This is a genomic window from Hoeflea marina (assembly GCF_003182275.1).
Classification (GTDB): Bacteria; Pseudomonadota; Alphaproteobacteria; order Rhizobiales; family Rhizobiaceae; genus Hoeflea; species Hoeflea marina.
Window position 1 is genome coordinate 111,446 of the sequence record NZ_QGTR01000005.1, and the last position, 113,618, is coordinate 225,063.

At 64.9% G+C, this 113,618-nt stretch carries 104 protein-coding genes, 1 pseudogene and 2 riboswitches (2 of these 107 running past the window's edge); of the genes and pseudogenes, 31 read left to right on the forward strand and 74 right to left on the reverse strand.

Annotated elements, in window-relative coordinates; translation table 11 throughout:
- On the reverse strand, window positions 1–372 hold the start of the coding sequence (locus DFR52_RS18780) for a sugar phosphate isomerase/epimerase family protein (protein WP_110033557.1). It extends 684 nt beyond the left edge of the window; the window shows 372 of its 1,056 coding nt (coding positions 1–372); its start codon is at window positions 370–372; its stop codon lies off the left edge, out of view.
- 377 nt (window positions 373–749) lie between these two features.
- Between DFR52_RS18780 and DFR52_RS18785 the strand changes: the two genes are divergently transcribed.
- From DFR52_RS18785 to DFR52_RS18800, 4 genes are read left to right on the forward strand one after another with little or no spacing between them, the layout of a single operon-like run.
- Window positions 750–1,640 carry a sugar phosphate isomerase/epimerase family protein gene (locus DFR52_RS18785; protein WP_110033558.1) on the forward strand — a complete coding sequence of 297 codons (891 nt, stop codon included), beginning with the start codon at window positions 750–752 and terminating at the stop codon, window positions 1,638–1,640.
- A gap of 56 nt (window positions 1,641–1,696) precedes the next feature.
- Window positions 1,697–2,878, forward strand: coding sequence for a mandelate racemase/muconate lactonizing enzyme family protein (locus DFR52_RS18790; protein WP_110033559.1), 1,182 nt, complete (start codon window positions 1,697–1,699; stop codon window positions 2,876–2,878).
- The gene (locus DFR52_RS18795) at window positions 2,871–3,581 is read left to right on the forward strand and encodes a FadR/GntR family transcriptional regulator (RefSeq protein WP_110033560.1); all 711 of its coding nucleotides are present in this window, start codon (window positions 2,871–2,873) and stop codon (window positions 3,579–3,581) included. The genes DFR52_RS18790 and DFR52_RS18795 overlap by 8 nt, the downstream gene beginning before the upstream one ends.
- Window positions 3,582–3,583: 2 nt before the next feature.
- The gene (locus DFR52_RS18800) at window positions 3,584–4,570 is read left to right on the forward strand and encodes an NAD(P)-dependent oxidoreductase (protein WP_110033561.1); all 987 of its coding nucleotides are present in this window, start codon (window positions 3,584–3,586) and stop codon (window positions 4,568–4,570) included.
- Between the two features lie 91 nt (window positions 4,571–4,661).
- Here the strand turns inward: DFR52_RS18800 and DFR52_RS18805 are convergent, their stop codons facing one another.
- The 6 genes and pseudogenes from DFR52_RS18805 to DFR52_RS18830 form a co-directional block, all read right to left on the reverse strand.
- Complete coding sequence (locus tag DFR52_RS18805; protein WP_110033562.1) at window positions 4,662–5,732, reverse strand: ABC transporter ATP-binding protein; 1,071 nt, start codon at window positions 5,730–5,732, stop codon at window positions 4,662–4,664.
- Window positions 5,732–6,820 (reverse strand): ABC transporter ATP-binding protein, encoded by a 1,089-nt coding sequence (locus tag DFR52_RS18810; protein ID WP_110033563.1) that lies wholly within the window; start codon window positions 6,818–6,820, stop codon window positions 5,732–5,734. Before DFR52_RS18810 ends, DFR52_RS18805 begins: the two co-directional genes overlap by 1 nt.
- Window positions 6,821–6,903: 83 nt before the next feature.
- A pseudogene (locus tag DFR52_RS18815) lies at window positions 6,904–7,092 on the reverse strand (hypothetical protein); the annotation flags it as partial.
- Window positions 7,089–8,048 carry a carbohydrate ABC transporter permease gene (locus tag DFR52_RS18820; protein WP_110033564.1) on the reverse strand — a complete coding sequence of 320 codons (960 nt, stop codon included), beginning with the start codon at window positions 8,046–8,048 and terminating at the stop codon, window positions 7,089–7,091. The gene DFR52_RS18820 and the pseudogene DFR52_RS18815, both read right to left, overlap by 4 nt.
- A 1-nt stretch (window position 8,049) precedes the next feature.
- On the reverse strand, window positions 8,050–8,955 hold the full coding sequence (locus DFR52_RS18825; protein WP_110033565.1) for a carbohydrate ABC transporter permease: 906 nt from the start codon (window positions 8,953–8,955) through the stop codon (window positions 8,050–8,052).
- Between the two features lie 71 nt (window positions 8,956–9,026).
- On the reverse strand, window positions 9,027–10,337 hold the full coding sequence (locus DFR52_RS18830; protein ID WP_110033566.1) for an ABC transporter substrate-binding protein: 1,311 nt from the start codon (window positions 10,335–10,337) through the stop codon (window positions 9,027–9,029).
- A gap of 337 nt (window positions 10,338–10,674) precedes the next feature.
- Between DFR52_RS18830 and DFR52_RS18835 the strand changes: the two genes are divergently transcribed.
- The 3 genes from DFR52_RS18835 to DFR52_RS18845 are packed head-to-tail and all read left to right on the forward strand — an operon-like array spanning window position 10,675 to window position 13,158.
- The gene (locus DFR52_RS18835) at window positions 10,675–11,871 is read left to right on the forward strand and encodes a Tm-1-like ATP-binding domain-containing protein (protein ID WP_110033567.1); all 1,197 of its coding nucleotides are present in this window, start codon (window positions 10,675–10,677) and stop codon (window positions 11,869–11,871) included.
- 7 nt (window positions 11,872–11,878) lie between these two features.
- Window positions 11,879–12,718, forward strand: a complete 840-nt coding sequence (locus tag DFR52_RS18840; protein WP_110033568.1) for a phosphoenolpyruvate hydrolase family protein — start codon at window positions 11,879–11,881, stop codon at window positions 12,716–12,718.
- A gap of 23 nt (window positions 12,719–12,741) precedes the next feature.
- Complete coding sequence (locus DFR52_RS18845) at window positions 12,742–13,158, forward strand: cupin domain-containing protein (RefSeq protein ID WP_110033569.1); 417 nt, start codon at window positions 12,742–12,744, stop codon at window positions 13,156–13,158.
- A 21-nt stretch (window positions 13,159–13,179) separates the two neighbouring features.
- Here the strand turns inward: DFR52_RS18845 and DFR52_RS18850 are convergent, their stop codons facing one another.
- From DFR52_RS18850 to DFR52_RS18860, 3 genes are all read right to left on the reverse strand, one after another.
- On the reverse strand, window positions 13,180–14,376 hold the full coding sequence (locus DFR52_RS18850) for a M24 family metallopeptidase (RefSeq protein ID WP_110033570.1): 1,197 nt from the start codon (window positions 14,374–14,376) through the stop codon (window positions 13,180–13,182).
- Between the two features lie 194 nt (window positions 14,377–14,570).
- Complete coding sequence (gene hutC / locus DFR52_RS18855; RefSeq protein ID WP_245415412.1) at window positions 14,571–15,344, reverse strand: histidine utilization transcriptional repressor HutC; 774 nt, start codon at window positions 15,342–15,344, stop codon at window positions 14,571–14,573.
- A gap of 5 nt (window positions 15,345–15,349) precedes the next feature.
- A complete protein-coding gene (locus tag DFR52_RS18860) occupies window positions 15,350–16,717 on the reverse strand; it encodes a formimidoylglutamate deiminase (RefSeq protein WP_110033572.1) in 1,368 nt (455 codons plus the stop codon).
- 97 nt (window positions 16,718–16,814) lie between these two features.
- Here DFR52_RS18860 and hutI point away from each other — a divergent pair, with 97 nt between their 5' ends.
- From hutI to dxr, 6 genes are all read left to right on the forward strand, one after another.
- Window positions 16,815–18,104 carry an imidazolonepropionase gene (gene hutI / locus DFR52_RS18865; protein WP_110033573.1) on the forward strand — a complete coding sequence of 430 codons (1,290 nt, stop codon included), beginning with the start codon at window positions 16,815–16,817 and terminating at the stop codon, window positions 18,102–18,104.
- Window positions 18,101–19,636, forward strand: coding sequence for a histidine ammonia-lyase (gene hutH, locus DFR52_RS18870; protein ID WP_110033574.1), 1,536 nt, complete (start codon window positions 18,101–18,103; stop codon window positions 19,634–19,636). Before hutI ends, hutH begins: the two co-directional genes overlap by 4 nt.
- Entirely contained in the window at window positions 19,633–20,463 is an 831-nt protein-coding gene (gene hutG / locus DFR52_RS18875) for an N-formylglutamate deformylase (protein ID WP_110033575.1), read from the forward strand. The genes hutH and hutG overlap by 4 nt, the downstream gene beginning before the upstream one ends.
- A gap of 2 nt (window positions 20,464–20,465) precedes the next feature.
- The gene (hutU, locus tag DFR52_RS18880; protein WP_170132319.1) at window positions 20,466–22,139 is read left to right on the forward strand and encodes a urocanate hydratase; all 1,674 of its coding nucleotides are present in this window, start codon (window positions 20,466–20,468) and stop codon (window positions 22,137–22,139) included.
- 177 nt (window positions 22,140–22,316) lie between these two features.
- Entirely contained in the window at window positions 22,317–23,198 is an 882-nt protein-coding gene (locus tag DFR52_RS18885) for an NAD(P)-dependent oxidoreductase (RefSeq protein ID WP_110033577.1), read from the forward strand.
- A 45-nt stretch (window positions 23,199–23,243) separates the two neighbouring features.
- Window positions 23,244–24,422, forward strand: coding sequence for a 1-deoxy-D-xylulose-5-phosphate reductoisomerase (dxr, locus tag DFR52_RS18890; protein WP_110033578.1), 1,179 nt, complete (start codon window positions 23,244–23,246; stop codon window positions 24,420–24,422).
- A 26-nt stretch (window positions 24,423–24,448) separates the two neighbouring features.
- Here the strand turns inward: dxr and hemA are convergent, their stop codons facing one another.
- The 9 genes from hemA to DFR52_RS18935 form a co-directional block, all read right to left on the reverse strand.
- Entirely contained in the window at window positions 24,449–25,666 is a 1,218-nt protein-coding gene (gene hemA, locus DFR52_RS18895; RefSeq protein ID WP_110033579.1) for a 5-aminolevulinate synthase, read from the reverse strand.
- 208 nt (window positions 25,667–25,874) lie between these two features.
- Complete coding sequence (locus DFR52_RS18900; protein ID WP_110033580.1) at window positions 25,875–26,819, reverse strand: dipeptide ABC transporter ATP-binding protein; 945 nt, start codon at window positions 26,817–26,819, stop codon at window positions 25,875–25,877.
- On the reverse strand, window positions 26,816–27,805 hold the full coding sequence (locus DFR52_RS18905) for an ABC transporter ATP-binding protein (RefSeq protein WP_110033581.1): 990 nt from the start codon (window positions 27,803–27,805) through the stop codon (window positions 26,816–26,818). The genes DFR52_RS18900 and DFR52_RS18905 overlap by 4 nt, the downstream gene beginning before the upstream one ends.
- A gap of 2 nt (window positions 27,806–27,807) precedes the next feature.
- A complete protein-coding gene (locus DFR52_RS18910) occupies window positions 27,808–28,722 on the reverse strand; it encodes an ABC transporter permease subunit (RefSeq protein WP_110033582.1) in 915 nt (304 codons plus the stop codon).
- Window positions 28,723–28,732: 10 nt separating this feature from the next.
- Window positions 28,733–29,737: an ABC transporter permease subunit gene (locus DFR52_RS18915; protein ID WP_110033583.1), complete on the reverse strand. Its 1,005-nt coding sequence runs from the start codon at window positions 29,735–29,737 to the stop codon at window positions 28,733–28,735.
- Between the two features lie 61 nt (window positions 29,738–29,798).
- On the reverse strand, window positions 29,799–31,394 hold the full coding sequence (locus DFR52_RS18920) for an ABC transporter substrate-binding protein (RefSeq protein ID WP_110033584.1): 1,596 nt from the start codon (window positions 31,392–31,394) through the stop codon (window positions 29,799–29,801).
- Window positions 31,395–31,598: 204 nt separating this feature from the next.
- Window positions 31,599–32,393 carry an FAD binding domain-containing protein gene (locus DFR52_RS18925; RefSeq protein ID WP_110033585.1) on the reverse strand — a complete coding sequence of 265 codons (795 nt, stop codon included), beginning with the start codon at window positions 32,391–32,393 and terminating at the stop codon, window positions 31,599–31,601.
- Between the two features lie 17 nt (window positions 32,394–32,410).
- Window positions 32,411–34,759 (reverse strand): xanthine dehydrogenase family protein molybdopterin-binding subunit, encoded by a 2,349-nt coding sequence (locus tag DFR52_RS18930; RefSeq protein ID WP_110033586.1) that lies wholly within the window; start codon window positions 34,757–34,759, stop codon window positions 32,411–32,413.
- A gap of 88 nt (window positions 34,760–34,847) precedes the next feature.
- Window positions 34,848–35,336 (reverse strand): (2Fe-2S)-binding protein, encoded by a 489-nt coding sequence (locus DFR52_RS18935; protein WP_110033587.1) that lies wholly within the window; start codon window positions 35,334–35,336, stop codon window positions 34,848–34,850.
- Between the two features lie 297 nt (window positions 35,337–35,633).
- On the opposite strand from DFR52_RS18935, the gene DFR52_RS18940 reads away from it, so the two are divergent.
- From DFR52_RS18940 to DFR52_RS18960, 5 genes are all read left to right on the forward strand, one after another.
- The gene (locus DFR52_RS18940) at window positions 35,634–35,897 is read left to right on the forward strand and encodes a glycine zipper domain-containing protein (RefSeq protein ID WP_110033588.1); all 264 of its coding nucleotides are present in this window, start codon (window positions 35,634–35,636) and stop codon (window positions 35,895–35,897) included.
- 162 nt (window positions 35,898–36,059) lie between these two features.
- Window positions 36,060–37,109 carry a TRAP transporter substrate-binding protein gene (locus DFR52_RS18945; protein WP_110033589.1) on the forward strand — a complete coding sequence of 350 codons (1,050 nt, stop codon included), beginning with the start codon at window positions 36,060–36,062 and terminating at the stop codon, window positions 37,107–37,109.
- A 55-nt stretch (window positions 37,110–37,164) separates the two neighbouring features.
- Entirely contained in the window at window positions 37,165–38,499 is a 1,335-nt protein-coding gene (locus tag DFR52_RS18950) for a flavin-dependent oxidoreductase (RefSeq protein ID WP_110033590.1), read from the forward strand.
- Window positions 38,496–39,026 carry a TRAP transporter small permease gene (locus DFR52_RS18955; RefSeq protein ID WP_110033591.1) on the forward strand — a complete coding sequence of 177 codons (531 nt, stop codon included), beginning with the start codon at window positions 38,496–38,498 and terminating at the stop codon, window positions 39,024–39,026. Before DFR52_RS18950 ends, DFR52_RS18955 begins: the two co-directional genes overlap by 4 nt.
- Entirely contained in the window at window positions 39,023–40,345 is a 1,323-nt protein-coding gene (locus DFR52_RS18960; protein WP_110033592.1) for a TRAP transporter large permease, read from the forward strand. The genes DFR52_RS18955 and DFR52_RS18960 overlap by 4 nt, the downstream gene beginning before the upstream one ends.
- Window positions 40,346–40,354: 9 nt before the next feature.
- Here the strand turns inward: DFR52_RS18960 and DFR52_RS18965 are convergent, their stop codons facing one another.
- From DFR52_RS18965 to DFR52_RS18980, 4 genes are read right to left on the reverse strand one after another with little or no spacing between them, the layout of a single operon-like run.
- Entirely contained in the window at window positions 40,355–41,350 is a 996-nt protein-coding gene (locus DFR52_RS18965) for an Ldh family oxidoreductase (protein WP_110033593.1), read from the reverse strand.
- A 5-nt stretch (window positions 41,351–41,355) separates the two neighbouring features.
- Window positions 41,356–42,288 (reverse strand): hydroxyacid dehydrogenase, encoded by a 933-nt coding sequence (locus DFR52_RS18970; RefSeq protein ID WP_110033594.1) that lies wholly within the window; start codon window positions 42,286–42,288, stop codon window positions 41,356–41,358.
- 27 nt (window positions 42,289–42,315) lie between these two features.
- Window positions 42,316–43,497, reverse strand: coding sequence for a UxaA family hydrolase (locus DFR52_RS18975; RefSeq protein ID WP_110033595.1), 1,182 nt, complete (start codon window positions 43,495–43,497; stop codon window positions 42,316–42,318).
- An 11-nt stretch (window positions 43,498–43,508) separates the two neighbouring features.
- Complete coding sequence (locus DFR52_RS18980; protein ID WP_110033596.1) at window positions 43,509–43,796, reverse strand: UxaA family hydrolase; 288 nt, start codon at window positions 43,794–43,796, stop codon at window positions 43,509–43,511.
- 131 nt (window positions 43,797–43,927) lie between these two features.
- Here DFR52_RS18980 and DFR52_RS18985 point away from each other — a divergent pair, with 131 nt between their 5' ends.
- Window positions 43,928–44,671 (forward strand): GntR family transcriptional regulator, encoded by a 744-nt coding sequence (locus DFR52_RS18985; protein ID WP_110033597.1) that lies wholly within the window; start codon window positions 43,928–43,930, stop codon window positions 44,669–44,671.
- Between the two features lie 81 nt (window positions 44,672–44,752).
- Complete coding sequence (locus tag DFR52_RS18990; RefSeq protein WP_110033598.1) at window positions 44,753–45,337, forward strand: histidine phosphatase family protein; 585 nt, start codon at window positions 44,753–44,755, stop codon at window positions 45,335–45,337.
- Window positions 45,338–45,374: 37 nt separating this feature from the next.
- Here the strand turns inward: DFR52_RS18990 and DFR52_RS18995 are convergent, their stop codons facing one another.
- From DFR52_RS18995 to DFR52_RS19035, 9 genes are all read right to left on the reverse strand, one after another.
- The gene (locus DFR52_RS18995; protein ID WP_110033599.1) at window positions 45,375–46,388 is read right to left on the reverse strand and encodes an aldose epimerase family protein; all 1,014 of its coding nucleotides are present in this window, start codon (window positions 46,386–46,388) and stop codon (window positions 45,375–45,377) included.
- 5 nt (window positions 46,389–46,393) lie between these two features.
- Window positions 46,394–47,848 (reverse strand): NAD-dependent succinate-semialdehyde dehydrogenase, encoded by a 1,455-nt coding sequence (locus DFR52_RS19000; RefSeq protein WP_110033600.1) that lies wholly within the window; start codon window positions 47,846–47,848, stop codon window positions 46,394–46,396.
- 115 nt (window positions 47,849–47,963) lie between these two features.
- Window positions 47,964–49,148 (reverse strand): vWA domain-containing protein, encoded by a 1,185-nt coding sequence (locus DFR52_RS19005; protein ID WP_110033601.1) that lies wholly within the window; start codon window positions 49,146–49,148, stop codon window positions 47,964–47,966.
- Window positions 49,149–49,151: 3 nt separating this feature from the next.
- Complete coding sequence (locus tag DFR52_RS19010) at window positions 49,152–49,532, reverse strand: type II toxin-antitoxin system death-on-curing family toxin (protein ID WP_110033602.1); 381 nt, start codon at window positions 49,530–49,532, stop codon at window positions 49,152–49,154.
- Window positions 49,533–49,541: 9 nt separating this feature from the next.
- Complete coding sequence (locus DFR52_RS19015; protein WP_110033603.1) at window positions 49,542–49,772, reverse strand: type II toxin-antitoxin system prevent-host-death family antitoxin; 231 nt, start codon at window positions 49,770–49,772, stop codon at window positions 49,542–49,544.
- Between the two features lie 139 nt (window positions 49,773–49,911).
- Window positions 49,912–50,370, reverse strand: a complete 459-nt coding sequence (locus tag DFR52_RS19020) for a GNAT family N-acetyltransferase (RefSeq protein ID WP_110033604.1) — start codon at window positions 50,368–50,370, stop codon at window positions 49,912–49,914.
- 11 nt (window positions 50,371–50,381) lie between these two features.
- Window positions 50,382–51,299 (reverse strand): homoserine O-succinyltransferase, encoded by a 918-nt coding sequence (locus tag DFR52_RS19025; RefSeq protein WP_110033605.1) that lies wholly within the window; start codon window positions 51,297–51,299, stop codon window positions 50,382–50,384.
- A gap of 55 nt (window positions 51,300–51,354) precedes the next feature.
- Window positions 51,355–51,433, reverse strand: a riboswitch (SAM riboswitch).
- A 2-nt stretch (window positions 51,434–51,435) separates the two neighbouring features.
- Window positions 51,436–52,566 (reverse strand): GGDEF domain-containing protein, encoded by a 1,131-nt coding sequence (locus DFR52_RS19030; protein WP_158285002.1) that lies wholly within the window; start codon window positions 52,564–52,566, stop codon window positions 51,436–51,438.
- Between the two features lie 148 nt (window positions 52,567–52,714).
- The gene (locus DFR52_RS19035; RefSeq protein WP_110033607.1) at window positions 52,715–53,557 is read right to left on the reverse strand and encodes an AAA family ATPase; all 843 of its coding nucleotides are present in this window, start codon (window positions 53,555–53,557) and stop codon (window positions 52,715–52,717) included.
- 165 nt (window positions 53,558–53,722) lie between these two features.
- Between DFR52_RS19035 and DFR52_RS19040 the strand changes: the two genes are divergently transcribed.
- Window positions 53,723–54,094, forward strand: a complete 372-nt coding sequence (locus DFR52_RS19040; protein ID WP_110033608.1) for a hypothetical protein — start codon at window positions 53,723–53,725, stop codon at window positions 54,092–54,094.
- Window positions 54,095–54,135: 41 nt separating this feature from the next.
- Here the strand turns inward: DFR52_RS19040 and DFR52_RS19045 are convergent, their stop codons facing one another.
- Together DFR52_RS19045 and DFR52_RS19050 are read right to left on the reverse strand one after the other, a co-directional pair.
- The gene (locus tag DFR52_RS19045; protein WP_110033609.1) at window positions 54,136–55,977 is read right to left on the reverse strand and encodes an ABC-F family ATP-binding cassette domain-containing protein; all 1,842 of its coding nucleotides are present in this window, start codon (window positions 55,975–55,977) and stop codon (window positions 54,136–54,138) included.
- A gap of 2 nt (window positions 55,978–55,979) precedes the next feature.
- A complete protein-coding gene (locus DFR52_RS19050) occupies window positions 55,980–56,633 on the reverse strand; it encodes a thiamine diphosphokinase (RefSeq protein WP_110033610.1) in 654 nt (217 codons plus the stop codon).
- 64 nt (window positions 56,634–56,697) lie between these two features.
- Window positions 56,698–56,805, forward strand: a riboswitch (TPP riboswitch).
- A gap of 35 nt (window positions 56,806–56,840) precedes the next feature.
- Between DFR52_RS19050 and thiB the strand changes: the two genes are divergently transcribed.
- The 4 genes from thiB (at window position 56,841) to DFR52_RS19070 (ending at window position 61,918) form a co-directional block, all read left to right on the forward strand.
- On the forward strand, window positions 56,841–57,857 hold the full coding sequence (thiB, locus tag DFR52_RS19055; protein WP_110033611.1) for a thiamine ABC transporter substrate binding subunit: 1,017 nt from the start codon (window positions 56,841–56,843) through the stop codon (window positions 57,855–57,857).
- A 10-nt stretch (window positions 57,858–57,867) separates the two neighbouring features.
- Window positions 57,868–59,484 carry a thiamine/thiamine pyrophosphate ABC transporter permease ThiP gene (locus DFR52_RS19060; protein ID WP_110033612.1) on the forward strand — a complete coding sequence of 539 codons (1,617 nt, stop codon included), beginning with the start codon at window positions 57,868–57,870 and terminating at the stop codon, window positions 59,482–59,484.
- Complete coding sequence (locus DFR52_RS19065; protein WP_110033613.1) at window positions 59,481–60,203, forward strand: thiamine ABC transporter ATP-binding protein; 723 nt, start codon at window positions 59,481–59,483, stop codon at window positions 60,201–60,203. Before DFR52_RS19060 ends, DFR52_RS19065 begins: the two co-directional genes overlap by 4 nt.
- A 230-nt stretch (window positions 60,204–60,433) precedes the next feature.
- Complete coding sequence (locus DFR52_RS19070; protein ID WP_110033781.1) at window positions 60,434–61,918, forward strand: M48 family metalloprotease; 1,485 nt, start codon at window positions 60,434–60,436, stop codon at window positions 61,916–61,918.
- Window positions 61,919–62,272: 354 nt separating this feature from the next.
- Here the strand turns inward: DFR52_RS19070 and DFR52_RS19075 are convergent, their stop codons facing one another.
- The 9 genes from DFR52_RS19075 to DFR52_RS19115 all read right to left on the reverse strand — a co-directional run bounded on the left by DFR52_RS19075 (window position 62,273) and on the right by DFR52_RS19115 (window position 72,136).
- Window positions 62,273–63,136, reverse strand: coding sequence for an RNA polymerase factor sigma-32 (locus tag DFR52_RS19075; RefSeq protein ID WP_110033614.1), 864 nt, complete (start codon window positions 63,134–63,136; stop codon window positions 62,273–62,275).
- 263 nt (window positions 63,137–63,399) lie between these two features.
- Entirely contained in the window at window positions 63,400–64,011 is a 612-nt protein-coding gene (locus DFR52_RS19080) for a CarD family transcriptional regulator (RefSeq protein ID WP_245415401.1), read from the reverse strand.
- 430 nt (window positions 64,012–64,441) lie between these two features.
- The gene (fdxA, locus tag DFR52_RS19085; protein ID WP_110033615.1) at window positions 64,442–64,780 is read right to left on the reverse strand and encodes a ferredoxin FdxA; all 339 of its coding nucleotides are present in this window, start codon (window positions 64,778–64,780) and stop codon (window positions 64,442–64,444) included.
- 76 nt (window positions 64,781–64,856) lie between these two features.
- A complete protein-coding gene (locus DFR52_RS19090; RefSeq protein ID WP_110033616.1) occupies window positions 64,857–65,252 on the reverse strand; it encodes an RNA-binding S4 domain-containing protein in 396 nt (131 codons plus the stop codon).
- A gap of 15 nt (window positions 65,253–65,267) precedes the next feature.
- On the reverse strand, window positions 65,268–68,396 hold the full coding sequence (locus DFR52_RS19095; protein ID WP_110033617.1) for a helicase-related protein: 3,129 nt from the start codon (window positions 68,394–68,396) through the stop codon (window positions 65,268–65,270).
- A 730-nt stretch (window positions 68,397–69,126) separates the two neighbouring features.
- On the reverse strand, window positions 69,127–69,435 hold the full coding sequence (locus DFR52_RS19100; protein WP_110033618.1) for a hypothetical protein: 309 nt from the start codon (window positions 69,433–69,435) through the stop codon (window positions 69,127–69,129).
- A gap of 233 nt (window positions 69,436–69,668) precedes the next feature.
- Window positions 69,669–69,947 (reverse strand): hypothetical protein, encoded by a 279-nt coding sequence (locus tag DFR52_RS19105; RefSeq protein WP_110033619.1) that lies wholly within the window; start codon window positions 69,945–69,947, stop codon window positions 69,669–69,671.
- A 259-nt stretch (window positions 69,948–70,206) separates the two neighbouring features.
- Window positions 70,207–70,932 (reverse strand): acetoacetyl-CoA reductase, encoded by a 726-nt coding sequence (phbB, locus tag DFR52_RS19110; RefSeq protein ID WP_110033620.1) that lies wholly within the window; start codon window positions 70,930–70,932, stop codon window positions 70,207–70,209.
- A gap of 22 nt (window positions 70,933–70,954) precedes the next feature.
- Window positions 70,955–72,136 (reverse strand): acetyl-CoA C-acetyltransferase, encoded by a 1,182-nt coding sequence (locus DFR52_RS19115; protein WP_110033621.1) that lies wholly within the window; start codon window positions 72,134–72,136, stop codon window positions 70,955–70,957.
- A gap of 248 nt (window positions 72,137–72,384) precedes the next feature.
- Here DFR52_RS19115 and phaR point away from each other — a divergent pair, with 248 nt between their 5' ends.
- Entirely contained in the window at window positions 72,385–72,978 is a 594-nt protein-coding gene (gene phaR, locus DFR52_RS19120; RefSeq protein ID WP_110033622.1) for a polyhydroxyalkanoate synthesis repressor PhaR, read from the forward strand.
- 111 nt (window positions 72,979–73,089) lie between these two features.
- Here phaR and DFR52_RS19125 read toward each other — a convergent pair whose 3' ends face one another.
- From DFR52_RS19125 to DFR52_RS19145, 5 genes are all read right to left on the reverse strand, one after another.
- Window positions 73,090–74,679, reverse strand: a complete 1,590-nt coding sequence (locus tag DFR52_RS19125; RefSeq protein ID WP_110033782.1) for a gamma-glutamyltransferase family protein — start codon at window positions 74,677–74,679, stop codon at window positions 73,090–73,092.
- A gap of 51 nt (window positions 74,680–74,730) precedes the next feature.
- Window positions 74,731–75,135: a hypothetical protein gene (locus DFR52_RS19130; RefSeq protein ID WP_110033623.1), complete on the reverse strand. Its 405-nt coding sequence runs from the start codon at window positions 75,133–75,135 to the stop codon at window positions 74,731–74,733.
- A gap of 181 nt (window positions 75,136–75,316) precedes the next feature.
- Window positions 75,317–75,502, reverse strand: coding sequence for a 50S ribosomal protein L32 (gene rpmF / locus DFR52_RS19135; RefSeq protein WP_110033624.1), 186 nt, complete (start codon window positions 75,500–75,502; stop codon window positions 75,317–75,319).
- Between the two features lie 166 nt (window positions 75,503–75,668).
- Window positions 75,669–76,316, reverse strand: coding sequence for a glutathione S-transferase family protein (locus DFR52_RS19140; protein ID WP_110033625.1), 648 nt, complete (start codon window positions 76,314–76,316; stop codon window positions 75,669–75,671).
- A gap of 71 nt (window positions 76,317–76,387) precedes the next feature.
- Window positions 76,388–77,107, reverse strand: coding sequence for a biosynthetic peptidoglycan transglycosylase (locus tag DFR52_RS19145; RefSeq protein ID WP_110033626.1), 720 nt, complete (start codon window positions 77,105–77,107; stop codon window positions 76,388–76,390).
- Between the two features lie 161 nt (window positions 77,108–77,268).
- On the opposite strand from DFR52_RS19145, the gene DFR52_RS19150 reads away from it, so the two are divergent.
- Both DFR52_RS19150 and DFR52_RS19155 read left to right on the forward strand, forming a co-directional pair.
- Complete coding sequence (locus DFR52_RS19150) at window positions 77,269–78,186, forward strand: polyprenyl synthetase family protein (protein WP_110033627.1); 918 nt, start codon at window positions 77,269–77,271, stop codon at window positions 78,184–78,186.
- 147 nt (window positions 78,187–78,333) lie between these two features.
- Window positions 78,334–80,865, forward strand: a complete 2,532-nt coding sequence (locus DFR52_RS19155) for a hybrid sensor histidine kinase/response regulator (RefSeq protein WP_110033628.1) — start codon at window positions 78,334–78,336, stop codon at window positions 80,863–80,865.
- 52 nt (window positions 80,866–80,917) lie between these two features.
- Here DFR52_RS19155 and ispG read toward each other — a convergent pair whose 3' ends face one another.
- The 15 genes from ispG to DFR52_RS19230 form a co-directional block, all read right to left on the reverse strand.
- Window positions 80,918–82,159 carry a flavodoxin-dependent (E)-4-hydroxy-3-methylbut-2-enyl-diphosphate synthase gene (gene ispG, locus DFR52_RS19160; protein WP_110033629.1) on the reverse strand — a complete coding sequence of 414 codons (1,242 nt, stop codon included), beginning with the start codon at window positions 82,157–82,159 and terminating at the stop codon, window positions 80,918–80,920.
- Window positions 82,160–82,348: 189 nt separating this feature from the next.
- Window positions 82,349–83,572, reverse strand: a complete 1,224-nt coding sequence (locus tag DFR52_RS19165) for an MFS transporter (RefSeq protein WP_110033630.1) — start codon at window positions 83,570–83,572, stop codon at window positions 82,349–82,351.
- Window positions 83,573–83,598: 26 nt separating this feature from the next.
- Complete coding sequence (locus DFR52_RS19170) at window positions 83,599–83,988, reverse strand: VOC family protein (protein WP_245415402.1); 390 nt, start codon at window positions 83,986–83,988, stop codon at window positions 83,599–83,601.
- Complete coding sequence (locus DFR52_RS19175; RefSeq protein ID WP_245415403.1) at window positions 83,985–84,782, reverse strand: DeoR/GlpR family DNA-binding transcription regulator; 798 nt, start codon at window positions 84,780–84,782, stop codon at window positions 83,985–83,987. The genes DFR52_RS19170 and DFR52_RS19175 overlap by 4 nt, the downstream gene beginning before the upstream one ends.
- A 122-nt stretch (window positions 84,783–84,904) precedes the next feature.
- Window positions 84,905–88,366 (reverse strand): pyruvate carboxylase, encoded by a 3,462-nt coding sequence (pyc, locus tag DFR52_RS19180; protein WP_110033631.1) that lies wholly within the window; start codon window positions 88,364–88,366, stop codon window positions 84,905–84,907.
- A 161-nt stretch (window positions 88,367–88,527) separates the two neighbouring features.
- Window positions 88,528–89,268 (reverse strand): helix-turn-helix transcriptional regulator, encoded by a 741-nt coding sequence (locus DFR52_RS19185; protein WP_110033632.1) that lies wholly within the window; start codon window positions 89,266–89,268, stop codon window positions 88,528–88,530.
- 238 nt (window positions 89,269–89,506) lie between these two features.
- Complete coding sequence (locus tag DFR52_RS19190; protein ID WP_110033633.1) at window positions 89,507–90,652, reverse strand: iron-containing alcohol dehydrogenase; 1,146 nt, start codon at window positions 90,650–90,652, stop codon at window positions 89,507–89,509.
- Complete coding sequence (locus DFR52_RS19195; protein WP_110033634.1) at window positions 90,649–92,037, reverse strand: aldehyde dehydrogenase family protein; 1,389 nt, start codon at window positions 92,035–92,037, stop codon at window positions 90,649–90,651. The genes DFR52_RS19190 and DFR52_RS19195 overlap by 4 nt, the downstream gene beginning before the upstream one ends.
- Window positions 92,038–92,048: 11 nt before the next feature.
- Entirely contained in the window at window positions 92,049–92,465 is a 417-nt protein-coding gene (locus DFR52_RS19200) for a type II toxin-antitoxin system VapC family toxin (protein ID WP_110033635.1), read from the reverse strand.
- A complete protein-coding gene (locus DFR52_RS19205; protein ID WP_110033636.1) occupies window positions 92,458–92,877 on the reverse strand; it encodes a DUF7662 domain-containing protein in 420 nt (139 codons plus the stop codon). Before DFR52_RS19205 ends, DFR52_RS19200 begins: the two co-directional genes overlap by 8 nt.
- 164 nt (window positions 92,878–93,041) lie before the next feature.
- Window positions 93,042–94,406, reverse strand: coding sequence for a glutamine synthetase family protein (locus tag DFR52_RS19210; protein ID WP_110033637.1), 1,365 nt, complete (start codon window positions 94,404–94,406; stop codon window positions 93,042–93,044).
- A 177-nt stretch (window positions 94,407–94,583) separates the two neighbouring features.
- Window positions 94,584–95,633 (reverse strand): TRAP transporter substrate-binding protein, encoded by a 1,050-nt coding sequence (locus tag DFR52_RS19215; protein ID WP_110033638.1) that lies wholly within the window; start codon window positions 95,631–95,633, stop codon window positions 94,584–94,586.
- A 42-nt stretch (window positions 95,634–95,675) separates the two neighbouring features.
- Entirely contained in the window at window positions 95,676–97,010 is a 1,335-nt protein-coding gene (locus tag DFR52_RS19220; protein WP_110033639.1) for a TRAP transporter large permease, read from the reverse strand.
- Complete coding sequence (locus tag DFR52_RS19225) at window positions 97,007–97,537, reverse strand: TRAP transporter small permease subunit (RefSeq protein WP_110033640.1); 531 nt, start codon at window positions 97,535–97,537, stop codon at window positions 97,007–97,009. Before DFR52_RS19225 ends, DFR52_RS19220 begins: the two co-directional genes overlap by 4 nt.
- 4 nt (window positions 97,538–97,541) lie before the next feature.
- Entirely contained in the window at window positions 97,542–98,300 is a 759-nt protein-coding gene (locus tag DFR52_RS19230) for an N-formylglutamate amidohydrolase (protein ID WP_110033641.1), read from the reverse strand.
- 183 nt (window positions 98,301–98,483) lie between these two features.
- On the opposite strand from DFR52_RS19230, the gene DFR52_RS19235 reads away from it, so the two are divergent.
- Both DFR52_RS19235 and DFR52_RS19240 read left to right on the forward strand, forming a co-directional pair.
- The gene (locus DFR52_RS19235) at window positions 98,484–99,329 is read left to right on the forward strand and encodes a MurR/RpiR family transcriptional regulator (RefSeq protein ID WP_110033642.1); all 846 of its coding nucleotides are present in this window, start codon (window positions 98,484–98,486) and stop codon (window positions 99,327–99,329) included.
- A 208-nt stretch (window positions 99,330–99,537) separates the two neighbouring features.
- Window positions 99,538–99,870, forward strand: a complete 333-nt coding sequence (locus DFR52_RS19240) for an ArsR/SmtB family transcription factor (RefSeq protein WP_110033643.1) — start codon at window positions 99,538–99,540, stop codon at window positions 99,868–99,870.
- Between the two features lie 71 nt (window positions 99,871–99,941).
- Here DFR52_RS19240 and DFR52_RS19245 read toward each other — a convergent pair whose 3' ends face one another.
- The 8 genes from DFR52_RS19245 to DFR52_RS19280 all read right to left on the reverse strand — a co-directional run bounded on the left by DFR52_RS19245 (window position 99,942) and on the right by DFR52_RS19280 (window position 108,570).
- Entirely contained in the window at window positions 99,942–100,301 is a 360-nt protein-coding gene (locus DFR52_RS19245; RefSeq protein WP_110033644.1) for a cupin domain-containing protein, read from the reverse strand.
- Window positions 100,302–100,455: 154 nt separating this feature from the next.
- A complete protein-coding gene (locus DFR52_RS19250) occupies window positions 100,456–101,319 on the reverse strand; it encodes an ABC transporter permease (protein WP_110033645.1) in 864 nt (287 codons plus the stop codon).
- Between the two features lie 4 nt (window positions 101,320–101,323).
- Window positions 101,324–102,193: an ABC transporter permease gene (locus tag DFR52_RS19255; RefSeq protein ID WP_110033646.1), complete on the reverse strand. Its 870-nt coding sequence runs from the start codon at window positions 102,191–102,193 to the stop codon at window positions 101,324–101,326.
- Between the two features lie 3 nt (window positions 102,194–102,196).
- Window positions 102,197–103,291 (reverse strand): ABC transporter ATP-binding protein, encoded by a 1,095-nt coding sequence (locus tag DFR52_RS19260; RefSeq protein ID WP_110033647.1) that lies wholly within the window; start codon window positions 103,289–103,291, stop codon window positions 102,197–102,199.
- A gap of 90 nt (window positions 103,292–103,381) precedes the next feature.
- Entirely contained in the window at window positions 103,382–104,458 is a 1,077-nt protein-coding gene (locus DFR52_RS19265) for an extracellular solute-binding protein (protein WP_110033648.1), read from the reverse strand.
- A gap of 207 nt (window positions 104,459–104,665) precedes the next feature.
- Window positions 104,666–105,964: an NAD(P)/FAD-dependent oxidoreductase gene (locus DFR52_RS19270; RefSeq protein ID WP_110033649.1), complete on the reverse strand. Its 1,299-nt coding sequence runs from the start codon at window positions 105,962–105,964 to the stop codon at window positions 104,666–104,668.
- Between the two features lie 4 nt (window positions 105,965–105,968).
- Window positions 105,969–107,465 carry an aldehyde dehydrogenase family protein gene (locus DFR52_RS19275; protein ID WP_110033650.1) on the reverse strand — a complete coding sequence of 499 codons (1,497 nt, stop codon included), beginning with the start codon at window positions 107,463–107,465 and terminating at the stop codon, window positions 105,969–105,971.
- Window position 107,466: 1 nt separating this feature from the next.
- Window positions 107,467–108,570 carry a mandelate racemase/muconate lactonizing enzyme family protein gene (locus tag DFR52_RS19280; protein ID WP_110033651.1) on the reverse strand — a complete coding sequence of 368 codons (1,104 nt, stop codon included), beginning with the start codon at window positions 108,568–108,570 and terminating at the stop codon, window positions 107,467–107,469.
- Between the two features lie 166 nt (window positions 108,571–108,736).
- Between DFR52_RS19280 and pdxR the strand changes: the two genes are divergently transcribed.
- Window positions 108,737–110,248 carry a MocR-like pyridoxine biosynthesis transcription factor PdxR gene (pdxR, locus tag DFR52_RS19285; protein ID WP_110033652.1) on the forward strand — a complete coding sequence of 504 codons (1,512 nt, stop codon included), beginning with the start codon at window positions 108,737–108,739 and terminating at the stop codon, window positions 110,246–110,248.
- A 115-nt stretch (window positions 110,249–110,363) separates the two neighbouring features.
- Here pdxR and DFR52_RS19290 read toward each other — a convergent pair whose 3' ends face one another.
- The 3 genes from DFR52_RS19290 to DFR52_RS19300 form a co-directional block, all read right to left on the reverse strand.
- On the reverse strand, window positions 110,364–111,989 hold the full coding sequence (locus DFR52_RS19290) for a GMC family oxidoreductase (RefSeq protein WP_110033653.1): 1,626 nt from the start codon (window positions 111,987–111,989) through the stop codon (window positions 110,364–110,366).
- Between the two features lie 172 nt (window positions 111,990–112,161).
- Window positions 112,162–113,589 (reverse strand): gamma-aminobutyraldehyde dehydrogenase, encoded by a 1,428-nt coding sequence (locus DFR52_RS19295; protein WP_110033654.1) that lies wholly within the window; start codon window positions 113,587–113,589, stop codon window positions 112,162–112,164.
- 19 nt (window positions 113,590–113,608) lie between these two features.
- Window positions 113,609–113,618: the end of an ABC transporter permease gene (locus DFR52_RS19300; protein WP_110033655.1), read on the reverse strand. 806 nt of this gene lie beyond the right edge of the window; only the last 10 of its 816 coding nucleotides appear in the window; its start codon lies beyond the right edge, outside the window; it ends in the stop codon at window positions 113,609–113,611.

Sequence of the window (113,618 nt, forward strand, 5' to 3'; positions counted from 1 at the left end):
GGCCAGCATCAGCTGGTCGACCGCCCATTCCTGCCGCGCGGCAGGATTGTTGTGCACCTGAGGCGGCGCGAATCCGTCGAACTGCGAATCATAGGCCGGATGCACGGCCACCAGCTGCCCCTGCAGATGGGTCGACAGCTCCGTGATCTGGATGCCGGCATCCGCGCAGATGCCCTTGACCTCGTCGCAATAGGTCTGCGATTCGGCCGCCTTCTTCAGATCGAACAACCGGCCGTCCCAGCTCGGGATCTGCACGCCCTTGTAGCCGTGACCGGCAGCCCAGGCCACGATGGACGGCAGCGAATTGAACGGCGCCTCGTCGCCTGCGAACTGCGCCAGAAAGATCCCGGGGCCCTTCATTGTGGTTGCCATAGTCTGTGCTCCTCCATCTGGCGGAGAGGTTCCGGCCATGCCGTCCCTCCTGGTTCTCGACAATCCCGCACAATGCGGGTCCCGTTGCAAGGCAGCTTCATTTGGTAAGACCAAACGGGAAATTTGCATCTGCCCGGGTAGCATATCAGCCGCGACACATCCAGCCAATATTCTCTCGATCTTCGCGGGATAATGCTCTTTTTCAGGCAATATCAGGGAGATTGCCGGGACCGCTTGCGTCGGAAAATTCTTTGCGCTAACTGTTGTGCAAAGGCATGTGGTCCAACCAGATCACGCATTTTCAAGCAGTGCCGCATGGGTGGGGACCGTAACCCGCCTGCCCGCCAGGCCCTGAACCGGCATCAAGGGAGGACAGAATGCATCTTTCAACTCACAACTGGATGCGGGCCGAACCGCTCGACGTGACCCTGCGGCGCATCAAGAAATACGGCTATGAGAGCATCGAGATCTCAGGCGAGCCGACCCAGTACGATGTCAAGGAGACGCGCTCACTTCTCAAGGAGCACGGGATCCGCTGCTGGGGCGCGGTGACGCTCACGCTTGGCGAGCGCAACCTCGCCGCCAAGGACGAGGGCCAGCGGGCGCGGTCCGTAGACTACGTCAAGAGCGTGCTCACCATGGTCAGCGAGCTCGAGGGCGAGATCATCACGTTGGTGCCTGCCACCGTCGGCAAGGTGATCCCCGACGCCACAGAGGAAGAGGAATGGGGCTGGGTGGTCGAGGCGACCAAGGAGTGCTTCGCCCACGCCCAGAAGGTCGGCGTCAAGATCGCCATCGAACCGCTCAACCGTTTCGAGACCTATTTCTTCAACCGCTGTGCCCAGGCGCTCGCCCTGGCGGACGCGGTGAGCCCCGAATGCGGCGTCTGCCTCGACGCCTACCACCTCAACATGGAGGAATCCGACATCCATGACGCCATCCGCCTGGCGGGCAAAAGGCTGTTCGACTTCCATGTCGCCGACAACAATCGCTTCGCCGCCGGCCTTGGGCACCTTGACTGGCCGAAGATCGTCTCAACCCTGCGCGAGGTCGGCTATGACGGCGCTCTGACCAACGAGTTTGTCGCTCCTGTCGACCGAACGCCGGCGGCGATCTATCCCGACATGGTGGAGCGCAACCCGGTCGACATCTCGCCTGAGCAGCTCAAGTTCATTCAGGACCATGGCTCCAGCCTGCTGACCGAGGCCTTTTACGACGAGCAGATGCGGATCACCGCCGAGACCCTGCTTCCACTGATCAACAAATGACGGGCCTTGCGCGTCCCGCCGCAGCCGACCCGCGGCGGGGAACCGGAGAAGGATAGATGCGGATCAAATCGGTCAACGCCTGGTGGGTCTCCATACCCATCGAATCGGGCCGCCAGCACCGCAGCGACTTCGGCAAGCTGACGACGTTCGACAGCGCCATCCTGCGCATCGAGACGGATGACGGGCTTGTCGGCTGGGGTGAGGGCAAGAACGCGGCCGGCAGCTCCGGCACCTACGGCGCGCTTGTCCATCTGCTCAACGAGGAGGTGGCCCCGCGGCTCATCGGCCGCCACGCCGGCGACATCACCGCCATCTGGGAAATGCTCTACAACGGCGTGCGCCACGAATCCGCCGCCAGCGCCGGCCACGCCATGCCGGAACTCTCCCGCCGAGGCCTGACCACGGCGGCGATTTCGGCCGTCGACATCGCGCTCTGGGACATCCTCGGCAAGCACCTCGGGCAGCCCGTCTGGCAACTGCTGGGCGGACGCAAGGCCGACCGGCTGCCCGCCTATGCCTCGGGCGGCTGGGCCGATGCGGCCGGCATCGGCGCGCAGCTGCAATCCTACATCGACATCGGTGGCTTCAAGGCGGTCAAGATGCGCGTCGGCGCCATGGACGGGCTGCCGCATGTGTCCGCCGACCGGGTCAGGGCCGCGCGCCGCGCCCTCGGCCCGGGCATCGACATCATGGTCGACGCCCACGGTACCTACACGGTTGCCGAAGCCAAGCGGTTCGCCCACATGGTTGCCGACTGCGACCTGGCCTGGTTCGAGGAGCCGGTGATCGCCGATGACAAGCCCGGCATGGCGGAGGTCCGCGCCGCCACCACGATCCCGATCGCCACAGGTGAATCCGAATCCACCCGGTTCGCCTTTCGCGACCTGGTCCAGGCCCGCGCCGCCGACATCCTGCAGCCAGACCCGGCCTTCTGCGGCGGCATTACGGAGGCCATGCGGATTGCCGCGCTGGCCTCGGCGTTCAACCTGCGCTTCGCCCCGCATTTGTGGGCCGGCGCGCCATGCTTCTTTGCCGGCCTCCACATTTGCGCGGCCGCGCCGTCCAGCTTCCTGATAGAGTATTCCTGCGGCGCCAACCCGATGATCTTCGACCTCATCGAGGGCGAGATCGCCGCCCGGGACGGCATGGTCGCCATCCCTGATGGACCGGGATTGGGTTATTCGATATCAGAGGCCTTTCTGATGGCGCACGTGAAGAAGAGTCCGGTCCATGTCTGAAAAGAACCTGCTGCCCGAACTGGCTGCCTATCTCTATTCGTTTTCGGATGCAGAGAACGGACGGACGCCATCGGAGCGGGAACTGGCCGAGCATTTCAGAGTCAGCCGTGGCCAGATCCGCGAGACACTCGCCATTCTCGAGGCCATGCGCATTGTCGAGCGGCGCGCGAAATCCGGCATCTACCTGACCACGCGGACTGCGAGTGTCGACGCCCTGGCGCTGTTTGCCAAGGCCGGCCTGCCGCTCGATCCGGTGCAGATCTACGAGACGGTGGAACTGCGAAAGATCCACGAGATCAAGGCCGCCGAACTTGCCAGCGCCCGGGCGACCGAGGAGAATTTCGCGCGGCTGCGCGAAATTCTGGCTCGCTCCGAACTCCGCCTCGCCGCCGGCGAGGGGCTTGCGGAGGAGGATTGCGACTTCCATCTTGAAATTGTCCGCGCCACCCAGAACCAGGTCTTCTACCGCATCTGCAGCGTCTATTACGCAATGGGCGAGCGGCGGCTGCCGATCTATTTCAGCGACCCTGCGCGCGGCGCCAAGTCCAATGCCGAGCACATCCAGATCTACGAGGCGCTGGTGCGCCGCGACGCAAATCTGGCCCAGGCGCTGATGAGCGCCCATCTGCAGGGGGTCGAAAGCTACTGGAAGGGCCTGATTTCCGGGCGGCAGGACGGCGTCGAGCCCGCCAGGCAGGACTGAGCATGCCGCAGATCTTCTCCACCCACAGCCTGCATCCGCAGGTCACCGCAGATCTGCAGGCCGCCGGCGAGTTCCGTGTGGCCAGCGCACCCACCGCCGAAGCCATCATGGCGGAAGGGCTGCAGGCCGACATCGTGGTGGTGCGGGCGCCGATCCCGCAGGCCTACTTCGCAGCGGCCGGGAAGCTGCGCGCTGCCGTGCGCCACGGAGCCGGTCTTGACATGATTCCGCTCGACGCGGCCACCGGGGCCGGCGTTCTGGTGGCCAATGTGCCTGGCGCCAACTCCGTGACCGTCGCCGAGCACTGCATCTGGTCCGCGCTCGCTCTGTTGCGCCGCTATCCCGAAGTCAGCGCGGACCTGAGATCGTCCGGCTGGGCGGTGGCGCGGGCCCACTCCGACCTTGGCCGGGAACTCAGCGGACGAACCATCGGTATTGTCGGCATGGGCAATGTCGGCACCGCCCTGTTCCGGATCGCCCATGGAGGATTCGGCATGAAGGTGCTTGCCGTCACCAGCAGGCCGAAGGCGCTGCCCGACGGCGCCGAGGCTTCGGACCTGCGCCATGCTCTGACGCACAGCGACGTTGTCGTGCTGGCCTGCCCCCTCAATGACAGCACGCGCGGCCTGATCGGTGCGGGCGAACTGGCGCTGATGCGTCCTGGAGCGGTGCTGGTCAATGTTTCGCGCGGCCCGGTGGTCGATGAGCACGCGCTGCTTGACGCGCTTCAGGCGGATGCGATCGGCGGGGCTGTGCTGGATGTGTTCGACCGGCAGCCCTTGCCAGGTGAGCACCCGTTCCTGTCGCTGCGCAATGTCATTCTGACGCCGCACATGGCCGGCATCACCGAAGAAAGCATGCTGCGCATGGGCCAGGGCGTGGTGACGGAAACGCGACGCATTCTCGCAGGCGACAAACCGCTCAACTTTTGCAATCAGGCCGCATGGCCAAAATACCAGACCCGTTTCGGCGAGCGCATTTCAGGGTGAGAGCGATCAGTCCGGACCTGCTCACGGAGGAGCGGAGGCTCCCGTGAACAGATCCGGCCCTGGGAGGACCTGCCGTGGTCTGGCACGCGACTCAGCCCAGATCGAGATTGCGCCCGTTGCCAGGGTCGAAAGACAGAACTTTACCGGGCCGCCAGCCAAACCTGACCACCTCGTCGATCCGGACCTTCGTCTGCGCCGACACGGTGGCATGCAGGTGCGTGCCGTCGATGTCGAGCGTCAGGATCTTGATGACACCGTGATTCTCGATGTCGAAGACGCGGGCTGACACCGGTCCGTTGTCGTCGAGCACCACGTCCTCGGGCCGAATGCCGAATCTCATGCGGGCGCCGTCCGCTCCGTGCGTCCTGGTGACCGGCAGGGTGAACCCGCCCGCATCCAGGAGGGCCGCCCCGCCCCGCAGGACGCCATCGAGCAGATTCATCGGCGGGGTTCCGACCGAGCGCGCGACAAATGTGTTGATCGGCCGGGCATAGATCTCGGACGGGGTCCCGACCTGCACCAGCCGGCCCTGATTGAGCACGCCGATCTTGTCTCCCATCGACATCGCCTCGACCTGGTCGTGGGTGACGAACACGAAGGTCGCGCCCAGTTCGCTGTGCAGCTTCTTCAGCTCCACTCTGAGCACATCGCGCAGATTGGCGTCGAGCGCCGACAGTGGTTCGTCCATCAGGAACACGCGCGGCTTGCGCACGATCGCGCGGCCGATCGACACCCGCTGCATCTCGCCGCCCGACAGCCGTTCCACCTTGCGGTCGAGCAGCCGGGTGATCTGCAGCGTCTCGGCGACGCGGTCGACCCGGTCCTTGATCTCGGCGGTGGTAAGATTGTGGGTGCGGGACTTGAGCGGAAACTCGAGATTGCCGCGCACGGTGAGCCGCGGATAGAGCGAATACTGCTGCAGCACCAGCGCCACGTCGCGCTCGGCGGCATTCCAGCCGGTGGCGTCCTGCCCGTCGATGATGACCTTGCCGGAGTTGGGTTTCTCCAGTCCGGCAATCACCCTCAATGTGGTGGTCTTGCCGGCACCGGTCTGACCCAGCAGCACGAAGAACTCGCCATCCTTGATGTCGAGGTCCAGATCGCGCAACGCGATGTTGGGGCCGAACTTCTTGGTCACGCCCTGCAATGCGATGTCGGCCATCAGTTGGCTCCCCGCAGATTGAGGCCGCTGGCCGTATCGAAGAAATGCGCCTGCGCCGGGTCCAGTCGGGCCCAGACCCGCTGGCCCTCGCCGGAGACGAATCCGCTTGGCGTGCGCGCGCGCAGCACCGCGTCTCCGAGGCGGACATCGACGATGTCGTGACTGCCCAGGGGTTCGATATTGGTTGTTACCACTTCCACAAAACCTTCGGTCTGTTGATGCTCGAGCAGCACCGCTTCCGGGCGAGCGCCCAATGCCAGGTCGGCCTGGGTGCTGCGCACGCTGGCCAGCGCCTCGTCGGGAAAGCTGAAGCTGGCGTCAGCCCCGTTGAGTCGCACGCGTTGACCTTCGATTCGCACGCCGTTGACGTTCATCACCGGCGAGCCCACGAACTTGGCCACGAAGAGATTGGTCGGATGCAGGTAGACTTCGTCCGGGGCGCCGACCTGCTGCAGCACGCCGTCATGCAGGATGACGATGCGGTCCGCCAGGCTCATCGCCTCGATCTGGTCGTGGGTGACGTAGACGGAGGTAGACCCGCGGGCAATGTGCAGGCGTTTGATTTCGGCGCGCATCTGCTCGCGCAGCTTGGCGTCGAGCACGCCGAGCGGCTCGTCCATCAGGAGCGCCTGCGGGCGTCGGACAAGGGCACGCGCGATCGCGACGCGCTGCATGTCGCCACCCGAGAGCGCCGAAGGCTTGCGGTCGAGATGCTCGGCGATCTGCAGGATCTCGGCCACCTCCTTGACAGCCTTGTCGCGATCGGTCGCGTTCATGCGCACCGCGCGAAGCGGAAAGGCGATGTTCTCGCGCACGGTCATATGCGGATAGAGCGAGAAGGACTGGAACACGAAGGCGATGTCGCGATCGGAGGCCTTGCGATGCTGCACCTCGGTGCCATTGATCAGGATCTTGCCCGAGGTCACGGACTCGAGCCCGGCGATGGCGCGGAGGGCGGTGGTCTTGCCGCCGCCAGACTGGCCCAGCATGACGACGAACTCCCCGTCGGCGATGGTCAGGTTCAGGTTTTTCAGAACCTGCAGATGACCGAAGAACTTCTGCACGTTCTGAATGTCGATCTGCGCCATCAGTGGCTCCCTGCAGTCTTTGAGCCATTCTTGCTGGCATGGTCATTGATCTCCAGCACATCGAGCGAGTCCTCGATGTAGCTCTCCTCGACCTCCGGATCGGGTTCGATCTTGGAGGTGATCATGAAGGCAATGAGACCGAAGAGAGTCATGGTGACGCCGTAGTTATGCAGAAACACGCTCCAGGGCTGGCACAGCGAGATGATCCCGAAGATCATCAGCCCCTGTGCCGCCGGGACAAGAAGACGCTGGTTGATGCTGCGAAAACTCATTTGCGGATCGCTCCGAAGGACATGCCGCGCAGCAGGTGGTTGCGCAGGAGGAAGGTGAAGATCGCGACCGGCAGCAGGAACAGCAGAGTGCCCGATGCGATGACGGTCCAGTCGGGCAGGCCCGAGCCGACCTGGCTCGGGATGAAGGGCGGCGCGGTCTGGGCCCGGCGATTGGTCATGATCAGCGCGAATGCATATTCGTTCCAGGCCGTGATGAAGCAGAACACGGCGGTGGCGGCGATGCCGGTGGCGGCCTCGGGGAGAACGATCTTGAAGAAGGCCTGCATGCGCGTGTATCCGTCGACCAGCGCCGCCTCCTCGTATTCCTTCGGAATCTCGTCGATGAAACCCTTCATCAGCCAGACGGAAAAGGACAGGTTGAACGCGGTGTAGAGGATGATGAGCCCCAGATGCGTGTCGTTGAGGCCGACTGCCCGGTACATCAGGAACATCGGGATCGCCACCACAACAGGGGGCAGCATGCGTGTCGACAGGATGAAGAAGAGCAGATCCTGCTCGCCCTTCACCCTGAAGCGCGAGAAGCCGTAGGCCGTGAACGTGCCCATACCGACGGCGAGCACCGTCGAAGTGATGGCGACGATCAGTGAGTTCATGAAGCGGCTGGGATAGCCTGACAACTGGACTTCGCCACGCCCCGAGCGGACCACCTTCTCGCCGCCATCGAACACGAGCCGTTCCCACCACGGGGCGGCTGCGTATTCTTCCTGGGACGGCGGCGCCCGGAGCTGCGAGCGCTTCGTGAACAGCTTCACGAAAGGCGAGATTTCGGGCGTGAAGACGATTGTCGGCGGGATGGTGGTCGCCAGATTGCGCGGCTTGAACGCAGTCGAGGCGATCCAGTAGATCGGCGCCAGGAAGATCATGGTGATGATCAGGACGGAGACGATCGCCAGGCGATTTATGGTCCTTTCGCCATTGGTGCGGACGGCGGCCATCTCAGCGTTCCTTCACTTTGTTCAGATATTTCACGTAGATGTTGGTGATTGCCAGGACCATGATCAGCACGATGTAGGCCAGAGCGCAGGACATGCCGGTCTGCCATTCCTGGAACGCCATCTTGTAGAGCCGGATCGAGATCACTTCCGTGGTCGGCTGGCTGGTCAGGATATAGGCAAGGTCGAAGGTCTTGAAGGCCTCCATGGTCCGGAAGATGATCGCGATCATCAGGATCGGCGCGACCAGAGGCAGGGTGATGCGGAAGAAAGTGTAGAGCGATCCTGCCCGGTCGATCGCCGCCGCCTCGTAGAGGTGCTTGGGAACAGCGGACAGGCCGGCCAGCGACAGCAGCATCACGAAAGGCGACCACATCCATATATCGGTCAGCGCGACGGCGTAGAGCGCCATATTCGGGTTGGACAGCCATTCGAAGGTGCCAAGCCCCAGCGCGTAGTTGATGATGCCGAAGGACGGATCGTAGAGCAGCTTCCAGAACAGGCCGACCACCGCCATCGACAGCATCATCGGCAGCAGCAGCAGCGTCGTGAGCAGGCCCTTGAGCGGAATGTCCCGGTTGAGCAGCAGCGCCACCCCGAAGCCCACGACCACCTGGCCGACAACCGATACGATCACGTATTTCGCCGTGATGGTGAAGTTGGTCCAGATGAACGGGTCGGCCAAGAGATCGCGGTAGTTCTGCAGTCCGACGAAATTGGCTGGCGCGTTGGAAGACGCGCGGAAATCGGTGAACGAATAGCCCAGCGAATAGAGCAGCGGGAAAATATTGAAGACGATCAGGAACACGATCGTCGGGATGATGAACAGGTTGCGGATCGACATATCGCTCATTCCGCGGGATGCGGCGCGCGATTTGGGATCCAGCGTCGTCAGGACTGCAGTGGCCACAGCCACCTCCTCTTTGATATGCAGAGACGAAAACGGAGGGGGCGGGCACGCCCCCTCCGCAAGAACGGGATTTACTGGACCCGGTTGTACTTCTTGAAGGTCTCGTTCCAGTCGCCGGCAAGCGCGTCGAGCGCGTCCTTAGCGGTGCCTTCGCCACCCGTGATGTACGGGTAGAGGCGCTGATTCATCTGGATCAGCAGTTCCGCATATTCCGGCGTCGCCCAGAAGTCCTTCACCTTGAACATTGTCTCGTAGAAGGCCTTGTTGTAGGGCGTAGCGTTCTGGAATTCCTCGGATTCAAGCACCTTGGCCGATGCAGTGTAGCCGCCAAGTTCGGCCCAGCGCTTCTGGGTTTCGTCCTTGATGAACCACTCCAGGAACTTCATCGACTCTTCCTTGTTCTCCGAGTACGAGATCACGGAAATGCCCTGGCCACCGAGGGCCGCAAACTGCGCGCCGCCCGGACCTGCCGGGTTGGCGAAAAATCCGGTGTTGGCTGCGTTCGGGTTCGACGCCTCGTTGGTGAGCGCCGGGAAGAAGGCGAAGTAATTCATGCTCATCGCCGCCAGGTTCTCGGTGATTGCCTGGTTGTTTTCAACGAAGAAGGTCTTCGCCCAGCCCGGAGGCGTGAACCCATAGAGTTCGCGGTACATCTCCACGGCCTTGACGTTCTGGTCCGAGTTGACGATGCCGTCGACCTTGTAGCCGGCATAGTCGCCAAGCTCGCCGCCATAGGAGAAGATCGCGTTCTCGACGCCCATGACGAGTCCGTCATAGGAGTTGTCGGTGTAGATCGCGATGCCGTAGCGCTTCTCGTCCGGACGGTGGAAGAATTCGGCGATGTCGCGCATCTGGGCCCATGTGGCCGGCGGCGCGAGATCGTAGCCATACTTGGCCTTGAACGCTTCCATTTCCTTGGGGTCCTCGAACCAGTCCTTGCGGTAGGACCAGCCGACCGCATCGCCTTCTGCCGGAATCGACCAGTATTTGCCGGAACTCGCCGGATATTCGGAATAGTATTTCACCGTCGCCGGCGCCATCACCTCGGTCAGCTTGTGCTGATTGAAGAAGTCGGTGAGGTCGACGTAGTGGCCGGCTTCCGATGCGGCTCCGATCCACTGGGAATCACCAACCACCATGTCGTAGGCCGAACCCTTGGCGTTCAGCTCTGTGAACGTCTTGGTCTGGAAGTCCGACCAGGGCGTTGTTTCCACCGTCACCTGAACGCCGGTTTCCGCTTCATACTCGTTGACCAGTTCCTGAAGATAGTTTGCCGGGTCCCATTCGGCCCAGAAGATCGTCAGACCTTCGGCAGACACGGGTGAAGCCAGAGCGACTGATAGGCCGACGCCGGCAAGCAGACTCGCTATTTTGGATCGCATGCTTATTCCTCCCATTCGTTTACGTCATCCTCGGATCAGGCTGACCTCCCCAGGCAGCTATGATCAAACGCACCCAACTGGTAATACCAAACTGCGAAGCCCGTCAAGGGGCTTGGGCCAAAGAATCGCACGCCGCTGTAATCGTTTGCAGGCCAATTTCTCTCAATATATCTGGATTTTTGATTGCCACATGCCGTCGTAGTGGGTCGCAACCGGCACGAAAGCCGATTCCAGACTTGTAAATCTGGTCGAACCAGTTAGGCTTTTGAAGACCATCGGTGAGCAGGATGACCGGCCGATCACGATGGATCCGTATCATGGCTGAAAGACTTCTGGAATGCATCACATCTTTGTCGTCGGAACCGCGGACACCAAGGGCGAGGAACTGGCATTTCTCGCCGGCCTGCTGCGCGATAGCGGCATGACCGTAACGCTCGCCGATGTGGGCACGCGCACCGCGACTGTTGCCACGGAGATTTCCGCACGCCAGATCGCCGCCTGCCATCCCCTCGGCGCCGACAGGATCCTGGCCATCAAGGACCGCGGCCGCGCCGTCGCGCTGATGGGTGAGGCCTTTGCTCGCTTCATCGCCAAACGCAGCGACATAGACGGAATCATTGGCATCGGCGGCGGCGGCGGCACGTCGATCGTCTGCGAAGGGTTGCGCACCATTCCCTATGGCGTGCCGAAGATCATGGTCTCGACGCTGGCTTCCGGCGACACCGCGCCCTATGTCGGCATTTCCGACATCGTGATGATGCCCTCTGTCACCGACATGGCTGGGCTCAACCGACTGAGCCGCGTCATTCTGCACAATGCCGCCCAGGCGTTGGCCGGCATGGTCGCCCACCCTGCGCCCGCGCAGACGGGCAAGCCTGCCGTGGGCCTGACCATGTTCGGCGTCACCACGCCCTGCGTGATGGCGATAGCCGAGGGATTGCGCGGCGACCACGACTGCATGGTCTTCCATGCCACCGGCACCGGTGGCCGGACGATGGAGAAGCTCATTGATTCAGGCTTGCTTACCGGCGTCATCGACATCACCACCACGGAAGTCTGCGACCTGTTGCTGGGCGGTGTGCTCCCGGCCAGCGACGACCGCTTCGGCGCCATCGCGCGCACGGGGATGCCCTGGGTTGGATCGGTCGGTGCGCTCGACATGGTCAATTTCTGGGCGCCCGACACCGTGCCCAAGCAGTTCGGGGACCGCAAGTTCTATCACCACAATCCGAATGTGACGTTGATGCGCACCTTGCCGGCGGAGTGCGATCGCATAGGACGCTGGATCGGCGAACGTCTCAATGCCGGCGACGGGCCGATCCGGCTGCTGCTGCCGGAGAAAGGCATATCCGCGCTCGACATCGAAGGCGGCGTGTTCCACGATCCCGAAGCCGACGCGGCGCTGTTTGCAGCGCTGGAACAGACGCTCCGTCAGTCCAGCCACCGCCGCATCCTGCGGCTCGACGCCCACATCAACGATCCCGCCTTTGCCCGGGCCGCCATCGCGGCCTTCCACGACATCCAGCCGGAGTAGCCGCTTCATGCCCGAAACCCGTTCATCGATCCTGACCCGCTTCCACGCCATGATCGCGGAGGGCATCCCGATCATCGGCGGCGGCGCCGGCACCGGCCTTTCGGCGAAGTCGGAGGAGGCCGGCGGCATCGACCTGCTCGTCATCTACAATTCCGGGCGCTACCGCATGGCCGGGCGCGGTTCGTCGTCCGGACTGCTCGCCTACGGCAATGCCAACGAGATCGTCAGGGAAATGGCGGTCGAGGTTCTTCCTGTGGTCAGGCACACCCCGGTGCTTGCCGGCGTCAACGGCACCGATCCCTTCATCCTGATGCCGCAGTTCCTCGCCGAGCTGAAGGCGATGGGCTTCGCCGGCGTTCAGAACTTTCCCACCATCGGCCTGTTCGACGGCGTCATGCGCCAGAGCTTCGAGGAGACCGGCATGGGCTATGGTCTGGAGGTGGACATGATCGCCGCCGCCCATGCCATCGACATGCTGACCACGCCATATGTCTTCAATCCGGATGAATCCACCGCCATGGCCAAGGCAGGGGCGGATCTCATCGTCGCCCATATGGGGGTCACCACCGGCGGCGCCATCGGGGCGACTTCGGCCAAGTCACTCGATCAGTGTGTGGCGGAGATCGAGGCCATCGGCGAGGCCGCGCGCGCGGTGCGCCATGATATCATCGTCATCTGCCATGGCGGCCCGATCGCCATGCCGGAGGACGCCCGCTATGTCCTCGATCATTGCCACGGCTGCCACGGCTTCTACGGCGCAAGTTCGATGGAGCGGCTTCCCGTCGAGGTTGCCATCGCGCAGCAGGTGCGGGACTTCAAGGCGCTCAGGACCGGCCGCAAGAGCTGACACAACCCAGGAGGAATCGTTTCATGACCAAGTCGTCACCCTATTTCATCCGCCCCGAAACCGTCTCCGGCTTCGGCTTCGACTGGGGACAGCTGACGCTCACCGTCGGGCCAGAGGTCAACGGCGCAGAGCGCTTTTCGGGCGGCATCGTTGATGTCGCCCCCGGCGGCGGCCATGCGCGCCACAATCATCCCGGGGCAGAGGAGATCATCCTGGTGATGTCCGGCACCGGCGAGCAGATGGTCGAGGACGAAGATGGCAATCCGGTCACCCAGCAGGTGGGTGCGGGCTGCACCATCTATGTTCCGGAAAGCCGGTTTCACTCGACACTGAACACCGGCGACACGCCGATGCAGCTTTTCGTCGTCTATTCGCCCGCCGGACCGGAACAGGCGCTGCGCGAGCTGCCGGATTTCCGCCTGCTCCCGCCCGGCGCCTGAAGCGCCGGCACGGCGCGTACGTCAGGAGCGCGCCGTGCCGCCGCGGTTCCAGCCGCGGTGACGGTCGCCGAACATCTCGTAGCCATCGGCGGTGACTGCCAGGGTGTCCTCGAGCTTGATGAAGCCGCGCCGCGGATGCAGCATCGTCGTTTCCACCGACAGCACCATGCCGGTTTCGAGCATGCGCCCGGCGTCGCTCCCCTCATAGGCAACCGGATGGTTGGTCATCAGGAACGGCGTCTCGTGGGTGATCAGCCCCATGCCATGGGCGAAGAAGTCCGTGAACGCCGCGCCCGGCGAGGATTTCAGCTTCTCCTGGCCGGCCTTGATCAGGTCGCCGCCGGCTGCGCCGGCGCGGACCCGGGAGAAGGCCGCCTGCTGCACCGCATCGATCTCGGCAAGAAGGTCCTCAAGCTCGGCATCGGGCTCGCCGAGAATGCCCATGCGGCACAGATCGCCGATATAGCCATGGTAATTGCCGCCCGAATCGATCGACAGCACCTCGCCTTTCGACCAGCTCTGCGACGAGGTGGCGCGGTTGTGGCTCGAACCCAGCGTCAGCAGGCAGTATTCGAAGTTCAGCCCGCGATTGGTCTCTTCGCGCCTGAGCTGCTCGATGATCCGCGCCTTCGTCCATCCCTCGTCGGCCATGGCGATCGTGGCCATCATCGAGTCGGTGATCAGCTCCGAGGCCGTGCGCAATTGTGCCAGTTCCTCCGGCGTCTTGATCGCGCGCATCTCCTCAAGCATGTGGGTGGCGTCGACCAGCGTGGCGCCGGGCAGGTCGCGGATCAGGATGCTGTAGGCATCCGACGGCAGGAAACCCGGCTCGAAGCCGATGCGCGCGTGACCGGCGCCGATTTTCTTGATCTGTGCCACCGCCAGCCGCGCAGCATCCGGGCTGCCCCAGGTCGCCGGCTGCACATCGGGCATCCAGAACGGCCGATTGGCGTGCTCGCCACCCTCCATCTTGTTGCCGATATAGCAGGTCCGCTCCGGCTGCCCCTTCTGGTAGACGATCACCGGCAGGTAGCGGCTGTGCCCGATGGCGTCCATCGCCGCGAAGAAGATGAACCTGTAGCCCCCCATCAGATATTGGTTGTTGTGCTTGGACGTCACCAGCAGCACGTCGATGCCGGCCTCGTCCATCAGCCGGTCGATGCGGGCAAGATCCGGGGCCTTCAGGCCGCCGCCGCTTTGCGAATGCGAGATATCCATCTGAGCCCAATCCTCCATCAGGTGATGCGACGGTCATCAAACACCTCCATGCAGCGGAAGCCAAGCGCGGGACGAAAGAATCTTGAGGATGCCCAATCAGGTCGCCTAAATGCAAATTCACGCGAGCTGCTTGGGCTCCTTCTTGTTGTGCATGTCGTGAACCGCAACCGCGGCACACCGTCGGGCGACCTGCATTAGGAGAGCGCCTGCCCCGATGGCGTGAACCGCGCGATCAGGCCATGCCGGTCGCCGGGATAGGTGAAACGCACATGGGTCAGCGGACCGGCATTGCTCCAGGTCCGCCGCTCGACGATCAGGCAGGCGGCGCCTGATTCGATGCCGAGCAGCCCCGCCTCGCGGGGGCCGGCGCCGACGGCCCGGATCCTGTGTTCCGCCATGCTCCACGGCACCTGATTGAGCATCCAGGCTCCGGCCGTGGTCGCCGCGAAATCCGCCTGCGCGGCGTCCGGAACATTGGCCAGGCTGATGATCCGCTCCTCGAGGCAGAAGGGCCGCGCGCCTGCCCTGTGCAGGCTGACCACGTCGATGACGGCGGAGGATTTCGGCAGGTCCAGCCGCCGCATGTCTTCGGCTCCCGCCCTGCGACGCTCGCGGCTGACGACGCTGTGGGAATGGGTCAGGTTGAGCGACGCCACCTCGTCGGCGATGTCGTGGATGTCGAGAACGGCCGACTGCGCCTGCGGCTGGATGACGAAGCTGCCGGATTTCTTGCGCCGCTCGATCAACCCCGCATCGGCGAGCCGTGTCATGACCTTGTTGACAGTCATCCGCGAGCAGCCATACAGCGCCGCCAGGTCGACCTCGAAGGGAATCCGGTGTCCCGGGGGCCATTCGCCGGACAGGATGCGGCCCTCGATTTCACCGAGGATGCGCTGGTGCAGCGTCGCTTCCTTCGGATGCGGCTCCCCCGTCGCAACCGGCTCCTGCCCACCGGCATCGCGCCGCATGTCGGTCATGCGGAGGCAGCCAGCAACTGGCTCATCGCCGACTTGAACCGCCGGGTGATCGCCGTCCTGCGCACGTGCCGGCCATCCTCCACCAGTTTCACGCCGTTGACCCAGACGCAGTCGGGCCGGACACCGCCGGCAAACAGCCAGTGATCGAGGATCTGGTCGCCGGCGAGATACGGCACCGCCGAGACATCCAGAGCCACCAGGTCGGCCGCGCTGCCGACCGTGAGGCCCGCCGGTGCGGCCAGCGCCGCGCCGCCGCCCTCGAGTGCGCCATCGAACAGCCGGCGCGCCGTCGATCCGGACGGCGCGGCAATGACATTGCGCGCCCTGAGCGCGAGGCGCTGCGAGTATTCGAGCTGGCACAGTTCATCGGCCACCGAAATGCGGATGTTGGAATCGGATCCGATGCCGAACCGGCCGCCCTCGCCGAGGAATTGCGGCGCCGCGAACACCCCGTCGCCCAGATTGGCTTCGGTCAGCGGACACAGGCCGGCAACCGCCCTGCGCCCCGCCATCCCGCCGACCTCCGCCGCGGTCATGTGGGTGGCGTGGATCAGGCACCAGTTCCCGTCGACCGGCGCATTGTCGATGAGCCATTCGACAGGCCGGGCACCGCTCCAGGCGATGCAGTCCTCGACTTCCTTGACCTGTTCGGCGACATGGATGTGCACCGGCCCGCCATCGGCGAGCGGCAGGATCCGCGCCAGTTCGTCGGGCGTCACTGCGCGCAGGCTGTGCGGCGCCACGCCGAGCCGGGCGCCGGGAAGCCGCACGAGGAGCGTGCGGCAGCTGTCCATCAGCGCCTCGAACTGGTCGAGCGAGTTGATGAACCGGCGCTGGCCGTCCGCCGGCGCGCCGCCGCCGAAACCGGAGTGGGCATAGAACACCGGCAGCAGCGTCAAGCCGATGCCCGCATCGCGGCTGGCCGCAGCGATGCGCTCGGCGAGTTCGGCGATGTTGGCATATGGCCTGCCGCTCTGGCCGTGATGCAGATAGTGGAATTCACCGACACGCCCGAAGCCCGCTTCCAGCATCTCGATGTAGAGCTGCGCGGCGATTGCCTCGAGATGCTCCGGCGTCATCGCCAGCGCGAAGCGGTACATGGTCGTCCGCCAGCTCCAGAAGCTGTCCGCGGCCGGCCCGCGCACTTCCGCCAGCCCCGCCATGGCCCGTTGGAAGGCATGGCTGTGCAGGTTCGGCATCGCCGCGACGACCACGGCATGGCGGTCATCCCCGGCCTCGGCCGCCACGCCCGCCTCGATCCCGACGACGCGGCCGTCGCTGATCGCAATCCGCACATCCTGCCGCCAGCCCTCTGGCGTCAGCGCCGTTGCTGCGTGAAGCTGCGTCTTTGCGGATTCGGTCATCAGGCTTGGTCTCCGGTGCGCGGCGGGCAAAATACTGCATTGCCAATTCACTATTATGTATATACATGTTCATGTCTGACTGAAAGGCATATCATCCATGACAGCAGACATTTTTTCGAGCCGCGCATCAAGCGCCCCGCCTCGCCTCTGGCGCAACGCCCGGCTTGCCACGCTCGCCGCCGGCCTTTCCGGGCTGGGCGTCATAGAGGCCGGCGCCGTGCTGGTCCGTGACGGCCGAATCGTCTTTGCCGGCCGCGAGGCCGATCTCGACCGGGCGCTCGCCGCCGGCGCGGAGACCATCGACGTCGAGGGACGCTGGATCACCCCCGGGCTCATCGACTGCCACACCCACATCGTCTATGGCGGCAACCGCGCCAACGAATTCGAGATGCGGCTCAACGGCGCCTCCTACGAGGAAGTGGCGCGTGCCGGCGGCGGCATCGTCTCTTCCGTAAGGGCGACATCGGCCCTGTCGGTCGACGGCCTGGTCCGGGCCTCGCTGCCGCGTCTCGACACGTTGCTCGCCGAAGGCGTCACCACCATCGAGATCAAGTCCGGCTACGGCCTCGCCATCGAGCCGGAACTCGACATGTTGCGCGCCGCCCGGATGCTGGGTCGGGAACGGGCCGTGCGTGTCCGCACCAGCTTCCTCGGCGCCCACGCAGCACCCGTCGCCTATCGCGGCCGAAATGGCGACTACATCACGGACGTGGTGCTGCCTGCACTGGAGGCCTCCCGCTCCGAAGGCCTTGCCGACGCCGTTGACGGCTTCTGCGAGGGCATTGCCTTTTCCCCCGAGGAGATGGCCCGCGTCTTCGACGCCGCCGTCCGGCTGGGCCTGCCGGTCAAGCTGCATGCCGATCAGTTGTCCAATCTCCACGGCGCCGCCCTCGCCGCATCCTATGGCGCGCTGTCGGCGGATCATCTCGAATACACCGACGAAGCCGGGGTTGCCGCCATGGCCGCTGCCGGTTCGGTGGCCGTGCTGCTGCCCGGCGCCTTCTACGCCATCAATGAGACCCGCAAGCCGCCCGTCGATCTGTTCCGCAGCCACAATGTGCCGATGGCCGTGGCCACCGACTGCAATCCGGGCACCTCGCCGCTGAGCTCGCTCCTCTTGACCATGAACATGTCGGCGACCCTGTTCCGCCTGACCGTCGAGGAATGCATCACCGGCGTCACCCGCAATGCGGCCCGCGCGCTCGGCCTGTCGGACGAAACGGGGACGCTGGAAGCGGGGAAGTGCGCCGACCTCGCCATCTGGGACATCGAGAGCCCGGCCGAGCTGGTCTACCGCATCGGCTTCAATCCGCTGTTCGCCCGCGTCGCCGCCGGCCATGCTCAGTTCCGTCAACCATCCATAACCCCGGGGAACCCCATCCGATGACACTGATCCTGCGCCCCGGCTCGGTGACGCTTGCCGAGCTCGAGACCATCCACTGGACCGGCGTGCCCGTGGTGCTCGACCGAAGCTTCGATGCGGGCATAGAGAAGGCCGCCGCCCGCATCGCCGAGATCGCCCGGGGCGACGACCCGGTCTACGGGATCAACACCGGCTTCGGCAAGCTGGCCTCGATCCGCATTGCCTCGGGCGATGTCGCCACGCTGCAGCGCAACCTGATCCTGTCGCACTGCTGCGGCGTGGGCCGGCCGCTCGCCGACAACATCGTCCGCCTGATCATGGCGCTGAAGCTGATCTCGCTTGGTCGTGGCGCCTCCGGCGTCCGTCTCGAGATCATCCGCCTGATCGAGGCCATGCTCGACCGCGGCGTCATTCCGGTCATTCCGGAACAGGGCTCCGTCGGCGCCTCCGGCGACCTGGCGCCGCTCGCCCACATGGCTGCCGCCATGACCGGCGAAGGCGAAGCCACCTTCGACGGCGAGCGGATGCCCGCGCGCGTCGCTCTGGACAAGGCGGGCCTGACGCCGGTGGTGCTCGCCGCCAAGGAAGGCCTGGCGCTGATCAACGGCACCCAGGTCTCCACCGCGCTGGCGCTGTCGGGACTGTTCCGCGCCCACCGCGCCGCGCAGGCGGCACTCGTCACCGGTGCCATGTCCACCGACGCCGCGATGGGTTCCTCGGCGCCGTTCCATCCAGACATTCACAGCCTGCGCGGCCACAAGGGCCAGATCGACGCCGCCGCCGCCTTGCGCGGGCTGCTTGAGGGGTCGGTCATCCGCGACAGCCACATCACCGGCGACGAGCGGGTGCAGGACCCTTATTGCATCCGCTGCCAGCCGCAGGTCGACGGTGCCTGTCTTGACCTGCTGCGATCGGTCGCCCGCACGCTGGAGATCGAGGCCAACGCGGTCACCGACAACCCGCTGGTGCTTTCCGACGACACGGTCGTGTCCGGCGGCAATTTCCACGCCGAGCCGGTGGCGCTCGCCGCCGACCAGATCGCCATCGCCATCTGCGAGATCGGCGCCATCGCCCAGCGCCGCGTCGCCCTGCTGGTCGATCCGGCTCTCTCCTATGGACTGCCCGCCTTTCTCGCCCGCAAGCCGGGCCTCAACTCCGGCATGATGATCGCAGAGGTGACCTCGGCGGCGCTGATGTCGGAAAACAAGCAGATGTCGCATCCGGCATCCGTGGATTCGACACCCACGTCCGCCAACCAGGAGGACCATGTCTCGATGGCCTGCCACGGCGCCCGGCGGCTGTTGCGCATGGCGGACAATCTGTCGATGATCATCGCGATCGAGGCCATGACGGCGGCGCAGGGAATCGAATTCCGGGCGCCTCTCGTTACCAGCCCCGAACTGGTCGGAGCGCTTTCGGCCATCCGTGCCGTGGTTCCGACGCTGGATGAGGACCGCTACATGGCCGACGATCTGGAAGCGGCGGCCCTGCTCGTTGCGTCCGGCGCGCTTGCCGGCGCCATCTCGCCCGGAATCCTTCCAACCCTGGAGGCATGAGCTTGCAGCCCTTCGAAATCACCCGCGGCACATCGCCGGTCATTCTCGCCTTTCCCCACACCGGCACCCATGTGCCGGAAATGATGCTCCAGCAGCTCAATGCCAACGGACGGCTGCTCGCCGACACCGACTGGCATGTCGACAGGCTGTACGAAGGATTGCTGCCCGGGGCGACCTCGGTGCGCGCCACCTTCCACCGCTACGTGATCGACGCCAACCGCGATCCGGAAGGCATCAGCCTCTATCCGGGACAGAACACCACCGGGCTGGTGCCGCTGACCGATTTCGACGGCATGCCGATCTGGGACGAGCCCTCGATCCCCGACGATGTCGCCATCGCGCAACGGCTGGAGCAGTACCACGCGCCCTACCACCGGGCGCTGGCGGCCGAGATCGAGCGCGTCCGCAAGCTGCACGGAATTGCCGTGCTCTATGACTGCCACTCGATCCGCTCCGGCATCCCCTATCTGTTCAGCGGCAAACTGCCCGACTTCAACATCGGCACCGATACCGGCCGCTCCTGCGCGCCGGAGTTCGAGCGATCCACCGCCGAACTGACGGCGGCGGCCGCGGCAGACGGCTACACCTCGATCGCCAATGGCCGCTTCAAGGGCGGCTGGACCACCCGCCACTACGGCAGGCCCGAGACCGGCGTCCACGCCATCCAGATGGAGCTGGCGCAATCCACCTACATGGTCGAGGAAGCTCCGCCCTTCGCTCTCGACATGCCGAAGGCGCGCCGCTTGCGCGTCCATCTCAAAGCCATTCTCGAGCGCATCGAAGCAGTCGCGCTCGATCTCAAACACAGCCAGGGAGCCGCCCGATGACCATCATCAATCCGCGCCACAACATCCGCGACGTCCGCAGTCCGCGCGGCAGCAAGATCACCGCCAGGAGCTGGATGACCGAAGCCCCGATGCGCATGCTGATGAACAATCTCGATCCGGAAGTGGCCGAGAACCCGCATGAGCTTGTCGTCTATGGCGGCATCGGCCGCGCCGCGCGCACCTGGGCCGATTTCGACCAGATCGTCGCCACGCTGCGAGATCTCGAAGAGAACGAAACCCTTATGGTGCAGTCCGGCAAGCCGGTCGGCGTCTTCCGCACCCACAAGGATGCGCCGCGGGTGCTGATCGCCAACTCCAATCTGGTGCCGCACTGGGCCACCTGGGACCACTTCAACGAGTTGGACAAGAAGGGACTGGCCATGTACGGCCAGATGACCGCCGGGTCCTGGATCTATATCGGCACGCAGGGCATCGTCCAGGGCACCTACGAGACCTTCGTCGAGGCCGGCCGCCAGCATTACGGCGGCGATCTCAAGGGGAAGTGGATCCTCACCGCCGGCCTCGGTGGCATGGGCGGCGCCCAGCCGCTGGCAGCCGTGATGGCCGGCGCCTGCTGCCTGGCCGTCGAGTGCAATCCCGATTCGATCGATTTCCGCCTGCGCACCCGCTATGTCGACGAGAAGGCCGAAACGCTCGACGAGGCTCTGGCCATGATCGAGGCCTGGACCAGCGCCGGCGAGGCCAAGTCGGTCGGCCTGCTCGGCAACGCTGCCGATATCCTGCCCGAACTCGTCCGCCGCGGCGTGCGCCCGGACATGGTCACCGACCAGACCTCGGCGCATGATCCGATCAACGGTTATCTTCCCAGCGACTGGACCATGGCCGAGTGGAAGGCGAAGCGCGAATCCGATCCCAAGGCTGTCGAGAAGGCGGCCCGTGCCTCGATGAAGGTCCATGTCGCCGCGATGCTGGATTTCTGGAACGCCGGCGTGCCGACGCTCGACTACGGCAACAACATCCGCCAGGTCGCCAAGGACGAGGGCCTGGAGCACGCCTTCGACTTCCCCGGCTTCGTGCCTGCCTATATCAGGCCGCTGTTCTGCCGCGGCATCGGCCCCTTCCGCTGGGTGGCGCTGTCGGGCGATCCGGAGGACATCTACAAGACCGACGCCAAGGTCAAGGAGCTCACCCCCGGCAACACCCATCTGCACAACTGGCTCGACATGGCCCGCGAGCGGATATCGTTCCAGGGTCTGCCGGCGCGCATCTGCTGGGTCGGCCTCGGTGATCGACACCGCCTTGGCCTCGCCTTCAACGAGATGGTGGCCAGCGGCGAACTCTCCGCCCCGGTGGTTATCGGCCGCGATCACCTCGATTCCGGCTCGGTCGCCTCGCCCAACCGCGAGACCGAGGCGATGAAGGACGGCTCCGACGCCGTTTCCGACTGGCCGCTGCTGAACGCGCTGCTCAACACAGCTTCCGGCGCCACCTGGGTGTCGCTGCACCATGGCGGCGGCGTCGGCATGGGCTTCTCGCAGCATTCCGGCATGGTGATCTGCTGCGACGGCAGCGCCGACGCCGCCGAGCGGGTCGGCCGGGTGCTGTGGAACGATCCGGCCACCGGCGTCATGCGCCACGCCGATGCCGGCTACGAGGACGCGCTCGACTGCGCCCGGGAACAGGGCCTGCGCCTGCCGGGCATTCTCGGCAACTGACACCCGCGCCCTGGGGCGGCCGGCGGGATCTTCGCCGCCCGCCGGCCGGGCCCGTGCGCGGCGCAATCGCCGTCGGGCACGCTTGCCTGTTGACCTCGGGGGCCGCTCCATCCGATACAGATGCCTGCATGGCCGTGCCCGGCGCGGCCGACTGACCCTCTTGCAGGCGGATAGACAATGACCCACTCAATCGCACTGATCGGCACCGGCCTGATGGGCGGCCCCATGGCCCGCCGGCTTCTCGGCGCCGGCATGCCGCTCAAGGTCTGGAACCGTGACGCCGGCAAGTCCGCGCCGCTGGCAGCTCTGGGGGCCGCGGTTTGCGCGACGCCGGCCGAAGCCGTCGCGGGTGCCGGCCATGTCATCACCATGCTGACCGACGGCGGCGCCGTCGGCGAGGCCCTGTTCGAGCGCGGCGTCGCCAGCGCGATGGGCCCGGGCGCGACGCTGATCGACATGAGCTCGATCAAGCCGTCCGAAGCCCGTGCGCACGCCGAACGTCTGGCCGAAACCGGCATAGCCCATCTCGATGCGCCGGTCAGCGGCGGCACACGGGGTGCGGAAGCAGGAACGCTCGCCATCATGGTCGGAGGCGACGCGGCTGTCTTTGAAGCCGCCCTCTCTGTCTTCGCGCCGATGGGCCGCGCCACCCGCGTCGGCCCCACCGGCGCCGGGCAGCTGTCAAAGCTGGCAAACCAGGCCATTGTCGCCATCGCCATCGGCGCCGTCGCGGAGGCCACGCTGCTCGTGCGCGAGGGCGGCGGCGACCTTGCCGCCTTCCGCTCCGCGCTCGCCGGCGGCTTTGCCGATTCCACCATCCTGCAGCAGCACGGCCGCCGCATGCAGGAGATGGATTTCGCCCCCGGCGGCCGGTCTTCGGTGCAGCTCAAGGATCTGGACAACGTGCTGGCGGAGGCCGGGCTTATCGGCGTGACCCTGCCGCTGGTTCAGGCCGTCCGCGACCGCTACGTTCGCATGATCGAGACCCACGACGGCGGCGATCTCGACCATTCGGCGCTGTTCCTCGACCTGCTCGCCCTCAACGGCCGCGATGCCTAGGTCCATGCAGCCCGCCAGCACCACCGGTCACGCCGGACGCCGCGCATGAGCAGTTCCACCCGCCGCCGTATATCCGTCCTCGGCTCCACCGGCTCGATCGGAACGTCGACGCTCGATGTGCTGGACCATCTGGGAGGCGCGTCCGCCTTCGAGGTTCCGGCTCTGACCGGCATGGGCAACATCGATCTGCTGGCCGCTCAGGCCCGCCGGTGCGGCGCCGGCTTTGCCGTGACCGCCGATCCCGGCCGCTACCGCGACCTCAAGGACGCCCTGTCGGGCAGCGGCATCGAGGCCGGCGCCGGGCCGGACGCACTGGTCGAGGCGGGCCAGCGACCGGCCGATTTTGTCATGGCCGGCATCGTCGGCATCGCCGGGCTCGCCCCGACGCTGGCCGCCGCCGCCACCGGTGCCGATATCGGGCTTGCCAACAAGGAATGCCTGGTCTCCGCCGGCGATCTCTTCACCTCCGCGGTGGAGGCGGGAGGCGGAAGGTTGCTGCCGGTCGACAGCGAGCACAATGCCATCTTCCAGGTGCTGGAAGCCGACCAGCGTCATGCCGTCGAGCGCATCATCCTGACCGCGTCCGGCGGCCCCTTCCGCAAGTTCAGCCGCGCCGAGATGCAGGCGGTGACCCCGGAAATGGCTGCGGCCCACCCGAACTGGTCGATGGGCACGAAGATTTCCATCGACAGCGCCTCGATGTTCAACAAGGCGCTGGAAATGATCGAGGCGCGGCATCTCTTCGGCCTGCGTCCCGAGCAGATCGAAGTCATCATCCACCCGCAGTCGGTGATCCATTCACTGGTGGGCTACTGCGACGGCTCTGTGCTGGCGCAGCTCGGCGCGCCCGACATGCGCATGGCCATCGGCTATGCCATCGCCTATCCGCGCCGCGCCACCCTTCCGGTCGAGCGGCTGGATCTGGCGGCGCTGGCGCGGCTCGACTTCGCCGCGCCCGACGAGACCCTGTTTCCGGCATTGGCGCTGGCGCGGCTGGCCATGCAGCGCGGCGGCCAGCAGGGCGCGGTGCTCAACGGTGCCAAGGAGATCGCGCTCGAAGCCTTCATGCAGGGCCGCATCGGCTTTCTCGCCATGGCCGACATCGTCGCCGGGGTGATGGAGGCGATGGCCGGACTGCCCGCGGCATCTTCGATCGATGACGTCTACGCCGCGGACCGCGAGGCGCGGCGGCTGGCCCGCGCCGGGATCAGCGCTGGGGCGTGAGCCGGTACCCATTCGCGATCCGGATGTCAGGCGACCGCCCGTGACAGCGCGCAGCGCGACCACAATTGGTGCAGCGCGCCGACCAGATGATCGATGTCGGCGTCGCTGTGGAAGGGCGTGGGCGTGATCCTGAGCCGTTCGGTGGTGCGCGGCACGGTCGGGTAATTGATCGGCTGCACATAGATGCCGTGATGGTCGAGCAGCAGGTCGGAGATCCACTTGCACTTGGCGGCATTGCCCACCATCACCGGCACGATGTGGCTGTCATTGGGCATGTAGGGAATGCCCCGCCGGTCGAGCAGCGAGCGCAGCCGCGCCACCCGGTCGCGCTGCATCAGGCGCTCTTCGTTGCTGACCTTCAGGTGCCGGATCGAGGCGACGGCGCCGCCCGCCAGCGCCGGCGGCAATGCGGTGGTGAAGATGAACCCCGATGCAAAGCTGCGCACGAAATCGCACAGCGCCTCCGAGGCCGCGATGTATCCGCCCATGACGCCGATCGCCTTGCCGAGCGTGCCCTCGATCACCGTAATCCGGTCCATCAGGCCCTCGCGCTCGGCAATCCCGCCGCCGCGCGGACCATAGAGGCCGACGGCGTGGACCTCATCGAGATAGGTCATGGCGCCGAAGCGTTCGGCCACCTCGACGATCTCGCGGATCGGCGCGATGTCGCCGTCCATCGAATAGACGCTCTCGAAGGCGACGATCTTCGGCGCGCGCGGATCGGCGGCGGCCAGCCGGGCAGCGAGATCGCGAACATTGTTGTGCTTCCAGATCACCTTCTCGGCACGGCTGTGGCGAATGCCCTCGATCATCGAAGCGTGGTTGCCGGCATCGGAGAACACGATGCAACCGGGCAGTTTCGAGGCAAGCGTGCCGAGCGCCGCCCAGTTCGACACATAGCCGGACGTGAACAGCAGCGCCGACTGCTTGCCGTGCAGATCGGCCAGTTCGCGCTCGAGCAGCACGTGCGAATGATTGGTGCCGGATATGTTGCGGGTGCCGCCGGCGCCGGCGCCGCACTGGTCGATCGCCGCCTTCATCGCATCGACCACCTTCGGATTCTGGCCCATGCCGAGATAGTCGTTCGAGCACCACACGGTGACATCCTGCGTGCTGCCGTCCTCGAGATGCCGGGTGGCGCGCGGGAAACCGCCGCGATGGCGCTCGAGATCGGCGAACACCCGATAGCGTCCCTCGTCGCGCAATGCACCCAGCTCGCCCTGAAAGTAGGCCTCGAAATCCATCTGGTCGTCCCCGCGCTGTGCGCGGCAGCCGCCTCCGCGACGCCGCTGTTTCATTCACCCCGGCCGCTCGATCCGGCCGGGGACGAGCCGAACCGGCTCAACCCTGGCGGCAAGATGCAGCCTGGCAAATGACAAGGCCATGACATGGATCAAACATGCCCGGCCAAAATCCTCAATGAAACGTAAAGCGGCGCAGTTAACGGAACCTTCAGGCCAGATGGCAACTAACAGCCCGTCCGGCCACCGGCCGGAGATGCGGCGTGTCCACGGCGCAACGGGGAACCGCGATCGGGCAGCGCGGATGGAAGGCGCAGCCGCTCGGAATGTTGAGCGGCGACGGCAGTTCGCCAACCAGCTTCACCTGCTGCCGGACATGGGTCGGGTCGGCCACCGGCGTCGCCGACAGCAGCGCCTGGGTGTATGGATGGCGGGGGTCGCCGAACACCGTCTCGGCTGTCCCCACCTCCACGGGTCGCCCCAGATACATCACCATCACCTCGTCGGCGATGTGCTTGACCACGGACAGATCGTGGCTGATGAACAGATAGGCCAGCCCGAACTCCTGCTGCAGGTCGATGAGCAGGTTGAGCACCTGCGCCTGGATCGAAAGGTCGAGCGCGGAGACCGGCTCGTCGAGCACCAGGATCTTCGGGTTCAGCATCAGCGCCCGCGCGATGGCAACGCGCTGGCGCTGGCCGCCGGAGAACATGTGCGGATAGCGCTCGTAATGTTCGGCCCTCAGCCCGACCCGCTCCATCATCGCCTGCGCCTTGCGGCGGCGCGTCGGGGCGTCGTCGGAGGTGTTGACCTTCAGAGGCTCTTCGAGGATGGCGCCGATTTTCTGGCGTGGATTGAGCGAACCATAGGGGTTCTGGAACACGATCTGAACCATCTGCCGGAGCGCCCGGTCCGATGCTTCCGCCGGCCGGCCGTCGATCAGCAATGTGCCGGCGGTTGGTTCTTCGATCATCGTCACGAGCCGGGCGAGTGTCGACTTGCCGCACCCCGATTCGCCCACCACGGCGAGCGTCTTGCCCGATGTGAGCGAGAAACTCACGCCATTGAGCGCGCGCACGATCGCCGTCTTGCCGAGAAAGCCCTTGCGGACCTCGTATTGCCGCGTCAGGTCTGCGGCTTCCAGAACGGTGCTCATGCGCCCACCTCCATGCGGGTGGCGACCCCGTTGACCAGCGGATGGTTGCACAGCGCATGGCCAAGCGCGGCATCCTGGCGTTCGGCGCCGCGGCGGCAGATGTCGGTCGCGAACTGGCAGCGCGGTTCGAACAGGCAGCCCGTTGGGCGGCCATGCTGGCCGGGAACCATGCCGGCGATCGAGGGAAGGTGGCCGCGGCCGGTGGCGCGCTCCGGAAGCGCCGAGAGCAGCGCCGAGGTGTAGGGGTGGTGCGGATCGGAAAACAGCTCGCGCACGGCCTGCTCCTCGACGCGCTGGCCCGCATACTGCACCTGTACCCGGTGCGCCATCTGCGCCACCACGCCCATGTCATGGGTGATCAGCACCAGCGCCATGTCGCGGTCGGCGCAGAGGTCGCGCAGCAGGTCGAGGATCTGCGCCTGGATGGTGACGTCGAGCGCGGTCGTGGGTTCGTCGGCGATCAGCAGCTTCGGCCGGCAGGAGGTCGCCATGGCGATCATCACCCGCTGGCTCATGCCGCCCGACAGCTGGTGCGGGAAAGCACTCAGGCGCTGCTGGGGGGAAGGTATGCCGACGGCGTCCAGCAACTCGATCGCGCGCGTCCTGCGCGCCTTGCGGTCGAGATCGGTGTGCCGTCTCAGCATCTCGCCGATCTGGAAGCCGACCGTGAAGCACGGATTGAGGCTCGACATCGGCTCCTGGAAGATCATAGCGATGTCGCGGCCGATGATGGTCCGCTTCTGCTTGGCCGTCATCGACAGCATGTCGTTGCCGTCAAACCGCATCACGTCGGCCGTCACTGTCGCCGATGGCGGAAGCAGCCCCATCACCGCCAGCATCGACACCGACTTGCCGGATCCGGATTCGCCGACGATCGACAGGATTTCGCGACCATCGACCGTCAGGTCGACGCCGTCGACGGCGGCGAAAGGACCTGTGACGGTGTCGAAGCTGACAGTCAGGTTCTTGATTTCAAGTAGCGCCAAGGTCAGCTCTTCTTCAGTTTGGGATCGAGCGCGTCGCGCAGGCCGTCGCCCATCAGGTTGATGGCAAGCACGGTCAGCAGGATGGCAAGGCCGGGGAAGGTCACCACCCACCAGGCGCGCAGGATGAATTCGCGCGCTTCGGCGAGCATCGTACCCCATTCGGGTGTGGGCGGCTGTGCGCCCATGCCGAGGAAGCCCAGCGCCGCTGCGTCGAGGATGGCCGAGGAAAACGACAGCGTCGCCTGCACGATCAGCGGCGCCAGACAGTTGGGCAGGATGGTCACGAACATCAGCCTGAGCCGGCCGGCGCCCGCCACCCGCGAGGCGATGACATATTCGCGGTCGCGCTCGGCCATCACCGAGGCGCGGGTCAGGCGGACGAAATGCGGTTGCAGCACGAGCGCGATGGCGATCATGGCGTTGAGCAGGCCCGGACCGAGGATGGCCACCAGCACGAGCGCCAGCAGAAGCGACGGGAAGGCGAGGATCACGTCCATGATGCGCATGATCGTGGTGTCGATCCAGCCGCGGAAGTAACCGGCGACGAGGCCGATGATCACGCCGCTGGTCACCGAGAGAATCACGACGAACAGGCCGATGAAGAGCGAGAAGCGGGCGCCGTACATCAGCCGCGACAGCAGATCCCGGCCCACCGCGTCGGTGCCGAGCAGGAACGAGCTGTTGCCTCCCTCAAGCCAGGCCGGCGGCAGCAGGAAGGCCTCGCGGTTCTGCGCGCTCGGGCTGTGCGGCGCGATCAGCGGCGCCAGCACCGCCACCAGGATGATGATGACGAAAACGCAGAGCCCGATCACGGCTCCCCGGTTCTGGCTGAAATAGTACCAGAATTCGCCCCACATGGCGCGTCGGGTGGACTTGGCGCCGGCCACGGCCGGCAGGCTCGATGCAGCGTCGGTCATCGCGCGCTCCTCAATGCCGGATGCGCGGATTGATCAGCCCGTAGAGCAGATCGACCGCAAGATTGACGATCATGATGATGCCGGCGATGAGCAGGAGACCGCCCTGCACCACCGGGTAGTCGCGCTTGAACACCGCATCCACCATCCACTTGCCAATGCCCGGCCAGGAAAAGATGGTCTCGGTGAGGATGGCGCCGGCGAGCAGCACGCCGACCTGCAGGCCGATGGTGGTGACCACGGGAATGAGCGCGTTGCGCAGCGCGTGCACGCCGATCACCCGGCGCGGCGACAGCCCCTTCGAACGCGCGGTGCGCACATAGTCTTCGCCCAGCACTTCCAGCATCGCCGAGCGCGTCTGCCGCGCGATCACGGCAAGCGGAATGGTGCAGAGCACGATGGTTGGCAGGATGAGATGGCTAAGCGCCGACTTGAAGGCGCCGGGCTGGCCCGAGAGCAGGCTGTCGATCAGCATGAAGCCGGTATGGGCCGGAAAATAGTACATCAGCGAGATCCGCCCCGAGACCGGTGTCCACTGCAGGATGCCGGAAAACAGGATGATCAGCAGCAGGCCCCACCAGAAGATCGGCATCGAATAGCCGACCAGCGCGGTGCCCATCAGCGACTGGTCGATCCAGGAGCCGCGGCGCACCGCCGCCAGCACGCCGGCCGGGATGCCGAGAAACACAGCCAGGAAGATTGCGCAGATCGAAAGCTCGAGCGTGGCGGGAAACAGCTTGAAGAAGTCGTCAAGGATGGGCCGCTTCGTCACCACCGAATTGCCGAGGTCGCCGGTAACGATATCGCCGAGATAGTCCACGAATTGAATGGAAAGGGGCTTGTCGTAACCGAGGCTCTTCATGATTTCGGCATGTCGTTCGTCCGACATCACCCGTTCGCCCGACATCAGCATCACCGGGTCGCCCGGAAGCAGCCGGATGAAGGCAAAGGCGACCAGCGCCACTCCCAGGAACGTGGGGATCAGGACTGCAAACCGTCCTGCGAGAAACCTCAGCATGAAACATTGTCCGGTAAAGGCCGCCCGGCGAAATGCCGGGCGGCTGAGTGCTTATAGGGGCTTATTCGGAGATGTCGACACCGTCGAAGCGGTGATAGCCGAGCGGATCCTGGACGAAACCGCTGACCTTCTTGCTCACCGGCACGAAGACGAGCGAATGGTCGAGCGTGTTCCAGGGCGCTTCCCGCTTGAACACGACCTGGGCCTCTTCGTAGAGGCGGGTGCGTTCGGCCATGTCGGACGTCGTCTTGGCCGCCTTCACCAGCTTGTCGAACTCCTCATTGCACCACTGCGCGCGGTTGTTGCCGCCGACGGCATCGCAGCCCAGCAGCGTGTCAAGGAAGTTGTCCGGATCGCCATTGTCACCGGTCCAGCCGAGCATCACCGCACCGTCGCGGGCCTTGTCCTTGGAGAGCTTGAGATATTCGGCCCACTCATAGGTGACGATCTCGGCTTCGACGCCGACCTTGGCGTAATCGGCCTGCATGACTTCGGCCGCGCGGCGCGCGTTGAGCATGTAGGGACGCGACACCGGCATGGCCCAGAGTTTCATCTTGAGTCCGGTCACGCCGGCGTCCTCAAGCATCTTCTTGGCGGCTTCCGGATCGTACTTGTCGTCCTCGACGGCGTCGTTGTAGGACCACATTGTCGGCGGGATCGGGTTCTTGGCGACCGATGCCGCACCCTGGAACACGGCGTCGATGATCGCCTGCTTGTTGACCGCCATGTTGAGCGCCTTGCGCACTTCCGGCTTGTCGAACGGCGCCTGAGTGGTGTTGTAGGCGAGATAGGCGACGTTGAGGCCTTCCTGCTGCTCGACAGTAAGGCTCTCGTCGGCCTTGAGGCCATCGACGTCGGCGGCGTTCGGATAGACTGTCACATGGCATTCGCCCGCCTTGAGCTTCTGCACGCGGACCGAGGCATCCGTGGTGATCGCGAAGACCAGGTCGTCGATGTTTTCCTTGCCGTTCCAGTAGCCGTCATGGGCCTTGTAGCGGATGACCGCATCGGGCTGGTAGGCGACGAAGGCGAACGGACCGGTGCCCAGCGGCATCTGGTTCATCTGCGCCATGTTGCCGTCGGCCTGCAGCTTGTCGGCATATTCCTTCGACAGCACCGAGGCGAAGTCCATCGCCAGGTCGGCCATGAACGGCGCTTCCGGGCGTGTCAGGGTGAACTTGACCGTCAGGTCGTCAACCTTCTCGACCGACTTGATCAGGCCCGGGAAACCCATGCCGTCGGCATATTCATAGGCGCCGCCCTCGACATACTTGTTCCACGGATTTTCCGCGTTCAGCTGGCGGTCGAACGAGAACACCACGTCGTCGGCGTTGAAATCGCGCGACGGGGTGAAGAACTCGGTGGTCTGGAACTTGACGCCGGCGCGGAGCTTGAAGGTGTATTCGGTGCCGTCCTCCGACGAAGTCCAGCTTTCGGCCAGGCCGGGCTCGATCTCGGTCGAGCCGTGCTTGAATTCGACAAGCCGGTTGTAGACGGTGCGGCTGGAGGCGTCGAACGTGGTGCCGGCCGTGTACAGGCCGGGATCGAAGCCTTCCGGCGAACCTTCGGAGCAGTAGACCAGTGTCTTGGCCTGCACGGTGGTGGCAAGCATGGTCGCAAGCACCGTGGTGGCCAGGAGCGTTCGGATGTTTTTCATGACGCGTTCCCTTGTTGTTTTACGCATATCGGATTGGCATGCCTTTGGCGGGGAGGCCCCCGCTGCTACAGCAAGCGCCGATCAAACGCGAATCCAAATCCCTTTGCAAGGGCTATTCGGAGGGTCCGCCGGCCTTCCCTTGCGGAAGCTGCACAAAAAAAGGGCGGCCTTGGCCGCCCCGATTTTTGACGGAAAATGGAACTTTCAGCCGGCAGCAATCAGCGCCCGTTTCGCCATGACCTTGACAAGATTGGCCCGGTATTCGGCGGTGGCGTGCAGGTCGGCCATCAGATTGGACGGATCGACGCTGATGCCGCTGAGCGCATCGGCGGAAAAATTCGATGCCAGCGCCGCCTCCATTTCCGATTGCCGGAATACGCCGTCGGAGCCCGCGCCGGTGACGGCCACCCGCACGGAGCCGTCCCCCAGTCTGGCGACGAACACGCCGGTCAGCGCGTAGCGCGATGCGGGATTTCGGAACTTGGCGTATCCCGCCTTCGCCGGCGCCGTAAGCTCCACGGCCGTCACCAGTTCGCCCTCGTCCAGCGCTGTCTCGAACATGCCGGCGAAGAACTCGTCGGCACCGATGCGGCGGTTGTTGGTGATGATGTCGGCCTTCAGCGCCAGCAGCGCGGCGGGATAGTCGGCGGCCGGATCGTTGTTGGCGATCGAACCGCCGATGGTGCCCATGTGCCGCACATGCGGATCGCCGATATGGGCGGCGAGATCGCAGAGCGCGGCGCAGACGCCCCTGACGGCTGCCGAGGCCGCCACTTCAGCATGGGTGACCGCCGCGCCGATGCGCACCTTGTCGCCTTCCACCTTGATTCCCTGCATCGCCGCCACATGGCGCAGGTCGATCAGGTCGCTGGGCGCGGCCAGCCGCTGCTTCATGGTCGGGATCAGCGTCTGGCCGCCGGCCAGATACTTGGCGTCCTCGGATGCGAGGCCAACGGCCTCTTCCACGGAGGAGGCCCGGTGGTAATTGGTTGCATACATGTTCAATCCTCCTTCGGTCAGTGCGCCGGGTTGAGCAGTTCCCAGACCCGGTGCGGGCTGGCGGGCATGGTCAGGTTGTTGTTCGAGATGGCATCGGTGACGGCATTGATCAGGGCCGGGGGAGAGCCGATGGCGCCTGCCTCGCCGCAGCCCTTGATGCCGAGAGGGTTGCTCGGGCAGGCGGTTTCCGTTGTGCTGACCTTGTAGGACGGCAGGTCGTCGGCGCGCGGCATGGTGTAGTCCATGTAGCTGGCCGTCAGCAGCTGCCCGGTTTGCGGATCGTAATAGGCGTTCTCCAGCAGCGCCTGGCCGATGCCCTGGGCGATGCCGCCATGCACCTGGCCCTCGACGATCATCGGGTTGATGATCTTGCCGAAGTCGTCGGAGGCGACGAACTGCACCACCTCGGTCTTGCCGGTGTCCGGATCGACCTCGACCTCGCAGATATAGCAGCCGGCCGGAAAGGTGAAGTTCGACGGATCGTAGAACGCCCCTTCCTTGAGGCCAGGCTCCAGGCCCGCCGGCAGATTGTGCGCGGTGTAGGCGGCGAGCGCCATCTGGAACCAGGGCACCGACTTGTCCGTGCCGGCGACCTTGAGCTCACCGTTCTCGATGACGATGTCGCTCTCGTCCGCCTCCATCAGGTGGGCGGCGATCTTCTTGGCCTTGGCTTCGACCTTGTCGAGCGCCTTGACCACCGCCGACATGCCGACAGCGCCGGAGCGCGAGCCATAGGTCCCCATGCCCATCTGCACCTTGTCGGTGTCCCCATGGACGATCGACACACTGTCGATGCCGACGCCGAAGCGGTCGGACACCAGCTGCGCGAAGGTGGTTTCATGGCCCTGGCCGTGGCTGTGCGAACCGGTCAGCACCTCGATGGTGCCCACCGCATTGACCCGCACTTCCGCCGATTCCCACAGGCCGACGCCGGCGCCGAGCGATCCCACCGCCGCCGAGGGCGCAATGCCGCAGGCCTCGATGTAGCAGCTCATGCCGATGCCGCGCAGCTTGCCGCGCGAGGCCGCCTCTGCCTTCCGCCCCGGGAAACCGGCATAGTCGGCAGCCTGCATGGCCGCGTCTAGCGAGGCCTCGTAGTCACCGGCGTCATAGTTCATGATCACCGGCGTCTGGTGCGGGAACGAGCGGATGAAGTTGGTCCGCCTGAGCTCCGCCGGGGAAACGCCGAGTTCGCGCGCCGCCGTCTCCATGGTCCGCTCCAGCAGATAGGTCGCCTCCGGACGGCCGGCGCCGCGATAGGCGTCCACCGGTGCGGTGTTGGTGTAGACCGTGCGCACATTGGCGTGGATGGACGGGATGTCGTACTGGCCCGACAGCAGCGTCGCATAGAGATAGGTCGGCACCGCCGAGGAAAACAGCGACATGTAGGCACCGAGATTGGCGATGGTGTCGACCTTCAGCCCGGTGATGCGGTTGTTGGCGTCGAACGCCATCTTCACCGTCGAGACATGGTCCCGGCCGTGCGCGTCGGTCAGGAAGGCCTCTGTCCGATCCGAATTCCACTTCACCGGCACGCCGGTGCGCTTGGAAGCCCACAGGCAGACGATCTCCTCCGGATAGATGTAGATCTTCGAGCCGAAGCCGCCGCCCACGTCGGGAGCGATGACGCGGAGCTTGTTCTCGGGTGCCACGTTGTAGAAGGCGCTCATGACCAGTCGGGCCACATGCGGATTCTGCGAGGTGGTCCAGACGGTGTAGTGGTCTTCGGCCTCGTCATAGACGCCGAGGGCCGCGCGCGGCTCCATCGGATTGGGCACCAGACGGTTGTTGATGATCTTCATTTCTGTGACATGGGCCGCCGCTGCGATGGCCGCGTCGGTAGCCGCAGCGTCGCCGATTTCCCAGTCAAAGATCAGGTTCCCCTTGGCCTCGGGATGGATCTGCGGAGCGCCGGGCTCCAGCGCGGCGGCGGCGCTGGTCACCAGCGGCAGGGTTTCGTAATCGACCACGACGGCTTCCGCCGCATCCCTCGCCTGCGCCTTGGTGTCGGCGATGATCACCGCCACCGCATCGCCGACATAGCGCACCACGTCGGAAGCGAGCGGACGCCAGGCTCCCATGTTCATGGGCGAGCCGTCCTTGGAATGGATCATCCAGCCGCAGATCAGGTTGCCGATGGCGTCCTCGGTCAACTGTCTGCCGTTGAGAATGCCGACCACGCCGGGCATCTTTTCGGCCGCCGACGCGTCGATGCTCCTGATCCGCGCATGCGCGTGCGGCGAGCGAAGGAAATGGGCATGCTTCATGCCCGGAACGGTCATGTCGTCGGTGTAGCGGCCCTTACCTGTGATGAAACGCTTGTCTTCCTTGCGCGCCACGCGGGCGCCGATGCCTTCGAGTCCCATTTCTTCCTCCTCCGGAACATGGGCCCACGGGCGGGAAAAAGCTGCCGGACAGCATGATCTTTTTCAACCCGTCGGCTGATGGATCAGTCTATTCGGCCGCCTGGCGGGTGCTGCCCATCTCCTCGGCAGCGGCGAGAATCGCCTTGACGATGTTGTGGTAGCCGGTGCAGCGGCAGATGTTGCCGTCGAGTTCGTCCCGCACGGTCTTTTCGTCAAGCTTGCCGCCGTGACGCTTGATCATGTCGGTCGCCGCCATGATCATGCCCGGGGTGCAGAAGCCGCACTGCAGGCCATGATGAGCCTTGAAAGCCGCCTGGACCGGATGCAGTTCGCCACCGGAAGCAAGGCCCTCGATGGTCAGGACCTCCGATCCGTTGGCCTGGACGGCCAGCATGGTGCAGGACTTGACCGCCTTGCCGTCGACATGGACGACGCAGGCGCCGCACTGGGACGTGTCGCAGCCCACATGGGTGCCGGTCAGGTTGAGATTTTCGCGGATGAACTGGACCAGCAAGGTGCGGTCCTCGCATTGGCCGGAAACGGCTTTTCCGTTCACGGTCATAGAAACACTAGCCATCGATTTCCTCCCTTGGGTATGACGTGGCTGCGACCCTCGGCGCATAGTTTGCCTTTTTTCGGAAAGGATCAACACCGATTCCACATATTTTCGTCGGCGCTTAACAAACGCATCACTCAGGCCCTGAATTTTAGAGATTTCTGAAATTTTGAGGCGCCGGGCATTGGGCGTCCTGTGAGGGGGCCGATGCCGCGCCGTTGAAAATAACACGTGCATGCGCCTTGGCATGGGGTAAGATCGCGGCGCCTGCGGGGGCGAAACGCCGGCGTTGCACGCCGCACTCAACTGGAGAAGTCCATGAAGAAAGTCATTGCAGTCATGTTGGTTGCCGCCGCCCTGGCGGGATGCACACAGACCGAAAAGGGTGCGACCATTGGCGCTGCCTCGGGCGCGGCCATCGGCGGCATCGCCACCGGCCGGGTCGGCGGAGCGCTGGTTGGAGCGGCCATCGGCGGCGTCGCCGGCGCACTCATCGGTCGCGCCTCGGAACATCCGGGCCAGTGCTACTACCGCAACAGCCGGGGCCAGCGCTACCTGGCCCAGTGCCCGCGCGGCTACTGATCCGAACCCGTCCCGGCCGCGCCACTGGCGCGACCGGGACCTCCGCGCCCGACAATCCGAACTTCGCGGCAATGCGGTTTTCCTCTGGTCAGAGGCGGATTTAGGACCTAGTTTCCTTCAAAGGCAATGGAGAATGCCTGCAAAAACCGGAGGGGAACCAGGATGAACAGACGAGATCTTTTCAAAATCGTTGCGGCCACTGCAATCTCGGCGAGCGCTTTCGGCTTCGCCCCCACAACGGCAGTTGCCCAGGAAGTCACGTTGAGACTGCATCAGTTCCTTCCCGCGCAGGCGAATGTCCCCGCCCATGTCCTTATTCCGTGGGCCGAGAAGGTCGGCACGGATTCGGGCGGGCGCATCAAGGTCGAGGTCTATTCCGCCATGGAGCTGGGGGGCAAGCCGCCCGAGCTGATCGACCAGGCCGTCAATGGCGTCGTCGACATCGTCTGGACGCTTCCGGGATACACGCCCGGTCGTTTCCCCCGCACCGAGGCATTCGAGCTGCCGTTCACCATGACCAATGCGGAAGCGACCTCGAAGGCCTATTGGGACCTGTTCGAATCCGACATGAAGGATCAGGACTTCAAGGGCATCAAGATACTCGGCACCTGGGTGCACGGACCCGGCGTCATTCACGCCAAGGGCGACGGCATCCGCAAGCTCGAGGACATGCAGGGCAAGAAGCTCCGCGGTCCGACGCGCGTGATCAACGCACTGCTGGCGGAGATGGGCTCGGAACCGATCGGCATGCCGGTGCCAGCGATTCCGGAAGCCCTTTCCAAGGGCGTCATCGACGGCACCGTCATCCCCTGGGAAGTCACGCCGTCGCTCAAGATCGCCGAGCTGGTCACCACGCACACCGAGTTCTCTGGTGACCGCGCACTCTACACGGCGGCCTTCGTGCTGGCGATGAATCAGGCCAGGTACGACAGCCTGCCCGACGATCTCAAGAAGGTCATCGACGACAATTCCGGCAAGGCCTTTTCCGCCAGCGCCGGCAGGAACATGCAGGAATACGACGCGCCGGGCCGCAAGATCGCGGTGGACAGCGGCAACACCATGATCGAGCTCGACCAGGCCGAGGTTGATCGCTGGAAGGCCGCCGCCGAGCCGGTGCTGACCAACTGGTATGCGGAAATGGACGCCAAGGGCATCGATGGCAAGGCGCTCTATGCCAAGGCGCAGGATCTGATCGCCAAATACAGCAATTGAGGCGGATCACCCGCAAGGGACCGGCGGGGCGTCGACCGCCTCGCCGGATGAAACAATGACACTACTGATCGCCGGAGGCGGTATCGCCGGCCTGACCTTAGCCCTGACATGCCACCAGATCGGCATGCCCGTGCGCGTGTTCGAACAGGTGGAGACACCGCAGCCGCTCGGTGTCGGCATCAATCTCCAGCCCCACGCGGTGCGGGAACTGCACGATCTCCGACTTCGCGAGGAACTTGAGGCGATTTCCGTCCGCACGGCGGAAGTCGCCTATTTCTCCAAGCGCGGCCGCCCGATCTGGGCCGAGCCGCGCGGGCTGGCCGCCGGCTATCTGTGGCCGCAATATTCTATCCACCGCGGCGGGCTGCAGATGTTGCTGCTCGACGCGGTGCGCCGGCGCCTTGGTCCCGGGGCGGTCGTCACCGGTGTCCGCGCCGCAGGCTTCGAGCAGTCGGCAGACGGCGTCATGCTCCATCTGGAGGATCGCCACGGCAACCGCCGCACCGAGCACGGCGACATGCTGGTCGGCGCCGATGGAATCCACTCCCGGATCCGGCTGCAGATCCATCCCTCGGAAGGTCCGCCGATCTGGGGCGGCGCCATCCTCTGGCGCGCCACCTCGCAGGCGCGACCGTTTCTCGGCGGCGCTACCATGGCGATGGCCGGCCATGAATGGCAGAAGTTCGTCGCCTATCCGATCTCGGCGCCCGATGCCGGGACCGGCCTGGCGGAGATCAACTGGATCGCCGAACTCAAGCGCCAGCCCGACGCCGCCTGGAGCCGGGAGGACTGGAACAGGAAGGGCGACCTGGCCGATTTCCTCCCCGCCTTTGCGGACTGGCGGTTCGACTGGCTCGATGTTCCCGCGCTGATCCGCTCGGCGAAGTCCGTCTACGAGTATCCCATGGTCGACCGCGATCCGGTGGACCACTGGCGCGACGGCCGCGTCAGCCTGATCGGCGACGCAGCCCATCCGATGTATCCGATCGGCTCCAACGGCGCCTCCCAGGCGATCCTCGACGGGCGCGTGCTCGGACGCTGTCTTGTCGCATCGGGAGTGTCGGAGGCGGCCCTGATCGCCTATGAAGAGGAGCGCCGCCCGGCGACCACCCGGATCGTGCTCGCCAACCGGGTCAATGGTCCCGACCAGGTGATGCAACGGGTCGAGGAGCTGTGCGGCGGCGAATTTGACACCATTGCCGACGTCATGTCGGAGAGAGAACTCCATGACTATGCCGGACATTACAAGAAGCTCGCCGGTTTTGACATGGAATGGCTCAACCGGCGCCCGCCGCTCGTCGCAGCCGGTGACCGCGTCGCAGCAGGAGGAGCCGGTGGCGCCTCGGCCGGTGGCGTTGCTGCGGCTCCGTCCGCTTCGGGCCGGCCATGATTGATCGCCTCGACGCGGGCATGCGCAAGCTCAGCGCCGCCATGGCCGTTCTCGGCGGCCTGGCGCTCGCCGCGGTCATCCTGTCGACGGTGGTCTCGGTGACTGGACGCGGTCTGATCCCGATCGGCCTCAAGCCGATCCGCGGCGACTTCGAACTTGTCGAGCTCGGCACCGGCTTTGCCGTCTTCGCCTTTCTCGGCTGGTGCCAGATCAACCGCCAGCATGCCGCAGTCGAGATCCTCACCATGCGCATGAGTGCCGGAGCCAACCGATTCATCGACCTCGTCGCCGATGTCATGATGCTCGGCGCGGCGCTGCTGATCACCGTCCGGCACGGCCAGGGGATGCTCGACAAGATGAGCTACGGCGAGACGACCTTCATCCTGCAGTACCCGATCTGGTGGGCCTATGCCGCCGGCCTTGCCGGTGCGGTCGTCTTCGTGCTTGTCTGCATGCACTGCGTCTTACTCAGCCTGCATGCGCTCGTGACCGGAAAGGCGCGCGAGAGCGGGGGAGCAGTCCAGTGACCGGCATCGAAATCGCCCTCGCCTCGTTCCCGGTTCTGCTGGCGCTGATATTTCTGCGCATACCGATCGGACTTGCCATGCTGCTGACGGGCATCGGCGGGATCTATCTCATCACCGGTTCGTTCCTGATGATCTCGGGCCAGCTCAGGAACCTGACCTGGGGCACGTTCTCCGGCTACTCGCTGTCGATCATCCCGCTGTTCCTGCTGATGGGCCAGTTCGCCACGCTCGGCGGCATGTCGCAGGCGCTGTTCAAGGCAGCCGAAACCTGGCTCGGGCACCGCAAGGGCGGCGTCGCGATGGCCGCGGTCGGCGCCTGCGCCGGCTTCGGCGCCATCTGTGGCTCCTCGCTGGCGACGGCCGCCACCATGGGCCAGGTCGCGCTTCCCGAACTCAGGCGCTACGGCTATTCGGGCGAGCTTGCCACCGGTACGCTTGCCGCGGGCGGCACGCTCGGCATCCTGATACCTCCCTCCGTCATCCTCGTCATTTACGCCATCCTCACCGAGCAGAACATCGCCAAGCTGTTCGTGGCCGCTTTCATTCCGGGCATTCTCGCCGCCATCGGCTACATTATCACAATCGCCATCTATGTCCGCCTCAAGCCCAAGTCGGCCGGCAGCCGCGAGCGCGCGACCTATGCCGAGCGCTTCCGCAGTCTTGCCGCGGTCTGGCCCGTGCTCATCGTGTTCCTCGTCGTCGTCGGCGGCATCTATGGCGGCATCTTCACCCCGACCGAAGCTGCGGCCATCGGCGCCTTCGGCACGGGTCTGATCGCGCTGGTCAACGGCGGCCTGACCTTCAAGTCGCTCGGGCAATCCTTCCTCGCCACGGCAGGATCGACGGCGATGATCTTTCTCATCGTCCTAGGTGCGGGTGTGTTCAACAGCTTTCTTGCGCTCTCCCAGTTGCCGCAGACCGCCGCCGCCTTTGTCACCGCGCAGGGGTTCAATCCATGGCTGGTGATGGTGTCGGTGCTGCTGCTCTACCTGGTGTTCGGCTGCGTGATGGATTCGCTGTCGATGATCCTGCTCACCGTACCGATCTTCTTCCCGATCATGTCGGCGCTCGATTTCGGTCTCAACCCCGAGGAGTTCGCGCTCTGGTTCGGCATCATCGTGCTCATCGTCGTGGAGGTCGGGTTGATCACGCCACCGGTGGGGATGAACCTGTTCGTCATCAATTCGATGGCGAAGGAGACGCCGCTGCAGGCGACCTATCGCGGCGTCCTGCCCTTCGTGATGAGCGACCTGATGCGGGTGGCGATCCTGACGCTGTTTCCGTCGATCACGCTGCTTGGGGTGCGGCTGCTCTACTGAGCGCGTCGGTCAGGCGCCGATGCGGCGGATCTCGTCGGCCAGCGCCGCTTCGACCGGAATTCCCTCGGCGCTCAGCCTTGCCTTGATCTCCTGGCGGCGGCGGCCGGGAAGCCGGGCGCCCTCCGTGCCCGCCACCATTTCCGCCATGGCCGCGAAGCGGTCCATGCCCCCCGGGCCGAAGGCATTCGGATCGATGGCGATGATCGCCTGTCCGGTGCCCGGCGGATCGCCCTTGTCGTCGAAGAACGAGCTTGCCTGATAGGCGTAGTTGGCCCCGGTCAGGCCGGCGCAGAGCAGTTCCACCATCAGCGCCAAAGCCGTGCCCTTGGCGTCGCCCAGCGGCACCATGGTGCCGGCCATGGCTGCCTTCGCATCGGTGGTCGGATGGCCGTCGGGATCGAGCGCCCAGCCTTCCGGAATCGGTTCGCCCTTCTGGGCGGCGGCCATGATCTTGCCGCGCGCCACCTTCGACAGCGAGATGTCGACCACCACCGGCTCATCGTCGGGGAGCGGTGCCGCGAAGGCGATCGGGTCGGTGCCGAACAGCGGCCGGTTGCCGCCCCAGGGCGCCATCGCGGCGGGCGCGTTGGCCACCATGATCGCGGCGACGCCGCGGTTTGCCAGCGCCTCGACGACGACGCCGGCCACGCCGCAGTGATGCGAGCGGCGGATGCCGGCGATGGCGATGCCTTGCGTCAAGGCCGCATCCGGCAGCCAGTCGAGCGCCAGGTCGATGGCGGGGTAGGCGAAGCCGTGGGCGCCGTCGACGGCGAGCGAGCCCGGCCGGGTCTGCGTTGCCGTGGCGCGGGCAAAGCCGTCGACCTTTCCGGCCTGCGCCTGCGCCGTGTAGGAGGCGACGCGCCGCAATCCGTGGCCGCCCTGGCCGGCGAGTTCGGCCGCCAGCAGCGCGCGCGCCACCGATGCGGCATTGTCCGGGGATGTCCGGCTGCGGGTGAGAGCACCCGTGATCAGCGCCGTCACCTCGTCGGGGGTCATGATGATCATTCGGTCTATGTCCTGCGTGCGAGGGCTTCAAGGATCTTGTCGGCAATCAGGTCGCTGACCCGGACATTGGATTCCTCCGTCACGCCGGCAATGTGCGGCGTCAGCAGGCAATTGCCGAGACCGGAGAATTTGGCGCCGGCTTCCGCCGTCAGCGGTTCGGTCTCGAACACGTCGAGTGCGGCGCCGCCGAGTCGGGCCGTCGCCAGCGCCTCGGCCAGCGCGCCCTCGTCGACGATGCCGCCGCGCGCCGCGTTGATCAGCACCGAATGCGGCTTCATCTTGGCGAGCGCCTCGGCATTGATCATGCGCCGGGTCTGGTCGTTGAGCGGCGTGTGCAGCGACACCACGTCGGACAATTCCAGCACCGAATCGAGCGAAACATTGCGGGCAATCTGCCATCCCGGGTGATCCGCCATGACATAGGGATCATAGGCAATCACCTGCATGCCCATCATGTGCGCCCGCCAGGCCACCTCCCGGGCGATCGAACCGAAGCCGACAAGGCCCATGGTCTTGCCGGCCAGTTCGCGGCCGATCATCGCCTCGCGCGGCCAGCGTCCGGCAGCCACATCCGCCGAGCGCAACCATGCACCGCGTAAGAGCATCAGCGCCGAGGTGATGACATATTCCGCCACAGACAGGTCGTTGGCGCCGGTTGCGGGAATGACCTTGATGGAGCGCGCCTTGCAGGCGCCGACATCGATGTTGTCGAGGCCGACGCCGAGCCGGCCCACGGCACGCAGTCTCGGCGCCATCGACAGGAGCACTTCGCGAACCTGGGTGCGGTTGCGGACGATGATCGCGCGGGCCGACGCCAGATGGGCATGCAGGGCATCGGGCTGATCCACGAGTTTCGGATCGTAGAGGGTGTCATGAGCATCGGCGAGGCGCTTGACCGCCTCGCCGTCCATGAACTCGGTGATGACTATGTCGGCCATGGGTCCATCCTGTTGGCGAACGCCGCCTCAGGCGCTGCGATAGAGCTTGGTCATCGAGAACTCCCGATGGCCGAGCGCCTCCGCGGCTGTCGAGCGACCATTCGACGTACGGATGATCATGTCAATAAGGCTGTCTCCGGCCTCGTCGATGGTCATGTCGCGGCGCAGGATGCCTGAGACATCCACGTCCACATGTTCGCCCATGGTGCGGACCGTGCGCGGATTGGCGGTGATCTTGATCACCGGCACGATCGGGTTGCCGACCACGTTGCCCTGGCCCGTGGGGAAGGTGTGGACGACATAGCCGCCAGCGGCCATCAGCGTCACGCATTCCGCCGCCGCCGACGAGGAATCCATGAAATACAGGCCTTTGCCCGACCGCGGCTGCTCGGCCGGCTCGAGAATGTCGATGTACTGCGAAGTGCGACCGATCTTTTCGAGATTGCCCAGAGCCTTCTCCTCGATCGTCGTCAGGCCGCCCTCGATGTTTCCCTTGGTCGGCTGGGAATCCGACAGGTCGTCTGTCTGGTGGGCGAAGATGACGTCGTTCTGGTAGGCTTCCCACATCTTGTACCAGCGGTCGCCGACCTCCTCGTTGATGGCTCGGGCCTTGCAGATGTGCTCGGCACCGGTGATCTCCGAGGTCTCGCCGAAGCAGCCGTAGATGCCTTCCGGCAGCAGCTTGTCGTACATGTTGCCCACCGTCGGACAGGAGCCGAGACCGGTCGTGGTGTCGCTCTCGCCGCACTTGGTCGAGACCCACAGCTCCGACACGGAGCATTCCTCGCGCTGCAGCTCGGAGGCGAAATGCACGAAGTCCTTGGCCGCGCGCGAAGCGTCCATGATGGTCTTCAGATCGCCGTTCTGCTCGATGGAGAAGGCTGCAACCGGCTTGCCGGTGGAGGCGATGCCGTCGGCGATCTTCTTGGTCCAGCCGGGCTCGATGCCGATGACCACCACGGCGGCGACGTTCGGATTGGCGCCGGTGCCGATCATGGTGCGGAAATGCAGGTCGAGGTCCTCGCCGAACTGCAGCCGTCCATAGGCGTGCGGCAGCGCCATCGTGCCCTTGATGTTGTTGGCGACCGCTTCGCAGGCCGCATTCGAGATGTCATCCACGGGCAGGATGATGACGTGATTGCGCACACCGACCCGGCCGTTCTCGCGCCGGTAGCCCATGAATGTGAGATTGGAATATTTCGATGCCATGGGAGCCGCTCCTACCAACGCTTGGTCTTGAGATTGTGGGTGTGGACGTGATCGCCCTTCCTGACGTCGGCGACGAACTTGCCGATGTCCTCGCCATATTTGATGGCGGTCTCGCCCGACTTGATGTCGGTGAGAGCGACCTTGTGGCCGATCGGCACGTCGGCATTGGCTTCCAGTTCGAAGCTGGAATTGTCGTGCGTGATGACGCAGAGCATCTTCGTGCCTGCGGCAAGGCCCTCGACGACGACGACGCCGACATTGTCCTTGCGATCGTGAACAAGCAGTTGCGGTATGGTCAATCTATCCTCCCGGTCATGAAAAGCGTGAATTTCCCACCTGCCCACTGGACAGGTCTTATATAAGACATAAGATACAGAAGCTGGCAATGTCAACCGCGGGCCGCTAAGGAATTGACAGAAGGCGAGGAAAAATGACACCCGACACCGACAAGAGCCCGGCCGACGAGATCGGCTTCAAGCCGCTCTACGCCCAGGTGCGCGACCGGCTGGTCAGGCGGCTGGTCGACGGAACCTGGGCGCCGGGCATGCCGCTTCCCAGCGAGATGGAACTCGCCCGCCAGCTCAATGTCAGCCAGGGCACCGTGCGCAAGGCGCTCGATTCCATGACGGCCGACAACATGCTCATCCGACGGCAGGGCCGGGGCACCTTCGTGGCGGAGCCGGAGGAGAGCCGAATTCTCTTTCAGTTCTACCGGCTGGTGCCGGATGTGGGCATCGCCAGCTTTCCCGATTCCCGGGTGATCAGCCACGGCTCCGCCAGGGCCACCAAGGCCGAGGCAACGGCGCTCGGCATCGAGGAAGGCGGCGACGTCTGGCGCATCGAGCGCATTCGCTCGCTTGCCGGCCAGCCGATGCTGGTCGAGACCATCACGTTGCCCGCCGACCGCTTTCCCGGCTTCGGCGAGCTGACGGAGATCCCCAACAATGTCTACCGGCTCTATTCCGAACGCTGGGGCATCACCATCGCCAGCGCCGGCGAACGCCTCAAGGCCATTGCCGCCAGCGGCCGCGACGCGCGCAAGCTCGGTTGCGAGAAGGGCGAGCCGCTGCTTCTGATCAGCCGTGTCGCCCGCGATCTCGAGGACCGGCCGGTCGAGCTTCGCTGGTCCCGCTGCATCAGCCGCGACCTGCATTATTCGGTCAATCTGCGCTGAAACGCCCGATGGACTCCTGCCTCCGGCGGCATGCGGCGCCCTGCCCCTTACATAGTTGGGAAAAGCCATTAGATTGCACTGATGATAACAAGAAAAACGGTTGGTGTTATTTTTGGCGCCCTGCTTCTGCTGCTGCCGAGCTTCGCTGCTCCGGCCAGGGCCACCGAAGCCGCGTGGGCGAGGCTCGCCCAGGGGGGCTACACCATCCTGCTCGGACATGCCCGCACATCTGGAACCGGCGAACCCCGCCGCCTCGACATCGGTGACTGCGCCAACCGCAGGCCCCTGTCCGACCGCGGCATCCAGGAGGCGCGCCGGATCTCGATGCGCTTTGCCGCGCGCGCCGTCGCGCTCAACGCGGTGCTTTCGGGAGAGTATTGCCGCGCCCTGGTGACTGCGGAACTGGGATTTGGCGAGGACAGGGTCGAGACCAGGCCGTGGCTCAATCCGCCCGCCGCGGATACCAAGCCGGGCTTCATCCCGCCCGAACTCATTGCGGCGGTGGACAATTTCAACGGCTATGGCAATCAGCTGATGATCACCCATCCGGTGCTGATCAGTGCGATCACCGGAACCGTGCCGCGCGAGGGCGAGGCGATCATCATCGAGCCCGGCCCCAATCCCGGCGATCCCCCGCGCGTGGTCAACCGGCTGCTGCTGGATTGAGCCGCAGCCTGCCGCCGGCTTCGCCGGCGGGCGCTTCTCAGCTCATCATGAAGATGTAATCGGTATGCTGGACCAGTGTTTGGCCGGGCCGAAGAACCGCCTGCGGAAAGGCCGGATGGTTCGGGCTGTCGGGCCAGACCTGGGTTTCCAGGCATAACCCGGCAGAGGGTCCATAGGGCTTGCCGGACAGGCCGGGTGCTGACGGTGAAATCTTGAAGCCGGTGTAGAACTGCACGCCCGGCTCCCCGCTGCGCACTTCCATGGCCACGCCGGAACTGAGCGAGCGCACCAGCGCCACCGAACGGACCGGTCCGCGCTCTCCGGCCAGGCAGAAATTGTGGTCATAGTCGACCTGTCGACCGCCGCCATCGAGACGCCGGATCGACCGCATCTCGCGGAAATCGAAATCAGTGCCGGCCACCGGCGCGATCTCGCCGGTCGGGATCTGCAGGGCATCGGTCGGCAGATAGTGATCAGCGGCCATCATCACCTCATGGTCAAGGATCGAATCCGTGCCGTCGAGATTGAAATAGCTGTGATGGGCGATGTTGGCGATGGTCGGCCGATCGGTCTGCGCCCGGTAGGTGATGGACAGCCTGCCGCCGGCGCCCAGTTCATACCGGGCGGTGATGCGGCAGGTGCCCGGATACCCGGACTGGCCGTCCGGGTCGATGATGGCGAACTCGGCGAAGTCGGCGCCATGGGCCTCGATCGTCCAGATCCGGCGGGAGATGCCGGCGCTGCCGCCATGAAGATGGGTGACTCCGTTCTCGTTCAGGTCCAGATGGTGGGTCGTGCCGTCGAGTGTGAAGCGCCCGCCCGCGATCCGGTTGGCATACCGTCCGGGCGTGGCGCCGAAATAGGGCGAATGCAGCGGATAACTGGCGAAATCGGGAAATCCGAGCGTCAGCGGTGCGGCATGACCGTCGAGCCGCAGGTCCTGCAGGGTTGCCCCCCAGGTCATGATCCTGGCCGTCAGGCCGCCGCCGGACAGCGTGATCCGGCGGACGGGCTCGCCGGCGTCGGTGCTGCCGAAATCTTCGATTTCCATGGCTGTCAAAGTCCCAGCCCGCCGATGCAGACATATTTGGAATCGAGATACTCCTCGATCCCCTGATGTCCGCCTTCCTTGCCCAGTCCCGATTCCTTGAGCCCGCCAAACGGCGCCTCGACGGCGGTGATGACGCCTTCGTTGACGCCGATCAGGCCGTATTTCAGGCCCTCCATGACGCGATAGGTGCGTCCCAGATCCCGAGTGTAGAAATAACAGGCCAGTCCGTATTCGGTGGCATTGGCCGCCGCCACCGCTTCCTCCTCGCTGTCGAACTTGAAGACCGGCGCCACCGGACCGAAAACTTCCTCGCGCGCGATCCGCATGTCGGCGCTGGCATCGGCGATCACAGTCGGCTCGTAGAAGGTGCCGCCGAGCTTGTGCCGGTTGCCGCCGACGGTCACGCGTCCGCCCTTGCCGACCGCGTCGGAGACCAGCTCCTCGATCTTGCCGATCTGCATTTCGTTGATGATCGGGCCCTGCACCACGCCGGCCTCCATCCCGTCGCCGACGGTCAGCTTGGCCGACATGTCGGTGAGCCGCTCGACAAAGGCGTCATAGATGCCGGCCTGGACGTAGAACCGGTTGGTGCACACGCAGGTCTGGCCGGCATTGCGGTATTTGGCGGCCATGGCGCCGTCCACGGCGCGGTCCAGATCGGCGTCGTCGAAGACGATGAAGGGCGCATTGCCGCCGAGTTCCATCGACACTTTCTTGACCGTGTCGGCGGCCTGCCTGAGCAGGATCTTGCCGGTGCCGGTCGAGCCCGTGAAGGTGATCTTGCGCACCAGCGGATTGCCGGTCATCTCGCCTCCGATCGGCGCCGGCGTTCCGGTAACGATGTTGATGACGCCGGCTGGGATGCCTGCCTGCTCGCACAGAAGTCCCCAGGCCAGGCCGGAATAGGGCGTTGCCTCCGCGGGCTTGACCACCGCGGTGCAGCCCGTCGCCAGTGCCGGGCCGATCTTGCGCGCCAGCATCGAGGACGGAAAATTCCACGGCGTGATGGCGGCGATGACGCCGACCGGCTCCTTGATCACCATCATTCGGCGATCGGCCCAGCTCGACGGAATCGTGTCGCCGTAGACGCGTCGCGCCTCCTCGGCATACCAGAGGATATAGGCCGCCGACATGCCGACCTCGCCGCGCGCCTCGGCGATCGGCTTGCCTTGCTCGAGCGTCAGCAGCTTGGCCAGGTCTTCCTGGTTGGCAAGGATAAGGTCGTGCAGCTTGCGCATCAGTCCGGCGCGATGGGCCGCCGAAGTCCGCTTCCAGCTGGCAAAGGCCGCATGCGCCGCCTCGATCGCCCGCCGGGTCTCGGCTGCGCCGGACTCCGGAACGTTGCCGATCACCTTGCCGTTGGCCGGATTGATCACGTCGAAGGTGGCGCCCGAATCGGCCTGCACCCACTGCCCGTCGATCAGATTGGCTTGCTTGAGGAACGGATTGGCACTGGTCATGGCTAGTCTCCTGCACTGCTGGCTGAAAGGGCTGGCTGACGGCATGCCCCCAAATGGCGGACCATGCAAGGCCGGGGCACGTCGATTTCATTCAACTGGACCCAGCGCGACAGACTCAGCGGGTGAGTTGCCGGGTGGCGGCTTCCAGTCCCTGCAGCGTCATCGGATACATCCGGTCGCCCAGAAGCTGCCGGAGGATGGCTGTCGACTGGGTATGTTGCCAGTAGGCCTGGGGCGTCGGGTTGAGCCAGGCGGCCTTGGGAAAATGATCCAGCAGGCGGGTCAGCCAGAGCTGTCCCGGCTCCTCGTTCCAGTGCTCCACCGAACCGCCGGGCATGATGATCTCATAGGGACTCATCGCCGCATCGCCGACGAAGATCACCCGGTAGTCGGAGCCGAAGGTGCGGATCAGCTCTTCGGTCGCCACACGCTCCTCGCGTCGGCGCCGGTTGTCGCGCCAGACGGCCTCATAGAGACAATTGTGGAAATAGTAGAAGTCCATGTGCCGGAACTCGCTCCGCGCCGCCGAGAACAGCTCTTCCACCACCTTGACGTGATCGTCCATCGAGCCGCCGATGTCGAAGAACATCAGAAGCTTGATCGCATTGCGCCGTTCCGGTCGGGTCTTGACGTCGAGCCAGCCATGTTCGGCGCTCGACTGGATCGTGCCCGAAAGGTCGAACTCCTCGGCCGCGCCCTGCCGCACCCAGCGCCTGAGGCGCCTGAGCGCGACCTTGATGTTGCGGGTGCCGAGGTCGACCGAATCGTCGAGATTGCGGAATTCCCGCCGGTCCCAGACCTTGACCGCGCGCCGGTTGCGGCTCTCGTCCTGGCCGATGCGGACGCCCTCGGGATTGTAGCCATGCGCACCGAAGGGCGAGGTGCCGGCCGTGCCGATCCATTTCGAGCCGCCCTGGTGCCTCGCCTTCTGCTCCTCAAGCCGCTTTTTCAACGTCTCCATCAGCCTGTCAAAGCCGCCGAGGCTCTCGACCAGCTTCTTCTCTTCGTCGCTGAGCACCTTTTCCGCCAGCCGCCTCAGCCATTCCTCGGGAAGATTGGCGACATCGACGCCACCCTCGCCCGGGACCGCCTCGACACCGCGGAAATACTGCGAGAACACCCGGTCGAAGCGGTCGATGTGGCGTTCGTCCTTTACCAGCGTGGCGCGTGCCAGATAGTAGAACCCCTCGATGTCGAACTGCACCAGGCCCGCATCGAGGCCTTCGATAAGGGTCAGGTATTCGCGCAGCGAGACCGGCACCTTGCCGGCCTTGAGCTCAAGGAAGAAGGGCAGGAACATCGCCTACACCGTCCGCGCATGGCGGCGAAGCCAACGATCCAGTGTGTCCTTGTCGAAGCTCCGCGCTTCAAGGCTGGCGTAGATGAAGCGAATGATTTCGTCCTCCGGTGCCGACAATTTATGACCATTCAGTCTCAGAAAGACATGAGCGCAGGCAAATCCCACCCGTTTGTTGCCATCGACAAAACAATGATTGCCCGTCAGGCTCTCCCACAGGGCGGCGGCCTCCTCAATGAGGTCGCTGTAGTAGCCCGACTGCGGCCGCCGGACAGCGGAGTCCACAAGCCCTGCGTCGCGAATCCCGCCCGCGCCTCCGAAGCGTTCGAGCTGGCGGGCATGGATGGCCATCACGTCCTCAATATCCAGATAGACGGTGTCAGCCATCGACTCGGCCTATTTGGCCAGTGCTTCATAGACTGCGGAATAGGCCTCAATGCTCTCCTCATGATAGCGCATCACGAGATCCCTTTTCGACGCCTGGGCATGGGACCGGTCATACTCGGCCTTGGACAGGAGCACAGCCACGTCCCGTCCGTTCTTCCGGATGAGGATTGGCTCAACCAGGGAATCCTCCAGCAACTTGCCAAATTGGTTCTTGGCGTCGGTCGCCTGCATGACTTTCATCGCGGACCTCAATGAAATAGTGGACAATTTGGCTATTTCGGCCAATATGGTCCCGCCGCGGGGGTGCGTCAACCGGCACGGTCGGCAACAGGAAGCCGCCAGGCGTCATTTGCCATCGCCGCCCCGGCGCCGGCCGCAATCAGCCCCGCTTGTACATGATGAACGGCGTCAGCGTGCCGATTCTGTCGTAAAGCTTCCGAGCCGTCTCGTTGAAGGTCTGGGTGTGCCAATACACCGATGGGCAACCCTCTGCGTCAGCTGCGGCATACACCGCCTCGATCAGCGCCCGGCCGACGCCGCTGCCGCGCACCGCGGGATCGGCGAACAGGTCCTGCAGATAGCAGACATTCTCGATCTTCCAGCCATGACGGTGGAACACGTAGTGCACCAGCCCGCAGGGCGTTCCATTTCTCTCGGCGACCAGGCCGCGGAATTCGTTGGCCGTTCCGCTGTTGCCGGCGAGCATCCGCGCAAACGTCGTTTGATAGACCTCTTCCGGCAGGGTGGTCTCATAGAACGTCAGATACCCCGTCCACAGCCGCCGCCATTCGGCTTCGTCACTGGCCACGATGGGGCGGATCGTCAGTTCGGAGGTCATGCGCGCTCTCCCTATCGGTCCGTGCCGATATCATTGATGTCAAACGGCGTCGTCTGGTAGACCTGATTGATCCAGTTGCCGAACAGCAGGAAGGCGTGGCTGCGCCAGCGGTTGAGCGGCTTGTTCTCCGGATTGTCGCCGGGGAAATAGTTGTGCGGAACCTTGATCGGCGTGCCGGCCTTCACGTCACGGAAATACTCCTCCGCCAGCGTGCCGGAATCATACTCGATGTGATTGAAGATGTAGAGCCGGTTGCCGTAGGCCTCGTGCAGCAGGCAGAGCCCGGTCTCCGCCGATTCCATCAGCACTTCAAGCTGGGGCACGAGATCCTGCCGCCGCACCTCGGTCCAGCGCGACACCGAGATCTGGAAATCATCGGAGAACCCGGCAAGATAAGGCGAGGCCGGATTGAGATTGCGGTGCCGGTAGACGCCGAAGGCCTTTTCCGCCAGCGCATGCTTGGGCACGCGGTGGAAATGCCAGGCCGCCGCCATCGCCCCCCAGCAGACAAAGAAGCTGGACTGCACATTCGTCGTCGTCCAGTCGAGGATCTTCTCGAGTTCGCGCCAGTAGCCGACGTCCTCGAACTCAAGCAGTTCGATGGGCGCTCCGGTGATGATGAAGCCGTCGAACTTGCGATCCTTCACCTCGTCCCAGGTGTGATAGAAATTGATCAGATGCTCTTCCGGCGTGTTCTTCGCCTGGTGCGAGCCGATGCGCACCAGCGTCAGCTCCACCTGCAGCGGCGAGGCGCCGATCAGCCGCGCGATCTGCGCTTCGGTGGCGATCTTGTTCGGCATCAGGTTCAGCAGGCCGATCTGCAGCGGTCGGATGTCCTGGCGCACGGCCACGGACTCATCGAGAATCTGCACGCCTTCGCGGACCAGCAGATCGCGGGCTGGCAGACCGTCTGGAATTCGGATGGGCATGACGGGCAAACTCCAAAAAACCGGCTAACGGATAGCCGCCAACCGGTTGCCAATGGAGCGATCTCCTTCGGTCCCTTTAGCGACTTATTTAACGTGGCTGCAAGCCGACCGGCCAAATCACCACAACACCGGGAAATTAGCCAGTTGCCCGGGTCGGGTCAAGAACAAGCATCTCTCCGGGCCCGACCGCCGGCTTCAGCTCCGCCACCCGCACCAGATTGCGCCCGTCCCGTTTCGCCTGGTAGACGGCCGCGTCGACGGCCGCCATGGCGGCGCGAAGGTCGGCATCCGGCGACAGCTCGCAATAGCCGAAGCTCGCCGTCATCTGCAGCGGCCTGCCGCCGGTGGCGATACGCAGCGTTTCCGTGGCGACCCTGAGCCGGGTTGCCGCCAACCTCGTCATCTCGCCGCTCGAGTCCGCCAGGAGCACGCAGAATTCCTCGCCCCCGAGCCGGGTGCAGACAGCCTTCGCGCCCGCCACCCGCTGTATCAGCCCGGCGAAGGCAACGAGAGCCGTGTCGCCAGCGTCGTGCCCGTGCGTGTCGTTGACCTGCTTGAAATGGTCGATATCGCAGATGATCAGGCCGGTCGGCAACGGCGCCGACGCCACGCGCAGCGCCTCGGCGGCAGCCTCGAAGGCCCGCCGATTGAGCAGTCCGGTGAGCGGATCCGTCTCGGCCAATCGGTTGAGCCTGACCAGCACCGCGACGCAATAGCGCGCGAACAGAGCCATGCCGATGCCGATGGCAAACAGCGCATTCGATGTCTGCACGGCCGCGGCGAAATAGGCGCTGCCGAAATTCTCGGGCGTCATCGTCTCGGCGCCCGGCAGATACAGCTGCAGGACGCGCCCGGTGGTCAGCGCGACCTGAACCAGGAAGATCGCGGCGATGACCGCATCGACCCGGTGGCTGCGAAGCCGCCAGGCCTGCAGCCCGCAGATGGCGTAGACAAAGGCCATGAAGGCGTTGGCCGTCGTCACCCGCAGCCAGAACATCGATCCGTCGAAATTCGTGTAGACGATGAGGATCATCGCAACCAGGGCTGCCGATCCGAACAGCAGCCATGGGAAGCTCCGCCGATAGAGCGTGAACACGCCCCAGACGAGCAGGAAATGGCTGAGGAACAGGCAGGACTGGACGATGGAATGATTGGCCATCCGCAGGTCGCCGCCGACCAGCATGATCTGGGCGAAGCCGACAGCGGCGACCACATACGCGCCGGACAGTCTCAGGGCCGAAACCTGCCTTGTGTCAAAGACATACAATGTCAGGAATGCCAGACCTGCGGATACCAATACCGCTGGCCCGAGCCATTGATATGTCAGGTTGGCAATAATCAAGTGCATGCGCCTTTCGCGTTTCCTGTCGCCAACCTGGCACCAAAATGTCGCCAATTCATTACCTTAGCGAAAATTAGCCGCCTCTTTGCCGCGCCAGAAACGCCAGCCGCTCGAACAGGTGCACATCCTGCTCGTTCTTGAGCAGCGCGCCATGCAGTTTTGGCAGCGCACTCTTGGCATCGCCGCGCAGCGTCTCGGGCTCGACATCATCGGCCACCAGCAACCGGATCCAGTCCAGAGCCTCGGACGTGGAAGGCCGCTTCTTCAGACCCGCCGTCTCCCGGATCTCGTAGAACTGCGTCAGTGCCGCCCGCACCAGCGAGGCCTTGATGCCGGGGTAATGCACATCGACGATGCGCTGCAGCGTTTCCATGTCGGGAAAGCGGATGTAGTGGAAGAAGCAGCGCCGCAGAAACGCGTCAGGCAGCTCCTTCTCGTTGTTGGACGTTATGATCACGATGGGCCGCTGCAGCGCCTTCACCGTTTCACCGGTCTCGTAGACGAAGAACTCCATGCGATCGAGTTCCTGCAGCAGATCGTTGGGAAATTCGATGTCGGCCTTGTCCACCTCGTCGATCAGCAGCACGACCTTGCGGTCGGACGCGAAGGCCTCCCACAGCTTTCCCCGCCGGATGTAGTTGGAGATGTCGCTGACCCGGCCGTCGCCGAGCTGGCTGTCGCGCAGCCGGCTGACCGCGTCGTATTCGTACAGGCCCTGCTGCGCCTTGGTGGTCGATTTCACCGACCATTCGATCAGGTCCAGCCCGAGCGAGCCTGCCACCTGGCGGGCCAGCTCGGTCTTGCCGGTGCCCGGCTCGCCCTTGACCAGCAGCGGCCGCTCCAGCGCGATGGCTGCGTTGACCGCGATCGTCAGATCCTTGTCGGCCACATAGGTTTCGGTACCCGTGAATTTCATCTTTGTTCCAACTCTGCCCCGGATCGAACTCAGGATCCTGCTCACCATATCTGCCGCTGCGACGCAACCCGATACCGCCCTCCGATTGCGCCAGATCAAGGCGCGCGATGCCCGGCGACGGCATCATCACCTTGTTTTGAAAGTCACGGTTCGAGGAGACATCGGATGACACTCTACCATATTCGCCTGGAAATGGCCCGCAACAAGGACTTTCCGGAGGGCAATGTGAACCGGGGCTATGACATCACCGCTCCACTGGACGGCGAAGGCCATCTGGATGCCGCGGCCTGGAAGAGAAATCCCGCGGCATCCGCCGTCGTCCGCTTCTGGGATGGCGAGCGCGCCGCCCTCGGCCATCTCGTCCACAACCGCGGCGGCTGGGCGTTCGACTACGATCCGACCACCCTCGCCGACGACGAATCCGGATTTCGGCTCTCAAACCACGTTTTCAGGGCGGGGGAATATCTCTCCATCCGCGACCATGGTGCCGACGAGTTGCACACATTCATCGTCCGCGCCGTCACCCCTGCCGGCTGAGCCGTCAGGCTGGCAGGCGCTTCCGGAACGGATGGTCGCGATCAGTTGCCCTCGACCTGTTCGCGCAGCATCTCGAGTTCCAGCCACTCCGTTTCCGTGGCTTCGAGTTCCCGCTTGAGCTTCTCATGCTGGGCGGCGAGCTTGGCAAAGCCGTCCGGGTCGCGGTTGAACAGCGCGGGATCCGCCATCCTGGCCTCGACTGCGCCGATCTTGTCTTGGATTTCGGCCGACTGCTTGGGCAGTGTCTCCAGCGCGAATTTCTGCTTGTAGGACAGCTTCCGGCCCGACGACGACATCGCCGGCTGCGTCGCGGGCTTCGGCAGCGCGGGAGCCTTGGCGGCATTGCGCGCCGCCGCCTGCTGCTGGCGGACTTCCTTGGCCGCGCCAGCGCGCTGGGTCATCATGTCGGTGTAGCCGCCGGCATAGGCGATCCAGCGTCCGTCGGGCGCCGACGGGTTGGCAAGCGAGAGAACCGATGTCACCGTGCGGTCGAGAAAGTCGCGGTCATGGCTGACCAGGATCACGGTGCCTGGATAGCCCGAAACCAGCTCCTGCAGCAGGTCCAGCGTCTCCATGTCAAGATCGTTCGTCGGCTCGTCGAGCACCAGCAGGTTCGAGGGCCGCGAGAGGATGCGGGCCAGCATCAGCCGGGCCTTTTCGCCGCCCGACAGGTTCCTGATCGGTGTCCGCGCCTGCTCGGGCGCGAACAGGAAGTCCTTCATGTAGCCGGTAACATGCTTCTGCTCGCCATTGACCAGCAGCGTCTCGCCGCGTCCGTCGGTAAGGTAGTGGGCCAGCGTCTCCTCCGGGTTGAGCGAGGCGCGCTTCTGGTCGAGCACCGCCACGTCGAGCTTGGTTCCCTGCCGCACCCAGCCGGAATCGGGCTCGAGTTCCCCGATCAGCATCTTCAGCAGCGTCGTCTTGCCGGCGCCGTTCGGCCCGACCAGGCCGATGCAGTCACCGCGGTTGATGCGCATGGAGAAATCCTCCACCACCGTCTTGCCGTCAAAGCTCTTGTTGATGCCCTCCGCCTCGATCACCAGCTTGCCGGATTCGCGGCCCTCGGCGGTGGTCGCCGAGACCTTGCCCTGGGCGCCCTTGTGGCCGCGGAAATCGCTGCGCAGGTCGTGCAGCTGCGACAGTCGCCGCATGTTGCGCTTGCGCCGGGCGGTCACACCGTAGCGCAACCAGTGCTCCTCGCGCTCGATCTGGCGGCCGAGCTTGTGCTGCTCCATTTCCTCGGCTTCCAGCACCTGGTCGCGCCACTCCTCGAAATGAGCAAATCCGCGATCGAGCCGCCGGGCGATGCCGCGGTCGAGCCAGACGGTGGCCCGGCTGGTGCGCTCGAGAAAGCGCCGGTCATGGGAGATCAGCAGCAGCGCCGAACGGGTGCGCTGCAACTCGCCTTCCAGCCATTCGATTGCCGGCAGGTCGAGATGGTTCGTCGGCTCGTCGAGCAGCAGGATGTCCGGCTCCGGCGCCATCGCCCGCACCAGCGCCGCGCGCCGCGCTTCGCCGCCGGACAGGTTAGCCGGTTCGGCGTCGCCGGAGATCTCCAGGTGGTCGAGCAGATAGGTCACCCGGTGCGGGTCGTCATTGGGTCCCAGACCCGCCTCCGCATAGGCCCGCACACTGGCAAAGCCTTCGAGATCCGGCGCCTGCGGCAGATAGCGGATGGTGGCGGACGGATGCCGGAAGATCTCGCCGGACTGCGGCTCGACCAGGCCGGCGGCAATCTTGAGCAGCGTCGACTTGCCCGAGCCGTTCCGCCCAACCAGGCAGATCCGGTCGCCCGGCTCCACCTGCAGGTCGGCGCCATCGAGCAGCGGCGCACCGCCGAAGGACAGCATGATCTTGTCGAGTTTCAGAATTGGGGGTGCCATGGTCAGACTCCGGAAAAATCATGCGGCCGCGAAATCAGCAAGCCGCGCCCGGCCTTCAGCTGAATGGCGACGTCGCCGGTTGCGGCATTGGACAGGGTCCGCGAGGACCCGAACGGGATCTGCACCCGGTCGAGCGGGTATCTGGCGCCTGCGATGCCGAGGTCGACCAGATCGGACAGGGCAAGGATGGAAAACAGCGATCCGCCGGGCAGCGACAGTCTGGTGACGCCTGCAAGCACCGGCACCGCCTCTTCTTCGCCCGACGACAGCACCACCTCGAAACCGCGTTCGGCCAGCGTCACTGCCTGCAGCATGTGCACCAGCGCATGGTCGGAGCGCTCGCCGGCCAGTGCGCCGATCATGATCAGCCTGCGGGCGCCGCGGCTGATGGCCTCGTTGATGGCGATCTCGCCGTCGGTGAGGTCCTTGGCCGCCGGAAAGGCTTGCCGGGGCACCGCGGACCAGGCCGCTTCGAGCTCGGGAGTCACCGAATCGAAGTCGCCCACCCACAATTCGGGCACGAGGCCGAGGGCCGCCGCATGGCCGATTCCGCCATCGGCGGCAATGGCGCGAGCGCCCGCGACCAGGGCCGTCACGCGGGCGTCCACTTTCAGCCCGCCGCCGAGCAGGATCGCAAATGTTGAGATCTTTTCCATCTGCGACAGCCAATAGCAGCTTTTGCGGAGCTTGCCAGAGCCGCGGAGAAATTCTATCTCTTTGGATGCTCTAACGGGGTGCCCGGTCGCAAGACCGTGCTGAGAGGCAGGTTGCCAACCCGAAGAACCTGATCCGGTTTGTACCGGCGGAGGGATTAGACGCCTGCACAGCGCCTATTTCCTGTTTTTTCAACATAGGAGGCGCATATGCGCAAACCATCACTGTTTTTCCCCCTGTTCACCCTGATCGGCACCGCCGGCCTGGTGCCGCTTGCGGCCCATGCGGATGACCGCACGCTCACCGTTTACACCTATGAGAGTTTCATCGCCGAATGGGGTCCCGGCCCCAAGGTGAAGCAGGCCTTCGAGGCCGATTGCGGATGCAGGCTCGACTGGGTCGGCGTCGCCGACGGCGTGGCGCTGCTCAACCGCCTCAAGCTCGAAGGCGACAAGGCCGCGGCCGGGGTTGTGCTCGGGCTGGACACGAACCTGGTCACCGAAGCCAAGGCCACCAGCCTGTTCGCACCGCACGACATCGATACATCCGCCGTCTCCGTGCCGGGCGGATATGCCGATGATGTCTTCGTGCCCTACGACTACGGCCATTTCGCCGTCGTCTACGACACCCAGGCCATCAAGACGCCGCCGTCGAGCCTGAAGGAACTGGTTGAGGGAGACCCCTCGCAGAAGATCGTCATCGAGGATCCGCGCACCTCGACCCCTGGTCTCGGCCTGCTGCTATGGGTCAAGGCAATCTACGGCGATGATTCCGCCGCAGCCTGGGCCATGCTCAGGGACCGCGTCCTGACCGTGACCCCGGGCTGGTCGGAAGCCTACGGCCTGTTCACCAGCGGCGAGGCGCCGATGGTGCTGTCCTATGTCACCTCGCCGGCCTATCACATGATCGCCGAGGACAGCGACCGCTACCAGGCGGCCAGTTTTTCCGAGGGTCAGTACCTGCAGATCGAGGTGGCCGGCATCCTCAAGGCGGCGCCCGAGCCCGATCTGGCACGGCAGTTCCTGGCCTTCATGCTCACCACCGGCTTCCAGGACACGATTGCCACCAACAACTGGATGATGCCGGCTGCTCCCACCAGCGAGCCGCTGCCCGAGCCTTTCGAGCGGCTGGTCAAGCCGACGAAGGATCTGCTGCTGCCGTCCGACGAGGTGGCGGCCCATCGCAAGGCATGGGTCGATGAATGGCAGGAAGCCATGAGCAAATGAGCCGGGCCCGATGCTGACACCGGCCGAACATCGCGCGGCCCGCCTTGGCGGCTGGTTCGGCATCGGCCTGCTGGCTGCCGCCATCGGAATCCCGGTGGCGGCGCTTCTCGCCGGAAGCACCGGCGCGGGCTTCGGCGTCGACCCCTATCTGCTGCGCATCACCCGCTTCACCCTGCTGCAGGCGGGGTTGTCCACGGCGCTGTCGATCGCGCTTGCCATTCCGCTCGCCCGCGCCCTGGCCCGGCATCCCGCGCTGCCCGGCAGAAGCTTGCTCCTCCGCCTGTTCGCCATCCCGCTCGGACTGCCGCCGTTGGTCGCGGCCCTTGGCCTCATCGTCGTCTGGGGCCGCCAGGGCATCGTCAATGCCGGCCTGCTGCGGCTCGGCGTGGACCAGCCCGTCTCGATCTACGGTCTGTCTGGGATCCTGATGGCGCATGTGTTTTTCAATCTGCCTCTGGCGACCAGGCTGATGCTGATGGGGCTGGAGCGGCTGCCGGCCGAGTACTGGAAGAATGCCGCGATCCTCGGCATGACCCGGGCGAACGTCTTCCGCCTGATTGAATGGCCGGCGATCGCGCAACTCGCCGGCGGAGCGGCCGGCCTGGTGTTCATGCTCTGCGTCACCTCGTTCACGCTGGTACTGGTGCTCGGCGGCGGGCCGGCGGCCACGACGCTGGAGGTGGCCATCTACCAGGCCCTGCGCTTCGACTTCGATCCGCCGCGCGCCGTCCTGCTGGCGCTGGTGCAGATCGCGCTGACCTCGGCGGTGCTGATCGCCCTGCGTGTGCTGAAGTCACCCGCCGAGGAAGCACCGCAACTGGGCCTGTCGCCGGCCCGACCGGATGTTGCCCCGGGCCTTCCCGCCCTGGCCGATCGTGTGCTGATCCTGGCCTCCGCCCTGTTCGTGATTGCCCCGCTGGCCGCCACGCTGGTGGCGGGACTGCGCGCGGATCTTGTCCGGATCCTGACGGACGCGCTGCTCTGGCGGGCGATCCTCACCAGTCTCGCGGTAGCAGCCGCCGCCGCGGCGACATCGACGATGCTTGCCCTGCTGCTCGTGCGGGCGCGCCATTCCGTGGCCGAATCGCAAACCGCGTTTGCCGGTCGCATCCTCTCCTGGCTGGCCGGCATTGCGGGCTCGCTGGTCCTTCTGGCTCCGCCGGTGGTCATGGGCGCCGGCTGGTTCCTGCTTCTGTCCGGCGCCACCCGCGCCCTGGCGCTGCCGCTGATGATCATCGTGCTCATCAACGCCATGATGGCGCTGCCTTTCGTCATCCGCGTCATCGAACCCGCGCACCGGACCGCCATGAGCCGAAACGGTCGCCTGTGCCTTTCCCTCGGCGTGACCGGCATCAACCGCCTGCGCCGGGTCGATCTTCCCGCCCTCGCCAGGCCGCTGGCCACCGCGTTCGCCTTCGCCATGGCGCTGTCGCTCGGCGATCTCGGCGCCGTCGCCCTCTTCGGCGGCGATCGCATTGTCACCCTGCCCTGGCTGCTGCTGCAGAAGATGGGCAGCTATCGCACCGCGGACGCGGCCGGAATCGCCCTCATCCTTGCCGTTCTCTGCATGGGGCTGATGGCACTTTCCGACCGCACCGGCGCCGGCCGCGAGGCCGCCAGGCCATGAACGCTTCAGCCATCGAACTGCGCCATGTCACCCACGCGCTCGGGAACGCCGGAGTGGCTTTTTCCTTCAGCCGCGAGACGGGGAGCGTCACGGCGGTCCTCGGGCCCTCCGGCGCCGGCAAGTCGACCTTGCTCAATCTGATCGCCGGCTTCCTTGCCCCTGACCAGGGCCAGGTGTTCGTCAACGGGCGCGACGTCACCGCGCTTCCGCCTGCCGGTCGCGGCGTCTCGATGGTCTTCCAGGACAACAACCTGTTTGCCCATCTCGACATCCGCACCAACATCGCTCTCGGTCTCGATCCGGCCCTGCGGCTGGGCAGGGCCGAGAATGCGGTGATCGAGGCGGCGATGGAGCGCGTCGGGCTGGCCGGTTTCGGCCGCCGCAAGCCAGGCACCCTGTCCGGCGGCGAGCGCCAGCGCGTCGCGCTCGCCCGCGCCTTCGCCCGCCGCAAGCCGCTGCTGCTGCTCGACGAGCCGTTTGACGGGCTCGGACCGGGACTGGCGGCAGAGATGTTGTCCCTGATGCTGGAAATACGCGCCGAAGTCGGCGCCACGGTGCTCATGGTCACCCATGAACCCGCCGAGGCGCGTGCGGCGGCCGACCGGGTTCTGTTCGTCGACCGCGGGCGCATTGCCGCCGACGCGCCGCTGGCAGGCTTTTTCGAGCGCAGCGACATCCCGGCGCTGCGCCACTATCTCGGCTCCGGTGCGCCCGACTGAGCGCTTGCCGGCAGCGAGGGACCTGACGACAAGGGGGCAAATGTGGTGCGAATGACGCCGTTGTGCGGCACCGCCACAATTTGGTCGCCGGACGATGCCACTGGATCGCCTGTCTGAATCACGCTAGACAGGCTGATCTGACGCCGACGATCACCTTTGAGCTGCCGGGCGCCCACCGGAACCGGCTGAACCAGTTTCCGGATACCATGCCGCAAATCTCCGCGCTTGACATGCCATCGCCGTCCCCGCGCTTCCGCCGCGTCCACGCGCCTGCGACGCTGCTGGTGGTCGGGATGCTCCTGGCAGGCTGCCAGACGCTCGGGTCGGATGTGTATCTGGCGACCGTGAAGCCGTCGGATTCGCCGCAGACCGCCGAGCGTGCCGGGCAGGCGGATCCGCGGACCCGCATCGGCGCGTCCGAACACCCGCGCATCCTGGCAAGCTACGGGGGCGAGTACCGCGACGAGCGGACGGAGAAGCTGCTTGCCCGCATTGTCGGCGCCCTCACCGTCGTGTCGGAGAATCCGCAGCAGGCCTACCGGATCACGGTGCTCAATTCTCCCGCCGTCAACGCCTTCGCGCTGCCGGGCGGCTATCTCTATGTCACCCGCGGTCTGCTGGCTCTGGCCAACGACGCCTCCGAGGTCGCGGCCGTGCTCGCCCACGAGATGGCGCATGTGACGGCAAACCACGGCATCGAACGGCGCCAGCGCGAACAGGCCGAGGCGCTCAACGACCGCGTCGCCTCCGAAGTTCTCACCGACGGCCTGACCGGCAAGCAGGCCATTGCCCGCGGCAAGCTGCGGCTGGCGGCGTTTTCGCGCAATCAGGAACTGCAGGCCGACGTGATCGGCGTGCGGATGCTTGGCCAGGCCGGCTACGATCCCTATGCCGCCGCCAGGTTTCTGGAATCCATGGATGCCTACAGCCACTTCACCTCGGTCGATGCCTCGGCCGACCAGAGCCTCGACTTCCTCTCCAGTCACCCCAATGCACCGCAGCGGGTCGAACTGGCGCGCAGCCATGCCCGCGCCTTCGGGCCGGAAGGCTCGGTGGACCGCGGACGGGACTATTATCTCGACGGCATCAATGGACTTCTTTACGGCGACAGCCCCAAGGAGGGCTATGTCCGCGGCAAGGAGTTCCTGCATCCGGTTCTCGGCGTGCGCTTCGAAGTGCCGGAGGGCTTCCGCATCGACAACAAGGCCGAGGCAGTCCTTGCGACCGGCCCCGGCGACATCGCCATCCGGTTTGACGGGGTGACCGAAGCGTCCAGCCGCGATCTTGTCGCCTATATCGGCAGCGGCTGGGTCAGCGGGCTGGTGCCGGGATCCGTCAGGGAAACGACGATCGGCGGCCTGCCCGCCGCCACGGCGCGGGCCAGCGCCGACCAGTGGGATTTCGACATCTCCGTGGTCAAGGTCAAGGACCGAATCTATCGCTTCCTGACCGCCGCCCCCAACGGCTCCGCAGCGCTGACGCCCACCGCCGACGCGGTGCGTTCGAGCTTCCGGCAGCTGACGGCCGGAGAGATGCAGTCGCTGCAGCCACTGCGCATCCGCATCCTGGTTTCCGCCGCCAACGACACGGTCGCAAGTCTTTCGGCGCGCATGCGCGGCACCGACAGAAAGGCCGAACTCTTCCGATTGATCAACGCGATGGGGCCGAACTCCGTGGTCCGGCCAGGCGACCGGCTCAAGTTCATATCGGAGTGAACAGCCGGCCGGACGTTGGGGCACTTCCAGATGAAGCGACTTTCACTTTGTCATTCGAACAATGTGACAGATCAAGAATTCGGAGTGCTTCGACGGCAGCGGTGTCGGTCGGTTAGACTGGCGACGCCCCTTGAACGCGCGGTTCGATGGCGGCACGTCTGTCCACGCTGCCAGTTTCTGGAACAGTCGGGGCGGTTGAAATCACAGCTCGCGGCTCCGGCGGACAGTTGACGCTTCAAGCGCCGGCCGTGTCTAAAGCACATCGCGTGAATTCAGATTCACGCGATGTGCTTTACCTCTTTGTTTATCCATGTCGTGGTCCCGAAACCGCTGCACACTTTCGGGCGACATGCATTAGAGGCCGGCGATTTCCGGTGTCTCGCGCATCAGCACGGTTCTCAGCTTCTCGAGCGCACGGGTCTCGATCTGCCGGACGCGCTCCTTGGAGATGCCGAGGGATTCGCCCAGCGATTCAAGCGTCGCGCCGTCCTCGGCCAGGCGCCGTTCCCGGATGATCCGCAGTTCGCGCGGATTGAGCGTATCGAGCGCATTTCCCAGCCAGGAATGGCGCCGCTCCTCGTCGATCATCGTGGAGACCTGTTCATCGGGCAAGGGTGCCTCGCTCCTGAGGAAGTCCATCCGTTCCGAGGATGCGCCGCTCTCGCCGTCGGCGACGGGTGCGTCCAGCGACGAATCCGATCCCGACAGGCGCGCGGCCATCACGGCGACATCCTTGGCATGGACACCCAGCGCATTGGCGATCTGGCTGTGGATGGCGCTGTCGGGCAGGTCCGGATCGGCCTGCGCCATGCGGGCGCGCAGACGCCGGAGATTGAAGAACAGGGATTTCTGGCCCGAACTCGTGCCGCCGCGAACGATCGACCAGTTGCGCAGAATGTAATCCTGCACCGAGGCCCGGATCCACCAGGTGGCATAGGTCGAGAACCGAACCTCGCGGTCGGGCTCGAAGCGAGCAGCAGCCTGCAGCAGGCCGACATGACCCTCCTGGATCAGATCATTGAGCGGCAGGCCGAAATTCCTGAACTTCGACGCCATCGAGATCACCAGCCGCATATGCGACATGGTAATCTTGTGCAGCGCAGCCTGGTCGTGGTTGTCCTTCCAGCGAACGGCGAGTGCGTGCTCCTCGTCGCGTTCGAGATAGGGGGCGGCCATTGCCGCACGCACCATCTGCCGGTCTGCCGAAACTGCTTTCATGGCACTCTCCAATTGCTGGATCGGTCCGGGCACGTCGAAAAACCCGCAGACCAGCTGTCGACTCAATGTCGGGCGACACGCCTTTCACGCCGGCTTGCGGGCCACAGCCTGATCGCGGATCATAGGAGGAACGAAACCCGCCGGGAAAAGTTTCACCCCCGCGATCACGAAGTGGAGAGCACTCGGCTCCATACTGAGCAATGCGAACGCAAAAAGCCCGGCCGAAGCCGGGCTTGAGCGTCTGCTTCGAAATCACAACCCGATCAGGCTGCCTCTTCCTGGGCGTTCGATGGCGAGTCGGCGCCTTCAGCGCCGGCGTCTGCAACTGCCTCTTCCTCGCCCGGCTTGCCGCGCTTCGGACCCTTGTTGAGATGGGTCTCGACGAGGCGAACCGATTCGGTATCGGAGAGCTTGTTGACGGCTGCGATTTCCCGGGCCATCCGGTCCAGTGCCGCCTCATAGAGCTGGCGCTCGGAATAGGACTGCTCTGGCTGGTTCTCGGCGCGGTACAGGTCGCGCACCACTTCCGCGATCGAGATCAGATCGCCGGAATTGATCTTCGCATCATATTCCTGCGCACGGCGCGACCACATGGTGCGCTTGATGCGGGCCCGGCCCTGAACGACCTTGAGTGCGCGTTCGACATAATCGGTTTCCGAAAGCTTGCGCATGCCGATGGAGGACGCCTTGGCGACCGGCACCTTCAACCGCATCTTGTCTTTTTCGAAATCGATGACGAAAAGCTCGAGCTTGTGGCCGGCCACTTCCTGCTCTTCGATGGTCACGATCTGACCGACGCCGTGCGCCGGATAGACAATGGATTCACCGGTCCGGAAACCATGGCGCTGGGAAGACTTTTTTTGCTGGATCGTCATGCGTTACAAAACTCCCTGTTAAGGTAGCGGATCTGGCGTTCCGGTTTGCCCGGACAGATCCGTCAGCGCCCTAAAGCGCTACTCTGCTGACAACGCCACAGGAAAGCCAAACGGAACACTGCCGCCGGAGTGTCACTCCGGGCTGACAGCGCGAATGCTGCATGGATCGTGGCTGCCGCATTGATGGGGACGTTATCCGTTTTGCTTATTTTTCGCCCTGACGGCGCCTTGGAATTTGTCAGATGTCAAATGTGTAACACAAAATATAGCAGAAATCAATGATTTGCGCACGAGCAAGCAATGAGCGAATGCAACGGCCCGCAAAGTGGCCAGCCCGAACCGCTGAAGAGGGCGATTGGTCGCGCGAACCCCGCTCTCATGGCCATCGATCCGCGGTGGGCCGATCAATTGCCGGTTGCGCCGTTGGCTGTCAATCGCCTTCGCCAGGCTCAGGCGAGAAGTATTTCTCGAATTTGCCCGACTGGCCGTCAAACTCTTTGGCATCGCCAGGCGCATCACGCTTGATGGTGATGTTGGGCCACTTGTCGGCGAACTCGGTGTTGACTTCAAGCCATTTCTCGAGGCCCGGCTCGGTGTCGGGCTTGATCGCATCGGCGGGGCATTCGGGCTCGCAAACGCCGCAATCGATGCACTCGTCCGGATGAATGACGAGCATGTTCTCGCCTTCATAGAAGCAATCCACCGGGCAAACTTCGACGCAATCCATATACTTGCAACGGATGCAGTTGTCGGTCACCACATAGGTCATTCATGCCTCCTGGCGGTCATTCAAACATTTTCGCGTGAGGTAGCGATTTTGTCCCGCATTGGCAAGGCAATCGAATCTAATCGTCCGCCCTGCTCATTCGAAACCTGTCGATCTCGCGCCGATTGCGCTTTGTCGGGCGTCCGGCGCCCGCTTCCCGCTCGCCGACCACAGCTGGACTCTCGGCCTTGGCCGGGGCAGGCGGAGACAGATCCTCATAGAGCATCTGCGCTTCGCTGGCCGGTCCGCGGCGGCTGCCGCCATCGGCGATCTTCAACACCAGGATGCGCCGCTCCAGCGAAATCGTCAGCACGTCGCCGATCTTGACGATCTGACTGGGCAGGCTGATCTTGTCTCGGTTGAGCCGGACATGACCGGAGGCGACGAACTTTCCCGCCAGGGTGCGCGATTTTGCCACACGGGCAAAAAACAGCCACTTGTCGATCCGTTGCCGTTCCGTGGCCGCCCCTGTCATTCCGGGCCGCCGCGGCTACTTCTTCAACTGGTCGCGAAGCGCGGCCAGTGCAGCGAAGGGCGAATCCGGATCGTATGGCTTGTCCTTGCGGACCGGACGCTCGTCGCGCTTGCCCTGATCGTCGCGCTTGCCGTGATCATCGCGTTTGGGACGATCGTCCCGCTGGCCGTCCTTGCCCCTGCGCGGACCGCCCTTGGCGCCGTCGGGTGCGCCGTCCCGCGGTGCGCCGCGTCCGCCGCCACGGTTCGGACCGCGGCCCTTACCACGTTGGTCGCCACGCCCCGCCGGACGTCCGCCGTCCTGCGGGACCGCCTCTCCGGCAACGGCATCGGCGACGGACTGTCCGTCACCGCGCGGTGTCCGGCCTTCCCCACCCGGCGCCCGCGCGCCGCGATTTGCGTCGGAACGGCCGCGCTGGCCATCGGGCCGTCCGCCAGGACGCCACAACAGCACCGGACGCGGAGCCTCGGGCTCCTCTGCCTCTGCGGTTTCGGGCACCGCGGTGTCGGCGTCGCCGGCAACACTGCCGGCGGACGGGGCGGTCGACGCCGCCTCGGGCTTTTGCGGACGCTCGGCGGCGGTGCGGGTGACCACGACCTCCACGACCGGACCCTCCTGCTTGTCACCGTCCTTGGCGCGCTGCGCCTCGTCCAGGTCGGCAAGATGCCTGGCGGCCTCTTCGGCGACCACGGCGTCAGCGCGGTAGCCCAGGCCCTTGAGAATTTCCTCGATGTCGTCCTGGGTGGCGCCGAGGATCGAGAGCATGCCGGTCGTGGTGATGAAGCGCTTGCCGTCATAGGCGGCTTCGGGCCGCGGGCCGCTGCCGGGAGTCCACTGCAGGGCGGGGCGGATCAGGTCGGCGAGCCGCTCGAGGATGTCGACGCGCACGGCGCGTTTGCCCAGGAAGCGGAAACCCGCCAGCCGGTAGAATTCGCGATCGATCCCTGGATCGGTCGCCACCGACGTGCGGCCGGCGGCAAGCAGCGGCGTGACGTCGCCGTAGCCGGACCTGTTCAGCCCGTCATTGGCCAGCGACCACAGCAGGGTGACCAGTTCGGCCGGCGCAGGCTTGAGCAGGGCCGGCATGAAGACGTGATAGGCGCCGAAGCGGATGCCGTATTTGCGCAGGCTGGCGCGCGCGGCCTGATCCAGGTCGCGGATCATCTCTGTGACATCGCGCCGGAACAGGATGCCGAGGCTTTCCGCCAGCCGGAAGGCGAGGCCCCTGGCCAGTCCATCCAGATCCTCGGCCCGCGTCAGATCGTCGAGCGGCTTGAGCACCGTGGCGATATGGTGATTGACGAAGCGGTCGATGCGCGCGGTGACGACTTCGCGCGCATGGCCGGTCAGCTGATCGTCGGCCAGCAGGATCGCACGCGGCTTGAGCACATGGTCTCCCGATACCAGCCGGGCGACAGGATCGCCGAGCCAGCGCACGGTCGCATCCGAGCCGATGGCAAAATCGGAATTGCCCGACGCATGCAGCCGGGCGGCCCGCGCTTCGAACTCCAGCGCCAGCGCCTTCTGGGCGGCGGCAATCACCGCCTTGGCGTCGGGACCCTCCGCCGCCTGGTCTGGGATGAACCGGAATCCGGCCAGCTGGCCGACATTGTGGCCTTCGACGAACACGTCGCCGTTTACGCTAATTTCTGCTTCAAGCATCGTATTCTCTCTCAGGCGCTTCATGAGCACAGATGTCCTGCGGTCAACGAAGCGTTTCGTCAACCTTTCATGCAGTGCATCGGACAAACGGTCCTCGATTTCGCGAGTCTTTTCTTGCCAGTGTGTCGGATCGGCAAGCCATTGCGGGCGGTTTGATATGTAGGTCCAGGTGCGGATCTGCGATATGCGGGCAGACAGGGTGTCGATCTCGCCGTCCGTCGAGTCGGTCCGGCGCACCTGTTCGGCCAGAAAATCCTCGCTGACCGCACCATGGCGGACGAGATCTCCATAGATCGTGGCGATCAGGTCCGCATGCTGCGCGGGCGCGATCCGGCGATAGTCCGGCAGGGCGCAGACATCCCACAACAGCTCCACCGCCTTCGCACCGGTGGCGAGATCGCGGACTTCGAAATCGCTGGCCAGATGCTCGAGGGCGCGCTGGTCGACCGAGGGCAGGCTGCGGGTGAGGCCCTGCACGGCCGGCACCCGGTCGAGGCTTTCCTGCAACGCGGTGAGGCTGGAAAAGTCGAGCTGCTTCGTGCGCCATTGCAGGATCTTGACCGGATCGAAGGTGTGGCTCTCGAGCCGCTTGACGAGTTCGTCGCCCATCGGATCGACGCGGCCGGTAACGCCGAAGGTGCCGTCGCGCAGATGGCGGCCGGCCCGGCCCGCGATCTGGCCGAATTCGGATGGCGTCAGCGGCCGATAATGGAAACCGTCGAATTTGCGCTCATGCGCAAACGCCACGTGATCGACGTCGAGATTGAGGCCCATGCCGATGGCGTCGGTGGCGACGAGATAATCGACATCGCCGTTCTGGTAGAGTTCGACCTGGGCGTTGCGCGTGCGCGGGCTCAGCGCGCCCAGCACAACGGCCGCACCGCCGCGTTGCCGCCGCACCAGCTCTGCGATGGCATAGACCTCGTCGGCCGAGAACGCCACGATCGCCGAGCGCCGGGGCAGCCGCGAGATCTTCTTCGACCCGGCATAGAGCAGCTGCGAAAGCCGCGGCCGCTCGATGATCAGCACGCCGGGGAGGAGGCGCTCGAGAATGCCGCGCATGGTGGCCGAGCCGAGCAGCAGCGTCTCCTCCCGGCCCCGCAGGGACAGGATCCTGTCGGTGAACACATGTCCGCGCTCAAGATCGCCGGCGATCTGCACCTCGTCGATGGCGACAAAGGCGACATCGGCGCGGCGCGGCATCGCCTCCACGGTGCACACCGAGTAGCGCGCGCCCGGCGGCGAGATCTTTTCCTCGCCGGTGACCAGCGACACATGGTCGACGCCGACCTTGGCCACGACGCGGCTGTAGACTTCGCGCGCCAGAAGCCTCAGCGGCAAGCCGATGACCCCGGAGGAATGCGCCACCATGCGCTCGATGGCATAGTGGGTCTTGCCGGTATTGGTAGGCCCCAGCACGGCGGTGACACCTCGGCCCGACAGGATCAGAGGCTCTATGGCGATTTTGCTGGAAATGGGCATCGGGTCCGGGGCGGAAGTGGCATGGCGGCGTTTCGGGCAAGATGCCTGCAAAGCAGAAGAATGCGCCCGCATCGTGATCAGGCAGAACAGCAGTGGTCAAGCCGCCCCGCCCTGCTTCCGCTCTAGCACATACCGGGCGGAGTGACAGTCGGAAAAGCGGCCGTCCTTCAACGCCTGCATTAACGGTTGGAACAGCGCCGGAACGAATCGGCGACGAATCGCCGACTCTGCAATGTTTTCTTTTTGTTCACCGCTAAATCTTGCCTGTCCGCGCACGCACACCCACCAGATGCTGAATCGCGCGCCGCCACCAAAATCCGATTCGGCCAGCCTTCGTTAACCTCTGACGCCCGCGGCGCGATCCGGTGCGGAGGTGGGCGCCAGGTGAGAAAGCAAAAACTGATATTTTAACCATTCTAAATATTTACCTAACGCATCCTGTGGTATTTGGCAGGCCTCCGTTAACTTCCGGAACAGCGGTGGAACGAATCGGCGACGAATCACAGACCTGCGAAAGTTGCGGATTTGTTCTCAACCAGATGTACCGTTCCGAACCGGCGCGGCGACAAGATGCAGACCTGCGTCCCGGACCGGCAGAAGACTTCGTCGCGAAATCGGCCCGTCTGTTAACCAATGCCGCCTCGGGCGGCTCTCTCCGACCCGCCGCCGCGCGCCCGGGCGTTAACCTTTGCCGGGACGGGCAGGCCGAATTTCGCTTGCATTTTAGTGATCACGTTAACGTTTGGAACAGCGCCGGAACGAAGCGGCTACGAATCATCGACCTCCACAGGTTGGTGCTTTGTTCACCGCTGCATCTGGGCTTTTCGGCGTCACCGGGCACCAGATACAGCACCGGCGCGGCGACGGCGGCCTCGAAGTCGCCCCTGCCGTTAACCTTTGGCCCGGAGAGCTTGCGCAGCGACCGCCAGTCCCCCGCGGCGGGGCGAGCGCGCACGTCGGTTCGACGAACGCGCACCGGAAGCCTGGTCCAGCTGCCATAGCGGTTGTGGATCGGTCCGCGCGGCAGGCACAGCCCCATGAGAAACAGGACGGCCAGAACGCCCGCCGTCCTTTGCAGAAGTGTTGCGCCTGCGACCAGGGATCGGAGGCACCTTCCGTGACCATCTCACGAAGGACCCCGCCGGATAGCGGGCGCAATCGTCTTTGCGCCGGGTGTCGTCGACGTCGTGGGGGTTGCCGGTGAAGGCGATGTGCAAGATCGGACGCCCGGCCCTGCGCCGTCTGGCGAGGAACTGGCCGGTGGCCAAGACTTCATCTGTCGAATGGGCACCCCCGGTTCGGCATTGCCGCCGCCGGCGGGCACAGGGAGCACCACGTCCCGAGCAGGATCTGCTTGATGATGATGAGAGTGACCGACACCAGGGCGAGAGGCACGACGATGATGCCGAACAGGACGACGAGCGACGGCAAGTCTTGCCCGGGCCGCGACCCGTCGGCGCATGTCGCCGATCCGTCGAGGCCATCTCCGAAATTGTGCGGGCCTGCTTCCGAATTTTCACGATATCTTAAGAGATTCAAATAATTGCGCATCAGACAATGCGGCAGGACCACAGCCCGTTAACTTCCGGAACGGCTGAAGAACGAACCGGCGACGAATCACCGACCTGCCATCGTTGGCGCTTTGTTCCGTACCAGATCTGGCCGGCGCGCGCGGCCCGGCCACAAGCCGTGGCGGCGGGCGGCAGTGCGGGACTGCGAATCAGCCGGCAAAGGTTAACGCTGGCGCCTCGCCAACAGGATCAAGAGGGCGGCTCCCGGAGGGGCCGCCCTGACCGTGGCGCGCGGCACCTCAGCTGAAGAACTGGCCGCCATTGGCGGAGATGGTCGAGCCGGTGATGAAGCCGGCCTCATCGGCGGCCAGGAACACGACGGTGCGGGCGATCTCCGAGGGCTCGCCCAGGCGGCCGACGGGAATTTGCGGGATGATGCGCTCGTTGAGGACCTTCTCGTCGATGGCGCGCACCATGTCCGTGCCGATATAGCCCGGGCAGATGGCGTTGACCGTGATGCCGGCGCGCGCGCCCTCCTGGGCCAGGGCCCGGGTGAAGCCGATATCGCCGGCCTTGGCGGCGGAGTAGTTGACCTGGCCCGCCTGGCCCTTCTGCCCGTTGATCGACGAGATGTTGATGACCCGACCGAACTTGCGGTCACGCATCCCGCTCCAGACGGGATGCGTCATGTTGTAGAGCCCGGTGAGGTTGGTGTTGATCACCTCGCCCCACATCTGCGGCGTCATCTTGTGGAACATGGCGTCGCGGGTGATGCCGGCATTGTTGATCAGGACCGCGACCGGCCCGAGATCCGCCTCCACCTGCGCGACCCCCGCCACGCAGGCCTCGTAATCGGCGACGGACCATTTGTAGGCCTTGATGCCGGTTTCGGCGGTGAACTTCGCCGCCGCCTCGTCATTGCCGGCATAATTGGCCGCAACCGTGTAGCCCGCATTCCTGAGCGCGATCGATATCGCCTCCCCGATGCCCCGGGTCCCTCCCGTGACCAGTGCCACCTTGCTCATGCTGTCCTCCCTCTGCGTTTTGTTAGTCCCGCTCGATGCACATGGCCACGCCCATGCCGCCTCCGATGCACAGCGTCGCCAGACCCTTCTTTGCGCCACGGCGCTTCATTTCAAACAGCAGCGTGTTGAGAATGCGCGCGCCCGAGGCGCCGATCGGATGGCCGATGGCAATGGCGCCGCCATTGACGTTGACGATCGACGTGTCCCAGCCGAGATCCTTGTTCACTGCACAGGCCTGTGCCGCAAACGCCTCGTTGGCCTCCACCAGATCGAGATCGCCGACGGTCCAGCCGGCCCGCTCGAGCGCCTTGCGCGAAGACGGGATCGGGCCGGTGCCCATGATCTTGGGATCAACGCCGGCCGTCGCCCAGGAGACGATGCGCGCCAGCGGTTCGATGCCGCGCCTGGCGGCCTCGTCTGCACTCATCAGCACCACCGCGGCCGCGCCGTCATTGAGCCCCGACGCATTGGCGGCGGTCACCGTGCCTTCCTTGTCGAAGGCCGGACGCAGCTTGCCGACGCCTTCGAGCGTGGTGCCGGCCTTGATGTATTCGTCCTGGTCGACAATCGTGTCGCCCTTGCGACCCTTGATCGTGAAGGCGACGATTTCGTCGGCAAACTTGCCGGCCTTCTGGGCGGCCTCCGCCTTGTTCTGGGAACTGACGGCGAACTGGTCCTGGTCGTCGCGCGACAGCTGCCACTGCTTGGCAACGTTCTCCGCTGTCGTGCCCATGTGGTAGCCATAGAATGCATCCGTGAGGCCGTCCTTGATCATGGTGTCGACCATCTTCAGGTCGCCCATTTTCACACCGCCTCGCAGATGCGCACAATGCGGAGCCATCGACATAGATTCCTGGCCGCCGGCGACAATGATCTTGGCGTCGCCGGTTGCAATCTGCTGCATGCCCAGCGCCACCGCGCGCAAGCCGGAACCGCAGAGCTGGTTGAGGCCCCAGGCAGTGGCCTCCTGCGGAATGCCTGCAGCCATCGCCGCCTGGCGCGCCGGGTTTTGGCCCTCGCCGGCCGACAGCACCTGGCCCATGATCACCTCGTCGACATCGGCGGCATCGACGCCCGCGCGTTCGAGCGCGCCGCGGATGGCAGCGGCGCCCAGCTCATGCGCGGGAACATTGGAAAAAACTCCGTTGAAGGAGCCGACCGCCGTGCGGGCGGCGCTGGCGATGACGATTGCAGGAGAGCTCATGAAGGTGTCCTCGATGGTCGTGGGAATTTGGTCTGAAGGTGACTGAGCTTGGATGCCTTGTCAAACGCCTGCAGCTGCGTGAATGGCACCATATCGGTTGAAACCGGCCCCAATCAGGCGGAATTCCGGCCTTATTGCGCTGCCATCGCCGCATTGCACAAAGGATTTGTCATCCGGCCGGGTTTTCGCCTACAGTCATGGCCAGATACGTCTATTCGGTCTGCAACCGACGTGTGAGGAGAACATGCATGGCGAAGAACGACGGCACCATCACGATCAAGAAATACGCCAATCGCCGCCTCTACAACACTGGCACGAGCACCTATGTCACGCTCGATGACCTTGCAGTGATGGTAAAGAAGGGAGAGGAGTTCATCGTCCAGGACGCCAAGTCCGGCGATGACATAACCCACCAGGTCCTGACCCAGATCATTTTCGAGCAGGAATCCAAGACTGGAAACACCCTGCTTCCCGTCTCTTTCCTGCGCCAGTTGATCTCCTTTTACGGTGACCAGTTGCAGATGGTTGTCCCGAGCTATCTCGAACAGTCCATGGCCGCTTTTACCGAGCAGCAGGATCAGGTCCGCATCCAGATCGGACGCGCCTTTGGCGAGAATCCGGTGACCCGCAACATCCAGATGCCGATCCAGATGGCCGACGAACTCGTCCGGTCCAACACCGAGATGTTTCAGAAAGCCATGCAGATGTTCTCGCCCTTCGCGCTTGGACAGAGCGGCAAGTCGGCCGAACCGGCCAAGAAGGCCGACACGTCGCGCGACATCGACGACCTCAAGGCGCAGCTCAAGTCGCTGCAGGACAAGATCAACTCCATCGGCAGCTGACACGGCGGCGGCAATGGCGGGCCCGCGCCGGTTCATGCAGCCGCAGGCTGGAAGAAGTCTCCCATAAGCGTGACCCAGACCCGAGGGCTTGGGCCGAATACCATGGCCGCCTCAATAGCCGATGGCCAGTCCGTCCTTGCGCGGATCCGATCCCGCCACGAAGAACCCGTCCGCGTGGTCGATGACGATGGCCTGACCGCCGCCGTGCGGCGTTGGCGCAGGGCGGACGCTGTGGCCGAGCGCCACCAGGTCGTCGGCGACCCCGGCGGCGATGCCCGCCTCCAGCTCAAGCACCTCCTCGCCCTTGGCCCAGAACAGCCGCGGATGATCGAGCGCCTCCTGCGGATCCATGCCGTGATCGACCAAGTTGGAGAGCACATGCGCATGACCCATCGGCTGATAGGCGCCGCCCATGACGCCGAAGGAGATGGAGGCCTTGCCGTCTTTCGTGGCCATGGCGGGAATGATGGTGTGCATCGGCCGCTTGTCCGGCGCGATCATATTCGGATGGCCTTCGGCGAGGGAAAAGCCGGCGCCGCGGTTCTGCAGCACGACGGCGCTCTTCGGGGTCACGATCTGCGCGCCGAAGGCGCCGTAGATTGAGTTGATGAAGGAGATCACCAGCCCGTTGCGATCGGCGACGGTCAGGTAGACGGTATCCGAGCCGGGCAGCTGCGGCAGCTGAATCGAAGGATTGCGCCGCGTCGGGTCGATCTGTCCGACGAGCGTGCGCGCAAAGTCCATCGATGCCAGGTCGGCGCCGCTCATGGTCATGTGCGCGGGGTCGGCGAGCATGGCGTCGCGCACCGCATAGGCCAGCCGTCCGGCCTCGACCTCGAGATGGTAGCGCCGCGCGCTGCCGGGGCGAAGATCGCCGGCGCCGGTCAGCGTCAACAGGTTCATCATGATCAGCGCCACCACGCCCTGGCCGTTGGGCGGGATCTCCATCACCTGGTGGCCGCCATAGGCGGTCGAGATCGGTGTCACCCACTCCGCGGTCGACGCCGCCAGGTCCGCTTCGGTAAGAAAGCCGCCGCTGGCCTGGACCGTGTCGGCGATCTCGCGGGCGATCGCGCCTTCGTAGAAGGCCGAGACGCCTTCGCACGCGATGCGCCGCAGCGTGGCGGCCAGTCCGGGCATTTTCACCCGCTCACCGGTGACCGGCGCCCGCCCGCCCGGCAGCAGGTGTATCGCCGCGCCGGGGTCACCCGCCAGCGTCTCCGCCTCGCGCGCCCAGTCGAAGGCCACCCTCGGCGCCACGGGATAGCCGTTCTCGGCAAGCGCGACAGCGTCGTCGAAAAGCCGCTCGAACGGCAGCCGGCCATACCGCTGATGCAGCGCCTCCCAGGCCCTGAGTGCGCCGGGAACCGTCACCGCATGGGCGGAGTGCGGCGGAATGGCGGCAAAACCGGAATCGCGGTACCAGGCCGCGTCGACGCCGCCCGCGGCCCGGCCCGAGCCGTTGATCCCGTGCACCGTCCCATCCGCCTGCGCCACAAGCGCAAAGCAGTCGCCGCCGATCCCCGTCATCTGCGGTTCGACCACCGCCAGAGTGGCCGAGGCGGCGAGTGCGGCATCGACAGCCGTGCCGCCGGCCCTGAGCGCCTGCAGCGCGCTGGCAGAGGCAAGCGGATGCGAGGTTGCGGCCATTCCGTTTTCCGCGATGACGGGCGAGCGGCCCGGCAGATCAAATCGACGCATGATCATCCCCAGTTGTGAAAGTACATTCCCCGGCCATCCGGCACCAGCCGATCAGAGGCCGATGGAGACGTCGCGGCCGGCTGACTTGATCGACACCGTGAAGCCGGCGATCACGTCGATGAAGGCGATGACCATCAGGATGAAGAAGACATGCGTGGCCGCGGCCTGCACAAGCAGGAATTCGACGAGGAAGACCACAAACAGGAACATCGACAAGAGGTGATCGAGGACCGACGCGGCGCCGGTGCGGGTGGACTTGACCACCTCGACGAAAAGCAGCAGCAGGGCGATGACGATCAGCACGTCACCCCAGCTCATCGTCCATTGCGCGCCCGACATCATCGACAGGCTGGTGACAGTGTCGTTGAGCGCCCCTACGCCGGAGCCGACAATGCCGATGATGACCAGGTTGTAGAGCACGAACGGCACGATCATCAGCGGAATGGCAAAGAGCATCGGTGAATCCCCCGGCTTGAGTGTCTCGGCGACGGCCCGGGATTCGGGTGCCGATTGTCGAGCGAGAGTGCAGAATCGCGCGCACGCGCGCAACCCCCCGGCACTCTCGGCCGGATCGGCAAACGCAAAAACCGGCCCCGAAGGGCCGGCTCTTCAGACTTCGATCCCGTCGGAAAGACGCTTACGCGCTTTCTTTCACGGTCATCACCTGGCGGCCGCGATACATGCCTGTCTTCAGGTCGATGTGATGCGGGCGACGCAGTTCGCCGGAATTCTTGTCTTCCACATAGGCTTCCGCCTTGATGGCATCAGCCGAGCGGCGCATACCGCGCTTGGACGGGGATGTTTTACGCTTCGGAACAGCCATGACACACTCCATTGGGACAAACATGCATGCGGGACGGCCAACCTTAGGCCGAAACCGTCGCATGCGGATTTCGGAAATTTGACGGGCTTATACATGCCCCACGCGGGTTTGACCAGCATGCAGGCGTATTTTTTCCCGCCGGCCCGCAAGATGGGCCCTCGGACGCTCAGGCCTCGTCCTCCTCGACGATCCACGGCTCGGCACGCCCCGCTTCCTCCCACTCCCGCCAGGCCGGCAGTGCCTGCATCCGCCGCATGTAGAGAGCACAGACGTCGCTGACTTCGAAGCCATAGACGTCGAGCCGGTTGACCACCGGCGCGAACATCGCGTCGGCGATCGAAAACCCGCCAAGCAGAAACGGCCCGCCCGTCTGCTCCAGACAGCCGCTCCAGAGCGTTTCGACCCGCGCCACGTCGGCGGCGATGGCTCCGCTCACCTCGATCGCTTTGCGCGGCCGGCGCATGTTCATCGGACACGCATTGCGGAGCGCATGGAAACCGCTGAGCATTTCGCAGCTCATCGACATCGCCTTGCTTCGTAGCAAATGGTCATCGGGCCACAGGCCGGATCCCGGCGCCTGCCGCGCCACATGATCGAGGATGGCCAGCGATTCCGAAATCAGCATCTCGCCGTCCCTGAGCACCGGAACCTTGCCTGATGGCGAAATCGCCTTGATGGCGGGATGTCCATTGGCGAAATCGAATGGAATCAGCACCTCCTCAAAGGTGATGCCGGCCATCCGCATGCCGAGCCACGGTCGGAACGACCAGGACGAATAGTTCTTGTTGCCGATATAGAGCGTCAGGCTGGTCATCAGCGGATCTCCGGTGTGTCTGCTGCTTCGTGCCACGACATGCGGTCCGCGGCCAGTCAAATGTCCTCATCTCAGTCATAAAGACATTTGATATATGCGCCAGATTGTGCCGCCCGCTTCTCGATGGTGCGCGCCATCCGGGTCATGCCGCGTGACGGCTTTGCGGCATTGCGCGCATGCGGATTGGGAAGCGTCACCGCCAGAAGCGCCGACTGCCTGCCACTCAGATCCGCCGCAGGCACGCCGAAATAGGTCTGCGCTGCCGCCTCGATGCCGAACACCCCGGGCGCCCATTCGGCGATGTTGAGATAGATCTCCATCGTTCGCTTCTTCGACCAGACCAGGTCGGCCCAAAGGGCCAGGGGAATCTCCAGTCCTTTGCGGATCACCGAGCGCACCGCCGGCAGGAACAGGTTCTTGGCCACCTGCATCGGGATCGTGCTGGCGCCGCGGGTCGCCTCGCCCTCGAGCGCGTCGTCGATGACCAGATTGAGCGCATTCCAGTCCACCCCGCCATGGGCACAGTACTGCCCGTCCTCCGACATCATTACCGACTGGACCAGGACGGGGGCTATGTCGTCGAAGGCCACCCAACTGCGCTCATAGGAGCGGCCGACAGCCGCATCCACCAGCATCAGCGTCGAGACCGGGTGCACGACGGACGAGGCGTAGGCCAGCACCAGCAAGTAGGGCAGCACCAGAACCGCGACGAGTGCGAGAAGGGCGAACCGAAGCGCCCGCAGGAGCGGGTTTCGCTTTCGTCTCTGCTTCCATCCTTCGGCCAACGCCATCTCCCTCGCTCAACGCCGTCGCCCGCGCCTGATCGGGGTTCATAGCCGGGAATGCAAGGCTTTGCCAAGGGTTGCCGTCGGCAAAGGCCCGATGGGCACTCCTGGCGACGGCTCGGGCATTCCCCGTTGCCCAGAGTCCCTCTTAATGGCAAGACTGCGCCATGACCCGAACCGATTCCTCCGCTTTCGCCGAACGCTTGGCGCGCGCCGCCGACCAGGTTGGCGCCTTGCTCACGCAGTTGCTCTCCGACGAGCCACGCCAGCATGAGCAGACCCGTCCAACTCGGCTGCTGGCGGCCATGCGCCACGGGGTGCTCGGCGGCGGCAAGCGGCTCAGGCCGTTTCTGGTCGTCGAGACCGCGGCGCTGTTCGGCGGCAACCCGCAGTCCGCCCTGCATGTGGCAGCGGCTCTCGAATGCGTCCATTGCTACTCGCTGGTCCATGACGACCTGCCGGCGATGGACGATGACGACCTGCGCCGCGGCCAGCCGACGGTCCATATCGCCTTTGATGAGGCCTCGGCAGTCCTGGCGGGCGATGCCCTGCTGACACTCGCCTTCGACGTCCTTTCCGACGAGGCCTGCATGCTGCCCGCGGAAGTCCGCATTGGGCTGGTGCAGCGGCTGGCGCGAGCGGCGGGGATAGGTGGCATGGTCGGGGGACAGGCGCTCGATCTGGCGGCAGCCACCGACGCGCCCGACGAGGCGGGCATGATGCTCATGCAGGCCATGAAGACGGGAGCGCTGCTGCGCTTTGCCTGTGAAGGCGGTGCCCTGGCCGCCGGCGCCGGTGAGAAGGATGTGGCCCGGATGAGCCGGTTTGGCGAGATCATCGGCCTGGCGTTCCAGCTGGCCGATGATCTGCTCGATGTCACCTCCGACCTGGCGACGCTGGGCAAGGCGGCCGGCAAGGATGCCGGCCGCGGCAAGGCAACCTATGTGTCGTTCAACGGCGAGGCCGCGGCGCGACGCCATCTCGACAGCCTGGTGGCAGAGGCCTGCGCCCTGCTTGAGCCTTTCGGCAAGGACGGCCGCATCCTGGCTGATGCGGCGCGCTACATCGCCGACCGCAGCCATTGAGCCTGGGGAACGGGGAACGGGGAACGGATCAGGCACAACGTCCCGGTTTGGCGCTATGTTGTTATGGTCACCGGGTTTTCCTGACTGCTTAATCCAATTTTTAACCATCCTGCTGCACTGTTCCTCAAAAGGATCCGAGCAGCCGCCATGACCGATACAAAGTCCGAGCAGACGCGCATCACCAGGGCTCGCCGTTCCACGATGGCGTTGCGGGTGGGATACATCGTTTCTCTGGCGGCCATCGCAGTCATCTGCGGCATCTTCTTTTTGCAGCAGCGCGACCGCAATCTGTCCATCCACGAAATCGGCAGGCTTTCCTCCTATGTGGCGAAAGTCGACCAGTCGATGCGCGATCTTGCCGACCATGCCGGCAATCTCGCCGAGTCGCTGCAGGATCACGCCAACGACGGCGACGACGTCATGTCCGGGATGAACCTGTCGCAGCGCCGCGCCTACCGCCTGATCCGGCCGATCGATCCGGAGATCATCTCCATGCTGACCCGGCTTCGATTCCACATGGAAAACGCCCGCAGCAATCTGGGCAATCTGCGTTATCTCTGGCGCCGGACACCGCAGGATCTGACCAGCACCACCATCCGCACCTCGCAGTTCATGACCGGCAAGGATGCCTTTGGTCATCACCAGCAGATGGTTGACCTCAAGGAACTCGACACCATCCGCACCAAGGCGGATCTCTACTGGCAGGCGCGCGAACTCGTGTCGCTGTTCGAAAGCTATGTCCAGCCATCCGACGTGCACATCGAGCAGCAGATCCGCGAGTTTCTCGCCTCCCTGTCGGTGTCGCTCGGGGCAATGCTGGAGCGGTTCTTTCTCATCACCCTGGGCGCATTGGTGATCCTCGGCCTTTGCGTCTTCGTCCCCATCGATTTCCTCATCGTCCGGATGGTGGATCAACTGCACCGGAAGACGCGCGAGACCGATGCGGCCCTGGTGAGCGCCAAGGCGGCCGACCGGGCCAAGTCGGAATTCCTCGCCACCATGAGCCATGAGATCAGAACCCCGATGAACGGGGTTCTCGGAATGGCCGAACTGCTGACCCGCACCAATCTCGACACCCGGCAGCGCACCTTCACCGACGTCATCCTCAAATCCGGCAATGCCCTGCTCGAGATCATCAACGACATCCTCGACTATTCCAAGATCGAGGCAAACCAGATGGCGCTCGACATCCGCTCGTTCAGCCTGGTCGAGACGATCGAAGACGTGGCGACGCTGATGTCGTCGCGGGTGGTGGAAAAGGACATCGAACTGGCGGTCAGGATCATGCCGGGTCTGCCCGCACAGCTGTTCGGCGATGCGGGCCGCATGCGGCAGGTGATGATCAATCTCGTCGGAAACGCGGTCAAGTTCACCGAGCAGGGCCACGTTATGATCGACGTCGGCTGGCGTGAGGTGGGCGGGCAGGGGATCGCTGCCGATGGCCGGGCCAACCAGCGCGTTGCGGTGACAATCACCGTCCGCGACACCGGAATCGGCATCCCCGCCGACAAGGCCCAGACCATTTTCGAGAAGTTCAGCCAGGTTGACGGCTCATCCACCCGCAAGCATGAAGGCGCGGGCCTCGGACTGGCCATTGCATCCCGCATCGTCGAGCTGATGGGCGGCAGGATCACCGTTGAGAGTACGATCGGCGAGGGCTCGTCCTTCAGTTTCCAAATCGAGATGGATGTGGACGGCGCCATCGCGACCAGCACTCTGTCGGGCTCCCGTCCCCACTCCGCCAAGGCGCGGGTGCTGATCATTGACGACAACGCCATCAACCGCATGATCCTGACCGAACAGGCCCGCAGCTGGGGACTGGATTGCGTGGCCGTGGAAAGCGGCGAAATCGGCCTGAACCTGCTGCGTCACGCACAGGCCGAGCTCGGTCTCGGCATCGATCTCGTCATCCTCGATTTCCAGATGCCGGGCATGACCGGCGCCGAGGTCACCAATGCCATCCGCTCCGATCCGGCGATCGCGGACACTCCGGTCCTGATCCTGTCATCGATCGACCAGGCCGATCAATTCCACTCGCTCAAGGAAATGCGCATCAATGCGCATCTGACCAAGCCGGTGCGCTCGGCCGATCTGCATGCGGCAGTGGAGACGATCCTGGGCGGCCGCGACGGCGATCATGCGGCTCCGTTGGGCGAGCCGGCGGATTCGGCCGCGACGGCCAATGCGGGGCTCTCCTCCCGAGGGCGGCCGGCACCCCCGGGTCTGCCGCTGACAGCGCCGGTCGTGGCCGACCAAATCCCGTCAGTCGCCCAGGATTCGTCACTGGTCCTGGTCGCCGAGGACAATCCGGTCAACCAGATCGTCTTCTCGCAATCGCTGGAAAGCCTGGGCATCCGCTACGCCATGGCCACCAATGGCCGCGAGGCCGTCGCCATGTGGCAATCATGCCGGCCGGCCTTGGTGTTGATGGACATCTCGATGCCCGAACTCAACGGTTATGAGGCAACGGCGGAAATCCGCGCACTGGAGGCCAACGGTAACTTCACCCCGACACCGATCATCGCCGTGACCGCGCACGCGCTCAAGGGAGACGAGGACCGCTGCCTGGCCGCCGGCATGGACGACTATCTGTCCAAGCCGATCTCGCCGGAGAAACTCGGGGCCAAGATCGAGCAGTGGTTGCCGATCCTCGCCGGCCGAATCCGCAACGCCGGCTGACACGACGCGCCGCCGATCCGGTCCGGGCGGTCATGCAACGGCCGAAGGCGATTCAGCCGCCCTGGCCGAATCGCCTTTCAATGTAGTCTGCGACCAGGCCCTGGAATTCCTCGGCGATCCGCGGCCCCCGCAGGGTGGTGCTCTTCCGGCCGTCGATGAACACGGGAGCCGCCGGTGTCTCGCCGGTGCCGGGCAGCGAGATGCCGATGTCGGCATGCTTGGATTCGCCCGGACCATTGACGATGCAGCCCATCACGGCGACCTTCAGTGCCTCAACACCTGGATATTTCTCTTTCCACACCGGCATGTTGGCGCGCAGGTCGTCCTCGATATTGCGGGCCAGCTGCTGGAAGACGGTGGACGTGGTGCGGCCGCATCCCGGGCAGGCGGCGACCACCGGCACGAACTGCCGGAACCCCATCACCTGCAACAGCTCCTGCGCCACGATCACTTCGCGGGTGCGGTCGCCCCCCGGCTCCGGCGTCAGCGAGATTCGGATCGTGTCGCCGATCCCCGCCTGCAGGACGATGGCGAGTGCCGCCGAAGAGGCGACGATGCCCTTCGACCCCATCCCCGCCTCGGTCAGGCCGAGATGCAGCGCGTGGTCGGAGCGGCGCGCCAGCTCCATGTAGACCGACACGAGGTCCTGCACCTGGCTGACCTTGGCCGAGAGGATGATGCGGTTGCGCTCGAGCCCGGTTTCCTCGGCCAGGTCCGCCGACAGCAGAGCCGACTGGATGATTGCCTCGCGGGTGACGTCCTGGGCGCTCAGCGGCGAGCCGGCTTTCTGGTTGTCGTCCATCAGGCGCGTCAGCAACGCCTGGTCGAGCGAACCCCAGTTGACGCCGATGCGCACCGGCTTGGACCAGCGGATCGCCTGCTCGACGATCTCGATGAACTGCTTGTCCTTCTTGTCCCTGAATCCGACATTGCCGGGATTGATCCGGTATTTCGCCAGCGCCTCGGCGCAGGCAGGGTGCTGCTTGAGCAGGGTATGGCCGATATAATGGAAGTCACCCACCAGCGGCACGTTCAGCCCGAGCCGCGCCAGGCGGTCACGGATATGCGGCACGGCGGCCGCACTTTCGTCGCGGTCGACGGTGATGCGGACGATCTCGGAGCCCGCCTTGTGCAGCGCCGCCACCTGCGCCACTGTTGCATCGATGTCGGCGGTGTCGGTGTTGGTCATCGACTGCACCACCACCGGTGCGCCGCCGCCGACAATCACGCCACCGACATCCACGGCCACCGAGGCGCGGCGGTCAAGCGGAGCGGAGAAGGGATTTGAAGACATCGAAAGCCTCACAGGGTTGAACCGTGGCGCGCTGCGTCGCCTTTCGCGGATGGTTTGTCAACGGCTGCCGTGGGTGGGTACCGTTGCGTGGTCGGACGCTTGTAGCACAGCTTTGCCTGGCCGGCATCCGCCCGCCATGGCCGCGACGCCGCAGCTGGAATGGCGTTGCCGAGGGCTCCAGCAACAGGCTCATGCCTCGCCGTCGGGCCGGTTGCTGTCGGCATGGGACACCAGTCCTGACAGGGCAAGCACCAGCAGCAGCAGCACCGGAATGGCGGTGAAGATCGCCGCGAAGCCGGTGTGCTCGGCGATGAAGCCGATGATCGACGGGAAGAACAGGATCCCCGAATAGCCCATGAAGGTCACCAGCGAGATGCCGACGCCGGGCGGCAGGCCGGGCAGGTTGCCGGCAGCGGAGAACGCGATCGGCACCATGTTGGCAAGCCCCAGCCCGGCGATGCCGTAGCCGGCGATCACCATCTCCGCCGATCCGGCCATTCCGCTGATCGCCATGCCGGCCATCGCCAGCAGCACCGAACCCCGCATGGTGGCGACCGCGCCGAAGCGGTCGCGGACGATGTCGCCGACGAACCGCACCAGCGCCATGGTCGCCGAGAACGCGCCGAAGCCGAAGCCCGAGAGCGCGGCGCTCGCGCCGAGCTCCTGGCGCAGATAAAGCGCGCCCCAGTCGAGCACGGCGCCTTCCGGCAGCATCGACAGCAGGCACATCAATCCGATCAGCCACACCGTGGCGCCCGATCCGAAGATGGCCCTGACCATCGAGGGAGCTGCCGAACCGTCCACCGGCACATGCGGCGCCGGCGGGTCGGCCATCACACGCGGCCACGCGATCGCCACCATGACGAGGACGGCTGCAAGCGCCGCAAGGGCATGAACGGCGACCCCGGCGCCGGCGATGACCAGCCCGCCCAGACCCGAACCCAGCACCCCGCCGAGGCTCCAGAAGCCATGGCAGGACGACATGATTGCCCGCCCCTGCCGGCGCTCCACCTCCACCGCATTGGCGTTCATGGCCACGTCCATGCCGCCGATCAGTGCGCCGAAGGCGAACAGCCCCGCCGCCGCCGTCAGGATGCCCGGTGCGAAGGTGACCATGAGCATGCTCGCCCCCGACATGAGCGCCAGCAGTTTGAGCACGGAGCGCGAGCCGCGCCGGGCAATGGCCGCTCCGACCAGCGGCATCGCCACCAGCGAGCCGATGCCGAAACAGAAGATCATCATCCCGAGCGCGCTCTTGCTCAGCTCCAGCCGGGCGGCGAACTCGGGAATCTTGGGCGCCCAGCTTCCGACCAGGAAGCCGTTGGCGAGAAACAGCAGCGAAACGGCCACCCGGGCCGGCGTCACCATCGGCGCGCGGCGCGGCGGGAGAGCAGTGGTCTCGTGAACGGGCATGGGAAAATCTCCAAGGCGCAGGCCGGTCAGGCGGTGATTTCAATCTGATTGAGGTCGGGGTCGAAGAGGATGGCTTCGTAGAAGCCATCGCCGGTCCGGCGCGGCACGGCCGCCAGAATGCCGGCCTGGGCGGCTTTCTCCGCCAGTGCGTCGACGGCCGCCACCGATCCCAGCGACAGGGCGATGTGGGAGAGGCCGATGCCGGGAGCCTGGCCTGCGGATTTCGGCATGATATCGGACCGCTGCATCAGCTCGATCGTCGGCCCGGATGCGAGCGTGACGAAGCGCGACCGGAAGCCCGGCTGGTTGCTGCTGACATAGCAGTCTCCGGCAGAGGCGCCGAACCAGTGTGTCCAGAACCCGGCAGTCCGGTCGAGATCGACGCACCAGTAGGCAACATGGGCCAACGCGATCAACCGGCATCTCCCCGACAGGCGACGATGCGGGCGCCTTGCGCGCGCATCCGCGAAAGTGCCGCTTCCGGCGCGTCGGCTTCCACGATGAGCGTCGAGTCATCAGTGATGTCCGAGACCGCGAACGGCGCGCGGACCGTGAATTTTTCCGTCGTCACCGGCGCCAGAATCGCTCCGCTCCGGGCAGCGATCGCCCGCTTGATGCTGCCCTCCTCGAAGGATTGCGCCATCAGCCCCGCCGCCGGGTCGATGCCGCAGGCACCGATGACATAGGCGTCGATGTTCAGCCGGCCGATTTCGGTGAGCGCCTGGGCGTCCACGCAGGCGCCGAGGTCTGCATTCATACGGCCACCCACCATGATCACCTCCGTGTGCGGCCGATCGATCAACGCCGCGGCAATCACGGGTCCATTGGTGACGACCGTCAACCGCAGGCCGGGAGCAATCGCCCGCGCCACTTCAAGATTGGTGGAGCCGGCGTCGATGAACACCACCGATCCCTCTTCAAGAAGGCTCGCCGTCATCCTCCCCAGCGTCCGCTTTGCCTCAAGTCGGACATCAAGCCTGAGCCCGAGCGGCACCGGCGGCGTCCGCAACAGCGCCCCGCCATAGACCCGTTCACACAGGCCGGCCGCCGCCAACTCGCGCAGGTCGCGCCGGATCGTGTCTTCCGACACCTCAAACTCCACCGACAGTTCGGCGGCCACGACGCGGCCGTGCGCATCAAGTCTCGATCGAATCAGGGTTTGGCGCTCGCGGGTCAGCATGAAGGGTCCAAAGCCGGTATATTCACGCACAATCGTGCAGCACCGTGCATATCAGATTTCCTGCGCGCCGCAAGCGGCGGCGGCAAAGCGATCCGGGCCCGGATCCTCTTTCACCTCAGGCGGGACGCGGCAGACGTCGTCCTCATTCCTCCTCAGGCCGAATAGACCACCAGCAGATCCTTGGCGTCGATCTGGTCGCCGGTCTTGACCAGCACTTCGGCCAGCACGCCGTCGCGTTCCGCGTGGATGGCGGTTTCCATCTTCATCGCCTCGATCGACACCAGCACGTCTCCGGCCTTGACCGTCTGACTGGCGGCCACCGCCACGGTGGAGACCACGCCCGGCATGGGAGCGGCCACCTGGAGGTCGTTGCCGAGCTCGGCCTTCCGGCGGACCGAGGAGCCAAGGGCGCCGTGCGCGCGGTCAGGCACCTTCACCCGCCGCGGTTGGCCGTTGAGTTCGAAGAACATCGTGACCATGCCCTTCTCGTCGGTTTCGCTCTGCGCCAGATTCTGGATCACCAGAGTCTTTCCCTGCTCGATCTCGACGAAGAGCTCGTCGCCGACCGGCAGGCCGTAGAAATAGGCGGGAGTCGGCAGCTCGCTCACCGGACCGTAGGTATCGCTGGCCAGCGCGAAATCGGTGAACACCTTGGGATACATCAGGTAGGAGGCGAACTCGTACTCGCTGACCTTGCGCTCGAGCTTGTCCTCGATGGCCTTGCGCTCGGCGTCGAGATCGGCGGCGGGCAGCAGCGAGCCGGGGCGCACCGTATAGGCGTCCTCGCCCTTGAGCACCTTGTCCTGCAGCGGTTTCGGCCATCCGGCCGGCGGCTGGCCGAGGTCGCCCCGCATCATCGAGACCACCGATTCGGGGAACGACACGTCGCGCGCCGGGTTCTCGACGTCGGCCACTGTCAGGTCCTGGCTGACCATCATCAGCGCCATGTCGCCCACGACCTTCGATGACGGCGTCACCTTGACGATGTCGCCGAACATGCGGTTGGCGTCCGCATAGGCCTGCGCCACCTCATGCCAGCGGGTCTCGAGCCCGAGCGAGCGCGCCTGTTCCTTGAGATTGGTGAACTGGCCGCCGGGCATCTCGTGCAGATAGACTTCCGATGCCGGGCCTTTGAGATCGCTCTCGAAGGCGGCGTACTGGTTGCGGGCCGCCTCCCAGTAGAAGGAGATGCGCCGGATCCATTCGGGGTCCAGGCCCGGGTCGCGCTCATGGCCCCGCAGCGCCTCGACGATCGAGCCCAGGCAGGGCTGCGAGGTGTTGCCCGACAGCGAGTCCATCGCCGCGTCGATGGCGTCGACCCCAGTCTCCACCGCCGCCAGCACCGTGGCGGCGGAAATGCCTGAGGTGTCGTGGGTGTGGAAATGGATCGGCAAGTCGGTCGCCTCGCGCAGCGCCTTGAACAGGATCCGCGCCGCCGCCGGCTTGAGAAGTCCGGCCATGTCCTTGAGCGCGATGATGTGCGCGCCGGCCTTCTCCAGTTCGACGGCGAGCCCGGTGTAGTATTTGAGATCGTATTTCGGCCGAGCCGAATTCAGAATGTCGCCGGTGTAGCAGATGGCGGCTTCGCAAAGCTTGTTCTCCTCGCCCACCGCATCCATCGACACCCGCATGTTCTCGACCCAGTTGAGGCAGTCGAACACCCGGAACAGGTCGATGCCGCCGCTGGCTGCCTGCCGGACGAAGTGCTTGACGACATTGTCCGGATAGTTCTTGTAGCCGACCCCGTTGGCGCCGCGCAGCAGCATCTGCAAGAGGATATTGGGCGCATCCTTGCGGATCTTTTCGAGCCGCTCCCACGGATCCTCGGTCAGGAACCGCATCGACACGTCGAAGGTGGCGCCGCCCCAGCACTCAAGCGAGAACAGGTTCGGCAGGACCTTGGCATAGGTTCCGGCGATGCGGGCGATGTCGTGGGTGCGCATGCGGGTGGCGAGCAGCGACTGGTGGCCGTCGCGCATCGTCGTGTCGGTGATCAGCACCCGCTTCTCGCTGCGCATCCATGTGGCAAAGCCGGTCGGGCCGAGTGCGTCGAGCGTCTGCTTGGTGCCGTCGGCAATGGGCGCGTCCTTGTAGGGAATCCGCGGCGGCGCGGCATCCTCCACCGGCGCCGGCCGGCCGCGGGTTTCCGGGTGGCCGTTGACGGTGACATCCGCGAGGTAGGTCAGAAGCTTGGTCGCGCGATCCTGGCGCTTGACCTGCTCGAACAATTCCGGCGTCGTGTCGATGAATCGCGTCGTGTAGGTGTTGTTGCGGAATTTCTCGTGCCCGATGATGGCCTCGAGAAAAGTCAGGTTGGTGGCAACGCCGCGAATGCGGAACTCGCGCAGCGCCCGATCCATGCGGCGGATGGTTTCCTCCGCCGTGGGCGACCAGGCGGTGACCTTTTCCAGCAGGGGATCGTAGAAACGGGTGATCACCGCGCCGGAATAGGCGGTGCCGCCATCGAGCCTTATGCCGAAGCCGGTGGCGCCACGATAGGCGGTGATGCGGCCGTAATCGGGAATGAAATTGTGTTCCGGATCCTCGGTGGTGATGCGGCACTGCAGGGCGTGGCCGTTGAGGCGGATGTCCTTCTGCTCGGGCACGCCCGATTCCGGCGTGCCGATGGCGAAGCCGTCAAGGATGTGGATCTGCGCCTTGACGATGTCGATGCCGGTGACCTCCTCGGTCACCGTGTGCTCGACCTGGATGCGCGGATTGACCTCGATGAAGTAGAATTCGCCCGAATCCATGTCCATCAGATATTCGACCGTGCCGGCGCCGACATAACCGGTGGCATTGGCGATCTTCAGCGAGTAGGCCGCCAGCTCCTGGCGTTGCGCTTCGTTCAGATAGGGCGCCGGCGCGCGCTCGACCACCTTCTGATTGCGGCGCTGCACCGAGCAGTCGCGCTCGAACAGATGCACCGCATTGCCGTGGGTGTCGCCAAGGATCTGGCTCTCGACGTGGCGGGCCCGTTCCACCAGTTTCTCCAGATAGACCTCGTCCTTGCCGAAGGCCGCCATCGCCTCGCGCTTGGCCTCGATCACCTCGCGCGACAGATCTTTGGGGTCGCGGATGGCGCGCATGCCGCGCCCGCCGCCGCCCCAGGAGGCCTTGAGCATGATCGGGTATCCGATCGTCTCAGCCATGCGCGCCACTTCCGCCATGTCGTCGGGCAGCGGCTCGGTGGCCGGAACCACCGGCACGCCGATCTCGATGGCAAGATTGCGCGCCGCCACCTTGTTGCCGAGCCGGCGCATGGTGTCGGCTTTCGGGCCGATGAAGATGATGCCGGCCGCGTCGCAGGCATCGACGAACTCTGGGCTTTCCGACAAGAGCCCGTAGCCGGGATGGATCGCGTCGGCGCCCGACAGCCTGGCGACGCGGATCACCTCCTCGATCGACAGGTAGCTCTCGATCGGCCCGAGATCGCGCGCCAGATGCGGCCCGCGGCCGACCTGGTAGGATTCGTCGGCCTTGAAGCGGTGCAGGGAGAGCTTGTCCTCTTCCGCCCATATGGCGACGGTCTTGATTCCAAGTTCGTTGGCGGCACGAAAGACCCGGATGGCGATTTCGGAACGGTTGGCGACAAGGATTTTGGAGATCGGCAAGGACAGGCTCCCAGGTTCGGGCGAAAGAAGCCGGGCTGGAGCGCCCGTTCAGGAAATTCATAGCTGCTGTTTTATTGCAGTGCAACTAAATGCCGGGGATGGGGCGGCAGGCGACAGATTGTGTCGCTGCGCGCAAGGCTGGCCGGAGCACCGCGGTCTGTTCAGTTGATCAGGCCGAGGCGGAAAGCGATGGCGACGGCGTGATGGCGATTTCGCGCTTTCAGCTTGTCCTGGATCGAATTCATGTACCAGTCGACGGTATGGGTCGAAAGACCGAGCGTCGACCCCACCTGATGGGATGTCAGCCCCTTGGCCAGATAGCCAAGCGTTTCCATCTCGCGCCGGGTCATTTCGACGTCGACGGGCGCGGCCAGTTCGCCGCAGGTGACTGGATCGCGCCGCTCGAGCACCAGCCAGAAGGCCTTCTTGGCCACCGTGTCGAACAGCGCCATCTGCCCCGCGGTCAGATCCACCTTGTTCCCGCCGAGCGTCAGCACGCCAATGAGGCCGCGTCGGCCATGCACGGGGAACACGTAGCCGTCCGCAAGCCCGAACTTGCGGGCATCGACCATGACCCTCTCCATGCGCTTGCGCTGCGGATGGTTGCGGAATGCGGACAATGCCTCGCTCCACCGATATCCCCGCTGGCAATGACCGAGATAGCGCACCAGCGGATCGACGGCGGCATATTTGCGCTGCACATAGATTTCGGGCCACCCCTGGGGCCAGCAGCCGGCGAGCATGAGGGTGTCGATGTCGTCGGCGCTGCACACCTGGCGGGTCAGCGTGAAATAGGTGAAGCCGAACTGTTCGACCAACTGCTCAAGGGCAGCGATCATCTCGTCGAGTCCAAGTTGACTGTGATCTGTATCGAGGAAACGGCAAAGCGTGCTCGTGCTCATCGGTCACTCCCCTCTGTCTGTCGCTGGCTCCCTGTGCTGCAGGGATGCAGCCAGCAAACCGCGAATCACCATCATGCCGTGTCAAACGTGATAGTTTGCAATCTGAACAACCTTTCACTGCGGGCCGTCTGGGTCAAGTGATACAGCGATCTTCGTCGCGGATCGGGCGCGGCCTGCCCGCCATTCCGCATCGGGGGCACGCCATCCCGCAGAGGGTGCGGGATGGCACGGGGATCGTTCAGATGCAGGCTTCGAAGAGCGCTGTCGTGTTCTGCGTCGTCAGCGCCACGGGATTGCCGCCGGCGCTTGGGTCTTCCAACGCCATTTCCGTCATTTCGGCGATCCGCTCCCTGCCGACGCCGAGCTCGCCCAGCTTGTCGGGAACGCCAAGATCGGCACGCAGCTTGAGCACGAAGTCGTAGAACCCGTCGAAGCCGCCGGCAATTCCCATATACGCGGCCGCACGGGCGATCCGCTCCTCGATCACCGGCCGGTTGAGCAGCAGCACCGGCGGCATCACCACCGCGTTGGTCATTCCGTGATGGGTGTTGTAGACCGCGCCCACCGGATGCGACAGCGCGTGGATGGCGCCGAGCCCCTTCTGGAACGCGACCGCGCCCATGGCCGCGGCGCTCATCATTTCGGCCCGGGCCGCGATGTTGGAGCCGTCTGCGACAACCAGCGGCAGGTTCTCCTTGACCAGCCGCATGCCCTCAAGCGCAATGCCCTGCGACATCGGATGGTAGAACGGCGAGGAATAGGCTTCGAGGCAATGGGCGAAGGCGTCCATGCCCGTGCCCACGGTGATCATCCTGGGCATGCCCACGGTGAGTTCCGGGTCACACAAGGTCACCGTCGGCAGCAACTTGGGATGGAAGATGATCTTCTTGACGTGAGTGACCGAATTGGTGAGTACGCCGGCACGACCGACTTCCGAGCCCGTGCCGGCCGTGGTCGGCACCGCGACGATCGGGGCGATCGCCGACGCGTCGGCCCGGGTCCACCAGTCGCCGATGTCCTCGAAATCCCACACTGGTCGGCTCTGGCCTGCCATGAAGGCGATGAGCTTGCCGAGATCCAACCCGGAGCCGCCGCCGAAGGCCACAACGCCATCATGATTGCCGGCCCTGAAGGCCTTGACCCCGGCGTCGAGATTGTTTTCGTTCGGGTTTGGATCCACATCGGCAAACAGCGCCCGCCCGAGGCCGGCGGCGTCAAGCAGGTCGAGCGCATGCGCGGTTATCGGCAACGCCGCAAGGCCGCGGTCGGTGACCAGCAGCGGGCGTTTCATGCCGGCGGCGTGGCAGGCGTCGGCGAGTTCGGAAATGCGTCCCGCCCCGAAACGGATGGCGGTGGGATAGGACCAGTTGGCGCGCGGGCTCATGCTTGCTTCTTTCTCAGGTGGTAGGACTTGGGACGGGTCAGGTTGTGATAGCCGATCTCGGAGAGCGAGCCGCCGCGGCCGGTGGCCTTGCAGCCGGTCCAGCACAGCGCCGGGTCGAGATAGTCGGCCCGGTTCATCATGATGGTGCCGGTTTCGATCTCGTCGCCGATGCGCATGGCCCGCTCCGGATCGTTGGTCCACAGCGAGGCGGTCAGGCCGAAGGCGCAATCGTTCATCAGTTCGAGCGCCTCGGCGTCGGAGTCCACCGGCATGATTCCGACGACGGGACCGAAGCTCTCGTCGCGCATCACCCGCATCGTGTGGTCCACGTCGACCAGCACCTGCGGCATCAGATAGGCGCCACCATCGTCCTGCGGGAACAGCGACGGATCAATCAGCGGTCTGGCGCCGTCGGCGATGGCTTCGGCGGTCTGGGCACGCACCTCGGCGGCGAAGCGGACATTGGCCATCGGCCCGATGGTGGTTTCGGGATCAAGCGGATTGCCGAGCTTCAGGTTCGAGGCCCAGGCCTTCGCCTTGTCGATGAACTCGGCATAGAGCGGGCGGGCGACATAGATGCGCTCGATGCCGCAGCAGCACTGGCCGGCGTTGTAGAGCGCGCCGTCCATCAGCGTGTCGACGGCCCAGTCGAGATCGGCGTCTTCCATGACATAGCCGGGATCCTTGCCACCGAGCTCGAGTCCGAGGCCTGTGAAGGTACCGGCCGCCGCGCGCTCGATGGCCTGGCCGCCGCCGACCGATCCGGTGAAGTTGATGAAGTCGAAGGATCCCGCCGAGATCAGCTGCTCCGAGCCCTTGTGGTCGAGGAACAGGTTGATGAACACGTCTTCGGGCATGCCGGCCTCGGTGAAGGCGCGGACGATCCGCTCGCCCACCAGCAGGGTCTGGGTCGCGTGCTTGATCACCACCGCATTGCCGGCGATCAGCGCCGGCACGATGGTGTTGATGGCGGTGAGATAGGGATAGTTCCACGGCGCGACGATGAACACCACGCCCTGCGGCACGCGGCGGATGTAGCGGCTGAACTGGGCCGACTCCTCGATCGAGATCGGCGCCAGCGCCCGTTCGGCGATTTCGGCCATGTAGGCGGTGCGGTCGTTGACGCCGCCGAATTCGCCGCCATAGCGCACCGGCCGGCCCATCATGTGGGCGAGCTCGAGCACGACGTCGTCCTTCATGGCGTTGAGCCGGGCAACGCCCTTCTGCACCAGCGCGACGCGCTCGGCGAGCGGCCGCCTGGCCCAGGATTTCTGTGCCGTGCGCACGCGGGCCACGGCGGCGGCGGCACTGTCCACCGTCATCACAGGCCGTTCGGCGTAAACCGAACCGTCGATGGGCGAGATGCATTTGAGTGTCATGGTCATTGGTCTTCCAATCAGCAGGGGAGTGTCTTGACGTGCCCGAGCGCGCCATAAGCCAAAATTGCCCGGTCTCGGGTGACTATGGTCAAGTCCTGTTCCCGGGCGGTTGCGATCAGTATTCGGTCAACGGGATCGTTGTGGATGGGTCGAGGCAAGAACGAAGAGCCAATCAGCACATGCGGCGAGACTTCAGCAAGATTGGCGTTGAACTGCACAACTGCATCCTCAAACCATCGCAGCGGATCGCGCGTCGATGCCAGTCGGTTTTTCGAAGCGAGCATTCCTACTTCCCAAGCAGTCATTGCAGATATCGAAACTGCGTCGTCCGCCGATTGTGCTTGCGCCAACCGCTCAAGGGCCATGTCGTCCATGTCAGCTCCATCCATGAGCCAGATGACAGCACAGGTATCGAGCAGGTATCGATCAATCAACGTCGTATACCTTTCCCCATTCCGGATCGGCGGGTTCTGTCAGATCAAGCGAGGGATCGATCTTGAGCGTTCCCTTCATTGCGCCGAAGTAGGACGGCCGTTTGGCCTGGGCATTGCTCGCCGCCAAGGGGCCGCCGTTACGCGACGGCTTCTGCGCTGCTTTGGACTTGGCTTCAATTCGTCTGAAGGTGAGTTTCTCGCCCACCACATCGACCTGTTCAGATTGGTAACCCGCCGCAAGCCATTCCTTGGTCATCACATTGTTCATCGTATTGTTGCTCCACCAAGCAGGGAACTTCTTGGATGCAGGCAACGGCTCTCCCAACACCGCCTCAATTTCCGCAAACGACATCTGGATTTGGTCCTTGTTCTGCAAGGCAAGAAACCTCCTTAAAGGTTCGTACTTTCCCATTTCCGATCTCCTTAAGCCAGATGAGCGCCCGCCGCAGGAGGAGTTTAATCTTCCCAAAGATTTCAGTAAACTCATGTAGTTTACTAAAGCTGCCGGATGAAGAACTGTCAGCGACCCACCGACGGCCTGCACTGCCAGTCTCTCCCCGGCACACTCGGTCTCGCTTAGGCCCGCTCGAACCCGCGGGCGATCTCCCAGTCGGTGACCGCCTTGTCGAACTCGTCCTGTTCCCATTCGGCGCAGCGCACATAGTGATCGACCACGTCGTCGCCCATGGCCTCCCGCAGCATGGTCGAGCCGCGTAGCGTGTCCGTGGCGGCGCGAAGCGTCGAGGGAATGTGCCTGGCCGCCTCGTTCTGGTAGATGTCGCCGCCGGTCGGCGGCGCCAGCTCGAGCTTGTCCTCGATGCCCTTGATGCCGGCGGCGATCAGCGCCGCCTGGGCCAGATAGGGGTTCATGTCGGAGCCGCCGATGCGGCACTCGACCCGCACGCCCTTGGAGTTTTCGCCGCAGAGCCGGAAGCCGGCGGTGCGGTTGTCCACCGACCAGACGATGCGGGTGGGCGCGAACGTGCCCTTCATGAAGCGCTTGTAGCTGTTGACATAGGGCGCCAGGAAGCAGGTGTAGTCGGCGGCGTATTCGATCAGCCCGGCCATGAACTGCCGCATCAGCTCGGACATGCCGTGGTCGCCGTCGGGATCCTGGAAGGCCGCGGTCTTGCCCTGCCACAGCGACATGTGCACATGCGAGGAGGAGCCGACCTTGTTGGCGTTCCATTTCGGCAGGAAGGTCACCGAGCGGCCGTGGGCCCAGGCGATTTCCTTGACTGCATGCTTGGCGATGGTGTGGTGATCGGCGCAGTCGAGCGCCTCGGCATAACGGATGTTGAGCTCTTCCTGGCCGGTCTCGGCCTCGCCCTTGGAATTCTCGATCGGAATGCCGGCGGCGAACAGGTGATTGCGCACCGGCCGCATGATCGACTCTTCCTTGGTTGTCTGCAGGATGTGGTAGTCCTCGTTGTAGGCGCTGATCGGGGTAAGCTCGCGGTAGCCCGATTTCGCCAGGTCGCGAAAACTCTGCTCGAACAGGAAGAACTCCAGTTCGGTCGCCATCATCGCCTCATAGCCCAGCGCCTTCAGGCGCTCCCTCTGCACCTTGAGGATTTGGCGCGGCGATTGCGGCACCGGCTCATGGGTCTTGTGGTTGAGGAGGTCGCACAGCACCATGCAGGTTCCCTCCAGCCAGGGCACGCGGCGGATGGTCGAGAGATCCGGCTTCATCACATAGTCGCCATAGCCGGCCTGCCAGCTGGTGGTTGCGTAGCCGTCAGGCGTCGCCATTTCGAGGTCGGTCGCCAGCATGTAGTTGCAGCAATGGGTTTCCTCATGGCTGGAGTCGATGAAATTCTGGACATGGAAACGCTTGCCCATCAGCCGCCCCTGCATGTCGACGCAACAGACCAGCACGGTGTCGATGTCGCCGGACTTGGCGGCGGCCTTTACGTCTTCAAAGCTGAGGTTTCCAGACATGTCGATCAGATCCTGATGGTTCGCCCGGCGCTGGCGCCTGTGACCGCACGCGGCTCAAGCAGGGACAGCGCCTGTTCGGATGGTGCAGCGACCGCGCCCCTCAAGGGCAGATGGCGCTGTAGTGGCAAGCCGCCTCCCGACGCAAGCCGGGAGGCGGGCATTGTGGCAGATATGCGATCAGCTTTCGCCGTAGGGGAAGCCCGCGGCGTTGATGACCTTGTTGTAGTCCTTGAAGATCGCGATGACCTTTGCCTTGGTTTCGCTTTCCGCGGCGACTTCATCCCAGAACTTGACGGCCGCGTCCTCGACCTGCTTCCACTCCTTGGCCGGAACCGACCGGAGCTGCAGCTTGTCGCCGGTGGCGCGCAGCTTGGCTTCGCCACCCCAGTACCACTGGTTGCGGAAGGTGTGGCTGGCTTCCATGCACGAAATATAGAGCGCCTTGAGATGCTCGGGCAGCGCGTTCCATTTCTCTTCGTTGGCAAACCACGACCCGATCCAGGCGCCGGAGATGTTGTTGGTCAGGAAGTAGTCGGTCACATTCGCCCAGCCGACGGTGTAGTCCTCGGTGATCCCCGACCAGGACATGCCGTCGAGTTCGCCGGTCTGCACCGCGACCTCGGCGTCTTCGTAGGGAATCGACACCGGAACCACGCCGAACTGGGTGAGGAAGCGGCCGGCCGTCGGGAAGGTGTAGAGCTTGAGGCCGTCGAGATCGGCGACGCTCTTGATCTCCTTCTTCGTGTTGAAGTTGCAGGGATCCTGGCCCGCGGCCGACAGCCAGACCACACCGGTGCCGGCATAGGCGTCGCGCCAGATGTCGCTGAGGCCGTATTGCTGGAACAGCACCGGCACGTCGAGGATCGAGCGGGTGGCGAAGGGGAAGTATCCGCCGAACAGTCCCACTTCCACCGGCGAGGCCATCGAATCATCATCCGAATGCACGGCATCGATGGTTCCGGCCTGCATGGCGCGGAACAGTTCGCCGGTCGGCACGATCTGGTCGGCGAAGAACAGCTCGATGACCATTTCGCCGTTGGCCGCCTTGTTGAAGGCATCGACGAAGGGCTGGGTCACGAACTGGCCGAGGGTTGCACCGGCATAGGTCTGCATGCGCCAGCGGATCGGCTCCTGGGCGATGGCCGGCGGGGCAGCAAGCACGGTTCCGGCGGCTGCGCCGGCGCCGGCGATGCCGGCCTGGGTGAGAAATTGACGCCTCTTGATCATGCTGTTCTCCTTTTGGTTTCGTCTTCTCTGGATCTGCTCATTTCAGCCTTGAAGCTTGCCCTGGAACTGCTGCGGAAGCCACAATGCCAGCTCCGGGAACATCATCACGATCATCAATGTGAGCAGCATGACCGCGACGAAGGGAATGACCGACAGATAGATGTGCCGAATCGTGATTTCCGGTGGCGCCATGGCGCGCATCAGGAAGAGATTGTAGCCGAACGGCGGCGTCATGTAAGCAATCTGGCATGTGATCGTGTAGAGCACACCGTACCAGACCAGGTCGAAGCCGAGCAGCTTGACCAGCGGCACATAGAGCGGGGCCACAATGACGAGCATGGCCGTGTCGTCGAGAAAGGTCCCCATCAAGAGGAAGCTCAACTGCATCAGGATGAGCACGTGCCAGGGCTCAAGGCCCAGCCGGCCGAGGAAGAAGCCCTCGATGGCCCGCACCGCGCCCAGCCCGTCGAACACCGCTCCGAAGCAGAGCGCCGCCAGGATAATCCACATGAACATGCAGGAGATGCCGAGCGTCTTGCGCATGACGTTCTCCATCACTTGCCGCGAAAGCCGGCCCTTGATCAGCGCCGCGCCCATCGAGGCCAGCGCGCCCACGGCCGAGCTTTCCACCAGGCTGGTGTAGCCCAGCAGGAACAGGCCGTTCATCAGGAAAAAGATCATGAACGGCAGGATGCCGGCCCTGAGCAGGCTGATCCGCTCGCTCCAGGTGATGGCGTCGCGTTCCTCCTTGGGCAGCGGCGGCCCCAGATGGGGCTGCAGCTGGCAGCGGATGGCGATGTAGACGATGAACAGGGCGGCCATCAGCAGGCCCGGGAACACGCCCGCCAGCCACAACTGGCTCACCGGCTGCCGCGCGATCATGCCGTAGAGCACCAGCACCACCGATGGCGGGATCAGGATCCCAAGACTGGAGCCGCCCTGGATCACTCCCGTAATCATCACCTTGTCGTAGTTGCGCCTGAGCAGTTCGGGCAGCGCGATCGTGGCCCCGATCGCCATCCCGGCCACCGACAGCCCGTTCATGGCCGAAATCACCACCATCAGGAAGATGGTCCCGATGGCCAGGCCACCGGGAACCGGGCCGAACCAGACGTGGAACATGCGGTAGAGATCGTCGGCGATGCGGCTTTCCGACAGCATGTAGCCCATGAAGATGAACATCGGCAGCGTCAGCAGCGGATACCATTTCATCAGCTTGATCGACTGCGCGAAGGCGATTTCGACACCGCCCGTTCCCCACAGCGGCAGCGCGGCGAGCACCGCGACCGCGCCGATGACGCCGAAGACCCTCTGTCCGGTGAGGAGCAGCGCCATCATTGAGGCGAACATGAAGATGGCGATCAGTTCGTAGCTCAAAGGCCCGCCTCGCTCTGGTGATTGACGCTGACGCCACGAAGGAAAAGGATGTCGCGGAGCAATTCCGCCACGGCCTGCAAGAGCATCAGAAAAATGCCGAAGGCAGCCACCAGTTTGACCGGCCACATATAGGGTCGCCACACCGAATGGGCGCGTTCGCCGTATTCGATGGCATAGGTGGTGCTCGATATGCCGCCATAGAGCAGGACACAGAGATAGAAGATAAGGAACAGCACCGTGACCGCATCGATCGCCGCCTTGCGCCGCGGCGACCAGTTCGCATAGACCAGATCCATCCGCACGTGATCTCCGAGCTGCATCGAGTAGGCGCCGCCGAGCAGGTAGTAGGCCACCATGATGAACTGGGCTAATTCCAGCGTCCACAGTGCCGGGGAACCGGCATATTTTGAGATCGAAGACCAGAACAGCACGCCCATCAGAGCGAAGATCAGGTACATGGCGAACCGTCCGACCCGATAGTTGACCCGGTCGACGGCCCGCACATAGGCGACGAGGAAAGCCAGCATGGCGTCAGGATCCTCTCTCGGCGTGGCTGGCGACATCGGCCAGGGCTGAAAGTGCTGCGGCGATGTGCCGGGCCAGATAGCCTGCCATGGCCGCCTGGTCGGCTTCGGTCGAAACCAGATCGTTGCGGATCTCGATCATCACGTTCAGGAGTCCGGCAGGCAGGGCGTGCTCCAGCAATGTGTGGGTGACGCCGTCGGCCGGACCATAGGGCTGATTGCGTTCGATGCGAAAGCCGCCCGCATCGCCGGCCATGCTGTCGAGCATGGCATCGGCGAATCGCCGGTCGCTGTCGTGCAGGATGCCGATCTCGACCTCGCGCGGCTTGCCGAAGTAGACCGGGGTGAACGTGTGGATCGTCACCAGCACCGGTGGCCCGTCGGCCGCCGCTCGGCGGCCAAGGACTTCGGCAAGGGCGGACCGAAAGGGGTGATAGATCGCATCCGCGCGTTCGGCCCTCTCGTCCGCGCCCAGCCGCAGATTGCCCGGAATGTCATAGATCTCGCTCTTTGCCGGCACGGAGAACGGAGAGTCGGGCGGCCGGTTGCAGTCATAGGCTAGCCGCGAGAAGGCCTGAGCCACCAGCGTCGCGTCGAGCTGGTCCGACAGCAGGTCGGCGACGGCGAGCGCGCCCGGATCCCACGCAATGTGGCTCGACAGCGCCTCTGCATCGAGGCCCAGATCGCCCAGCGCCTTCGGCATCCGCGGTGACGCGTGCTCGCAGACCAGCACCACGGCGGCCGACGCATCGGGCCGCCGGATCATCACCGGCGATCCTTCCGAAGGATCTATCAGCCCCCTGCCTGCCACGCCTGCCTCCGCATTGCACCGTTTGCCGTCCCCGAAGCGGGGTCTTCGCCTGTATGTAACATTGATTAGGATTGCCGTGTCGTTGTCAATGCTGTAATTTCTATTACACAAATGGTGACGGCGGGGGAAGGAGAAGGCATGGCGATACGCGAACAGGTGCACGCAGCGCTCGGCAGCCTGCCGGGTGCGGAGAAGAAGGTGGCGCACGCCTTTTTGGCCAATTATCCCAGCATCGGCCTGTCGACCATTGCCGCACTGGCGGGGCTGGCGGGCACCAGTTCGCCCACCGTGCTTCGCTTCGTCGCCCGGCTCGGCTACCTGTCCTATCCGGATTTTCAGCGCGAATTGCGTGCCGACGTCCAGACCCAGCTGATGTCGCCGCTCGAACGCGGCCGCCAGACCGAATCCGCGCGCACCGACAATCCGGCGCTCAAGGCGAGCTTCGCCAGCGTCGCCGAGAATCTCGACGCTACGCTCAAGGCGATCTCGGAAAGCGAGTATGACGCCGCCTGCGAGATGCTCGGCGACACCCGCGCCGGGTGCTTTCTGCTTGGTGGTCGCTTCACCGATGCCATCGCCGGCTACATGGCCGCTCATCTGCGGATCATCCGCCCCAACGTCCATCATTTCAGCGACCAGACTTCGACCTGGCAGGACCAGCTTCTCGACATCCGCCCCGGCGATGTCGTGGTGATCTTCGACATCCGTCGCTACCAGTCCGACCTGATCCGGCTGGGCGAGTTGCTGGTCGAGCGCAAGGCCCGTATCCTGCTGATCACCGATCCCTGGCTCTCGCCGATCGCGCGTTCCGCCCGCGTTGTGCTGCCCTGCGTCGTCGATGCCGGCCGCACATGGGATTCGAGCGTCACCCTGCTGGCGCTCGCCGAAGCGCTGATCGACCGGGTCTCAAGCGACCAGTGGCAGAGCGCCCGTGCCCGCATGCAGACGCTTGAGGACATTCACTGGAACCAGACCCGGCGCTGAATTTTCCCACCGCCGGAACCTTGTCGGATTTGGCGCATTGAGCTTGCAACGGACGCACATGAACCCTCCCCCGGTTCCCTGCGGTCCGACATACAGAGTGGCCGACGGCCTCCTGTATCCCGAAGGCCGGTGTTTTCCCCTGGACGCCGGCTTTCGGCGTTTCTGGCCACGGCTTGCGTCGTCGCCGGCTTTGAAATATCCATCCAACATGGATTCAAGCACCGCTCTCGATGCCTTTTCGGCCCTTGGCCAGGACACCCGGCTTGAGGTTTTCCGGCTGCTGGTCAAGGCCGGCCCGGAGGGCCTGCCTTCCGGCGAGATCGGCGAGGCGCTCGGCGTGCGCCAGAACACCATGTCCACCAATCTCGGAATCCTGCTCAAGGCAGGCCTCGTCCGCAAGCAGCGCGACGGCCGCAGTGTGCGCTACCTGGCTGATCTCGACGGCATTCGCGGCCTGCTGGCATTTCTCCTGGAGGATTGCTGCGGCGGCAAGCCGGAGCTCTGCCAGCCGCTGATCGATCGCATTTCCTGCGGACGATGACGCCCGGCACTTGTGGACCTCGTCGTCATCCGTGCCCGGCCGGTGGCGCCAGCGCGGTGCGCGAAGAGACGTCAGGCCTGGCGGGTCAGCACATAGGTCTTGCGCACGGTCTCGTGGATCGTCCATTCGCCCTTCCAGCCGAGCGGCAGCACCAGCACGTCACCCGCCCTGAGGTGCCGCGCATCACCACCCTGCTTGCCCTCGACCGTCGCGGATCCGCTCAGGATGTGACAGATCTCCAAGGATTGCGTCCGGTCGGCGCCGAAGCGTCCCGGCGTACATTCCCAGACACCGATGCGCGTCATGCCGCCGGCAGAAGCCCACAGTTCGACCGCCGCCTCCCTCTGGCCATCGCTGAAGCTGGTGGGTTTGGGCTTGAACTCGCCCAGGTCCATGGCGGCGAGATCGCCAAAGCTATTGAGATCGATCATGTCAGTCCTTTTGGGTTGATCACGCGGACGCTAGCACGCCGGCACGCCGGGCGCATTTCCAGATGACGTGCCTTTCACTTCGTCACGGGACATTGCGGCAAGTCGGGAACCTGGAGCGCCTTTGCGAATCGGTGAAGCGCAGAAGCGTCCCATGTCAGTCGGAGGGCCGATCGCGCTGCACCACCACGCTGAGCAGCGCCAGCAGTCCGGAGCCCACCATGAGGAAGAAGGAGACGGCGTTGAGCACCGGGGTCGAGCCGACCTTGACCATGCGGTCATACATGGTGATCGTCAGCGGCGCATCCGAGCCGACCAGCATCAGGGTTGTGTTGAAATTCTCGAACGACACCAGGAAGGCCACGACGAAGGCCGAGAACAGCGCCGGCATCAGGTAGGGCATGGTGACCGTCGCCAGAACCTTCAGCCGTGAAGCGCCGAGATTGAGCGCCGCCTCCTCGAGCGACACGTCGAATTTCTTCAGCCGTGCCTGGATCACCAGCGACGTGATGGTGGTCAGGAAGGAGAACTGGCCGAGCACCACCAGGAACGTGCCCGGCCGCAATGCGCTCAGATCCAGTCCGAAGGCGCGGTCGGCATTGTTGGCGACCATCGATGCGAAGACCAGGATGGAGATGCCGAGAATGACGCCCGGGATGACCAGTGGGATGATCATCAGGATGTAGAGCGCGTTCTTGAACGGAAACTGCCGGCGCTCGAACAGGAAGGCGTTGCAGGTGCCTGCCGCCACCGACAGCGCAGAGACGATGACCCCGATGTACAGCGAGTTCGTCAGGCCGCGCAGCAGGCGGCGGTCGTGGAACATGCCGATCACCGGATCAGTGTCGCCGAAGAACCATCCCAGCGTGAAGCCGCGCCAGGGCAGCGAGGGAACGGTGGAATCGTTGAAGGCGAACATGCCCGCTGCCACCAGCGGGGCGGCCAGATAGGCGAAAAAGCAGACGACATAGAGAACATAGACGGTTCTCAGAAGCGCGGATTGGGGTGCGGCAACGTTCATCGCATCAATCCTTCGCCACGGTCGAGGCCAGATTCTGCCCCGTCAGCTTCAGTCCGAGCCAGATCACCATCGAGGTGAAGCCGAGCAGCAGCACACCGAAGGTGGCGCCCGCCTCCCAGTTGTAGCGGGTGATGAACTGGTCGTAGATCTGCTCGGTGAACCACATCGAGTTCTTGCCGCCGAGCAGGATCGGCGTCAGGTAGCTGCCCGCCGTCAGCATGAAGACGATGATGCAGCCGGAGACGATGCCGGGCATGGCGTAGGGCACGATGATCCGGCGGAACACGGTGAGCCTGCTGCCGCCGAGATTGTAGCCGGCTTCCAGCATCGAGTTGTCCATGCCGTCGAGCGTCGAGACCAGCGGCACGATCATGAACAGCACGACCGTATAGACCAGCCCGATGACCACGGTGACGTCGTTGTAGAGCATCTCCACCGGCCCGTTGACCAGCCCGACATATTGCAGCGCTCCGGAAATGAGGCCGGTCTCGCGCAACAGCACGATCCAGCCGAAGGCGCGCACCAGGTCGCTGACCCACAGCGGGATCAGGCAGAGCAGGAACAGGCCGGCGCGCGACCGGCGCTGGGCGATCTTGGCGATGTAGAAGGCGATCGGAAAGCCGACCAGCAGCGACATCACCGTAACCAGGATCGACATCCAGGCGGTGCGCAGCAGCGTGTTCCAGTAGATCGGCTCCTGGATGAAGGCGATGTAGTTGCCGAACCCGAACTCGTATTGCCGCGGCCCGATCTTCTCGCGCAGCGACACGAAGGTGATGCCGAGCTGCGGCAGCAGGATCAGCAGCACGATCCAGAGCACGAAGGGCGTCATCAAAAGGATAAGCGAGAGCTTGCCGGTGTCGCTGCGAAGCATCGCTCAGCCCCCCACGCGAAAGCACAGGCCGGCGCCGTGCGCCCAGCCGACCGTCACGGCGTCGCCGGGATTGACCCTGACCTGGCCTGCGTCCATCCGGTGCACGACCTCGATGAGCAATCCCGCCTGCGTCCGCACCAGCACGCGGCTGGCCGCGCCGTTGAACAGCAGGCTGTCGACGACGCCGTCGAGCGTGTTCATGGCCGCCATAGCGGTCGCCGCGCCCTTCGCCAGCAGTTGCATCGCTTCGGGCCGGACGAAGACCTCCACCTCGCCGCCGGTCTGCGGCCGCGCGCCGCCGATCGACGCCACCATCTCAAGCCCGTTGCCGACGGTGACCTTCGCCAGGTCCCCGGCGATCGAGGACACGGTGCCGGACCAGCGGTTGGAATCCCCGACAAAGCCGGCGACGAAGGCGGTCTTCGGCGCGTGATAGAGCGTCTCCGGCGCACCGATCTGCTCGAACCGGCCGCCATTCATCACCGCGACATTGTCGGACATGACAAGCGCTTCGGACTGATCGTGGGTGATGTAGAGGAATGTGGTGTCGAACTGGCTCTGCAACTGCTTGAGCTCGATCTTCATGTGCTCGCGCAGCTTGAGATCTAGCGCGCCCAGCGGCTCGTCGAGCAGCAGCACGTCGGGATTGAGCACCATGCAGCGGGCGATGGCGATGCGCTGCTTCTGCCCGCCCGACAGTTGCGAAATCTGCTTCTCCTGCACGCCGGGCATCGAGATGCGCTCCAGCACGGAAGCGACCTTCGCGGTGATGTCGGCCTTGTTCTCGCCGCGGCAGCGCAGGCCATAGGCAATGTTCTCGCCGACATTCATCATGGGAAACAGCGCCAGGTGCTGGAACACCATCTTGACGTTGCGCTTGTTGGGCGGCGTGGTGACGACGGATTTGCCCTTCAGCCGGATGTCGCCGCTGTTGGGATTCTCGAATCCCGCGATCATCCGCATCAGGGTCGTCTTGCCGCAGCCGGAGGGGCCGAGGATCGAGAAGAACGAGCCGCTGGGGATTTCCAGCGACACGCCGTCGACCGCCGTGAACGGGCCGAAGCGCTTGACGAGATTTTCGCATTCGAGGTCAAACATTGGCTTCGCCCTGTCTCTGGATTGGGAGGCCGCAGATTGGCCGGTTTGCCGGGAGGGGGTCATTCCCTCCCGGCGGGACTGGTGCCGGTGCTACTCGGTGGCAGCCTTGATCTTCTCGAGTGTCTTGCCTTCCATGTCTTCCACGCCGGGAGGAATGTTGGCAAAGAACTTGAGGTTGTCGATGTCCTTGTCGGTGAACGCCGCGGTGACGGCCGCGCGCTTGTCTTCGGGCAGCAGATCCTTGGCGCCCTTGACCGACGCCTGGGATCCGGTCGAGGCCGACATCAGCTTGACGATCTCGGGCTGCAGCACGAAGTTGATCCACTTGTAGGCAGCATCGTCGGCCTCTCCCTTGGCCGGAATGGTGAAGGTGTCGATCCAGGCCAGTGCGCCGGTTGTCGGCGGGATGAAGTGGATGTTGGGGTTCTGCGCATACAGCTTGTAGGCAGTCGAATCCCAGGTTTCGGAAGCCACCACTTCGCCCGACAGCATCAGGTTGGACAGGTCGTCGCCGCCGGTCCAGTAGGTCTTGAGGTTGTCCTTGCAGGCAATGAGCTTTTCGGCGACCTTGTCGAGAATCGTCTGGTACTTGTCGAGGTCGCTGTAGGCGGCGAACGGATCCTCGCCCATGGCGAAGGCGGTGCCGAGCAGGATGGTGCGCTTGAGGCGCATCGAGGTCTTGCCCTTGTACTGCGGATCGCAGAGGTCCGACCAGCTCTTCAGGTCCGGCACCTTGGAGACGTCGGCCATCAGGCCGGACGTGCCCCACTGATGCGGCACGGCGTAGACTTGGCCGTCGATCGTCGTGTTCGCCTTCACCCCCTCGAGCAGCTTGGGCTCCATCACCGAAGTGTCGATCTTGGTGAGATCCAGCGGCTTGTAGATGCCGTATTCCTGCTGCACCGCGTAGATGCGGTCGTGGCTCGGCTGCGCCAGGTCGAATCCGGCGCCGCCGGTGGCGCGCAGCTTGGCGACCATTTCCTCGTTGTTGGAAAATGTCACCTCGACCTGGATGTCTGGGTATTTCTCTTCGAACAGCTTGATGATCTCGTCCGGCGCATAGCTGCCCCATGTCAGCAGGCGCAAGGTTTCGGCACTCGACGCGCCAGTGGAGACGGCGATGATCACGGCCGCCGTGGCCAACAATTTGCTTCCCAGGAATTTCATGTCGCTCTCCTCTTGTGGCGCTGATGCGCCGTTCCGTTGTTGCTGCCCGGTCTCCGGTCTTCAGGCCGGAGTTTCGTGCGACAGTCTTCTGATGCCTTTGGACGCACGCTTCATGCGGATCGGCAGGCTTGCATCAAAAGGTCGTATTGGCTCTGTTGAAAGGTCCATTCTCTATTATGAACAAGACCAATTTGACTGCCGTCCCGCTCACAGATTGATACGGTCGCGAATTCGGTACCAGTTGATCGCCGGCGCCAGAAACCATGGGTTTCCCGTGTAGTAGCGGCGCGCCGGAAAACCGGTGGCGCCATATCCGGTCTCCCCCTCCGGCAGGCCGAGCACCCGCTGGCCCGTGCGCATGCCGAGATAGCTCGCCATGCCGACGCCGGACCCGCAGTAGCCCATGGCATAATGGACCCCGTCCTGCTGCCCGGTATGGGCCAGCTCATCGAAGGTGTAGCCGACGAAACCCATCCAGGAGTGCGACACCCTGGTTTGGTGCAGTTGCGGGAACAGCCGCACCAGTTCGCGGCGCAGCAGCCTGCCGCTCCGGCGCGGGTCGGTCTCGGACATGCTCACCCGTCCGCCGAACAGGATCCGCCGCCGGTCGGGGGAAGCTCGGAAGTAATAGAGCACGCGGCGCGTGTCGGAAATCACCCGGTTGCGCGGGATAAGCTCGTCCATCAGCGCTTCCGGAATCTCTTCCGTGGCGATCACGTAGCTGCCGATCGGGATGATCCGGCGCTGGTGCCAACGCGACAGCGGGCCGCTGTAGGCATTGGTGGCGATGACGACGTTCCGAGTCCGGATCCGGCCGCTGGCGGTCGCCACATCGAAGCCGGTTCCGTCCCGCACAATCGCGTTGACCTTGCAGAACGGCACGATCGTCGCGCCCGCCGCACGCACCCGCTCCATGAGGCCTGCGTGATAGCGGCCGGGATCGAGCGATGCGTGATTGGGAAACACCACCCCGCCACAATAGGCGTCGGTGCCCAGTTCCGTGCGCTGCTCCGCACGCGAGATCACATGTGCCGGAACTTCGAACCCGGCGGGCTGGTTGCGCGTCGACTGCGTGAGCTTGCGCAGCGCAGCCTCATTGTGGGCGACATGGAAACGGCCGACGACGCCGAAGTCGCAGTCGATGGATTCCGACTCGACGAAGTCCTCGATCCAGCGCAGCGAGTCCCTGCCATCCTGCATCACCCGGCGCGCCACATCATCGCCATGACGGCGCGCCAGCGTCTCGAAACCCGGCTTGACGCTGGTGCTGATCTGTCCGCCATTGCGCGTCGAGCAGCCCCAACCGGCCGCCTCCGCGTCGCAGACCACCACATTGCGGCCGCCGCGGGCCATCTGCAGCGCCGCGTTCAGACCAGTATAACCCGATCCGACCACCACCACGTCGGCCGTCGCCGGCAGAACAGTCCTGGCCGTCGCCTCGCGCGGCGAGGTCTCCCACCAATAGGGCGTCATTTTCACATCGGCGGTGAAATCCTCGTCTTGCATGCGGTTATCCCTCGATCCGTGCGGCAACGCTCTTCACTCTGGAGTAGACCTCGAGCGCCGCCAAACCCTTTTCGCGTCCGAAGCCCGACATCTTGGTGCCGCCGAAAGGCACCTCGATGCCGCCGGCGAAATATTCGTTGATGAAGACCTGTCCCGCCTCGATGTCGCGCGCCAGCCGGTGTGCGGTGCCGAAATCGCGGGTGTAGATGCCTGCGACCAGGCCGAACGGCGTGTCGTTGGCGACTTCGAGCGCCTCCTCCTCGCCGTCCACCACCTGGACGGTGAGCACCGGGCCGAAAATCTCCTCCTGCACCACCGCATCCTGCCGCGCGACATTGTCGAGAATGGTCGGCTCGAAGAACCAGCCTGCGCCGCTCGCCGGATCGACTGTCCGGCTGCCGCCCGTGGCGATCTCGACGCCGCGGTCTCGCGCTGCATCGACATAAGAGGCGACCTTGTCGAGATGCCCGGCGGAATTCAGCGGTCCGAATTGTGGCCGGCGGAGGCCATGGCCGATCGTCAGCTGGCGGGCTCGGTCGACCAGTCGGCCGACCATTTCGGCGTGGATGCGGCGGTCGATCACGAGCCGCGAGCCGGCCGAACAGATCTGTCCCGCATTCTCGAAGATCGCACCCAGCACGCCTTCGACCGCGGCGTCGAGATCGGCGTCGGCGAGCACCACCACCGGCGACTTGCCGCCAAGCTCCAGCAACACGCTGCTGACGGCGGGCGCGGCCGCCTGCATGACGCTCACGCCCGTCATCACCGAACCGGTGAACGAGACATGCCGTACATCCCGGTGCGCCACCAGCGGCGCGCCGGCATCAACGCCGGTGCCGGTGACGACGTTGAGAACGCCAGCCGGCAGTCCCGCCTGGTGCAGGATCTCCGCCAGCATCAGCGCCGTCAGCGGCGTCTGCTCGGCCGGCTTGGCCACCACGGTGCAGCCCGCCGCCAGTGCCGGGGCGATTCCGCGGGCTGCCGTCGACAGCGGATAGTTCCAGGGAATGATATGCGCCGTCACGCCGACGGGCTCATGATGCGAATAGCCGAGATGGTTCGGACCCAGCGGAAATGTAGCGCCCTGCAGCTTGTCGGCAGCGCCCGCATAGTAGTCGAAACAGCGCGCAGCGCCGCTCACATCGCCTTCCGCCTCCTGCAGCGGCTTGCCGCAATCGAGGCATTCCGCCACCGCCAGACGCCCGGCATGAGCCCGGATCAGCTCGGCGGCGCGCGCCAGAATGCGGCCGCGCTCCGACGCCCTGGTCCGGCCCCAGCTTTTCTGGGCGCGCCGCGCCGCATCCACCGCCCGGTCGACATCGCCGACGGATCCGGCCGCGAAGTCGTGGAACGCCCGCGCCGACCCGGCATCGAAGCTCTGCATCCGCCCGCCATCGGACGAGGCGACCCATTCTCCGTCGATGAAATGCCGATCCGGCAGGCCGGCGAGTGTGCCGGTGCGGAAATAGTCCTCGACCATCTGCCTGGTGTCATCGCTCATCTCAGTCGGCTCCGCTGATCTGATAGGCGGACCGGGCCAGCCATTCCGGCTCGATCTCGACGCCCCAACCGGGCTCGTCGGTCACTGTCGCCTGGCCATCGACGATGGCGTAGGGATCGTTGCGGAACAGGCCCTGCTGCCAGGGATAGTAATCGAGGCCCTCGATCGAGAATTCGAGATACTTGCCGGCATTGGGGATTGCGCGCAAAAGGTGCATGGTGAACAGCGTCACCATCGAGAGATTGGCGCAATGCGGTGTCACGGGCAGTCCGGCGGCCTCGGCCATCCGCGCCACCCGGAGCGTTCGGCTGATTCCGCCGAGATAGCAGATGTCCGGCTGCACGATGTCGACGGCCCGCATCTCGATCATCCGCCGCCAATGCGTGAGGTCCCAGTCCTGCTCGCCGCCCGAGACGTCGATCGACAGCGTGTCGCACACCTCTTTGGTCTGCTCCATTTCCCAGTAGGGGCAGGGTTCCTCGTAGTGGCTGTAGCCGCTGTCCTCCAGCATGCGGCCCACCTCGATGGCGCGCGCCGGCGAATAGCAGGAATTGGCGTCGATCAGCAGGGCGACCGCGTCGCCCAGCTCGCGCCGCATCAAAGGGATGATCTCTTCCGTGCGGCCGGGCCATTCATCCTGGTTGCGGCCGACCTCGGCGCCGGCGCGCACCTTGAAGGCGTCGAACCCGTCGCGATCGCGCAGCCGCTTGAGCCGCTCCGCCTCGTCCTTCGGCGTGATGTCGCGTTTCATCGAGGAGGCATAGGCGCGCAGCGGTCCGGCGCTGCCACCGAGAAGCGCCGCCACCGGCTTGCCCGCCTGCTTGCCGCGCAGATCCCACACCGCAGTGTCGAGCCCCCCCATGGCGCGGCACAGATAGGAGCCGGGAAACTTGTGCTCGCGCTCCATGATCCGGTCGAGATGGTCGTCGAGATCGGCGATATCGACGCCGATGCTCCAAGGCGCTACCTGACGGTGCAGCACCTGCGCGGTAATGTCGGAATGGTAGGTCGAAATTTGCCCCCAGCCCGTGTCGCCGGCTTCGTCGGTGACCCTGACGAAGCCGGCGAACGGCGTGGAGAAGGTTTCGATGGCCTTGATCTTCATCTGCGCTGCCCTTGCATGGTGTCACCCGCCGCCGCAGTCTCGCGGATCCAGCCGATGTGGTCTGTGCGCGGAACTTCGGCCATGATTGGCCTTCCAAACAGATCCATTTTGGAATATTGGTCATGCCAATCGCGACGGCATCAAACCAGGGGAAACTCCGAGCACGATGGTCAAATATGCCGGCGGCGCCCTTATCCCCACCATCGAACTCGACCGCAGGAGTCCCGGATCGCTCAGCACCCAGCTGGTCGGCGGATTGCGCCGGCTGATCCTGTCGGGCCATCTGGCCGCCGGGCAGCGGCTGCCCTCAAGCCGCACCCTGGCGCAGGATCAGGGCGTCTCGCGGATGACCGTGGTGACCGCCTATGAGCAATTGACCTCTGAAGGGCTGATCGCCTCCCGCGTCGGTGCCGGCGCCTATGTCAGCGCGGCGCTCGACATCGACCGCCCCCTGCCTGCGCCCCGGACGCTCGGCGGACTGTCAGGCTCGGCAGCGCCCCGGCTGGCGCGGCTGAGCGTGGACGCCTCCGAGCAGTATTTCCCGAGGCTCAGCCATCCCGAAGCGCCCTGCGCCTTTGTCACCGGAACGCCCGCCAACGACCAGTTTCCGATGGCGCTCTGGGCGCGGCTCAGCGCTCAATACTGGCGCCAGCCGCGCAACCTCGTGCTTGGCTATCCCGATGCGGAGGGGCTTTATTCGCTGCGCCGCGCCATAACCATGCATCTGCAGGCCAATCGCGGCATCACCTGCTCGCCCGAGGATGTCTTCATCTTCAACGGCGCCCAGGACGCCTTCAACCGCATCGGACAGACGTTGCTCAATCCGGGCGACAAGGTGTGGATCGAGAATCCGGGCGCGATCGGCGCCCGCAACAGCCTGATTTCATCGGGCGCCGACCTGGTCCCGGTTCCGGTGGACAACGAAGGCATCGACGTCGCCGAGGGCCTGCGCCTGTGTCCGGACTTCCGCCTCGCCTTCGTCACGCCGGCGCGCCAGCACCCGCTGGGTGTGACCATGTCGCCGGGCCGGAGATTCGAGCTGCTCGGCGCCGCCGAGCGCTGCGGTGCCTGGGTCATCGAGGACGATTACGACGGCGAGTTCCATTATTCGGGCCATCCCGCGGCCACGCTGAAGAGCGTCGACACCTCGGGCCGGGTGATCTATGTCGGAACCTTCTCCAAGGTGATGTTCGCCGCCCTCAGGCTCGGCTATGTCGTGGCGCCGCCGGCGTTGGCCACGGTGTTTCGGCGCGTCGCCGGCGCAACCATGCAGGGCGCGCCGGCCAGCCTGCAGGCGATCATGGCGAGCTTCATCGAACAGGGCCATTTCACCACCCATATCCGCCGCATGCGACGCGTCTATGGCGACCGCCAGAAGGCGCTGCAGGACGCGGCCGGGCGTCATCTCAGGGGATTGCTCGAGGTGGAGCCCACCAGCACCGGCTTCCAGACCGTCGGTCGGCTGGCGCCGGATTTCGACGATCTCGAGGTGATCGCCCGGGCCGCCGAACGCGGCATCGTGCTCTCCTCGCTCAGCCGCTTCGCCATAACCCCCGTGGCCCCGGGCCTGATCCTCGGCTTCAGCGCCGTCCCGCCCGCCGCGATCGAGGCGGCGGTGGAAGAGCTGGGCCGGCTGTTGCGCGGCATGCGCGCCGGCGCCGCGAAGGCACCCGGCTAGCGCATTTCAAGACGAAGCGAATGTCACTTCGGCCCAGGACAATGCGACAAAACAGGAACTTGGGGCGCGTTTGCGGGCAATAGCAGAAGCGCTCCGGCGCGGACGGATAGGCGGCTCAGACTCCGGCCATGTCCGCCAGGATCATCTCCGCCGCCTTTTCGCCCACCATCATGCTCGGCGCGTTCAGGTTGCCCGAGGGAATCACTGGAAAGATTGCCGCGTCCGCCACCCTGAGTCCCTCGATTCCGTGCACTCTCAGCCGCGCATCGACCACTGACGTGACCGGATCGGCGCCCATCCCGCAAGTGCCGCATGGGTGAAACACGGTGCTGGTTCGCGCCCTGATATCGGCCGCCAGCTCGCCGTCGGACTGAACGGCCGGGCCAGGCTTGAGTTCGCTCGCGATGATCTCCCGCATCGGCGCCGTTGCCGCGATGCGCCTGAGCAACCGTGCGCCTTCCAGCATCTCGGCCATGTCGGCCTCGGTGCTGAGATAGTTGGGAACGATTTTCGGCGCCGCAAAGGGATCGGCCGTCTTGAGTCCGATCTCGCCGCGGCTCGTCGGATGGCAGTTGGAAATTCCCATCTGGAAGCCGGCGAACGCGTCCGGGCTCATCAGCGCGCGTCGCCCCGGCAAGGCGCGAGTGTAGCTCAGCGGCGAGAAATAGAGCTGCAGATTCGGTCGCGTCCGCCCGGGCGCGCTGCGCACGAAGCCGCCGCCCTGATTGAGGCTCATCGACAGCGGACCGTCGCGATTTAGGAGATAGCGGAGGCCGACAGCCAGCCGGCCCCACCATGGCCTGAGCACATCGTTGAGCGACGGCTTGCTGCTGCGGTAAACATGGTCGAAGCCGACATGGTCCTGCAGGTTCCGTCCGACCATCGGCGCATCGCGGACCACATCGATGCCGAGCGGCTTGAGCGATCGCGCCGGCCCCACGCCCGACAGCATCAGGAGCTGCGGCGAGTTCACCGCGCCGGCTGACAGGATCACCTCCCGGCCAGCCATCGCCCGGTGCAGTTTTCCGCCGCGGCGGTACTCGACCCCCACCGCCCGGCCGCCTTCGAACAGGATCCGGGTGGCATGGGCATGCGACCGAATCTCCAGATTGGCGCGCCGCCGTGCCGGGTTGAGATAGGCCGTGGCCGCCGAGCAGCGAAAGCCGGCGCGCGTGGTGATCTGGTAGAGGCCCACCCCCTCCTGGGTGCCGCCGTTGAAATCGCCGTTCCGCGGCAGGCCGACCTCCGCAGCACCCGCCAGATAGTTGGCGCAGAGCGGATGGGCCACATCCTCGATGCTGGTGATGGTCAGCGGGCCGCCGCCGCCGCGCCATTGATCGACGCCGGCCAGATTGTCCTCCATGCGCCTGTAGGCCGGCAGCACGTCGGCAAAGCCCCAGCCCGGGTTGCCGAGTGCCGCCCAGTTGTCGAAATCCGCCGCCTGGCCGCGGATATACACCATGGCGTTGATCGAACTGGACCCGCCGATCACCTTGCCGCGCGGCCAGTAGCAGGCTTCGCCTGTCGTGCCGGCATCCGGCTCGGTCATGTATTTCCAGTTGAGGCCCGGGTGATGAAATGCCTTGCCGTAACCGATCGGCATGCGGACCCAGAAATTCCGGTCGCTGCCGCCCGCCTCCAGCACCAGCACCTTCAGGCCGGTCCGCTCGCTCAGGCGGCTGGCGATCACGCATCCCGCCGACCCCGCGCCGATCACGATGAAATCGAATGTGTCCGTCATGCACCATCACCCGGAGTTGCCGTTTGCTGATGCGGCAGAGGCCCGCAGCAGGCGGCAAGCATAAGCCGGCGAATGGCCCATTGTCGGGGTCCATTTCGAACTTTCGATCAGACCACTTTCCGGCGCTGCCCGACATCCCGCTGCTCGTCAGCAGTCCTCGGACGTTGCCGGCCTATCCGTGAGCGATCATCACGTGGCGCACCGCGGTGTAATCCTCCAGGGCATAGAGCGACATGTCCTTGCCGTAGCCGGACTGCTTCAATCCGCCATGCGGCATCTCGTTGCACAGCATGAAGTGGGTGTTGATCCAGGTGCAGCCATATTGCAGGCGCGAGGCCGTCTCCATGGCGCGAGATACATCCTTCGTCCAGATCGAGGACGCCAGTCCGTATTCGGAATCGTTGGCCCAGGTCACCGCCTCGTCGGCGTCGGAGAAGCGCGTCACCGACACCACCGGGCCGAACACCTCGCGCCGCACGATCTCGTCGCTCTGCAGCGCGCCGGCGATCACCGTCGGCTCATAGAAGAAGCCGCCCTGCCCGGACGGCTTGCCGCCGGTGGTGATCTCCATGTGGCTCTTTTCCGAGGCGCGCTCGACGAAACTCGCCACCCGGTCGCGCTGCCGCTTGGAGATCAGCGGCCCGATCTCGTTCTGGGTGTCGTCGGCATCGTTGAAGCGGATGGTCGCCACCGCGGAGGACAGGTCGGCCACCAGCTTTTCGTAGATCTTCGGCCCGGCATAGATGCGGCAGGCCGCGGTGCAGTCCTGGCCGGCATTGTAGAAACCGAAGGCACGCAGGCCGCCGACCACCGCGTCGATGTCGGCGTCGTCGAAGACGATGACCGGCGCCTTGCCGCCGAGCTCCAGATGCGTCCGCTTGACCGAGCGGGCGGCCGCCTGCAGCACCTTCTTGCCGGTGGCGACATCGCCGGTGATGGATATCATGTCGGCGCGCGGATGGTTGATGAGCGCGTTGCCGACCGATTCGCCCCGCCCCAGCACCACGCTGACCACGCCCTCGGGCAGGATGTCGGCCATGACCCGGGCCAATTTCAAAGCCGTCAGCGGCGTCTGCTCCGATGGCTTGAACACCACCGTGTTGCCGCCGGCAATCGCCGGCGCCAGCTTCCAGGCCATCATCATCAGCGGATAGTTCCACGGTGCGATCGAGGCAACGACGCCGATCGGGTCGCGCCGGATCATCGAGGTGAAGCCGGGCAGGTATTCGCCCGCGGCGTTGCCCGGCATGCAGCGCACTGCGCCGGCGAAAAAGCGCCAGCAGTCGACGATCGCCGGAATCTCGTCATTGAGCACGGCGTTGATCGGCTTGCCGCAATTGAGCGCCTCCAGCGTCGCGAAGTCCCGGGCCTCTGCCTCGATGCGCGCCGCGATCGCCAGCAGGTAAGTGGAGCGCTGGGCCGGCGTCGTCCGCGACCAGGTCCTGAATGCCTTGTCGGCCGCCTGCATCGCCGCGTCGATCTGCGCCGCCGACGCCTCCGGCAGGTGCAGGATGGTCTCGCCGGTCTTCGGATTGAGCACGTTCTCCGGGGTTTCGGTACCGGCCTCGAATCGGTTGCCGATCAGCATCTCTGTGTGCATTGCATCTCTCCCGTTGGTGTCATTTGCCC

What these genes read in the sequence shown, in the direction of transcription:
- DFR52_RS19075 (WP_110033614.1), bottom strand. Translation starts at nt 63,136, where the DNA reads ATGAAAGCAGTTTCGGCAGACCGGCAGATGGTGCGTGCGGCAATGGCC.
- DFR52_RS19105 (WP_110033619.1), bottom strand. Translation starts at nt 69,947, where the DNA reads ATGCGCAATTATTTGAATCTCTTAAGATATCGTGAAAATTCGGAAGCA.
- dxr (WP_110033578.1), top strand. Translation starts at nt 23,244, where the DNA reads ATGAGCAGTTCCACCCGCCGCCGTATATCCGTCCTCGGCTCCACCGGC.
- DFR52_RS18930 (WP_110033586.1), bottom strand. Translation starts at nt 34,759, where the DNA reads ATGGGACTCGAAGGCATCGGCGCCCGCGTGGCGCGCAAGGAAGACAAG.
- DFR52_RS18995 (WP_110033599.1), bottom strand. Translation starts at nt 46,388, where the DNA reads ATGGAAATCGAAGATTTCGGCAGCACCGACGCCGGCGAGCCCGTCCGC.
- DFR52_RS18840 (WP_110033568.1), top strand. Translation starts at nt 11,879, where the DNA reads ATGCCCGAAACCCGTTCATCGATCCTGACCCGCTTCCACGCCATGATC.
- DFR52_RS19060 (WP_110033612.1), top strand. Translation starts at nt 57,868, where the DNA reads ATGCTGACACCGGCCGAACATCGCGCGGCCCGCCTTGGCGGCTGGTTC.
- DFR52_RS19125 (WP_110033782.1), bottom strand. Translation starts at nt 74,679, where the DNA reads ATGCGTCGATTTGATCTGCCGGGCCGCTCGCCCGTCATCGCGGAAAAC.
- DFR52_RS19050 (WP_110033610.1), bottom strand. Translation starts at nt 56,633, where the DNA reads ATGGAAAAGATCTCAACATTTGCGATCCTGCTCGGCGGCGGGCTGAAA.
- DFR52_RS19210 (WP_110033637.1), bottom strand. Translation starts at nt 94,406, where the DNA reads ATGTCTGGAAACCTCAGCTTTGAAGACGTAAAGGCCGCCGCCAAGTCC.
- DFR52_RS18885 (WP_110033577.1), top strand. Translation starts at nt 22,317, where the DNA reads ATGACCCACTCAATCGCACTGATCGGCACCGGCCTGATGGGCGGCCCC.
- DFR52_RS19065 (WP_110033613.1), top strand. Translation starts at nt 59,481, where the DNA reads ATGAACGCTTCAGCCATCGAACTGCGCCATGTCACCCACGCGCTCGGG.
- rpmF (WP_110033624.1), bottom strand. Translation starts at nt 75,502, where the DNA reads ATGGCTGTTCCGAAGCGTAAAACATCCCCGTCCAAGCGCGGTATGCGC.
- phbB (WP_110033620.1), bottom strand. Translation starts at nt 70,932, where the DNA reads ATGAGCAAGGTGGCACTGGTCACGGGAGGGACCCGGGGCATCGGGGAG.
- DFR52_RS19155 (WP_110033628.1), top strand. Translation starts at nt 78,334, where the DNA reads ATGACCGATACAAAGTCCGAGCAGACGCGCATCACCAGGGCTCGCCGT.
- DFR52_RS19240 (WP_110033643.1), top strand. Translation starts at nt 99,538, where the DNA reads ATGGATTCAAGCACCGCTCTCGATGCCTTTTCGGCCCTTGGCCAGGAC.
- DFR52_RS18965 (WP_110033593.1), bottom strand. Translation starts at nt 41,350, where the DNA reads ATGATCATCATGACCCCCGACGAGGTGACGGCGCTGATCACGGGTGCT.
- DFR52_RS18820 (WP_110033564.1), bottom strand. Translation starts at nt 8,048, where the DNA reads ATGGCCGCCGTCCGCACCAATGGCGAAAGGACCATAAATCGCCTGGCG.
- DFR52_RS19140 (WP_110033625.1), bottom strand. Translation starts at nt 76,316, where the DNA reads ATGACCAGCCTGACGCTCTATATCGGCAACAAGAACTATTCGTCCTGG.
- hutC (WP_245415412.1), bottom strand. Translation starts at nt 15,344, where the DNA reads ATGCGGCGCGATGCCGGTGGGCAGGAGCCGGTTGCGACGGGGGAGCCG.
- DFR52_RS19045 (WP_110033609.1), bottom strand. Translation starts at nt 55,977, where the DNA reads ATGGCACCCCCAATTCTGAAACTCGACAAGATCATGCTGTCCTTCGGC.
- DFR52_RS18785 (WP_110033558.1), top strand. Translation starts at nt 750, where the DNA reads ATGCATCTTTCAACTCACAACTGGATGCGGGCCGAACCGCTCGACGTG.
- DFR52_RS18985 (WP_110033597.1), top strand. Translation starts at nt 43,928, where the DNA reads ATGACACCCGACACCGACAAGAGCCCGGCCGACGAGATCGGCTTCAAG.
- DFR52_RS18915 (WP_110033583.1), bottom strand. Translation starts at nt 29,737, where the DNA reads ATGCTGAGGTTTCTCGCAGGACGGTTTGCAGTCCTGATCCCCACGTTC.
- DFR52_RS18920 (WP_110033584.1), bottom strand. Translation starts at nt 31,394, where the DNA reads ATGAAAAACATCCGAACGCTCCTGGCCACCACGGTGCTTGCGACCATG.
- DFR52_RS19150 (WP_110033627.1), top strand. Translation starts at nt 77,269, where the DNA reads ATGACCCGAACCGATTCCTCCGCTTTCGCCGAACGCTTGGCGCGCGCC.
- DFR52_RS18860 (WP_110033572.1), bottom strand. Translation starts at nt 16,717, where the DNA reads ATGACCGAATCCGCAAAGACGCAGCTTCACGCAGCAACGGCGCTGACG.
- DFR52_RS18950 (WP_110033590.1), top strand. Translation starts at nt 37,165, where the DNA reads ATGACACTACTGATCGCCGGAGGCGGTATCGCCGGCCTGACCTTAGCC.
- DFR52_RS19235 (WP_110033642.1), top strand. Translation starts at nt 98,484, where the DNA reads ATGGCGATACGCGAACAGGTGCACGCAGCGCTCGGCAGCCTGCCGGGT.
- DFR52_RS19100 (WP_110033618.1), bottom strand. Translation starts at nt 69,435, where the DNA reads ATGGGGCTGTGCCTGCCGCGCGGACCGATCCACAACCGCTATGGCAGC.
- hutH (WP_110033574.1), top strand. Translation starts at nt 18,101, where the DNA reads ATGACACTGATCCTGCGCCCCGGCTCGGTGACGCTTGCCGAGCTCGAG.
- DFR52_RS18910 (WP_110033582.1), bottom strand. Translation starts at nt 28,722, where the DNA reads ATGACCGACGCTGCATCGAGCCTGCCGGCCGTGGCCGGCGCCAAGTCC.
- DFR52_RS19255 (WP_110033646.1), bottom strand. Translation starts at nt 102,193, where the DNA reads ATGCTTCGCAGCGACACCGGCAAGCTCTCGCTTATCCTTTTGATGACG.
- DFR52_RS18900 (WP_110033580.1), bottom strand. Translation starts at nt 26,819, where the DNA reads ATGAGCACCGTTCTGGAAGCCGCAGACCTGACGCGGCAATACGAGGTC.
- DFR52_RS19230 (WP_110033641.1), bottom strand. Translation starts at nt 98,300, where the DNA reads ATGATCCGGCGGCCCGATGCGTCGGCCGCCGTGGTGCTGGTCTGCGAG.
- DFR52_RS19290 (WP_110033653.1), bottom strand. Translation starts at nt 111,989, where the DNA reads ATGACGGACACATTCGATTTCATCGTGATCGGCGCGGGGTCGGCGGGA.
- DFR52_RS18790 (WP_110033559.1), top strand. Translation starts at nt 1,697, where the DNA reads ATGCGGATCAAATCGGTCAACGCCTGGTGGGTCTCCATACCCATCGAA.
- DFR52_RS19130 (WP_110033623.1), bottom strand. Translation starts at nt 75,135, where the DNA reads ATGCTCTTTGCCATTCCGCTGATGATCGTGCCGTTCGTGCTCTACAAC.
- hemA (WP_110033579.1), bottom strand. Translation starts at nt 25,666, where the DNA reads ATGGATTTCGAGGCCTACTTTCAGGGCGAGCTGGGTGCATTGCGCGAC.
- DFR52_RS19260 (WP_110033647.1), bottom strand. Translation starts at nt 103,291, where the DNA reads ATGTTTGACCTCGAATGCGAAAATCTCGTCAAGCGCTTCGGCCCGTTC.
- DFR52_RS18800 (WP_110033561.1), top strand. Translation starts at nt 3,584, where the DNA reads ATGCCGCAGATCTTCTCCACCCACAGCCTGCATCCGCAGGTCACCGCA.
- DFR52_RS19095 (WP_110033617.1), bottom strand. Translation starts at nt 68,396, where the DNA reads ATGCCCATTTCCAGCAAAATCGCCATAGAGCCTCTGATCCTGTCGGGC.
- hutI (WP_110033573.1), top strand. Translation starts at nt 16,815, where the DNA reads ATGACAGCAGACATTTTTTCGAGCCGCGCATCAAGCGCCCCGCCTCGC.
- hutG (WP_110033575.1), top strand. Translation starts at nt 19,633, where the DNA reads ATGAGCTTGCAGCCCTTCGAAATCACCCGCGGCACATCGCCGGTCATT.
- DFR52_RS19245 (WP_110033644.1), bottom strand. Translation starts at nt 100,301, where the DNA reads ATGATCGATCTCAATAGCTTTGGCGATCTCGCCGCCATGGACCTGGGC.
- DFR52_RS18975 (WP_110033595.1), bottom strand. Translation starts at nt 43,497, where the DNA reads ATGGCATCGAAATATTCCAATCTCACATTCATGGGCTACCGGCGCGAG.
- phaR (WP_110033622.1), top strand. Translation starts at nt 72,385, where the DNA reads ATGGCGAAGAACGACGGCACCATCACGATCAAGAAATACGCCAATCGC.
- DFR52_RS19165 (WP_110033630.1), bottom strand. Translation starts at nt 83,572, where the DNA reads ATGCCCGTTCACGAGACCACTGCTCTCCCGCCGCGCCGCGCGCCGATG.
- DFR52_RS18845 (WP_110033569.1), top strand. Translation starts at nt 12,742, where the DNA reads ATGACCAAGTCGTCACCCTATTTCATCCGCCCCGAAACCGTCTCCGGC.
- DFR52_RS19070 (WP_110033781.1), top strand. Translation starts at nt 60,434, where the DNA reads ATGCCATCGCCGTCCCCGCGCTTCCGCCGCGTCCACGCGCCTGCGACG.
- DFR52_RS19185 (WP_110033632.1), bottom strand. Translation starts at nt 89,268, where the DNA reads ATGAGCACGAGCACGCTTTGCCGTTTCCTCGATACAGATCACAGTCAA.
- DFR52_RS19090 (WP_110033616.1), bottom strand. Translation starts at nt 65,252, where the DNA reads ATGACAGGGGCGGCCACGGAACGGCAACGGATCGACAAGTGGCTGTTT.
- DFR52_RS18925 (WP_110033585.1), bottom strand. Translation starts at nt 32,393, where the DNA reads ATGTATGCAACCAATTACCACCGGGCCTCCTCCGTGGAAGAGGCCGTT.
- DFR52_RS19215 (WP_110033638.1), bottom strand. Translation starts at nt 95,633, where the DNA reads ATGATCAAGAGGCGTCAATTTCTCACCCAGGCCGGCATCGCCGGCGCC.
- DFR52_RS18935 (WP_110033587.1), bottom strand. Translation starts at nt 35,336, where the DNA reads ATGGCTAGTGTTTCTATGACCGTGAACGGAAAAGCCGTTTCCGGCCAA.
- DFR52_RS18970 (WP_110033594.1), bottom strand. Translation starts at nt 42,288, where the DNA reads ATGGCCGACATAGTCATCACCGAGTTCATGGACGGCGAGGCGGTCAAG.
- DFR52_RS19010 (WP_110033602.1), bottom strand. Translation starts at nt 49,532, where the DNA reads ATGGCTGACACCGTCTATCTGGATATTGAGGACGTGATGGCCATCCAT.
- DFR52_RS18795 (WP_110033560.1), top strand. Translation starts at nt 2,871, where the DNA reads ATGTCTGAAAAGAACCTGCTGCCCGAACTGGCTGCCTATCTCTATTCG.
- DFR52_RS18830 (WP_110033566.1), bottom strand. Translation starts at nt 10,337, where the DNA reads ATGCGATCCAAAATAGCGAGTCTGCTTGCCGGCGTCGGCCTATCAGTC.
- thiB (WP_110033611.1), top strand. Translation starts at nt 56,841, where the DNA reads ATGCGCAAACCATCACTGTTTTTCCCCCTGTTCACCCTGATCGGCACC.
- ispG (WP_110033629.1), bottom strand. Translation starts at nt 82,159, where the DNA reads ATGTCTTCAAATCCCTTCTCCGCTCCGCTTGACCGCCGCGCCTCGGTG.
- DFR52_RS19205 (WP_110033636.1), bottom strand. Translation starts at nt 92,877, where the DNA reads ATGGGAAAGTACGAACCTTTAAGGAGGTTTCTTGCCTTGCAGAACAAG.
- DFR52_RS19270 (WP_110033649.1), bottom strand. Translation starts at nt 105,964, where the DNA reads ATGCAAGACGAGGATTTCACCGCCGATGTGAAAATGACGCCCTATTGG.
- DFR52_RS19115 (WP_110033621.1), bottom strand. Translation starts at nt 72,136, where the DNA reads ATGAGCTCTCCTGCAATCGTCATCGCCAGCGCCGCCCGCACGGCGGTC.
- DFR52_RS19025 (WP_110033605.1), bottom strand. Translation starts at nt 51,299, where the DNA reads ATGCCCATCCGAATTCCAGACGGTCTGCCAGCCCGCGATCTGCTGGTC.
- DFR52_RS18940 (WP_110033588.1), top strand. Translation starts at nt 35,634, where the DNA reads ATGAAGAAAGTCATTGCAGTCATGTTGGTTGCCGCCGCCCTGGCGGGA.
- DFR52_RS18810 (WP_110033563.1), bottom strand. Translation starts at nt 6,820, where the DNA reads ATGGCGCAGATCGACATTCAGAACGTGCAGAAGTTCTTCGGTCATCTG.
- DFR52_RS19040 (WP_110033608.1), top strand. Translation starts at nt 53,723, where the DNA reads ATGACACTCTACCATATTCGCCTGGAAATGGCCCGCAACAAGGACTTT.
- pdxR (WP_110033652.1), top strand. Translation starts at nt 108,737, where the DNA reads ATGGTCAAATATGCCGGCGGCGCCCTTATCCCCACCATCGAACTCGAC.
- DFR52_RS19020 (WP_110033604.1), bottom strand. Translation starts at nt 50,370, where the DNA reads ATGACCTCCGAACTGACGATCCGCCCCATCGTGGCCAGTGACGAAGCC.
- DFR52_RS18945 (WP_110033589.1), top strand. Translation starts at nt 36,060, where the DNA reads ATGAACAGACGAGATCTTTTCAAAATCGTTGCGGCCACTGCAATCTCG.
- DFR52_RS19265 (WP_110033648.1), bottom strand. Translation starts at nt 104,458, where the DNA reads ATGAAATTCCTGGGAAGCAAATTGTTGGCCACGGCGGCCGTGATCATC.
- DFR52_RS19250 (WP_110033645.1), bottom strand. Translation starts at nt 101,319, where the DNA reads ATGAACGTTGCCGCACCCCAATCCGCGCTTCTGAGAACCGTCTATGTT.
- DFR52_RS19005 (WP_110033601.1), bottom strand. Translation starts at nt 49,148, where the DNA reads ATGTTCCTGCCCTTCTTCCTTGAGCTCAAGGCCGGCAAGGTGCCGGTC.
- fdxA (WP_110033615.1), bottom strand. Translation starts at nt 64,780, where the DNA reads ATGACCTATGTGGTGACCGACAACTGCATCCGTTGCAAGTATATGGAT.
- DFR52_RS19145 (WP_110033626.1), bottom strand. Translation starts at nt 77,107, where the DNA reads ATGGCGTTGGCCGAAGGATGGAAGCAGAGACGAAAGCGAAACCCGCTC.
- DFR52_RS18990 (WP_110033598.1), top strand. Translation starts at nt 44,753, where the DNA reads ATGATAACAAGAAAAACGGTTGGTGTTATTTTTGGCGCCCTGCTTCTG.
- DFR52_RS19190 (WP_110033633.1), bottom strand. Translation starts at nt 90,652, where the DNA reads ATGAGCCCGCGCGCCAACTGGTCCTATCCCACCGCCATCCGTTTCGGG.
- DFR52_RS18955 (WP_110033591.1), top strand. Translation starts at nt 38,496, where the DNA reads ATGATTGATCGCCTCGACGCGGGCATGCGCAAGCTCAGCGCCGCCATG.
- DFR52_RS18835 (WP_110033567.1), top strand. Translation starts at nt 10,675, where the DNA reads ATGCATCACATCTTTGTCGTCGGAACCGCGGACACCAAGGGCGAGGAA.
- DFR52_RS18850 (WP_110033570.1), bottom strand. Translation starts at nt 14,376, where the DNA reads ATGGATATCTCGCATTCGCAAAGCGGCGGCGGCCTGAAGGCCCCGGAT.
- DFR52_RS19295 (WP_110033654.1), bottom strand. Translation starts at nt 113,589, where the DNA reads ATGCACACAGAGATGCTGATCGGCAACCGATTCGAGGCCGGTACCGAA.
- DFR52_RS19080 (WP_245415401.1), bottom strand. Translation starts at nt 64,011, where the DNA reads ATGACGATCCAGCAAAAAAAGTCTTCCCAGCGCCATGGTTTCCGGACC.
- DFR52_RS19015 (WP_110033603.1), bottom strand. Translation starts at nt 49,772, where the DNA reads ATGAAAGTCATGCAGGCGACCGACGCCAAGAACCAATTTGGCAAGTTG.
- DFR52_RS19000 (WP_110033600.1), bottom strand. Translation starts at nt 47,848, where the DNA reads ATGACCAGTGCCAATCCGTTCCTCAAGCAAGCCAATCTGATCGACGGG.
- DFR52_RS19035 (WP_110033607.1), bottom strand. Translation starts at nt 53,557, where the DNA reads ATGAAATTCACGGGTACCGAAACCTATGTGGCCGACAAGGATCTGACG.
- DFR52_RS19195 (WP_110033634.1), bottom strand. Translation starts at nt 92,037, where the DNA reads ATGACCATGACACTCAAATGCATCTCGCCCATCGACGGTTCGGTTTAC.
- DFR52_RS19275 (WP_110033650.1), bottom strand. Translation starts at nt 107,465, where the DNA reads ATGAGCGATGACACCAGGCAGATGGTCGAGGACTATTTCCGCACCGGC.
- DFR52_RS18805 (WP_110033562.1), bottom strand. Translation starts at nt 5,732, where the DNA reads ATGGCCGACATCGCATTGCAGGGCGTGACCAAGAAGTTCGGCCCCAAC.
- DFR52_RS19225 (WP_110033640.1), bottom strand. Translation starts at nt 97,537, where the DNA reads ATGCTGGCTTTCCTCGTCGCCTATGTGCGGGCCGTCGACCGGGTCAAC.
- DFR52_RS19280 (WP_110033651.1), bottom strand. Translation starts at nt 108,570, where the DNA reads ATGAAGATCAAGGCCATCGAAACCTTCTCCACGCCGTTCGCCGGCTTC.